Here is a 115343-nt window from a genome sequence, read left to right on the forward strand (position 1 = left end):
AACAGCTATTCACGGAAGTTATAAAGACTTGCGTCAATTATCTTAATTGAACCGCCGTATACGGAACCGTACGTACGGTGGTGTGAGAGGACGGGAGTTAATCGCTCCCTCCTACTCGATTTTCGATTGCTACAATAAACGGAGGGGAATTTTTTTGGTTTAAAAAACGATATTCAAGTACATGAGCAGTATGTTGATCGATTTGTTCGGCAAATTTAAGAAGCTCATCTCTCTCACGTTTTCCTTCCGGATGGCCGTGATAAACGACCAGCACGATCATTCCACCGGGTCTTAATATGGATAAAAGCTGCTTTACTGCTTCAATAGTTGATTCTGGTTTTGTCACAATGTTTTTTTGGCCACCGGGCAAATAACCGAGATTAAACATCGCACCGGCGATATGATTGTGATGTTTTTTCGGAATCGTATTGAAAATGTCATCATGGCTGGAATGAAACAAAGTAACACGGTCGATTAAACCGGATTCCTTCAATCGTTTTTTTGTCTCTTCAAGCGCTTGTTTTTGAATATCATATCCAAACACATGACCTTGTTCGCCAACGAGTTGAGCTAAAAAGACGGTATCATGTCCGTTCCCGACTGTTGCATCAATAACGATATCGCCGTTTTGGACAGCGGAAGCCATCAATTTTTTTGCAAATGGAAGAATGCGAATGAGGTTCATTTTGACATCACTCGATCTTTTGTATAATACTTCCCTTGGTAGCTGTTTCGTTTTTCGAGTTCGGCATCAATGGCATTCAGCACTTCCCATTTGTTAACGCTCCACATCGGCCCTATCATTAAATCGATCGGACCGTCGCCTGTAATGCGATGAACGATCATTTCGGGAGGCAGTACCTCTAGCTGATCGCAAACTAATTGTACATATTCATCAAAGGATAAAAAGCGCACCATCCCTTTTTCATATTGCTTAACCATCGGTGTACCTTTTAACAAATGGAGCAGATGAATTTTAATTCCTTGAACATCCAGCTTAGCAACTTCTTTTGCAGTTTCCATCATCATATCGTACGTTTCAAGCGGAAGACCGTTTATGATGTGTGTGCAAACTCGGATTCCGTGCTTTCTGAGCTTGTTAACTCCTTCCACATAACATTCATAATCGTGCGCACGGTTAATTAAATCAGCGGTCCGCTGGTGAACGGTTTGCAATCCTAATTCAACCCAAAGATATGTCCTCTCATTTAATTCCGCCAAATAATCAACAACATCGTCAGGCAAACAGTCAGGCCTTGTAGCAATGGACAAACCGACAACTCCTTCGAGACCTAATACCGTTTCATATTTCTCACGAAGAACTTCCACGGGTGCATGAGTGTTTGTAAATGCCTGAAAGTAAGCAATATACTTTCCGTTTTTCCATTTCTCATGCATTTTGCTTCTAATGTCGTGAAATTGCGTAACAAGATCATCAGCTCTGTTTCCGGCAAAATCGCCCGACCCTGCGGCACTGCAAAACGTACACCCGCCATGTGCTACCGTACCGTCGCGGTTTGGACAGTCAAATCCTCCGTCTAAAGCAACTTTAAACACTTTATCTCCAAATGTATTTCGTAAATGGTAATTCCATGTATGATACCGTTTGTTGTCATTCGTATACGGAAATGGATTGTGGTTCGCCAATTCCTACTCCTCCTGTTTCGATATACTATCAAGACATTTTACCATGATTGCCAAACCAATCTCAAATAAGAATTTACCAGCTTTTTTCATGATGGAGCTTGCAGAAATAGCGAAAAATACAGTTGATGAAGAAATTCTTCATCAAGGAGGGGATTTGTTTGGCTACTAGACAATCCGTGGAAGAGTGCATTCAACATTGCCAGCAAGCATTGGAATATGCAAATGAGCAATATATTGAAGGACTGAAACAGGAGCATTACAATGATGAAGAATATACAAATGCACAGCAAAAGCTTCAAGATGCGCTTGCAGAAGTGGAAAAACTCAGTTTAAGCGCAAATGACCAGCAGCGGGAGCAGCTTCACCGCATGCGCCTTCAACTGCAGCATCTTCAAAATGAGATGATTTTGCTCGATCATTAAAATTCCAGGGCAAAGCCTGATTGTAGGCTTGCCCTTTAATTGCAATTATGATTTTTCATTTATTCTTTAGCCGATTTGATCTTATATATAAATTTGCATAAGGAAAGAATGGTTTTTGGAATAAAAACGAAAATATAGAATAAAAATATCTTTCAACAGATTGCGCTATTACCGATATAAAAGCTCGGCTCAATGCGAATGAACGATTACATTTTAAAACAAAATCGGGATCAGTTTGTTGAAATCAGCCAAACTTCTAGCAAAAGCTGCTATACGACTATGTACATCATAATTTCCCTAAGATCAAGAGCCCCCGAACGAGTGAAATCATTCAGCGTTTTTTATATGCGGAATCAGAAAATGTTGATTGCATCTTTTCTGTATTATGTGTACTATATAATGTAGTACACATAATACAAAAGAGTCCTTTTTGTAAGAAAGAAGGGTATTTGATGTTTGAAATTGACCCGAGAAGTGCCACTCCGATATATGAGCAGATCATAAAAAAAATGAAAGAACTATGTATCAAAGGTGTGTTAAAGCCTGGCGATAAACTGCCCTCTGTAAGAGAGATGTCTTCCATGATTATCGCTAATCCTAACACGGTTTCAAAGGCTTATAAAGAGCTGGAAAGAGAAGGCTTGATTGAAACGCTGAGAGGACGGGGGACATTTGTATCGAAAATGGTGCAGAAAAAGCTGGATGAAGAGAAAATTGAAATAATTAAAGAGGAGCTGCGGCAAATTATGATCGATGCATTTTATGCAGGAATCAGCTTTGAACAAATATACCAATGGATGAAAGACATGAATAACGAATTTGCCAATGCTTTTCATAAATAAAGTTTAGCAAAGAAAAAGTATTTGAATCTCTGCAGCGAGTTTCAGCTTGTTTGGCTAAAACGGTTCAGAAAAGATAAAGGAAAAACTTTGTTCGGAGGGCATATCTTATTCTTCTCGGTGTTATTCATGCAGCTTTGGCTGCCCATTAGCTAGCTAAAAAATCCCCGGAAAAACGGCATAAATTCAATTAAACCAATGCGTATCGGTAAGATTCTTGTATGAACCATGCGAGTAAACGGGCAGAATTATTTTTTGTTGGACATTAAAAAATCCCAATCCATATATTTGTCATTTTAGCTATTGCAACCAACAAAAAACGAAAATTTCCAGTGAAATGTAAATGTAATAAAATAATAAAGGATTCTTAATTTTTTTCTCCTAAAATTATAAAAGGAAATATACATTTAAAGTGAAACTATTTTGATTTTAGTTCGTTCTAATTGTTGAGCTGCTTTAAGTTGAGGTGAATAAAATGTTAAAAGACCCAAAGATATTAATATTAACGGCAAATTACGGAAACGGTCATATCCAAGTTGCTAAAACATTGGAGCAGTCTTTGCATAAGATGGGAATCAACAACGTAAAAGTTTCTGATTTAATTAGCGAGTCTCATCCAATTATGGCGGAAATTACAAGATATTTATATTTGAAAAGTTTTTCCATCGGTAAGCAATTTTATCGGTTATTTTATTATAGTGTGGACAAAATGTCTAACAAACGCATTATGAATTTGTATTTGAAGCTTGGACACCGCAAATTGAATCAGCTAGTAAGGGAGATAAATCCTGACATCATCATTAATACATTTCCTATTTCCGTTGTGCCTGAATATCGCACGCGGACAGGCGTGTTCATCCCGACATTTAATGTGCTGACCGATTTTTGTCTTCACCGAGTATGGGTTCATAAAAACATTGATAAATATTATGTTTCGTGCGACGATGTGAAGGAAAAACTGACAATGCTCAACATCCATCCAGCGCTTGTCAAAGTAACCGGAATTCCTATTCGGCCGCAGTTTGAAGAAAAAATGGAAACGATCGATTTATATAAAAAATACAATTTGGATCCGAACAAGAAAACTTTGTTAATTGCTACAGGCGCTCATGGAGTTTTAAAAAATGTAAAAGATTTGTGTGAATCATTTTTTACACGAGATGACATGCAAATAGTCGTTGTATGCGGAAATAACCAATCGCTGAAAGATGAGCTTGAACCGCTTCAGTATATTCACCCGGATCGAATAAAAGTTTTTGGCTATGTCGAAAGAATCGATGAGCTCTTTCGCATTTGTTCCTGCATGATAACAAAGCCTGGAGGGATTACTCTCAGCGAGGCGGCCGCATTAAAAGTTCCGCTTATTCTCTATAAACCTGTTCCGGGGCAGGAAAGGGAGAATGCCGATTTGTTTGCAGCAAAAGGGGCGGCGGTTGTCATCAATAAGCTTGAAAAAGTTCAAGAGACGGTCAATGATTTATTTAACCACCCTGAAAAAATGGAAAAAATGAAAATGAGCATTGCTGAATTATATAGACCAAACGCTGCTGACACGATCTTGCAGGACATTTTAAATGAAGCAGAAATGCTGCTTGATTCAAGCTTGAAAGGGTCTGTCAATTATTAATTATTAGACTGAAATCCAAATTTTTCGACATTGACTTGCATGAACTCATAAAATTCATTAAAATAACAATATGATAAGTGGATGAAAAAGCAAGAACGGTGAAAAGGATCAGTAGTGGATAAAGGCGTCTAGAGAGTTGACGGAAGGTGAAAGTCAATCGTTGTTTATTCACGAACTCCCCTTTGAGTTGCGGGTGTGAAATGTATTCCGGTACAGACTAATGCCCGACGTGTTTCCACGTTACGGAACAGAGTGAGTGCATTTGCGCTAATTTGGGTGGTACCGCGGGAAATTGTCTCTCGTCCCTTCGTCGTGGGGATGGGAGTTTTTTTATTATTTGACGCTTATACATATATATAGCAAAGGAGGATTTTTACATGTCTTACAACCATCGTGAGATTGAGAAAAAATGGCAAGATTATTGGCTAAAAAACAAAACATTTAAAACAGAGGATGATTCCGATAAACCGAAGTTTTATGCATTGGATATGTTTCCGTATCCTTCGGGAGCTGGTCTTCATGTAGGCCATCCTGAAGGTTATACGGCAACCGACATTTTGGCGCGAATGAAACGGATGCAAGGATACAATGTTCTCCATCCAATGGGATGGGATGCATTTGGACTTCCGGCTGAGCAATATGCTTTAGATACCGGCAACGATCCTGCGGAATTTACGAAAAAAAATATTGATAATTTTCGCAGACAAATTCAATCACTAGGATTTTCCTATGATTGGGATCGGGAAGTAAATACAACTGATCCGGAATATTACAAATGGACGCAATGGATCTTCTTAAAACTTTATGAAAAAGGACTTGCTTACATTGATGAAGTGCCCGTCAACTGGTGCCCGGCACTCGGAACTGTTCTTGCAAATGAAGAGGTCATCGACGGAAAAAGCGAACGGGGAGGACATCCTGTTGAACGCCGTCCGATGAAACAATGGGTGTTAAAAATCACCGAATATGCTGACAGGCTGCTGGAAGATTTAGAAGAGCTTGATTGGCCGGAAAGCATAAAGGAAATGCAGCGAAATTGGATCGGCCGGTCGGAAGGTGCGGAAGTTCATTTTACAGTCGATGGAACTGATAAAACCTTTACTGTTTTTACTACTCGTCCTGATACGCTTTTCGGTGCTACGTATACAGTGCTTGCGCCTGAACATCCGCTTGTGAAAGAAATTACAACCGAGGAACAAAAAGAAGCGGTGGAAGCCTATTTAGATCAAATTAAAAGTAAAAGCGATCTCGAAAGAACGGACTTGGCGAAGGAAAAAACAGGCGTGTTTACCGGAGCCTATGCTGTAAATCCTGCCAATGGAGAAAGATTGCCGATTTGGATTGCCGATTATGTTTTAATGAGCTATGGTACAGGTGCGATCATGGCCGTGCCTGCCCACGATGAACGGGACTATGAATTTGCGAAAAAATTTGACCTGCCGATTAAAGAGGTTGTCGCTGGAGGAAACATCGAACAAGAAGCTTATACAGGAGACGGCGAGCATGTAAATTCCGACTTTTTGAACGGATTGAATAAAGAAGAAGCAATTGAAGCGATGATCAAATGGCTGGAGGAAAACAAAAAAGGACAAAGAAAAGTGACATACCGTCTCCGAGACTGGTTGTTCAGCCGTCAACGTTATTGGGGTGAACCGATTCCGATCATCCATTGGGAAGACGGCACGATCACAGCTGTTCCTGAAGAGGAGCTGCCGTTAGTGCTTCCGGAAACAGATGAAATTAGACCTTCGGGAACCGGTGAGTCACCTTTAGCGAATATTGAGGATTGGGTGAATGTCGTTGACCCGAAAACAGGCAAAAAAGGGCGGCGCGAAACAAACACAATGCCTCAATGGGCGGGAAGCTGCTGGTACTATTTGCGCTATATTGACCCGCACAATTCAGAACAATTAGCTGATCCTGAAAAATTGAAAAAATGGCTGCCTGTGGACATTTATATCGGCGGGGCTGAGCATGCTGTTTTACACTTGCTGTATGCCCGTTTCTGGCATAAATTTTTATACGATATCGGAGTAGTTCCGACGAAAGAACCGTTCCAAAAATTGTTTAACCAAGGAATGATCCTCGGCGAAAACAATGAAAAGATGAGCAAATCAAAAGGAAATGTCGTCAATCCTGATGAAATTGTTGAAAGCCACGGAGCGGATACTCTCCGTTTATATGAAATGTTCATGGGTCCGCTTGATGCATCCATTGCATGGTCAACAAAAGGACTCGACGGTGCAAGAAGATTTTTAGATCGTGTATGGCGGCTGTTTGTAATGGAAAATGGCGAGTTGAATCCGAAAATCGTCGATGAACCGTCTCAAGAGCTTGAACGCATTTATCACCAAACAGTGAAAAAGGTAACGGAGGATTATGAAAATCTGCATTTTAACACAGCTATTTCGCAACTGATGGTATTTATTAATGAAGCTTATAAAGCGACAATTCTTCCGAAAGAATATATGGAAGGCTTTGTAAAGCTTTTATCGCCGGTTGCTCCGCATATTTGCGAAGAGCTTTGGGAAAAACTCGGCCATTCTGAAACGATTGCTTATGAATCGTGGCCGGCATGGGATGAATCAAAGCTTGTCGAAGATGAAGTGGAAATTGTCATTCAAATCAACGGAAAAGTGCGGGCAAAGCTGCTTGTACCAAACGATGCTTCTAAAGAGGAAATGGAAAAAATCGCGATGGATGATGAAAAAATAAAAGAACAGCTTGAAGGCAAAACCGTTCGTAAAGTGATTGCTGTTCCTGGCAAGCTTGTCAACATCGTAGCCAATTAAGCTTGAATATCAATGAAAGGATGGCCATTCATGGTAAAAGAAATCACACCAAATGATCTCAAAACGAAGCTTGAAAACGGCGAAACATTAGACATTATTGATGTCCGCGAGGAAGAAGAAGTAGAAGAAGGCATGATTCCACAAGCAAAACATATTCCGATGGGAGAAATCCCGGACCGCATTGAAGAATTTGATAAAGAAAAGGAATATATTTTCGTCTGCCGCTCAGGAAGAAGAAGTGAAAATGTTTGTTTATATTTACAGGATCTTGGTTTTAATGTCATCAATATGGTTGGCGGAATGCTCGAATGGACAGGGGAAACTAAACCGAAGAGCGAGATAAAAAAATAAGTGGAAAAACCGCGCTTATGTAGGCGCGGTTTTTTCCTTATAAAGGAAGATTAGCGTGGCAAAACAGTAAACCATACCGCATGTAATACCCTCAAAATCCCCATAAAAACTGCCGACATGAGCAAATCTTTTCCCTTTATTAAAAGTGTCATATTTGTACAAGCATAAAAGTATATTGGAAGCAACGAGATAAATAAAGGGAGTGTGAAGAAATTGAGCTATAAAGTCGCCATTTTTGACGAAGAGCATGAAAAAGATTTAGAAGAGGAAGTGAACGCTTTTTTAACTGCGCTTCCAAGTCAAAAATATATCGACATAAAATATCATGTAGCGGTAACATGCGATCAAAAAGGTGAACAAATTTACTGTTTTTCAGCGATGATTATTTACAAAGAATAAGAAGACTTTCACATTAATAATGAAAAGTCTATTATATTTAGTAAGAATGTAAACAGAATTAAACGTGAAGCGCAGGTTGATTGTAATTTTAGAGAATCTTCGTCAATGCATCAATGTTCGCATGCGCTCCAAGCAGTTGCTATGCCCAGTGGATCTTGAAAGCTTATAAGCACTGATCCAGATAGGAAACACTTTATAAATTGTACCTGATGTGAGAAAGTCGAATAAAACTGAAATGATCGCCGTCGTTTTGCAGGATGGAAGACGGACTAACTCATGAAAAAGCTTTTTAAAGCAAGCTTTAGACCCGTTTGAAAATCCTTGTTTATGGGGAATCTAGGTCTTTTTTTATTGGAAAAAAGATTTCAATGCCGTTCCGAAGCGACCGCACGAAAAAAAGGATGACCAATTTTTTTAAGTTATCCTAGAACCTTTTGAAAGGAAAAAAAGCTTCGCATCAACCAGAAATTGTAAGCGCTAAGACAAAAAAGGGTGATCATATGTACTACAGTGCGATGTTGAATATAAAAGGAAAAAAGACAGTCGTTGTCGGAGGAGGGAAGGTAGCGGAAAGAAAAATAAAAGCTTTGCTCGATGCATGTGCTGATATAACGGTTGTCAGTCCCGATCTATCAGATCATCTTTTTCGAATGCATCAAGAAAAAAAAATATCGTGGAAACAAAAAACGTTTGAAAAAGACGATGTAAACGGTGCGTTTCTAGTCATTGCGGCAACGAATGAAAGGGAAGTTAATGAGCAGGTCTACCAGTCATGTGAAGCACATCAGCTGATCAATGTGGTGGATGCACCTGAAAAAAGCAATATCATTATGCCGGCAACATTTAAAAGGGGCGATTTAATCATCAGTGTATCAACGAGCGGGAAAGTTCCGGGGCTCGCCAGAAAATTAAAAAATAATTTGGCAGAGCAGTTTGATGAACATTTTGCTGACTATGTTGAATTTTTAAAGGAAGGTCGAAAACGTGTCTTAGAAGAAATCAACGACCCAGAGCAAAAAAGGATGGTTTTACATCAATTATTAGACAAGAGCTTTTTAGAAGCTTCAAATGAAGAACGGTATAAGCAGCTGGAAATGCTTTTGAATGCGAACAGGTCTAGCGAATAGCTAAACCGGATCGTGGGATGAACGATTTGTGCAAAAAAAGAGGCGCCCCCAAAAGTCAGCTGCCCAGTTCATAAAAAACGTTCTTTCTGCAAAATTGGGCTTGTCACCTCACATTTTACTAGATAGGACGTTTTTTTGTGTGTCTTTTAAAAAAAAGAGTAAGTTATCCTGACTTTTTAGACAGACCCATCAATTTATGCGCTTTGAATGAAAAAGGTAAGGTTTAAAAATGCAATTTGATACTATGCCATCCAAAACATTCCATTTAATACCATGACATTAAATGCGGATTAATTAGGTTCTTTAGTTATAACTGTTATTGTCACTAAAACTAAGATGGAAATTATAAATAAACCAATTGTAATAAAGGTATCTTTGAATAAAAAACTAGTGAATGCAGTCCATAATAATATTCCTATTGATAGAACTAACATTGGTTTAAAATTTTTAATCTTAACTAAATAATACAAAAGGAAAAATATCGGATATGTGTATCCAAGGAAAATTAGGGCATTTATTCTATCAGTCTGTATAGATAAATCAAAAGATGTGATTAACATAAAAATCGGAATACTAAACACTGCTAATAATACGGATTTGTTACTATTCATTAGAATTATCCTCTTTTCATATTAAAATATACCATTATTATACTATTTTGAGACAAAAAATGTTAAATATGTATTTTTTTGATATTATACTATTGTATTTAAAAATATAAGAGGAGGGAGATGAAATGAAGTTCAAAGTAATCTCTTTACTGACCATTTACTTTTTTTACTTCTCGGAACTGTATTACCTCACTTTGCCTCTGCTTCTACTTCTACTCAAAATCAGGGTTAACATGAACAGAACTCTCATCAACGTTTTTAAAATAACGCTTTTTCTCTTTACGAATGACAGATTGTATCCATCTAACCCCAACATGCACAGATAACATTTTAAATCGTGAATTTACAGCCAGTAAACCGAATGAAAAATGGATAACGAATGTGATAGAACTAAAATATGGTTCTTCAAAGAAAGCTTATTTAAGTGCTATTTTAGACCTTTGGGTTCTATTGTTAGCTATGTATTTAGCAATCTAATAATAATAAGCTAGTGTTTTACACGTTAGTCAAAGAAATTCCTTCTATTTGTGGTAAACATTATTTACTATATAGTGATCGAGGATTTCAATTTACTTCACATGGATTTAAAGGAAGGATTGATCAAGTAGGGTTAACACATAATATGTCTCGTGTTGGACGATGTATAAATGGTCCAATGGCATCCTTTTGGGGAACAGTAAATGTGAAAAATATTATTTACATAAGTACGATACATTTGAAGAGCTAAAGAATGCGATTGACGAATACATCCAATTTTACAATTACCATCTTTATCAAGAAAAATTAAACGGTCTCAGTCCTTTGGAATATAGAGCCAAGACCCCTTAGATCAACTTTTATTATTTCCACTGACTACTTGACAGGAGGCAGTTCAACTTATCGGTTCGCTCTTTTCCACGTAACGGCTTGCGTGCAAGCCTGCCAACCGTCCTGTTACGAGCGCAGCCGTGATGTTGTAGCCGCCCGTGTAGCCGTGAATATCCAATATTTCGCCGCAAAAATAAAGACCGTTCATTAGTTTAGAGGCCATCGTCTTTGGATCGATTTCCTTTATAGAAACGCCTCCTCCGGTCACAAACGCTTTTTCGATTGGGAGCGTGCCGTTTGCTTCGAACCGGAAATCTTTCACTAAGCGGACAAATTGGCGCAGCTTATCTTTTGAAAGTTGGGAGAATGTCATCGAATGGTCAATTTCGGATTCTTCCAGCAAAAATAGCAAATATCGTTCAGGCAGAAGACCTTTTAACACATTTTTAACAGCCTTTTTCGGTTCGTCTTTCAAATTCAGCCAAATATGCTGAAAAAGATTTTCTTCGTTTTCAGTAGGAAAAGCGTCAATCGACAATGTCACCGTTTTTTCTTTTTTCAATTGTTTTACGACAAATTGGCTGCATCTTAGTGCAGCAGGACCTGATAAGCCGAAATGGGTAAAAATAAAATCCATTTTGTGTGTAATAATCGGTCTGCCCTTTTGATTCAAAACAGTTAAAGCGGCATCCCTTAATGACAGGCCTTGCAATTGTTTTGTTCGGATAAACGGTTCATTCGAAGTAATCGGCACTTCAGTTGGGAATAATTCCGTCACAGTATGACCGGCTTTTTTTGCCCACACATATCCGTCTCCAGTACTTCCTGTATGGGGAACAGATTTTCCTCCGACAGCAACGACAACAGCTTTGGCAGGAATAAAGGTTTTATTTTTCAACCAGATTCCTTTTACTCTGCTTTCACTATATTCGATGTTTTCAACCGGATGATTTGTTTTAATTGTAACGTTCAGCCTTTTTAGTTCGGAAAGCAGCGCATTGACTACGTCTTGAGCTCTGTTTGATACTGGAAAGATCCGGCCATGGTCTTCCTCTTTTAAACGAACTCCGAGGTTTTCGAAAAAGCGTATAATGTCTTCATTATTAAATTGCGAAAAAGCGCCATATAAAAATCGACCGTTGCCAGGAATATTTTTGATAATTTCTTCAATGGATCGGCGATTTGTTACATTGCACCGCCCTCCACCGGAGATCGCCAGCTTTCTTCCTAATTTTTCTCCTTTATCGATCAACAGCACGTTCGCCCCGTTTTCAGCGGCGGCGATGGCGGCCATCAAACCAGATGGTCCTCCTCCAATCACTGCTACATCATAATTCATATTGTCACAACCTTTAAGAAGTTAATGTTGCTTGTCCAATTTTTTCGTACTTTTAGATTGATCCTCAGTTTCGTCTACATCCTAGTCTTATATCATTATAAAAAGATGAATTTTTGAATTCAATGAGTGATGACTATATCTTAGTTCCTAGTGATTATGGTAAAATATTATAGTTGAAAATTTTGTAGGAAACAATGGTGAGCAAAACATGTCGGATAAATTATTAAGAGGGACGTTTATTTTAACATTAGGTACATATATTTCAAGGATTTTAGGAATGATTTACGTCATTCCGTTTTTCGCGTTAGTTGGAGAAACGGGAAGTGCTTTGTATCAATATGGATATGTACCGTATACGATTTTTTTAAGCATTGCGACAATGGGATTTCCTATGGCCATTTCAAAATTTGTCGCAAAATATAATTCCATTGGTGATTACGAGACAAGCCGCAGAATGTTTCGCTCTGGGATGCTGTTTATGCTTCTAGGAGGAATTTTCACTTGTTTCATTTTATTTGTGACTGCTCCTTTCTTTGCGGAACACCAGCTTGGCCAACAGGAGCTGCAAGGTGTGACAGTTGAGGATGTCACATATGTTATACGAATGGTCAGCCTTGCGCTTATAGTTGTTCCGATTATGAGTTTAATACGAGGTTTTTTTCAAGGGCATCAGTCGATGGGGCCGACGTCCGTGTCCCAAGTGATCGAACAGATAGTGCGCATCATTTTTTTGCTTGCTTCCAGCTATATCATTTTAAAAGTTATACATGGCGATATCATTACAGCGGTCGGTTATGCGACATTTGCCGCCTTTGTTGGCGCCATCGGCGGGCTGTTCGTCCTTTTTTTGTATTGGATGAAAAGAAAAAATTCCTTATTGGCGATGCAGGAGAACAAAATTGAACCGTCCGGCATTTCCACGAAGCAAATGTTTCTCGAGGTGTTCAGGTATGCCGGTCCGTTTGTATTTGTAGGACTAGCTATTCCTTTATATCAATTTGTCGATTCTTTTACGTTTAATAAAGCTATGATTCAGGCGGGAGAAGGCGAAAGAGCGCAAGAATTATATGCCATGGTCAATTTTTTAGTGAATAAAATTGTCATGATTCCTGTTTCTTTAGCAACCGCTTTTGGCTTAACGCTCGTGCCGGCCATTACAAATGCGTTCACGAATCAAAACTTTCCGTTTGTTAGAAGACAAATTGACCAAGCGTTTCAAACATTAATGTTTCTCGTTCTCCCTGCATCCATTGGGATCATTATTCTTTCCGGACCAATCTACATGTTTTTTTATAATGACAATGAAACAGGTGCAAGCATTTTAGCTGCCTATGCACCGATCGCTTTGCTTTTTTCTTATTTCACTGTTTCAGCCGCCATTTTGCAGGGGATTAACAAGCAAAAATTGGCTGTCATCAGCCTTGCATTCGGTCTTCTGCTAAAAATTTGTTTAAACAGCTGGCTTATCACGCAGTTTGGTGCATACGGTTCGATTATGGCAACTGCGATCGGGTTTCTTGGCTCGCTCATATACGGATTTATGATGATTCGCCGTCATACACGCTACTCGTATAAAAGATTTTGGAAAAGAACAATATTTACGGGAATTTTGGTCATCTGTATGTCAATTGTCGTTGTAGCGTTTTCCTCTCTCTTCACTGTCTTTTTTGATTATCATGCAAGTAAAACAAATGCCGCCATCATGGTTGGAATTGCTGCATTATTAGGAGCAGGCTCGTATTTTTGGCTGGCTAAGCAATCAGGATTCCTAAAAGTTATTTTTGGAACTAGATTTTTAAGTAAGAGGAAGGAAAGGGGGTAGATAATATGCGTATTGATAAACTATTAGCACACGCTGGCTACGGCAGCAGGAAAGAAGTAAAAAAGCTGCTAAAGGAACGGGTCGTCCATGTGAATGGAGAAGTGGTGACGGATCCGAAAACAAATGTCGACCCGAATAAACAAGAAATCATCATTAACGGTGAACAGGTGTTGTACAAAGAACATGTTTATTTCATGATGAACAAGCCAGCTGGTTTTTTATCTGCTACAGAAGACAACGTCCAAAAGACTGTGGTCGATTTGCTTGATCCGGAAGATCTTCGCTATAATCCCTTTCCTGTCGGCAGGCTTGACAAAGATACCGAAGGGCTATTGCTGTTAACATCGGACGGACAGCTTGCCCATCAATTAACATCGCCCAAGAAAAATGTTCCTAAAAAATATTTTGCGGAAGTTATTGGTCTAGTGGCAGAGAAAGATGTCGAGCGGTTCAAAGCAGGTGTAAAACTTGATGACGGTTATGTTACAAAGCCTGCCTTGCTTGAAATTATTAAGGCAGACGACATTTCTGAAGTTTTTGTCACCATAACGGAGGGTAAATACCATCAAATTAAGCGGATGTTTTCTGCTGTCGGAAAAAAAGTGAAATATTTAAAACGAATCCAAATGGGAACGCTTGAACTAGATCAAACATTGCAAACAGGGGAATATCGAGAACTGACAAAAGAAGAATTAGAACAACTGCGATCGATTCAAGGGCAGCCGGGCGATTCAGCCGATTTTCCTTTGTAGTTTGAAAAACGTTCAAATTGAACTTCCGTTTTTTAAAAAGGCGGACAAACTGGCGCCGAAAAAGGTGGAAATTGCTTGCAACAGCAGACAAAAAGGGGCTGAGACCAAAAGTTATGTAACTTTTGGATCAGCCCCATATATGTATGTGAACGAATAACCAAATTTTCTTTTTTTAGCAGCTAGGATGACATCTTGACCTTCTTGTTAGTTGTTGCCCATTTTCCTCTTGCAGGACTGTGCACTAAATCGTTATATGCTAACACGTTTAAATCCCTCTGAATCGTTCTGGGGGTAATACCAAATTCATCGACAAGCTCTTGAGTTGTTACTGTACCCCTTTCATGAATGAACATGTAGACGGATTTGATTCGGGTTAGCATACGGTTTGTTGAAGGTTTCAAAAAACCACTCCCTATCATTTAATGCATCGAAATCACAAACCTACATACTCTTCAATGTCCATGCATTAGATGTCAAACTCCTAAAGTGGTACAATTCCATTATACACAATTTACATGTAAACTTTCCAGTGTGTTCATAAAATTCACATAATATTTACAATACTTACCTCTCATAGGCCGATTTAACAGCTTGAACTAACCCCAGTCGAATAGACAAATAGTGAAGTGATGATTCCTTCAATTGGTAAAAAAGGTTCCATTGGTGATTAGATTTTCAAAAGTTCACAAATTATCTTTGTCTAAGCAATAACAGATGCAAATAAAAAACGTTGTATGAACAAAGGCAAATTTTTGCTGTCAAAATTGATGATCATAAAAAAGATGAAAGGAACTGACCTGAAATGTTAGAAATCTTATGCATAAAAATACTTCAATGATGATATATTTCATTTTACTACTTAGATAACATTTACAGTAAGCGTCAAATAAAATGTAACACCGTTGTCTAGGAAAAATGTGCGTTTGGCATAGAAGAACGAACACGATAAGCCTTGTTAAGATGGTGAAACTTTCTCGAAGAATCTCGATACGTGTTACGACATAAGTAAAGATTTTTATTGAGATAGGAGGATATGGATAAAGAGATAAATTGGCAGTATTAATGTTGTACTATTGGGAAAATCAATTAAAAATATTTACATTATTGGTATTATATGTTATAATTTCGGATAAAAATAATATAGAATTTTTAAAATTTTAAAAAGAAAGGGGGGAGAAAATGAAAATTATGAAATCGAAAGTGTTACCTGCAGTAATAAGTCTTAGTATATTAATCTTAGGAATTGGACCAATAGGAGCATCGGCAGCTACTCATAGTAAGACAACTAAAATAGCAACATCTAAAGTAGTGAAAGATTCAGTCGATGAAGAAGCTAAATTAAAAGTTCTTGCATCAATATTAAGAGCAGGTGGATGGGTACTTGAGAAAGCTCTCGCACCTTTAAGCAAATCAGCAGCTAATAAAATAAAAAAATATCGATTAAAAATAGCCGATGGACTGGAAAAAGCAGAAAAAACAACAGAAAGCGGAATATCTAAAGGTCTTCAAAAAGCTGGTATACCAGAAGATGTTGCAGATGATATTGCTAAAATTATCGTTTCATTTCTATTATAAACTTAAGAAATAAGGAGGGAGCAGAACAGTCAACTGTTCTGCTTTTAATTGTTGACATGAAAAAAGATTTTTTTTTAGTTCCTATATTTATAGTAATTGTTTTAATTATCATTATATGTTTCATAATGGGTTTACAGTATGTAGCGAGTATAATTGTTAGTTTCGAGTTTTTAAGTTTTTATGGGCCAATATTTTTATCTTTGAATGTACTTGCTGGATTTATCTTACTTATTCCTTTAAGTATCTTATTGGAAACTATCGTTAATTATACGGGATTTAATAAATTTGGAGGAATTTTCATCGTTCACATAATCGAGTTATCATTATTTATTTTTTATATGAAAATTACAGTATCACGTATGGATATTGTTAAATTCTATTCTGATACAGAGATAATTTTTTATACAATTATGTATTTTGGTTTTTTGGGAATTGGAAAAATTGGGAAAATGATAGAAAGAGAAGATAAGCAATCCCAAAATACAAATAAGTGAAAGGAATTTATAAAATGAAAAATAGTCGATGTTTTTTTATTTTAAAATTTACTATTCTATTTATTTTACTCTTTGGTAACAATATTAATGCGAGTGCTAATGAAGGAAACATTAATACAATCATTACTCCTTTTTCAATTATTGGGAAAGATGAACGCTCTGAAGTAGTAAATTCAGAAAAAAAACCATACTCATCTATTTCTTTCATATACTCTCTTGACTCAATCTGTACAGGAACGATTGTTGACGATGATAAGGTTTTGACAGCAGCCCATTGTGTATATAATCCAGACACAAAACAGTTTTATAGAAATAGTACAATATATCCAGGAGTAAATAAGGATGAATTTCCTTTTGAGTCTGCAGATTCTATAGAATATATTGTTCCAGAACCATATATTCATTCAGGGAATTCTAAATTTGATTATGCCATTATAAAATTAGATAAACCCATTGGGCAGAACATAGAAAAGTTGGATATTAAAAATATTAAATATACCAAAGGAAAGCCTATTAAAGTAATTGGCTATCCAGTTGATAAACTGGAGGAAACTGGTACAGTCTCGCAATATGAAATGAATGGAAGGGTATTGAGCGAAGATCTCTTTAATCTTTATTATGATATAGATACGACATCAGGGCAATCGGGATCTCCGATTTTAAATAGTAAAAATGAAATTATAGGAATACATATAGGAAGTTACAGAACTAATGGCTTGAATGGAGGAATTAAGGTAAATAAAGTAATGAAAAATTTTATAAATAAGAATTTAGAAAAATAGAAAGGGAATAAAGAAGATTGCAAATAAAGGTACTGTCAAGAATTTTTTGTAAGGTTCTATAGAATATCCTCAGATTATGCTTTATTCAATTACATTTATCTGTTCCCACCAGGAGACTGAATATTCAGTCGCGATGGCTCCATCATGGCTGTTTCAGACATTTTTAGTATCGAGGTTTATGGGTTTTCAAAGGAAACAGGAAATGAAGTCGTTGACAATTTATTGAATAACGGCGGTACAGAAGCAATGATGTATACAGTTTCATTTGTTATGATTGCCATGAGTTTCGGGGGAATTTTAGAAACAAGCGGAGTGCTGTAGATAATCGTCGACTCTTTACTGAAACTGGCAAAATCAACTGGAAGCTTAATTACGGCAACGTTGCTACTTGTGTAACAGTGAATGTCGTTGCCTGTGACCAATATTTATCGATTTTAATTCCGGGAAGAATGTATTTGACTGCTTATAAAAAACGTGGTTTGCATGCAAAAAATCTGTCTAGGACATTGGAAGATGCAGGGACGATGACCTCTCCCCTCGTTCCATGGAACACTTGCGGGGCCTTTATGTCTGCGACTTTGGGAGTGGCTACATTAAGCCATGCACCGTATGCAATTTTGAATATTATCAGTCCGTTGATCGCCATCATTTATGCTTTCGTCGGTTTCAAGATTGAGAAGCTTCCTGCTGAAGAAATGAAAAAAATCGAGTTAGACGAAAAAGGTGTAAATGTACAAGCATAATTGGATCGTTATTTAAAATAAGAAAAGGAACGTTTATGGACGTTTCTTTTCTGTTCTAATCATACCTCATACCGTTACGATCATGATGATTATTTTAACTGTAGAAATAAAGTTTATTCCGCTTATGTGGATCCATGTCCCACAAAATCATCTAATAGGTTCGTTCCAACTGAATAGAGGTCCAGCCCGCATCCAGAACTCTCTCGAATCTTGATACATAGAAAAGCTCTTTTGGTGAACGACGAAACGGTGTTACGCAAAGATTTTCGAATGTTTATACATAGAAAAACTCCCCTTAAGGTAAACAGATTGCTCTACCTTAAGGGGTGCATATCAGCTTAGAGAGGTTATTTCTAATTCAAAACCCGATATCCATTTTTTATTTTTAATAGATTTTCCTTTTGGGAAAGCCTCTTAATTAATGACCTCCCAGGAAAAAGAGCTGGATGAAAAATAGTACGGCGAAAATGTACAAAAATGGATGAACCTCTTTCCATTTTCCTTTCATGACTTTCATGAGAGGATAAGAGATAAATCCGAGCGCAATTCCAGTTGCAATACTTGATGTAAGCGGCATGCTTAAAATAACTAAAAAGGCTGGAAATGCTTCATCAATTTCTTTCCAATTAATTTCGGCAATTGAGCCCATCATTAAGCTTCCAACTATAATTAACGCAGGTGCTGTAATCGCTGAAATGCCGGACACAGCTGCAACGATCGGACTGAAAAATGCAGCAGCTCCAAACAATACGGCAACGGTTAAAGTTGTCAATCCAGTTCTACCGCCAGCAGCTACTCCTGAAGAAGACTCAATGTAAGCACTCGTCGGAGTTGTTCCGAGCATAGCCCCTGCTGTTGCTGCTATTGAGTCAGCTAGAAGGGCTTTGCGTGCGTTCGGCATTTCATCCCCTTTCATTAAACCTGCTTGTTTGGCAACACCGATCATTGTTCCAGTTGTGTCAAAAATGGTGACTAATAAAAAGGAAAAGACGACTGCAAATAGGCCATGTTGAATCACATCCCCAATTGCATCAATCGGGTTGGAGATTATAATGCCTTCCGGCAGTTTTGGAATTGAAACAATTCCTTGGTCAAACGATAATTGTCCGGTAAAAAATGCGATGATACCGGTACAAATCATTCCGATAAAAAGTGCACCATGAACATTCAAGCTCATTAAGATAAGAGTTATAGCAAGGCCGACTAAGGCGAGAACAACGGAAGGGGAATGCAGATCCCCAAGAGTCACTAAATTTTGCGGATGATCGGTGATCAGCCCGGTCATTCTTAGTCCGATAAACGCAATAAATAAGCCGATGCCGGCGGTAATTCCATTTTTTAAATTGCTTGGAATGGCCTCAATTATTTGTTTACGAAACGGAGTTAGCGAAAGAATAATAAATAAGATGCCTGCAAGAAATACTGCTGAAAAGGCGATTTCATAATTAACTTTTTCCGCCCCAACAACAGTATAGGCAAAATATGCGTTCATTCCCATACCCGGGGCGATCGCAATCGGATAATTTGCCGACAGCGCCATCCACAATGTGCCGATGATCGTGGCAACAACTGTCGCTGTAAACACTTGATCAAACGGAACGCCTGCTTCCGATAAGATAATCGGATTGACAACAACGATATATACCATTGTTAAAAAGGTGGTTAAACCGGCAATAATTTCAGTTTTAACATTTGTTCCGTGTTCTTTTAGTTTAAACATATGATACCTCCAATTAAATACGAACATTTTATAAAAACACATATATAATATTCGTTTTTTAACTTTTTTGCAAGAGGGGTGCTGGTATTTTATAATTGAATGTAGGTGATAATGAAATGATGAGCCGTAAAAACATCAGTAAGTACTAAGGTAATATGTCAAGCACTATTTTTTAAGGAATTGGAAATTTTCATCTTACCAAGATGTAAAAAAGCAATTTTTAAGGAGCCCAGTAAAACAAATAACATTTACTGGAAAAAAAGTATCAAGATATATTGGTCAATTCCTTTTCGCCTCAGTTTAGAGGCAACAGCAGTTTCCCCATTCCAAGCGACTTGATTCCCATCTATCACCCGTAAACCATTCAAACGAAATTTGCGTCGCAATATCGATTCAATTGACAATTTGACAACTAAACACTATATCCGCACCATCTAACTATTAAATGATAATTAAGTAGAAAGAGGAATTTATGAAGCTACTACTCGTTATTTATACCCACCCTAATATCAGAGTCTTTGTCATTCTTTTTTGCAAAAAATCATCCAAGGTAGTAGGGAAAACCCGAGCATTCAAGAGGTATTAGATTTATATAAAGAACAATTTGATCCACTACTTGTATTTAATGAAACAAAGCGGAGACGGGATCAGCATCAGGATCCCGCCTTTGAAGCGTATTGAAAGCAAATTCTTTGGGCTGACAAGCTCGTGTTTGTCTATCCAATTTGGTAGGGCCGATCTCCTGCTAGCCTCCTTGGTTACATCGATCAACTATTTGCATCTAACATCGCCTATAGAGACGAAGAAGGACTTGTACTAGAAGAGCTATTAAAAGGAAAGTCAATTGTTTGTGTTTCTATGATGAGAGGCCCGACCTATTATCCTTTCTTTTCCTAAATAACACCCACAAAACATTAATAAGAAAAGCCATTTTTCATTATGTCGGTATCAAACAGGTCAAATTCTTTGAATTCGGGAATATGGAAAGCCCGAAAGGAAAACAAGCAAAAAAGCTCGAAAAAGTTTTTTAAGTGATACCCTAATCTCTTTCCCTTGTCATAATAGACAGGGGTTTTTTTACGTTTCACTAAAGGCTTACGCACAATTCCTTTCATTTAGTTTAAAATTCCCTTGACGGTACCTTTGTATTAGTGTACTATTTTATTAGTACAATGATACACTCAAAGATAGGAGGCATAATAATGACTGCTTGGCTCAATTTAACAAAAAAGGAATTCAGACTAGGACTTCCTGCGTTTATTTTCTCATTGATCGTTCTGATCGGGATCTTCGCCATTAGTACCATAATTGGCCTATCGATTGACTTAATGTGGGAAACGTTAACGATTGGGGCGTTTGCTACGGTTGCTCTTCATGGCTTTTATTTAGCCTATTACATGCTTTACAGCCTGGATGTAGAGCGAAAACGAATGCATTTGTGGCTCCATAACCCGCTGCCGATCGTACAACTCTTATTGGCGAAGCTAGTTTCTGGCCTTTCCTATATGCTCATTACCCTTATCACTGCAGCAATTGTATTATGGCAAGCTTACGTAAACAGCATGGTGTCTATCAATGTAAGTGAATGGCTGACTACTCTTATTTTGTCCGTAATCACCTTATTCACAACAACGTTATTACTAGGGTGTACCTATTTGTTCTTTTGGACGGTCTTTATGACGTTAAGCAAAACGTATAATGATTTTCTTAGTTTTGTGTTGACGTTCTTATTTTTTCTCGTCGTCGTATCACTCTTCAATACAGTTGAAGGCGTATCCTTCTTATTCGATTGGGGGGAGGTTAACAATGAAAGTGTGCTTTCAGGGATTGAGTTTAGCATTTCAAATGAAATCTATAGTTTTGAAATTGAAGAAGCATCAACCGTTTTTTACATCGGTCATTTCGTACGGGATCTCGTATTGGCTAGCTTGCTTTTTGTCGGAGGCAGCTGGATTCTTGATCGGAAAGTTGAGGTATAATCGATGTCTGATATATTCAATTCTGCAGAGCCGATTTATTTACAATTAGCGGAACGTATAAAACGGCAAATCGTCCGTGGTGAATTACAACTTGGTGAAAAGCTCCCCTCAGTACGTGACATGGGACTTGAGGTTAACGTGAATCCGAATACGGTACAGCGAACATACCGTGAACTAGAGGGTTTGAAAATTGTGGAGTCCAAACGGGGTCAAGGAACATTTGTTACAGTCGATGAGCAAGTTCTCCAGGCGATCCGGGAGGAAATGAAGGAAAGGGAAATATCCCGTTTTGTACATGGAATGCGGGAAATGGGGTATTCTGACGACGAAATTAAAGCAGGGCTAGATTCTTATTTGACTAAGAAGGGAGCATCTGAGCGATGATTTTATTTAAACAAGTAACGAAAAAATATCGTCAAAAAGTAGCACTGCATGAAGTGAACTTAAAGCTTACACGGGGAAAAATTATCGGACTGGTCGGTGAAAACGGGAGTGGAAAATCAACGATGTTGAAGTTAATCGCCGGCCTCGCTTATCCGACGAGAGGAGAAGTGCTCGTTAGTGGGAGCAAGGCGAATCGCCGTGTGGCCTCCACAGTCTCCTATTTATCAGAGCTGGATGAGTTTTACCGATTTTATAACGTCGAACAAACGATTGAATTTTATGCTAGTCAATTTCCTGATTTTGATCTGAAAAAGGCCTATGAAATTTTAACATTTATGAAGCTCGATTCGGTAAGCAAGTTGAAAGAGCTGTCAAAAGGAAGCCGCGGTCGATTAAAAATCGTGCTGTCCCTTGCCCGCAACGCCCCAATTATCCTGATGGATGAACCACTTTCAGGATTGGACCCGATGGTACGTCAATCGATCGTCAAAGGACTGATCTCCTTTATCGATCTAGAAAAACAGCTCGTTCTGATCACCACTCATGAGATCCGAGAAGTAGAAAACATCTTAGATGAGGTGATCGCGATAAAAGACGGTAAGATCATTGGCCATCATAACGTGGAGCAACTGCGGGAAGAGCAAAACCTCGGAATAGTCGATTGGATGACAACTATTTATGAATAAGGCATTTCTCTTTTGAGGTGTTTTGCCAAATCAACAATATTAATCTAACTCAATGAAACATTTATCTTGGAATTTTTGTTGAAAAATGGTTGACAATCTAACCATTAGCAGCCTTTTATATATGAATTTTACATGTAAGAAGGAGGAACAAAGTGATGGATGTCATTAATACGAGTCACTTAACGAGGAAATACGGGAAGCAATATGCGGTGAAAAACGTCAATTTAAACGTAAAAGAAGGATCGATTTACGGATTTTTAGGTCCGAATGGAGCAGGAAAAAGCACAACTATTCGTATGCTTCTCGGACTGATCAAACCGACTAAAGGGAGTGTCAAAATATTCGGAAAAGATTTAGCAAAACATCGTATGGAGATTTTAAGTAAAGTCGGGTCGTTAGTGGAGACCCCTTCGTATTACGGTCATTTAACGGGATATGAGAATTTGGAAGCCGCCCGCAGGCTATTAGGTGTACCAGAAAAACGAATAGCTGAAGTACTAAATATCGTCCGACTGACAAAAGCAGCAGATAAAAAGGTTAAGCAATATTCACTAGGAATGAAGCAACGCCTAGGGATTGCAACCGCTTTACTCGTACAACCTAAGCTCCTTATTTTAGATGAGCCGACAAACGGCCTTGATCCAGCAGGGATTCAAGAAATACGTGAACTGATTAAAACGATGCCGAAACAACACAACATGACGATCATCGTTTCAAGCCATTTACTAGGTGAAATTGAACAAATGGCCGATCAAGTAGGCATCATCAATAAAGGCGAATTAATTTTCCAAGATTCCATCAATGTACTAAAAGAGAAAAGTAAACCAGCTTTGCACATTGGCGTCGAACAGGCAGAAAAAGCAGTTGCCTTCCTGAAAGAACAAGGTTACTATGCAAAGCTTGCGGGCACTAGATTAGTCATGGAGGACACAGATCCTGAACTTGTAGGTAAAATCAATTATGCACTTGTTTCCGAAGGGTTCTGGGTGTACAGATTAGAAGAAGTGAAACGATCATTAGAAGATATTTTTATCGAACTTACGGGGGTGGGTGAATCCGTATGATGAGCAAAGTAATAGCTTCCGAAATGGTCAAATACAAGCGGACATGGCTTTGGCTGCTTCCGTTGATCATACCATTCATTATAATTATTGCAAATGCTTTAAATATCTTTTTACGCTTTGACACAATTGTTCAACAAGTAGAACAGGATAGCATGACTATGTGGGACCCAATATGGATCTTTAGCTTTTTCCTCATACTCCTAGCCATTCCCTTAGAAGTAACACTCATCACATCAATCATTGCAAATGTAGAACATCAAGGTAACAGCTGGAAATTTATTTTTTCAATGCCAGTTTCACGATTTCACATATACGTCAACAAATTTGCATGGTCAACGGTCCTCACGATCATTTCAGGATTAATTTTAACAGTAGGAATTGTTTGCTTAGGCATGCTGCTTGGAAATGAATCTTTTCCTTGGACGTATATTCTCGGATTTTCCCTTCTTCCATTCTTGGCTGCTGTTCCACTTATTGCTTTGCAGTTATGGCTAGCGCTTATCTTTCAAAACCAAGCGATCCCGATCACGATTGGATCATTGGGAATTTTACTAGCAATACTTGGGGGCCAGCTGCCGTTAGGAAGATGGTTACCCTGGTCATTTTATGTGCAAGTGCTACCCTCGCCTAACCAGGAGATGGCTAGCTTGCCATGGGACATTGTCGGCACTAGCTTTATCATCGGTTTTATGATTCTTCTGGTTGGATTTATTCATTTTAGAAAAAAAGAATTCGTATAAGGAGGAAGAACTATGTTCTCCAACATTTTATCAGTTGAGCTTTTAAAAACGAAACGGTCGGTTCTTTGGGCTCTAGCCCTTCTCGTCCCAAGTTTATCCATCTTCCTAGGGGTTGGAAATTTCCTTGTTAACGCAAGGGAATTCATCGGTCCAGATGATAATTTATGGGTTGAAGCATGGTCACAAGTTGTAATTTTTTACGGAATGATCTTTCTTCCCACTCTTGTTGGAATCTATGCCGTTACCATATGCAGGTTTGATCATTTAACAGGGGGATGGAAACAAATTTTAAGCTTTCCTATTTCACGCATCAAGCTTTATTTCGCTAAATTATTTATTTTATATTTACTGTTGGCCGTAACCCAGCTATCCTTAGTCGGTCAATATATTTTCATTGGTCACATCGTTGATCTTTCGGGAACGTTTGTATTAAAAGATTTTGTATTATATGGCCTATTTGGCTGGCTAGCTTCTCTGCCGCTCGCTTCATTACAGCTATGGTTGGCCTTTAATTGGAGAAGCTTCGGACTCCCTCTCACGGTAAACATAGCCTTGACGATCCCGGTCTTAATGGTTAGTCAGACTCCGTATGCCTTTTACTATCCGTGGGCTCAGCCCTCGATGATGATGTCTCCAGCCTATGAACTTTTCCGACCTTCCTACGAAGAATTGTTCGCAGTATTTAGCGTATTACTTATTCTTTTTACTACCTTAGGGTTGCTCCACTTTAGAAGAAAAGAATTTGCGTAAGATCGAGTTTTACTTGTGAATATACATTGTTTTCTGCAAGAAAAAAATACAGAGTGTTGTAGTATATCAATATCAAAATTTTGTATAAATATACATATATGCGGTCTAGCCATCAAGGGCTTGACATGGATCCTCTGTAGCCATGATTCTTTAGCCAAGCGCCAGCTTCAATAGTTTTGGCAAAACCAAAAAAGGTTATCATGGCTCCCTCTCCATGTGTTGCCCCATATAACTGCATAAAGATTTTGCAATTCTCTGCACTTTTATCGTTCTTATGCGATCTTGGTGAAAGGAAGAGATTAATTGAGAAAATGAGGATGTAAATATCATTTTTTAACTCCATGTTATCAATTACTCAATTTTTCACCAAAAGAACGTAGACTCCACTTTTATTTTGCAAAAAACACCATTGGTTCTGATCAATGTAGCAGTTATCGATCACAATGTCTTCATGAGCATGGACATGAATCACTTTTGTTGCTACAACCGCAAAGTATGGTGCATAAGCTGGTACCTTCGTATCCATTACCTTTGCTTCGATCTGCAACGGACATTCCAAGATTCGGTCCGGTTGAACAGACACTGATGCTACAGGCGTTAAGCCGCTCCACCCATATTCATTGTTTTCAAATCTGAAACCGAGTTTTTCCTCCTCCTTCGGTACTTTGCGTTTACCTGTGAAGGGGGCTAGTCGTTCTACTTTTTCCCATAGATTAGGATTCGGCAGATTGATCACACATTCAGCTAGCCTTTCCTAATTCTCAATGGCTTTCCCGCCAACCCCTAGGCCTAAAATGATGTGATTACCTAGGGTAAATGAATATTTACCGTTCCATCTTCATTTAACGTCGTAAGTAAAATGACTGGTATGCCGTAATATAAAATACTCGGTTTAATAATCGTCGTCTTCATATGACATATGCGAACATCCACTCCTCTATTTAATGTTTCTATTGAAATCGATAGACATTTCACCTATCATCGAAATATAAAATACAAGGAGCGAACAGAATGAATTGGATGAGGGAAGTTTTGAAGCGGAAGGAAGAAATCATCTCTGATGCCCAAACTTTTTTAAAAATTAAAAGTGTGCTTGATCCTTCAACAATAGGGGAGGGAGCGCCTTTTGGCACTGGGATCAGAAGGGCGTTAGAACATCTTTTGCAAAAAGGGGAAAAAGACGGGTTTCAAGTCAAAAATTTAGACGGATATGCCGGTCATATTGAAATGGGAAAAGGAAAGGAAATCGTCGGCGTCCTCTGCCATGTTGATGTCGTGCCAGAAGGGGACGGCTGGTCATTTGATCCTTACGGCGCAACGATCCATGATGGGAAAATATATGCCCGCGGTGCGTTGGATGATAAAGGGCCGACGATGGCAGTATACTACGCCATGAAAATTGTAAAAGAATTAGGTCTTCCGTTATCTAAGCGGGTGAGAATGATCATTGGCACTGATGAAGAAAGTGACTGGCGCTGTGTCGATCATTACTTTAAGCATGAAGAAATGCCTGACATCGGATTTGCGCCAGATGCTGATTTTCCAATTATTCATGCAGAAAAAGGGATAATCGATGCAGTGTTTTCGGTGAACAGCGTGAATAAACATGCAGCAGGAAAATATGTGTTAAAAAGCTTTTCTTCCGGCAGACGGTTTAACATGGTTCCTGATTTTGCGAAAGCTGTGCTTGGAAATGTCCAAAATTTCTCAGAGGTTGAAAAAAGCTTTAAGCAATTTTTATCAGCATCACAATTAAAAGGTCGAATGTATCAAAATGAAGAAGGTGCAGTCGCCGAGCTTGAAGGGATATCCGCTCATGCGATGGAACCTGATAACGGAAAAAATGCCGGGATTTATTTGGCGAATTTTTTGTCAGCATTGCCGCTGGATGGCGAAGGAAAAGGCTTTGTTGATTGGATTAATCGTTATTTTTATCAAGATACAAGAGGGAAAAAGCTGGATATCTCAACACAAGATGAAGTAAGCGGTGAGTTAACGGTGAATGTCGGAATTATTCATTACGAAAAGGGGAAAGAGAAAACCGTTAGCATTAATATCCGCTATCCTGTAACAAAAAAAGGGAGCGAGATTAAAGAAAAACTAGAAAAAATAGCTGGTTGCCAGCTGATTCACTTTTCCGATTCAGCTCCCCATTACGTAGAACAAAATCATCCGCTTATTCAAACATTGAAAAAAGTGTATGAAGAGCAAACAGGGCAAAAAGCGGAGCTCATCTCCATCGGCGGCGGCACTTATGCCAGATCTCTCAAGGCAGGAATCGCCTTTGGTCCGTTGTTTCCGGGAAGGGAAGATATCGCTCATCAAAAAGACGAATACATTTATATCGAAGACCTGTTAAAAGCGACAGCCATCTACGCTCAAGCGATTTATGAATTAGCCAAATAAGTGTCCTTTAGTCTACTAGCTTCAGCCCAATAACAGAAACGATAATTAAGGCGATAAATGTTATTCTCCATTTGTCTTTCGGTTCATCGAATACATACATGCCGACGAGCGTGCTGCCGACAGTGCCGATACCTGTCCAGACTGCATAGGCAATGCTCATCGGAATTTCATTCATCGAAAGCGATAAAAAATATAAGCTTAAAATAAATCCGCCAATTAGCATAAAGAAGGATGAGAAGCTTGGCGACGAGTTCACTTTTGTTAATCCTGTTACGCCGATGACTTCGCAGCATCCTGCAATAATTAAAAATATCCAGCTCAAGATTTGTCACCTTCTTTTGCTTCCAATTTGCTTGTTTGATATTTCAGCCCGATGATTCCGCAAATTAGCGACAAAATAAATACCATTTTCATCGGGCTGAAATGGGCGTCGAATAAAATAATCTCACATAAAATTGTTCCTAAAGTGCCGAGTCCGACAAATATTGTATATACTGTTCCTGTCGGCAGTTGTTTAGTTAAATAAAGAAGCAGCAAAAAACTTATGCAAATAGAGATCACGGTTAGCATCCATTCCAAAACATTGTCTGAGTGCTTTAAGCCGATGACCCACGCCACTTCAAAAATCGCCGAAACAACGATTAAAAACCAATTCATAAACAAATTCCCCCTTTCCATCACAATCAAAAAAGCCTGCGAGAAACCATAAGGTCATTCTCCCAGGCTTTTATCCTTCCGTGTACACAGCAATTTGTGCGTTTTCTCTCGGACCAGTCCAAGCGAACGGCACTTGCGGAACCCTAGAAAACTTTACATAATTAGATTCAATTATCTCACAGAAACAGCAAGAAGGCAATTTATAAACGGTTATTCAAATAAGAACAAATCGCTTGATAAATAGCGTTCGCCTGTATCAGCCGTCATGCACACGACAACATCATCAGGAGATAATCTTTTTGCAACTTGAATTGCGGCAAAACATGCAGCACCTGATGAAGGTCCCACTAATATAGCTTCTTCCTTGGCGAGTCTGCGGGTGATTTCGTACGCTTCATCGTCCTTCACTTTGTGTATTTCATCATAAATGTTCGTGTTTAATGTTTTAGGGATAAAGCCAGGACTTGTTCCGACAAGTTTATGCTTGCCAGGACTGCCCCCGGATAAAACAGGTGACCCAGCAGGCTCGACAACGTGAATGGTCATCTCAGGAAAATATTTTTTTAACGTTTCTCCCGTGCCGGTGATTGTTCCTCCTGTTCCAGACGTTGCAACAAAAGCGGAAAGCGGTTTTCCTATTTCTTTCATTGCTTCGACAATTTCTAAAGCTGTTGTTTTCCGGTGGGCATCTGGGTTGGCAGGGTTTTCAAACTGCATCGGTATGAAGCTGTTCGGTATTTCCTTTACCAGTTCTTGCGCCTTTTTAATCGCACCGGGCATTTTCTCGTCCCCAGGCGTTAATACAACTTCAGCTCCGTATGCTTTCAGCAAATTGATCCGTTCTTCTGTCATGGTGTCCGGCATGACAATAATTGCCCGATATCCTTTGGCGGCCGCATTCATGGCGAGCCCAATGCCAGTGTTGCCGCTTGTCGGTTCAATAATTGTAGCTCCCGGTTTTAACAAACCTTGTTTTTCAGCTTCTACGATCATATTATAAGCAGCTCTGTCCTTAACGCTGCGGGTAGGATTAAAATACTCAAGCTTTACATAAATATCTGCGCCGTTTTTCGGGCTAATTCTGTTTAATTTGACTAATGGAGTTTCTCCTATTAAATCAGCGATATTATGAACTACGCGCATTCAAAACACTTCCTTTTGATATAGTCCATCCATATCATATCATAATTTATACGGACAGAAAAACTCGGATATACAAAGAATGCGCAGTTTTTGCTACAATATGTTCGAAAGTGAGGATAGAAAAAAATGCAAAAACATTATTTTCTTGCATTGGATGTTCCGATTGAAACGGCAAAAAGTATTACAAAATGGATATCAGCGAATCAAGATCGGTGGCACTTTTCGCGTTACGTCCATCCTTTTGACTATCATGTAACATTAGTGTTTTTAGGGAATGTTGATGCAAAGAGGCTTGCTTTGCTGTCAGAAAGCTTGCTTGAGCCCTGCCGGAAAATTCCGTCTTTTTCACTTGAACTTTCAGAGGCAGGAATTTTTGGGAAACGGGAACATCCGCGAATTTTATGGGTAGGCGTGAAAGAAAACGAGTTATTATACCAGTTGCGAAATGAAGTTTATAATACGTGCAAAGCTTTCGATTTCTCTTTAGATGAACGTCCGTTTAGACCTCATATTACTGTCGCCAGAAAATGGGAAGGACAGCTTTCATTTTCCTTGGAGGAGAAAAGCGCCCCATATTTGTTAAACGAACATTTTCATGTGGGTTCTGTTACTTTATTCCAAACGAATATTGACCAAACGCCTAAATATGAAGCGATCAAACAAATTCCACTTGGAGGATAATGAGAGGAGTAAGGGGTAAAAAAATTGAAAATATTTAATTTGATATGGCAAATAGGTTTGTTGTATGTCATTTATGTTATTGGCACGTTCCTTCAAAAATTGTTTCATTTAATGATTCCAGGAAGCATTATAGGCATGTTGATTCTTTTCGCTCTTTTGCATTACGAGCCTTTTCAAAATTTAGTGAAAGACGGGTGCTCTTTTTTAGTCAAGCATCTTGCCCTTTTATTTATTCCTGCGACAGTTGGGGTGATGGAATATTTTTCGCTGTTCCAATCAAAAGGTATCTTGACAGTATTCATTGTCATTATTAGCACGGTGCTGGTGATGTCCATTTCATCTTTCGTCAGCCAGATGACCGCTGCCAAAAAAAAAGCAGGCTGCTGGGCAGAATGGGAGTGATCAAAGCTTATGAAAATAATAGTCTCCATCTTAATGATACTTGCTACAGTGCTGATTTATTGGCTAATGGTTAAATTGTACAATAAAATCCATATTCCATTATTAGTTCCGATTGCCACTTCAACATTTGTCATCATTAGTTTATTGATTACATTTCATATTTCGTATCATACGTACATGTATGGAGGAAAATGGATTGATGAGCTTCTAGGCCCTGCCGTAGTCGCGCTGGCATTCCCGCTGTACAAGCATCGATCAACATTGAAAAAGTACGCTGTATCAATTGTTTTGAGCGTTGTCGTCGGCACGATTATCGGGCTGTGTTCAGGAATTATGATGGCTGTTTTATTCGGAATAGATAAGGAACTGATTCTTTCGCTTGCGCCCAAATCGGTCACTTCGCCGGTAGCTATGGATATCACAGACATAATTGGAGGTAATCCTACCCTTGCTGCAGTTTATGTCATGATAGCAGGAATATTTGGTGCGATGTTTGGACCTTATTTATTGAAATTACTTCGCATACATCATCCAATTGCTATTGGGATCGGATATGGTACAGCTTCCCACGGAATTGGCACAGCGAGGGCAGCAGAATACGGCAGTCTGGAAGGAGCAATCGGTTCGATTTCGATGACGTTAAGCGCTATATTTGCTTCCATTATCTGCCCGTACGTTGTTCAGCTATTTTTGTAGAGATAAAGAGGAGATGACGCGATCTTGGCTCAGTTGATTAAAATGGAGGATTATATATCAAGGTATGAAATAGATCTAAATCGTTATGCCAATCAATTTATCCGCTTGAAAAAACAACAGTGGGAAGAAATTAAAAAAAGGTTTGAGAGTATCCAATTTGCTCATTCAACCTTAGATAGTGAAAAACAATTATTTTTAGATCGGATTTTCAACTCCCAGCTTGTATGGGCAAGCTCTACCATTCGGGAAATTTCCCCGATGGATGAAGCTTTTGAAAAGGATTCGCTGCTCAAATATTTTTTGCAGCGGTTTCCTGACACTTATTTTGTCATGTATTATCCGGTTTTTCTTATTAAAAAAGCCTCTGTCCAAGGAGAAATTATCATCATTCGGCCAACAGATATCGTATGCCTTACCGCATTAGAATATAAAGAAAACAACGTATTAATCGGTACAAAACAGAAATTTTGGCTGAAACGGGACGATCAAGGCGAGAAAAAAATATTATCTCCCATTATCGGATTGGAGCGGACAGCAAATATAGTAAAACAGATTTTATCAAATGCGGAGGTTAACTTTCCAATTCGAAAAATATTATTAAACAGAACGGGATATATACATGCTTCAGAGCTGCCGGCAGATATTGAAATAATTGATGTGAGAAGCTACGACGACTGGTTTCAAAATATGCGGCGCCAGCCTTCTCCTTTTAAAAATATGCAACTAAAAGCTGTAAAGGCTCTTTTAGCATCATGTGCAACAAATGCGGTAAAACGATTTAATGAATGAATTTTTTGAAAATGTTCGATTACATGTTGTTCTTTATGGAAGTATGAGGGTATGTTTTTACTTTTTCTTGACGAAAAAGACTGTTAGAAGATAAAATTTATAATGGATAGCTATTGGAAACATCTCATTCAATTCAATAGCTGTCTTTTTTATTGCGCAGGGTGAATCTACTAACGAAATGTGGGCTTGAAATTGAAGGTGAATTGGTTGGAAGACGTATTAGGTAGCGATTGGGAAATATCTCCGGCAGGAGGAGCGACAGGAGAAGCCTTTTATGCTGAAAAAAATGGAAAAAAACTGTTCTTAAAACGCAATTCTTCGCCGTTTTTAGCTGTTTTGTCAGCGGAAGGAATTGTTCCTAAGCTCGTTTGGACGAAAAGAATGGAAAACGGTGATGTGATTACGGCGCAGCATTGGCTAAACGGGCGCGGTTTAAAACCGAAAGATATGAAAAACGAGCACGTTGCGGAGCTCCTAAAGAAAATCCATCGGTCGTATGAACTACTTGATATGTTAAAACGTTTAGGAAAAGAGCCGCTCTCGCCTGAAACGCTGCTCGAAAATGTAAAAAAAGCAGCGAATTTGGAGCTTTTGGAGCTTCCGGTTATTCGACAAGCACTATGTTATTTGGAACAAAACGTGACAGAGGTGCAGCATAAAGAAGCTGTTGTTTGCCATTGTGATATTCATCATAACAACTGGCTTTTATCTGAGGACAACCAATTGTATTTAATCGATTGGGATGGAGCAATGATTGCCGATCCGGCGATTGATTTAGGAATGCTGTTATATACTTACATTCATGAAAGTGAATGGGATGAATGGCTGAAAAAATACGGAGCTGATTTAACGGACGATTTAAAAGTTCGCATGCATTGGTATATGTTAGCTCAAGTCATTTTGTCCATCTCTTTTTTGAGAAAGAAAAACAATGAAAAAGAAATGGCGGAGCAGCTGGAATTTTTAAATGCTTTGCTTAGGAAAGGGCATTGATATCCTCAAGCCATTGAGTCAACTGCCCTTGATGTGAGGCGATAAAATCGGTTATATCGCTGGAATTTTTCCCGTTTTTGCAATAAGTATATATTGTTTCAAGCGATTGCTTTAACTGATCATTAACTTCAGCATTGGCCATTAATGACCGAATGAGGCGCTCTAATTGCTCATATTCCGCTACTGATCCGCAGCATTCACTTTCATGTTCAGATAAAATATCTTTCAGAAGCATCAGTTGATCACGATAATTCAATTGCATTCATTCTCACCCCATTTCTTTATTGATTAGAATATACATCATTTCGATTTCTATACAATAAAGAGCCGTTCAGTATACGGCTCTTTTGACATAGTAAAAAAATAAACAGAGGTGGAATATGCGTTTAAGAAATAAGCCTTGGGCCGGAGATTTTTTAAGAAATCATCCCCAATTTGTTATACAGCAGCCTTTTGAATGGAAAGGGAAATGGAACGATTTGTTCGGGAATGAGCATCCCGTTCATATAGAAGTCGGCACCGGCAAAGGACAGTTTATTGTCGGTATGGGGAAGCAAAATCCGCATATTAATTATATCGGCATTGAGCTTCAGGAAAGCGTCCTCGTCTCGGCTTTAAAAAAATTAAAAGAAGAGGAACTTCCGAATGTAAAGCTTATGAACATAAATGCGAGCCAGTTAGCTGAAATTTTTGCGAAAGGCGAGGTTGAGCGAATCTATTTAAATTTTTCAGATCCTTGGCCAAAAAAACGCCATGCGAAGCGGCGCTTGACACATCATTCCTTTCTTTCCATTTTTGAGAGCATTTTAGCTGATGAAGGTGAAATTCATTTTAAAACGGATAACCAAAGGCTGTTTGAATATTCGCTTGTCAGTTTTTCCGAATACGGATTTTTATTGAAATGGGTAAGTTTAGATCTTCACCAAAGTGATTTTACAGACAATGTAATGACGGAATACGAAGAGAAATTTTCCAAAAAAGGACAAAAGATTTATAGGGCGGAAGTGAAATTGCGAAAGTGAAAATTCGGTAAAGACAAACATCCCTGCACGATAGTGTGCGGGATGTTTTTTTGATAAAAAATGGAATTTTCGAGGGATGAATCTTCTGCACTCTTCAGTCTTTTACTTAAGCAAAAACTTTAGGGGAATTGATTTGTTTCGTACACGTGAGGATTCCGTAAGCACATTTTTAAAATGTTCAGATTTATCGTTTCATTTTTATTCATCATTCGATCTTCGAGAAAAGAGAAAGCCAGTCTTTTACGCGGCGCCTCGCCGCAAACATCGAGGCCGATCACTTTTTTTTCATTTAATATTGTCCGCAAATAAAAAAGCAATGTCGCAGCACTCATTGTACCTTGGTCCCAGTTTGTCACCGCCTCCCCTTTTTTTAAAACATCTTTGTCGATGCTAATATAAACAAAATCATTTTGTATTTGTTGAATTTGTTGTAAAATATACGGATGATTTTCAGGTGTATACGGGATGACCTTGACTTTTTCTATTTCTTGTTTTTCTGTCCATTTTGGACCGATGATAATGGCTTTTGTTAAAAAAGGATTGTCTTTTAGCGCAAAAGATAACCATGAGCCGCAAGAAATTGGCATGTTCCTCCCGATTGCAGAATCGTCTAAGTCTGTATGATGGTCAAATAGAAGAAGGGTAAACGGAAGTTTTATTTCATTCAACAGGAGATATGTAACATAGTGATAATCGCCGCTGCCGATGAACGTAATTCCTTTTTGCTTGCGGCTCAACAGCTTTCTTTTTATTACTTTTAACGATTGTCCGTCACAAAACAGCCGGGTTCCTTCTAAATCAGTGAAATCAATGCATTCGTGAGAATACGATTGTAATTTTCTTTGATAATGGTATGTTTCATCAAAATGTAAAATCGTCACACCTTTTTTAACAATCCCCATTTTTTTCACTCCCCAAAGAGACAAAGAAATTTGTTTTCTCTGTTTCTTGTTAAGAGGAAAGCTGATTTACATGTAAAATGGTTCCGCTCGATGCATCGACAATAACTTCAAACTGTTCAGTTTTCCCTTTATAAAAACGGCTGATTCCTGCCTCATACACTTTATAAGATATATCATTTTTTTCATAATCTTGCGGGATGGTGTAAATCCAGGATCCGTTGATCGGGCCTTTTTGTTTAAAAGCTTTTTTCACCGATTCAAGTGCTTTTTCCGGCGAAAGAAACGGCTTTTTATATTCGTTTTTTAATACATATCCGACGGCAATCCCTGCTGCGAAGCCGATCAGGAAATTTTTCCATTTCACAATCTTCCCTCCTTAAACAATTTACTATTAGTATAACGCAGTTTTGTTACATTTGTGGAATATACATTCATCATTCGCTAAAATAAGTTTATACATATTTTGTGTACGTGATGGTCTAAATTAAGCTAAAGAAGGGGATATAAACATGAACAACGAAACGTTGGATTTATTTAAAACATTAACAGAGCTGCCGGGTGCATCAGGCAATGAACACGCTGTTCGCTCATTTATGCGCAAAGAGCTAGAAAAATATGCAGATGAGATCGTTCAAGACAAACTCGGCAGCATTTTTGGAGTGAAAAAAGGCAGTGAGGATGGACCAACTATAATGGTTGCAGGCCATATGGACGAGGTAGGCTTTATGGTCACATCTATTACAGAAAATGGAATGATCCGCTTTCAACCGCTGGGAGGATGGTGGAGTCAGGTTTTGCTGGCGCAGCGCGTGCAAATTATAACTGAACGCGGTCCGGTGATCGGCGTGATCGCATCCATCCCTCCGCATTTGCTCAATGAGGAAGTTCGGAAAAAGCCGATGGAGATTAAAAATATGCTGATTGATATCGGCGCTGATAATCGCTCAGATGCGGAAGCCATAGGAATCAAGCCAGGACAGCAAATTGTTCCGGTCTGCCCGTTTACGCCGATGGCTAATTCGAAAAAAATTTTGGCAAAAGCTTGGGACAACAGGTATGGATGCGGGCTGGCCATTGAGCTGTTGAAAGAAGTGAAAGATGAAACATTGCCAAACGTTTTGTATTCTGGAGCGACTGTCCAGGAAGAAGTAGGGTTAAGGGGAGCGCAAACGGCCGCCAATTTGATTAAGCCGGACATCTTTTTTGCATTGGATGCGAGTCCTGCCAACGACATGAGCGGGGACAAAAACGAATTTGGTCAGCTTGGAAAAGGAGTTCTGCTGAGAATTTATGATCGGACAATGGTCACTCATCGGGGAATGCGGGAATTTATTCTTGACACAGCTGAAACAAACAATATTCCATATCAATATTTTACATCCCAAGGCGGAACAGATGCAGGCCGAGTACATATTTCTGGCAGCGGTGTGCCTTCAGCGGTAATCGGAATATGCGCCCGATATATTCATACTCATGCTTCGATGATCCATGTCGATGATTATTTAGCAGCAAAAGAATTGCTTGTGAAGCTCATAAAAGCTTGCGATCGATCCACTGTTGAAAAAATTAAGCAAAACGTTTAACATAAAACATTCCGGAGGGCAAAAATGAATGTCGCAATCGGATCGAAAAACCTGGCGAAAATCAATGCGGTGAAGGAGACCTTTTCTCTTTTGGAAGAGAAGAACATGGAATTCATCTCAGTTGATGTTCCATCCGGGGTTTCAACACAGCCATTTTCCGATGAGGAAACATTGCAGGGGGCATTAAATCGGGCAAAAAATGTCTTTGAAAAAGTTAAACCGGATCTTTCGGTTGGTCTTGAGGGGGGTGTGGATGTTACACCTCGCGGATTGTTTTTATGCAATTGGGGTGCATTAATTGATAAAGATGGAAATGAATATATTGCTGGAGGGGTGAGAATCCCGCTCCCGAATGAATTTCTTGAGCCTTTGAAAAAAGGCTTGGAGCTTGGAGATGTAATGGATGCATATGCGAAAAAAAGAAATGTGAGACATCGAGAAGGAGCAATCGGAATCTTTACAAACGGCTTTATCGACCGGAAAGAAATGTTTGCACATATCATGAAGCTGTTAATAGGACAATATCAATTTTCCAAAAAAAATTAACTTTGATCGGCTCAGGCATGCGAGTTAGTAGCTTTTTTTGCTGAGATTTGTTACGATGCCAATGAAAAAAGATAAAAGGAGACTTTTAGAGATGGAAAACATTCAATCTGTTGATCATTTTTGGGAGCTTACGAAAGGAAAAAATGCTTTATTTGTATTTTCGGCTGATTGGTGTCCAGATTGCGGGTTTATTAAGCCGCATCTTCCTGAATTGGAAAAGGAGAATCCGCAGTTCGCATTTTATTATGTCGATCGGGATGAATATATCGATTTATGCGCAGAATTAAATGTTTTTGGCATCCCAAGCTTTATCGCATTTAACGAGGGAAAAGAGATCGGACGCTTCGTCAGCAAAGATCGGAAAACAAAAGAGGAAGTTCAGCAATTTTTAGATGGCTTAAATCTTTAATATAAAGAAAATAAAAAGGAGATGATCAGCCTTATGAATTCTGAACAAATGGTCGAATTGTTAAAAGAGAAGTTAAATGATTACTCATTTCACTTTTCATTTAATCGAAAAAAGGATACGTTAAGAATCGAAGATCCAGAATTGAAAAAAGGGCTGACACTCTCCTTGCCAGGTATTATTTCAAAATGGAACGAAAAAAAAGAAAAAGCGATTGATGAATTCGTTTATTACATAACCGAGTCTCTCTCAGCTATGAAAAATGAAGGTGCATTAAGCGGCAAGGAAAAACAGATTTATCCTGTCATTCGCTCAACTTCCTTTCCGGTTGAGTCGAATGGCGTTCCTCTTATTTTTGAGGATCATACTGCTGAGACCCGCATTTATTATGCCCTTGATCTCGGAAATTCGTATCGCCTAATTGATGAACAGATGATGAAGAAGGAGAATTGGACGCGCCAGCAATTGAAGGAAATGGCTGCCTTTAATTTGCGTTCATTGCCGACAAAAGTAAAAGAAGATAAGGTCGCAGGCAATGTTTTTTATTTTTTTAATTCAAATGACGGCTACGATGCCAGCAGGATTTTAAATGAGTCAATTTTAAAAGAATATGAATCAAAAGTTCAAGGGGATATGACTGTCAGCGTCCCTCATCAAGACGTGCTGATCATAGGCGACATTCGAAATGAAACGGGTTATGACGTGCTGGCACAGCTGACGATGAGCTTTTTTACAAATGGGAGGGTGCCGATTACGGCTTTATCCTTTATTTATGAAAACAAAAAGCTCGAACCGATCTTTATTTTGGCAAAAAACCGCAGAAAACTGACGAAAGGAGACGATGACAAGCAATGAATGTATTTTACAATAAAGAAGGAATCGGCGATGTACTCATCATCTCTTTAAAAGATATACCGTATGAACAGAAGCGGTTTGAAAGAAAAGGAGATGTTGTAAAAATATTTGATGCTGAAACTAATGAAACAGCAGGCTTCAACATTTTTCAGGCAACTTCTTATTTTTCGCTTGACGGAAACGGCCAATTAGATGTAACGGCAGAAATGGTGGAAAAGATCAATCAAACAATTGCGCAAAACGGTTTTTCAGATAAGCTGGAGGCGGATTTATCACCGAAATTTGTCGTTGGCCATGTATTGGAAAAAGAAAAGCATCCGAACGCTGACAAATTAAGTGTATGCAAAGTCGATGTGGGGGATGAAGTGCTTCAAATTGTTTGCGGGGCACCGAATGTTGCGGCTGGACAAAAAGTTGTTGTTGCAAAGGTAGGAGCGGTTATGCCAAGCGGAATGGTGATAAAAGAAGCTGAACTAAGAGGCATTTCCTCGAGCGGCATGATCTGTTCGGCAAAAGAATTAAACCTGCCCAATGCACCAAAAGAAAAAGGGATTCTTGTATTGGAAGATAGTCGAAAGCCAGGGGAGCCGTTTTTTAAGTAAAAATGCGATAAAATTTCAAAAAAACACGCGGAAAACATTTTGTTTGCCGCGTGTTTTTTATATGATGATTTATTAATTTTTGACTCATTTTAAATCATGATTCAACCGTTCCACTGAATGAAATGAGCGGTGATCAGGAAAATAGCAGATAATCCAAACCAAATTAAAAATAATGGTACATAAAAGCGAACCCATTTTTGCCATGAAACTCCAGCTAGTGCTAGTGCAGCCATAAAATATCCTGAAGTTGGAAATAATATGTTGCCTAGCCCGTCTCCAAATTGGTAGGCCAAAACAGCTGTTTGTCTCGTAACTCCGATTAAATCAGAAAGCGGAGCTAAAATCGGCATAGTAACTAATGCTTGTCCGCTGCCTGACGGAATTAAAAAGCTAAATAGCATTTGGACAATAAACATCCCGATGACACTAAATGTTCCTGGTATTTCGCCTACTATCGTTCCTAGTGTATGGACAATGGTGTCCATTATTTGTCCGTCTTCCATAACTACTGATACTGCTCTGGCAATACCAACAATGATTGCCCCAACTAAAACTTCACGAAAACCGTCATTAAATGCTTCGCAAATATCGTTTAATGTTAATCCAGCGATCAGACCTACAACCACACCCATTATAATGAACAGTCCAGCCATTTCTAACATAAACCAGCCTTGAGTTAAAACACCGTACACTAATAAGACAAAAAAGGATAACAAGGCAAAAGAAGCAGCTTTTTGTTTTTTATTCATTTCATTCCTTTTGGATACAGATTGATTGAAGTACATATTCCTTTTAGCATGATCGTCTTTATATACTAAGCTTGCTTCAGGATTCTTTTTAACTTTTTTAGCATATTGCATAATGTAAATCATTCCTGCTAAAACAAAGACAACGAAAGCCGCTATGCGAAATTCTATACCTGAGTATATTGGAAGTCCTGCAATTTTTTGACCTAAACCAGTATTAATCGGGTTAAGAAAGCCTGTCATAAAACCAGCAGTAGTTGCAACTAAAGCAACCGCCGCCGCCACCATTGAATCAAATCCTAAAGCAATAAATAGGGGGAGAATTACAGGTATATAAACTAAACTAAGTTCTTGCGTTCCAATTAAACTGCATATAATTGCGAATACAGTCATTAAAACTGGAATTAACACAATACCATTGGAAGCAAATGTTTTTGCTAGTTTCTCTACTCCTATTTCTATAAGTCCTGTTTTTCGAATAACGGCAAATGTACCGCCGATGATCAAAGTGAAAAAAACGACATCACTTGCTGCAACTAATCCTTTTGGGACTGCCATCATAAATTCAACAGGACTTACAGGTGCTGCTTCAACAAAATCAAATGAGTTTGGATCAATCGTTGTTCTTCCTTCAGGTCCTGGAATACGTTCATAAACGCCAGCAGGTACAAAATAAGTAGCGGCTGTAGCAAGAATTATTAAAACAAACAATATGACATAAATATGAGGCATTCTTAATTTCTTTTTCTCCAATTGTGGTTTTTGATTAATAAAAGCTGCATTTTTTACACCTTTTTCAGCTTCCATTTTTTATCCCTCCTCCTCTGTTTGTGACACTTTATGTTCGTTTTTATAACATAATAATTTGTGGTAGCTATTCTGTCATTGGTTATTTTCACTGAAAATCAACTATTTTTTTGTAAAATCTATTAAATTTTACAATTATTTTAATTTGAAAAACGAAATCATGTTATAAAAAATAACATAAAATTATTTAAGTTTTCAAAAAGTGCTGATTGAGATAGAGGTATGGATCGGATGTACGAGCGAAAAAGGGAAGTTAATAAAAACTTATTGAATGTGATAAGAAAACGAAAACAACGAATTTTCAAAAAAGTCTTCCAATCTGTATTAATCTGTTATATATTAAAAATGTAATTTAAAAACTGTTTTATAACAAGGTAGGTGAGGAAACGTGAAGGCTAGTGCAGCATCTAGGCTGGAAGTGAAGGGAACTCTTCTGCCTTCTTACAGGGAGATTTTAACGAACGAAGCCCTTCAGTTCGTTGAAAAGCTTGAACAAACATTTGGTTCAAGAAGAATCGAGCTGCTTGAACTGAGGAAAGAACGGGAAAGGCGAATTAATGAAGGGGAGAAGCCGTCGTTTTTAAAGGAGACGGAACATATTCGAAAAGGGGACTGGACGATACCGCCTGTTCCAAAAGATTTGCAGGATCGCAGAGTTGAAATTACTGGACCTGTCGACCGGAAAATGATTATCAATGCCTTAAATTCAGGCGCAAAAGTTTTTATGGCGGACTTTGAAGATGCCACATCACCGACTTGGGAAAATATTGTGGAAGGACAAATTCACTTAAGGGATGCGGTCAACAAAACGATTGAATATGTGAATGAAAACGGAAAGGTATATAAGCTGAATGAAGAAACGGCAACGCTGATCGTGCGGCCGAGAGGACTCCATCTAGAAGAAAAACATGTCCTATTGGACGGAAAACGGATTTCAGGCAGTCTGTTTGATTTTGGCCTTTATTTCTTCCACAATGCAAAAGAACTGATCAAAAGAGGAAGCGGACCTTACTTTTATTTGCCGAAGCTGGAAAGCCACTTAGAAGCCAGATGGTGGAACGATGTTTTCTGTTTCGCGCAAGATGAATTGGGGGTAAAGCGGGGGACGATTAAAGCGACCGTTCTGATTGAAACGATATTGGCCGCGTTTGAAATGGACGAAATATTATACGAGCTGAAAGAGCATTCAGCTGGATTGAATTGCGGCAGATGGGATTATATTTTCAGCTATCTGAAAAAATTCCGAAACGATCAAAACGTCATTTTACCTGATCGGGCGCAAGTAACGATGACGGTTCCGTTTATGAGGGCGTATTCTCTGCTCGCGATTAAAACGTGCCATCGCCGGAACGTTCATGCCATTGGAGGAATGGCAGCGCAAATTCCGGTTAAAGATGATCCGGTGAAAAATGAAGAGGCGTTCCAAAAAGTGCGCGCTGATAAAGAGCGGGAAGCGAAAGATGGACACGATGGCACATGGGTGGCACATCCTGCGCTTGTACCGGTTGCCAAAGAAATTTTTGACCAATATATGAAACAACCTAACCAGATTGATAAACAGCTAGATGTTGAGATTTCAGCAGAACAGCTTCTTGAAGTCCCGGAAGGAACAATTACAGAGCAAGGATTAAGAACGAACATTGATGTCGGCATTCGTTATCTTGCATCATGGCTTTCTGGAAGAGGAGCTGCACCTATCCACAATTTGATGGAGGATGCTGCAACGGCAGAAATTTCAAGGGCACAGGTATGGCAATGGATTCGTCATCCAAAGGGGGTGTTGGAGGACGGACGGAAGGTTACAATAGAGCTTTATGAAAAAATTAAGCAGGAAGAGCTGGAAAAAATAAAACAAGAGTTTGGTGAAGAAGCCTATCAAAAAGGGCGTTTTGATGAAGCGGCGAAATTGTTTGATGAGCTTGTGAGAAATGATGAATTCGTAGATTTTCTGACGCTTCCAGGCTATGAAAGATTAAATTAAAAAATATTTCAAAAAAGGGGAGAGAAAAGATGACATTACAAGAAAAAGCGAGACAATTGCAAGAAAGCTGGGAGAAAGATGAACGCTGGAAAGGGATTACACGCCCTTATTCGGCTGAAGATGTGTTGAAGCTTAGAGGTTCCATTGAAATCGAATATACTCTTGCCAGAAGAGGAGCAGAAAAATTTTGGAATTTAATGAAAACTGAGGAATACGTAAATGCCCTCGGAGCTTTGACAGGAAATCAAGCTGTCCAACAAGTAAAAGCCGGATTAAAAGCAATTTACTTAAGCGGCTGGCAAGTGGCAGCAGATGCTAATCTTGCGGGGCAAATGTATCCGGATCAAAGCTTGTATCCTGCTAACAGTGTGCCGCATGTCGTAAAGCGGATTAATCAAGCTTTGCAGCGGGCAGATCAGATCCATCATATGGAAGGGGATCATTCAATTGATTGGTTCGTTCCAATTGTTGCGGATGCTGAAGCTGGATTTGGCGGTCAGTTGAACGTTTTTGAATTGATGAAGGCGATGATTGAAGCAGGAGCAGCTGCTGTTCACTTCGAGGATCAATTGTCTTCTGAGAAAAAATGCGGCCATTTAGGCGGAAAAGTTTTGCTCCCGACACAAACAGCTATTCGCAATTTGATTGCTGCAAGACTGGCTGCTGATGTGATGAATGTTCCGACTGTTATCATTGCTCGTACTGATGCCAATGCGGCTGATTTGATCACAAGCGACATCGATGACAGGGATAAAGAGTTTATTACTGGGGAACGGACACAGGAAGGATTTTTCCGCACTCGCGCTGGTCTTGATCAAGCAATTGCTAGAGGTTTGGCATATGCGCCATACGCAGACATGATTTGGTGTGAAACATCTGAACCTAATTTGGAAGAAGCACGGAAGTTTGCTGAGGCTATTCATAAAGAATTCCCAGGCAAGTTATTGGCATATAACTGCTCACCTTCCTTTAATTGGAAGAAAAAGCTTGATGACGATACTATCGCACGTTTCCAAAAGGAAATTGCTTCTTACGGCTACAAGTTCCAATTCGTTACTTTAGCTGGATTCCATGCATTGAATTACAGCATGTTTGAACTTGCACGCAAGTATAAAGATCATGGAATGGCTGCCTACTCTGAACTTCAGCAAGCCGAATTTAGAAGCGAACAGTATGGTTATACAGCAACACGGCATCAGAGGGAGGTTGGAACTGGTTATTTTGATGAGGTTGCCCAAGTGATTACTGGAGGTACTTCTTCTACAACCGCTTTAAAAGGGTCTACGGAAGCTGAACAATTTACCACAACTTAATTGACTGGCCATAATCATTACCTTCACATAGATTGAGCCAATCCTCTGGGATTGGCTTTTTTTTATCATTTAACGCACCCATTTCGCATATTCTTTGGATAGCTCCATAAATTTTTCTCTATCTTTTCGGTCCAGAGCATCATTAATTTTGTCTTCCAGCATTTTTTTTCGATGATTGAACCATGCTTCGTCCAGAATCATTTGGATGTATACATCCATCATGAAGTTTTCTGGATTTTCTTTCACAGAACGGGTCTTCATCAGTTCGGAATAAGATTTCCGGTTTTCCATAACCCATCACCTCTGATGCCTTTTTTATATTATATGGATTTCGGAAGGAAAAATCAACTTATAATTTGTAATTTTTAGAAAAATTATATTAACAATAACATCTTGCCTTGATCTAATGCTTTGTATTTAAAAATTTTAAAAAAAATATAGAAATTTTGGAATTTTTATGATAAATTTGAATCAGTGAAAAAGAACTATTATATAGAAAAAATTAGGAGGTAAGAATTCTAGTGAGTACGAAGCAGTTTGAGGCAGAAAAATGTATTGTAAATGGGGAAACAATGGCAATTTTGCCTTTTAGAAAAGAACATCACTTGTACGCTAAAATTTTGGAAACTAGCGGAGAGCGCATAGTACCTATTCGACCTGTTTATGTTATTGATCAAAGCTGCCGTTATTATGGTTCAAGCTTTAAAGGAAGAGTTGAAGGATCAAAAGGGCTGCTTGGCATAACAAAAAAGCTTCCGATTGTCATTGATCCTGCCAATTCCCTTTATTTTTTTCCTACTCATTCACCCGCAAGGCATCAGTGCGCCTGGTTTTCCCATTCCCACATTTCCCGCTTTATGAAAACAGATTCGAATTGTACGGAAGTCATATTCCGTAACGGTCAGAAAATAGTTGCTGACATATCTCCATCTTCTTTTTCCCATCAATTTTATAAAACGGCACATCTTCGAACGATTATCTCTTCAAGAATTGAGCAGGAGCAGCGCCGCATGAACACAATCTTTTTTCCGAAGGAGCAGCATGCATATATTTATGAACAGCTCGTTCGCGAATTCAGAAAAGAAGATGGATAAGCTTTATCTTCCGGCACGCAAGCTGTCAATTTGCGTGCTTTTTTCCGTGTTAGAAAATGGGGGAGATTTCATTTTTTCTGTTATAAGGGGACAGGCATTCAACGGGCGAAACAAATAGTCCTGTCCCCTCATCTTCTGTAGCGAACGGTTTGGCCGTTGTCTTTCTTTTAAGATAAAAAGTCTAAGAGGTTGGAATGCCAGATTTTTTTTCAGTTTTAAACAAATAATGTTCAATCAGTTCATTTACTTTGTTTCGGATTCTTGGGTTGAAGTAGCTGTGATGTTCTTCATAGCCGTTATAGTAGAAAGTGTACGTTGTGAATGCTTCATCCTGTTTGGCTTTTAAAACTTTCACCTTTTGCCTGCGCAATTCTTTGCGAACTTCTGCCAAATCTTTTTGTACAAGCTTTAACGCCTCTTCAATTAAATGCAAATAAGGATCTTTCAGTTTGAATGGACTTTTTTTTACGATATTCATGTCTTTGTTCAACACCGTAGCAGTCATCGGCAAGTAGATTGACTGTTCAATCAAATGGCGAATGTTGGATGGGATTTTCGACATAGGAATACCTCACTTCGAATAAGAACATATGTTCTATATTTTATTATAAAACAGGAAAATAAATCATTTCAATTAATTTTTTTCGGCAAAATTTTCAACTTACGCTCAAAAGGTGTAAAATAAAAAGAGATGTTGAAGTAAGGAGTTAAGATATGGATGTCATTGCATTTTTCGATTCCATTACATTAGAAGATGTTGAACGATTCTTTAAAGAATACCGAGCGCTCGGACCTCTTCCAGGGATTCTGCTTCCGATGCTTGAGGCTTTTTTTCCGTTCTTGCCTCTTATTCTGTTTGTAATTGCGAACGCTAATTCATTCGGACTTTGGTTCGGCTTTTTGTACTCGTGGATCGGTTCATCGGCAGGCGCATTGCTCGTGTTTTTTTTAGTGCGAAAGTTTGGCCGGAAGCGTTTTTTAAATTTTTTAAGCAGACATGAAAAAGTAAGACGAATGATGAACTGGGTCGAACGGCACGGCTTTGCTCCTTTATTTTTAATGCTCTGTTTCCCTTTTACGCCTTCTGCGCTTGTAAATGTAGTAGCCGGCCTTTCCAAAATCAATGTGTGGCAGTTTGCGCTCGCTGTTTTATCAGGGAAGCTCGTGATGATTTTTATGCTTAGCTTATCAGGGTATGATTTACGGGAGCTGATTGAAGAGCCCGCCCGGTTGATCATTGTGTTTGTTGTGATGGCGCTCATGTGGTTTATCGGAAAAAGGATTGAGCAGCGTTTAAATGTTTCGTTAATTAAACGAAAAGATAAAAAGTAGGTGAAGAGCCGTGAGGAAAAAACGAGTTATTGCGGGAATCGTCACTTCAGCTCTTTTATCAACCGTTTTAATTAAAAATATTGCGTTTGCCGCGTACACTGTTGATGGCGTATCGATGCAGCCCACCTTAAAAGAAGGCCATCATTTTTATATAAATAAATTGACGAATCGGTTTAATAAAATTGAACGGTTTGACATTGTCGTGTTTCAGATGCCCGGCGAAAAGCAAGTTTTGGTTAAAAGGGTCATCGGCCTTCCAGGAGAAAAAATTGAATATCGAAACGATAAATTATATGTGAATGGGAAATATGTACCGGAACCATTTTTAAAGAAAAATAAAGAAAAAGTATATGGAAATCCGATCACAGGGAATTTTACATTAAAAGAAATAACTGGAAAAGAAGCGGTGCCGGAAAAATGTATTTTTGTCATTGGCGACAATCGGTTAAACAGCAGGGACAGCCGGCATTTTGGCTTTGTTCATGAAAAAAATGTGATCGGAGAGGTAAAACCGTAAACGATGATTCCTATTAGTTGGAAATTCGGATTGTCCGAATCGATGGATTTTCAAAACCATTTACAGTAAAATAAATGTATTCATAAACACGAAATCAGAATGGGACAAGAAAATTGTCCCATTTTCCGTTTGGATGCCTTCTGAAGGGGGGAGATTTCATGGGTATTAAGTTTTTGGTCGGTTCATCCGGCACAGGAAAAACGACGGCAATCTTAAACGAAATTAGGGAAAAATTAAAAGAAGATCCGTATAATGGAAAACCTATTTTGTTTCTTGTTCCAGATCAAATGACTTTTCAAATGGAATATGAACTGATGAAAACTCCGGAATTAGAAGGAATCATTAGAGCACAAGTATTGAGCTTCAACCGTTTGGCGTGGAGGGTGCTGCAGGAGGAAGGAGGCATCAGCCGTACCTTTATTTCCCAAACAGGCATGAACATGTTTCTTCGAAAAATCATCGAAGAAAAAAAGCACGAATTTAAAGTGTTTTCCAAAGCCAGTGAAAAAAAAGGCTTTATTGAGCATATCGAACAGATGATTACAGAAATGAAAAGATATATCATCAGTCCAGATATGCTGGATGATCAAGTAAAAAAATTAGCGGAAAGCCATGATCATAGAGAGCGGATTCTTTCCGATAAATTGAAAGATTTGGCGGGCATCTATCGTTCCGTGGAAAAATTATTTGCTGATAAATACATAGATTCAGAGGATTATTTGCAGCTTCTTTCAGAGAAGATTTATGAATCAAGCTACATGGACGGAGCGGAAATTTATATCGACGGCTTTCACAATTTTACGCCTCAAGAATTGCAAGTAGTCGAATCGATGATGAAAACAGCTTCTTCTATAACAATTGCTCTCACATTGGATAAACCGCCTGAAGAGGCCGTTGCCGACGAGCTTCATTTATTTTACATGACGGCTGAAACCTTTTCTTTGCTGAAAAAAATGGCTGAACGAAATAATATTTCCATTGATGAAGTAGCATATATGACTGACCGGAAACGTTTTATTGAAGAGCCGTCACTTGTTCATCTAGAAAAAATGTACTCTTCCCATACTCCCGAACCTTTTCACGGAGACAGCGCGATTGTATTTATGCAAGCGGTGAATAGACGCGCCGAAATTGAAGGGATTGCTAGAGAAATTATCCGCCTCGTTCGGGATGAGGGAGTGCGATTTCGGGAGATTGCACTGCTTATTAGAAACATGTCCGATTACAGAGATTTGCTGGAGCAATTGTTTCAAGATTACGAGATTCCTTTTTTTATAGATGAAAAAAGCTCAATGACATATCATCCGCTGATCGAATTTATCCGCTCGAGCTTGGAAGTCATAACCGGAAACTGGCGGTATGAAGCTGTTTTCAGAACGATTAAAACAGAATTTCTTTACCCGCTAGATGCCGATAAAGCCGAAATGAGAAAAGAAATGGATCAATTGGAAAATTATGTGCTTGCCTACGGTATTCAAGGGAAAAAATGGACGGATCAAGCCGGCTGGACGTACAGGAAGTACCATTCATTCTATGGCAACGACAAAAAGACAGATGAAGAAGAGGAAATAGAAAAACGGATCAATCAATTACGGAAGCTGATTGTGGAGCCTCTGCAGGCATTGGAAAATAAGATGAAACGCGCCAAAACCGGCAGGGATATGGCCGAAGCGCTATATATGTATTTAGAACAAACAAAAGTGCCTGATAAGCTGGAGCTTCTTCGTCTAGATGCGGAAAATGGAGGGAACTTGATTGAAGCAAGGGAGCATGATCAAGTTTGGAATGCTGTGATGGAGCTATTGGATGAATTTGTAGAAATTATGGGCGATCAGGAAATTTCCATTCATTTGTTTAGGGAAATGGTCGAAACCGGAATGGAATCGATGAAATTTTCTCTCGTTCCGCCGGCCATTGACCAAGTGATTGTCGCAACACTTGACCGGTCACGTTTATATGGCATTAAGACGGCATTTATTGCAGGAGCAAATGACGGAGTGCTTCCAGCAAAACCGGTGGAAGACGGAGTTTTAACAGATGATGAAAGAGAGCTTCTATATCATAATGGAGTGAAGCTTGCGCCGACAGCTCGAAGAAAATTGCTGGATGAAAATTTTTTGATTTATTTAGCGCTCGCGTCTGCTAAGCAAAAGCTGTACTTATCGTATTCTTTGGCGGATGAAGAAGGAAAAGCGCTCATGCCGTCTATTATTGTCAAACGGTTAAAAGAAATATTTCCAGATGCTAAGGAAATGATCTCTCTTAATGAACCGGAAAGTGAGGAGGCGGAAGAACAGCTTTCTTTTATTGTCAGTCCGAATGTTTCTTTGTCTGTTTTAACTTCAAAATTGCAAAATTGGAAAAAGCAGTATCCTCTCCATGAGCTGTGGTGGGATGTTTACAATTACTTTGTATATGATCAAGAATGGAGCAGCAAAGCGAAAAAGGCGATTGCCAGCCTGTTTTATTCAAATACAGAAAGACCTTTATCCGAAGAGGTAAGCAGAAAATTATATGGACGGAAAATACAAGGAAGCGTTTCAAGGATGGAGCGGTTTCGGGCATGCCCTTTTGCCCATTTTGCTTCTCACGGCTTAAAGTTAAAAGAACGGGAGTATTACAGATTGGAAGCGCCGGATATCGGCCAATTGTTCCATGCTGCATTAAAGCTGATGGCAGACCGGCTTCAAAGCATGAAAGTAGAATGGCGCGAATTAACAAAGGAGAACTGCGAAAGACTTGCTCATGATGCAGTCGAACAGCTGGCGCCGAAGCTGCAAAAAGAAATTTTAATGAGCACAAACCGCCACTATTATATTAAACGCAAGCTTCAAAATATTGTTGCCCGCGCATCAAAGGTTTTAAGCGAACATGCAAAAGCAAGCGGTTTTGTCCCAATTGGTTTAGAAATATCATTTGATGAAAAAAGCAAGCTCCCCCCGTTCCGATTTAAGCTTGAAAACGGATGTACGTTGGAGGTCGTCGGAAGGATAGACCGAGTGGATAAAGCGGAAAGTTCGAAAGGTCTTTTGCTTCGCATCGTCGATTTTAAATCGAGCGACAAAACATTAAATTTGGCAGAAGTGTATTACGGCATTGCGCTGCAGATGCTCACTTACTTGGATGTTGTCATTTCCAATTCTCAATCTTGGCTTGGCGTAGAAGCGACTCCAGCAGGGGTGCTGTATTTCCATATTCATGATCCGTTCATACAGTCCCCAGATTTATTAACGGATGATGAAATAGAAGAAGAAATTTTGAAGAAATTTAAAATGAAAGGCTTGCTGCTTGGAGACGAAGAAACGGTGCGGTTAATGGATCAAAAATTGGAAAGCGGCTATTCCAAAATCGTTCAAGCCGGCATAAAGAAAACCGGGGAATTTTATGCAAATTCTCAAATCGCCAGCGAGGATGAATTTCATGCATTACGCTCGTATATCCGGCGCGAATTTAAGCGGATCGGTACGGAAATAACAGACGGAAATATTTCCATTGCGCCATATAAAATGAAAGAGAAAACGCCTTGCACCTTTTGTTCCTTTAAATCGGTCTGTCAATTTGATGAATCGATTGAAACGAACCGTTTTCGCATATTGAAAAGCTTAAAAGGGGAAGAAGTGCTGCAAAAGGTAAGAGAGAAGGTGGATTCAGATGAAGAATGAGCTGAAAAAGTTAGAAAAAGGCCAATGGACCGATGAACAATGGAAAGCGATTGTTGCCGACGGACAAGATATATTAGTGGCGGCCGCTGCCGGATCAGGGAAAACGGCCGTTCTAGTTGAGCGGATTATTCGCAAGCTGACCGACAATCAGCATCCTGTAGATGTGGACCGGCTGTTAATCGTAACGTTTACAAACGCTGCGGCTGCAGAAATGCGCAGCAGAATTGGCGAAGCGCTGGCAAAGGCTTTGCGAAACCAGCCTTCTTCCCTCCATCTGCGCCGCCAATTAACCCTTTTAAACAAAGCGCAAATATCAACATTGCATTCTTTTTGCCTGCAAGTTGTTCGCAAATTTTATTACAAAATTGATATTGATCCCGGGTTTCGAATAGCGGACGAAACAGAAATGGAACTGTTAATGGAAGATTGCATGGATGAATTGTTAGAAGAAGAATACGGAATGGAGCATAATGAACTATTTTTCGAATTAGTTGACAAATATACAGGCGATCGCTCAGATGATGAAATCAAAAAAATTATTAGATCCATTTATGAATTTGCTAGATCTAATCCATTCCCGGAAAAATGGCTTGATGAAATGGTGCAAATGTATGACATAGAACAAGCTGAATCATACGAGGACTTGCCGTTTTTTCAATATTTACGGAAGGATATAGCGATACAGCTTTCCGGAATAAAGGATTTGTTAGCGAGAGCTCTCGACATTACGAAATTGCCGGGCGGCCCCTCTCCAAGGGCTGAAAATTTACTCGATGACATGAAACAGGTGGAAAACATTATAAACGCTTCATCGTGGCAGGAGCTTGCCGAGCAAATGAGAGCTTTTCAACCGACACGCGCCAAGGCATGCAGGGGAGAAGAATATCGAAAAGAGCTCATTGATGAAGTGACGGAAATGAGAAAGAAAGCGACAAAGGAAATAGAGAAATTAAAAAATGAGCTTTTCTCCAGGGATATTCAAAACCAACTGCTCGATTTGAAAAAAATGAAGCGCACAATGATTTGTTTAGCCGACTTGGTGAAAAAATTTGCTGTCCGGCTGGAAGCAATGAAAAAAGAAAAAGGAATTGTCGATTTTTCGGATCTTGAGCATTATTGTTTACAAATATTAACAGAAAAAGATGAGAAAGGAAATGTTGTTCCGAGTGATGCTGCTTTGTTTTTTAAACGACAATTTCAAGAAGTATTAGTGGATGAATACCAAGATACCAACTTGGTGCAGGAAGCGATTTTAAAGCTGGTGTCAAAAGATCATGAAGCGGAAGGAAATCTATTTATGGTCGGCGATGTAAAACAATCCATTTATCGTTTCCGGCTGGCTGAACCGTTATTGTTTTTGGCGAAATATAAACGGTTTACCTCCAGCGGAACGAATTCCGGCTTGCGCATCGATTTAGCTAAAAATTTCCGCAGCCGAAAAGAAGTTTTGGACGCCACAAATTTTCTTTTCAAACAATTGATGGGAGAGACTGTAGGCGAAGTCGTTTATGATGAGGCAGCAGAATTGAAGCTTGGCGCACGTTATCCAGAGAACAGTAGAATGAATACAGAGCTCCTCCTAATAGACCGCCGGAAGGAGGAATTAGCAGAAAAAGAAGAAATAATGATTGAATTTGATGAAGAAGAATTGGAAACGGTGCAGCTTGAAGCCCGCCTTATGGCGAAAAAAATAAAAGAGCTTATTCAGGAAGGCTTTCCTGTTTACGACCGAAAGCTTGATCGTACGAGACCTGTCACATACAGAGATATTGTGATCCTGCTTCGTTCGATGCCTTGGGCGCCGCAAATCATGGAAGAGTTTAAGCAGCAAGGTATTCCGGTGTATGCGAATTTATCAACAGGATATTTTGAAGCAACAGAAGTGGCCATTATGCTTTCGCTTTTAAAAATTATCGACAATCCTTATCAAGATATTCCGCTCGCTTCTGTGCTGCGTTCGCCAATTGTCGGCTTAAGCGGAAATGAACTTGCCATCATCCGTCTTTATAAGAAAAACGGTGCGTATTTCGATGCACTTGAATCATTTTTGCAGCAAGAAAAAGCCCATCATAGCGAGCTTTATCAGAAAGTAAGCGAATTTGTCAGCCGGCTCAATCAATGGCGGAACTTGGCGAGAAAAAGCTCCGTTTCGAATTTAATTTGGCAATTGTACCGTGATACCCGCTTTTTTGATTTTGCAGGCGGAATGCCCGGCGGAAAGCAGCGGCAGGCCAATTTAAGGGCATTATATGACAGAGCAAGGCAATATGAGGAAACGTCCTTTCGGGGATTGTTCCGATTCCTGAGGTTTATTGAAAGAATGCAGGAACGGGGCGATGATTTAGGAGCAGCAAGAGCTTTAGGAGAACAGGAAGATGTTGTCCGAATTATGACGATTCATTCAAGCAAGGGGCTTGAATTTCCGATTGTTTTCTGTGCAGGTTTATCTAAACGATTTAATATGAAAGATTTGACCAAAAAATATTTGCTCGATAAAGAATTAGGATTTGCCTCGCTGTTTATCGATGAAAAAAAGCGGATTGTGTATCCTACTCTTCCTTATATAGCTGTAAAAAAGAAATTGAGAATGGAAATGCTTTCGGAAGAGCTTAGGGTATTGTATGTGGCTTTGACTAGAGCAAAGGAAAAGCTGTTTTTAATTGGCACAGTGAAAGACGGAGAAAAAAAGTTTAAAGAATGGGAGCAATCATTCACTCACCGCGAATGGCTGCTTCCAGATTACGATCGTTTAAAGGCAGTATGTTATTTAGATTGGATCGGTCCTGCTGTCATCCGTCATAAAGATGCGGCAATTTTACGAGAAGAAGAAAGAGAAGCAGCGGATGAAATCTTCTCTTATCCGGTGAAATTGCAAATTGATGTGATTCCTGAAGAAAAATTAAAAGAGCAAAATGAGCAGGCAGCGGTTATGATGGATGAAAAAATGGACGCTTTGAGAAATTTCGTTCCTGTTCAGTCAACAAGTAGCTTTGCCAACCAAGTGCAAAGTCAGTTGTCCTGGAGCTATCCTTTTTCAGATGCAGCCTCTCTCCGGTCGAAGCAATCGGTGACGGAAATCAAAAGAAGACTTCAATTTTCGGATGAATACAGCGACATTTCCATAAAGAAGAAAATACAAGGGAATTCCTCGTACAAGCGTCCGAAATTTATGCAGGCAAAATCTCTTACAGCAGCAGAAAAAGGAACGGCCATGCACACAGTGATGCAGCATTTGCCATTGGGTGAAGACTTGACGGAACAAACGATTCGACAAACCGTGCATTCTCTCGTGAAAAAAGAAATATTAACGGAGGAGCAGGTGGAAGCGGTCAATGTAGAAGGAATTGTGCAATTTTTTGAATCACCGCTGGGTAGACGCCTAAAAGGCGCAAAAAAAATTTTTCGCGAGATCCCTTTCAATTTGGCAGTGCCGGCGAACGAAATTTACGAAAAAGGAAGTTCTCTCAATACTGAAACGGTCATCGTTCAAGGTGTGATCGACTGCCTTTTTGAAGATGACGATGGGCTCGTTCTGTTAGATTACAAAACGGATGCGGTAAAGGATCGTTTTCCATCCATTGAAAAGGCAAAGCCGGTGCTTGCTTCTCGATATGAATTTCAAATTGACTTGTATGCAAAGGCGGTAGAGTCAATCTTAAAAAGACGAGTCGATGATCGGTATTTATTCTTTTTTGATGCAGGGCTCATCATAAAATTATAGATTTGCAGACTATTTTAGAGGTGAGGCAATTGAGAATCTTGCATACGGCGGATTGGCATCTCGGAAAAACGCTTGAAGGTCGGAGCAGGCTAAAAGAGCAGGCACAGTTTCTTGATGAACTGTATGAAATTGTTGTAAAGGAGAAAATTGATGTCATTTTGATGGCAGGAGACGTTTTTGATACGGTGAATCCTCCGGCAGGAGCAGAAAAGCTGTTTTATGAAAGTATTTCAAGACTTTCTGATAGAGGAAAAAGACGTGTTATCATCATTTCCGGAAATCATGACAGTCCGGAACGATTGCAAGCAGCAGCTCCGCTGGCAAAGGAGCAGGCGATCGAGCTGATCGGCTACCCGAGAGGCGATGTTTTAACGGTTGAAGTTCCGCGGACAAATGAAACAATGAAGCTGGCGGCGCTTGCTTATCCGTCGGAAGCAAGGCTGAATGAACTGCTTTCAAACGAATATGATGAACTCTTATTGAGAGAGCATTACGATGAAAAAATTCGCGGCTTGTTTGCAATGATGAGCAGAGAGTTTGAACCTCATACGGTGAATATTGCCATGAGCCATCTTTATGTAGCCGGAGGCAGCACGACAGATTCGGAGAGACCGATTGAAGTCGGCGGAGCGTATACAGTTCGAGCCACAAGTCTCCCGGAAAAAGCGCAATATGTCGCATTGGGGCATCTTCATCGGCCGCAAAATGTTAAAAAGTCCAATGTGCCGGCAAGATATTCCGGATCGCCGCTTGCCTATAGCTTTTCTGAGGCAGGTTATACGAAGTCTGTCACAGTGATCGATGCAAAACCCGGCGAGAACGCGGTTGTTTCCGAAATTTATTTGTCGAGCGGAAAACCGCTCGTGAAATGGAAAGCAACTGGCGGTCTTCTTCAAGTTCACCAGTGGCTTGAAGAGGGAAAAGACAAAAACGCATGGATTGATCTTGAAATATTTTTGACCGACAGCCTCTCATTAGAAGAAATTCATCGGCTGAGAAAATGGCACGACGGCTTTATCCACATCCGGCCGATTTTTGAAAAAGAAGCCGAAAAGGTCCAACAAGAAAGAAGAGAAAATCTCCCGATTGATGAAATGTTTAAACGTTTTTACAAAAAACAAACTGGCGGCGCCGAGCCGGAGGCAGAGCTCATTGAACTGTTTATGACATTGCTCTCTGAGGACTTAAAAGAGGAAGGAGCACAGTCATGAAGCCGATAAAACTTTCTTTAGCTGGACTGAATAGCTACCGAAAGATGCAGACGGTCGATTTTGAAACACTATGCGACGGCGGTGTCTTCGGAATATTTGGTCCGACTGGCAGTGGAAAATCAACGATATTGGATGCCATTACGTTAGCGCTTTATGGAAAAGTAGAGCGAGCGGCCAATAATACGCAAGGGATAATGAACCATGCGGAAGATCAATTATATGTCAGTTTTACATTTGAGCTTGAAGATGGCCGATCAAAAAAAAGATACACCGTTGAACGAACATTTAAGCGGGTGGATAATGTCAGGATCAACACAAGGCTGTGCCGGCTTCTTGAAATAGGAGAAGAAACGGTCGTTTTGGCAGATAAAACAAATGAGGTAAATGACAAGATTTACGAGCTTTTAGGGCTGACGATAGAGGATTTTACCCGCGCTGTTGTCCTTCCGCAAGGGAAGTTTGCTGAATTTCTTTCTTTAAAAGGCTCGGAAAGAAGGAAAATGTTTGAACGATTGTTCAACTTGGAACGATTCGGCGACCAATTAAATAAAAAGCTGAAAAAACGTCTTTTGGAATCAAGACAGCAATTCGCTGAATTGTCAGCGGAACAAGCAGGTCTTGGCGATGCCTCGAAAGAAGCCGTTTTAGAGGCAGAAAAAACGTTCATACGCTGCGAAACAGAGCTGAAAGAACGGGAAAAGCAGCTGGATGAGGCAGCAAAAGAATTTGAGCGGATCCAGACAATCTGGAATTTGCAGACGGAAAAAACGACTTATGAGAAAAAACGACAGGAGCTTGAGCAAGAAAAGGAGCGGTTTGAAGAAATCGAAGAAAAGCTGAAAAAAGCGGAGCAAGCGGAGATGCTGAAACCATATGCGGAAGCAGTGCTCGAACATTTAGCGGAAAAGGACCGTTTTGAAAAAGAAACAGAGCATTGGCAGCAGGAAGAGAAAAAGCTAGCAAGCCTTTATAAAGAAAAAAAGGAAGCTTTTGAAGCGATTCGTGCCAAAAAAGCTGTTGAAGAGCCGGAGCTTTTAACAAAACGTGAACTATTGAAACAGCTTATCTCATTGGATGCAGAAATCAAAGAGGATGAAGCATCGTTTGCAAAGCTGAAAGAAGACTATGAAGCATTGAAAACGAGGCTGCATGAAAAACAGCATACAGAGAGAAAGACGAGCGAATTATTAAATAGGGCGTTAGAGAAGCAGCAGGCTTTAAAACAGCAGGCGAAAGAAGAAACAGTTTCAAGAGAATTCCGGGAAAAAATCCAAAAAGCATATCAACAGAAGCTGAAAATCATGCAGCTTATGAAAGACGAATATGAATTAAAAAGCAAAAAGCAAAAGAAAGAAGACCAGCTTAACGAATGGCGGGAAAAGGCTGACGAGTCCGCCCGCAAAAAGAGTGAATTAAACGAACGCCTGGCAGGTAATTTCAATCAATTACAAAAAGTTTATGATCGTTTATGCAGCCAAATGCGGGAGCATGAATTTTTTAAAGAAAAAGTAAAGGATGATTTACAAGCTGCAAAAAGTCAGCTTGAAGAAGAAAGAACAAATCAGGCGGCAGCTTTGATTTCCGAGCAGTTGACGGAGGGGGAGCCTTGCCCTGTCTGCGGCTCCACACATCATCCGGCCCCGAACAGACATTTTTCGATTGAACGTTTAAAAAAATTAGAAGAAACAACGCAGCAGCTAGAACGAATTTTCAAAGAATGTGATCAAACCGAACAGCTGTATTCCTCGCTGAAGCAAAAGCTGCAGGAGCTGTCTGAAGATTTACAAGCGGAACAGTCATTCCTTGCCGGAGTGAAAGAAATAGCGTCGGCTAACGAAGAGCCGATCATTACGATGGACGATAAGCCTCATGATCTTTTGGCATATGACAAATTTAAAATCGAATGGAAAGCTTTGAACCAAGATTACTTAGAAATAAAAGACGCAATAAGAAAAACAATAGCAGACATTCGTGAAGTCAACCATATTACAGCAAAAATAGAACCGTTGCTGGATGCTGGGGAAAAAGACTTATCCGAAATCATGCTACAATTGCAAAATGTAATAGAGCAGCTGGAAGAAGAAAAAAGAAAGTGGGATTTAGAGTTTGCTGATCTCGATATGGATCAAATCGAGATGTATGTAAAGGAAATTAGTAAAAAAGACTCGCTCGTTGAACAGCTGCACGAACGAATTGAAAAAAGCGTCAGCTTTATTCAAGAAAAAGAACAGGAAATCGAGCGGTTAAGGGAAGAAATACTCAATCTTTCCACTCAATTAGCTGCCAAAAAAGGAGAAATGGACAGGCAGGCAGAACTGATAGCCGATAAACAGAAAAGGCTCACAGCGCAAAGAGCTGCAAAGGAAAACCTTTTAACAGAACTTAAGAGGATCGATCTTGCCCTTGAACAGCTAAAAAGGGATGAACAAGCAGCTTATGATATTTTCCAAAAAACGGCAAATGAATATCAAAAAGCTGAAAGTCAGCTCCATACCGCCAAACAGCAATTGACAAGCTGTATAAGCAAGCTTGAAAAAGCGGAAAAAAATTGGAACGACCGAAAACAGCAGACTCCTTTTGCAAATGTGCATGAAGTGAGAAATTCCGTTTTGCAGGAAGAAGAAAAACTGGCTATGCAAACGAGTCTAGATCAATATAAAAAAGAAATGGAGCATGTAGCATCTGCAATTGAACGTCTGGAAGAAAAATTAGGCGGAACTGTTCTTAAGCAGGAAACATGGGAAGAAACGAAAAAATGCTTAGAAGAAGCTAGAAAGCAAGTAAACGAAGCAATGGAACAAAGAGGCGCGGCGGCAAAGCATTTGCAGCTGTTAAAGGAAAAACATGAACGATATGTGGAAATAGAAAAAGAGAAAGAAGAGTTGCAGCTTCTTCTTAATCGGTTAGAAAAACTTCAAGCCGTCCTGAAAGGGAATAGTTTTGTCGAATACATGGCTGAGGAACAGCTTCAACAAATAAGCTTTGATGCTTCACAGCGGCTTGGGGAATTGACAAGACAAAGATATGCGATTGAAGTCGATTCAGAAGGCGGTTTTATCATGCGTGACGATGCAAATGGCGGAGTAAAACGACCTGTTTCGACATTATCTGGCGGAGAAACATTTTTAACTTCTTTAGCCTTAGCTTTGTCGTTGTCCACCCAAATTCAGCTTCGCGGAAAATATCCGCTTCAGTTTTTTTTCCTTGATGAAGGGTTTGGAACGCTTGATGCAGAGCTTCTCGATACGGTTGTATCGGCTTTGGAAAAACTGCAATCGCAAAATTTATCCGTTGGCGTAATCAGTCACGTGCAGGAGCTAAGGGAACGATTGCCTAAGCGGCTGATCATTGAGCCAGCTGAACCTTCCGGAAATGGAACGACCGTGCGAATCGAAACGATTTAATTACATGAAGCAAGGATATTTCTGACCTAGTATGCCGTTACCAGTTAACAGCAAGTATTACATTCTCTAAAGGATCTTAACCGCTCAACATGACGGGGCTGTCTAATAAGTCGATTTTCCGGCTTATAGACGCCCCGTTAATGTTTTAGAAATGTTGATATATCAAATGTTTATGATGTTTCGTTTTCAATGGATTTTGACTTTCTAAGACAGCCCCTGCTAATCTTAGCATGTTTTGATTGCTGTGCTCATCCGTACTTTTTTAACCGTTTTTCATCGTTTTGACAAGATGTATGCTGCTTCAGCATTCTCCAAATAAGCGAAAAAAGCAGGTTCGATGGTGACGCCTGCTGCATCATGCACAAATCGTTTCAGCATTTCCAAATAAGCTTAAAAACAGGAGAACGGTACCATCTGCAATTTAGCCCGTTTTGAAATAGGTTGAGTAAAAGTTTTCCGTCAAAAAAATAAGACTATGAAAAGGCGAGTCTTATAAAATATCAAATTCCTCTTTTACAACGGGATGAAAATCACTTTACGAAATTAACTGTATTGTATGTTAATGTTGTGAGTGCGAATGCTTTCTAACTGTATAACAGTCCATGAAAAAACTAATGCAGGTTTTCAGCTTCTTTGAACCGATTCATAGTTTCACTCTATTTGTGCATCATGAGGACATCCACATTCCTAAAAAGAGTCTTTTGATCTGAAATGCAAGACAATGCGCTTTTTTTATTGAGCAGGACAACAAATTGAATGTCCTGCTCGCAAATAGTGTTTCTGGATCATAATATAAATCCAATCGTTATTTTTCACTAAGTCTTTTTAACGAACCAGGTGGCTATGCATTTGCCGTCTGGTTTTGATCATTTACGTCCGGATCGATTCCGTTTGTTATGCTGAGACCGTTGTTATTAATATGAAAATCGCCTGTGCAGCTGCTACCAGAGCCGCTGATGGATTTTGATGCTGATTTTGGAGATAAATAAAAGGAATCTCCAAAATTTACAACTCCTCCTGAAACGGAATTAATTTTTATCGGTCCGACAATCGCTGGCATGAGGAACATCCTTTTCCTTGTTGTCTCATAAATCATATGCGTAGAGAAAATCTATTGTTCAGGTGCATCAATATGTTTTGTCTTGTTGAAATTACCGTTGTTTTTCGTCGCCATCAACGTTTTTAGACAATTGTCGAATATGTTTTATTCGTGCTTCCGCGCATATTTCTTCGGCTGATCCAAAGTTCACGATACTTGAAGATGAAATGGCCAAAATTTTTACGTGATCGACATATATGTTCGGGGAATTGTTTGAATATGCGCTGGAAAATCGTTCGTCAAAGGAAGGCTGGGGAATGGATTCGCGAAAAAGCTGATAGGAGTGAAAGGATCCTTCCTTTGTATTAAATTTTTCATAGTCCCGCTGAACTGCCAGAACATTCGTTTTAGGGGTAATTTTTTTTGCGTCACCGATTTGGAATACGGAACAGATGTCTACTGAGTGTATATACGCCACTCTAATGTTCGAAAACCTTTTTAACAAATACATTAGTCTAATGACAAAGGAACAAATGGACCGATGACCAGTGATTCAGGTGGCGTATCAAAAATGGAAGAAAGAGAGATTTTATCCGTATCCCCTATTAAAAAAACTGATGAACTTGAAACCCCTATGATTCTCACCATGCCCACATGCAAGCCGTTATTGATGACGGTAAAATTCATGAAAATTCGTCGCCTTTCTTTTTATTGGGGAAATGTTTAAAAAAATGATCGATCGACTGATCAACATCTTTTTTTACTTTTTCTTCAATCCATTGTATTTTTTCTTTTATATCTGTTTGCTCATGGAGACGGAGTCTTTGTAGATAATAAGTAATCCTTCCTTCAAGTTGTTTTCTAATGTCTTCTATGATGAGTGCTTTATATGTTTCATCTAATTCATATTCATAGTTTTTAGCAAAGTCTTCAATCTTTTTCGGACATTCTTCTTGTAAATAACTATGAATGCTTTCAACGCATTGTTCGAATATTTGCTGTTTTAATTCGCGATGAACATCATCGACGTTTAGTTCTTCATTTTTTACGGAAAATTGTTCAATTGCTTCCTGATCAGCAGGATTTAAGCCGATATTCAAGACTCCTTCGAGCGTTTCGATTTTCAATTGGTCAAATTTGTACTCAACTTTTTCAATATTTGTATATGGCTTGTTTTTGAGCTCTTCCATTTGTTCTTCAAGGTAAAGAAAACCTTTTTCCAGATGGTCGATTCTTTTGCTTTGGGAATGGAGATATTGTTCCAATTTTAGAATATATTGCAATAATGATTGTATAGTGTAATTCATGATGTTCTCCCCACCTTTATCTGCATTCGTTACCATATTTATATTCTTTTCCAAATGAAAGGTGAATCGCTATGAAATGCTTGGTGGACGGAGAGGCACAATGACTCCGTTTCCCTGGCCGGACGGAGCGGGAGCCGGTTCAGTAAATTGTCCTGTGTTGTATAAATTCGACAGCGGTTTTATGATTCCGGCGCTGCCGATTTGAAACACGGATGAATTGGCGATCGTTCCGATACGTATAAATTGTATGTGAATCGATTGTTGAATATAAAAATTCATATAACCACCCTCTAAGCATTTAACACTTGCGGCTGATCAACGAGATCACTGTCAAACGTATTCGTAATGCTGTTTTGGTTAAATACGTAAAGACCGTCGCCTGTATTGAAGGAACCAGCCCCTGCGAATGTTTTCACTTCACTGTATGGCGAAATGTTTACGACGTCTCCGACATGAACGACACTGGCCGTCCCGACGCTATTTACCTTCATAGCACCAACAATTGCAGGCATCGCTTTCCATTCCTTTACCTTAAAAGTTATTTAGCTATTTTTAGTGTATGTTATGTCTTGAAAACTGTGATAAACGTTTAGAGTCGCATTTTTGTATACCTCAATATTTCACAAAATAACTATGCAAAATTCGTGGTGCTTTTAGCACATTTACACAAAAATTTCATAAAATAATCGCATCCGAAAAAATTTTTGCCCGAAGAGCATGGTGACTTTTCTTGTTTTCAAATTGTTTTTCATTTATCAAGGAAAAATAATGGAAAAAAGTTCAAAAAAATTATTATTCTTACTTGACATATAGGATTAATACGATTAAAATGTAACTCAATATTATTTTCTTAAACTATCAAAAAGTTTTTGTTGTGAAAATCCCTACCGTTTTAGTCGAGATTAATCTAGTAAACTTTCAGGGGAAGGGGGCATTTGGTGAAGGTTTCAAGCAGAGGTGAGTATGCGTTACGTGCTTTGCTTGTACTTGGACAGCAACAGGGAAGAATTTATCCGATCAATGAAATCGCCAAACAAACGCTAGTTACGGTCAAATACTTGGAACAAATCTTGCTCCAATTAAGAAAATTGGGGTATGTGCACAGTAAAAGGGGCATACAAGGAGGCTATATGCTCCGTTTATCGCCGACTGACATTAACATAGGGGAGGTTATCCGGCAAATTGAAGGTCCTTTATCTCCAATGGGGTGTGCCAGTACGACGGCTTATGTGCCTTGTCCATTGGAAGATAAGTGTTTATTAAAGCCGCTTTGGACGGTTGTACGTGACACAATTGCCCGCGTTCTTGAACAAACAACTTTAGATGATTTATTGAATAAAAGAATTACAACGGGAATTGGAGGGGAGAGCTTTGTTAAAAACGAAAATTGATCAGGAGTGGATTGAAAGAATTATACGTTCACTAGAAGATTTGGAATACGGATCTGTGCAAATTATTGTACATGACTCAAGAATTACACAAATCGAAAAATTGGAAAAATTCCGTTATCCTTTAGAACGAAAGGATAGCCATAACAAAGGGGCTAAGTGAACATATAAAACAATATCATAAAGAGGTCGTCGATCGGTCCACCGAAGACTCCCTATGTCTTTTCAATATTCCCGGATCGAGGAAGTTTTTTTATTTATAACACCGCCATCGAAACATAGCGGAAAGGGAGATGAATTTTATGAATATTACAAATAAACGCAAGTCAAAAGGACTATTTTTTCTATTATCTGTTATTACAAGTGTAGCTCTTGTTTTAAGTGCTTGTGGTTCAAAAAATGAAAGTGCCAGCTCCAGCTCAGAGGGAGATAAAAAGGCAGTCGAGTTATTAAACGTTTCTTATGACCCTACACGTGAGCTTTACCAAGACTTTAATAAAGCTTTCGCAAACTATTGGAAAGAAAAAACTGGTCAAGAGGTTACGATAAAGCAATCACATGGCGGTTCTGGCAAGCAGGCGCGGTCTGTTATCGATGGTTTGGAGGCTGATGTTGTAACGTTAGCGCTGGCTTATGATATTGACGCCATTGCAGATACTGGATTGATCGAAAAAAATTGGCAACAAAGATTGGATAAAAACAGTTCTCCTTACACGTCCACTATTGTGTTTTTAGTACGCAAAGGAAATCCGAAAGGTATTAAAGATTGGGACGATCTTGTCAGATCTGATGTTTCGATTATAACACCCAATCCAAAAACATCGGGTGGAGCACGCTGGAATTATTTAGCTGCATGGGGATACGCATTGAAAAAATATGGCGGCGATGAAGAGAAGGCAAAAGAATTTGTTGCGAAAATATATAAAAATGTTCCAGTATTAGATTCCGGGGCAAGGGGTGCTACAACAACTTTTGTCGAAAGAAAAATCGGTGATGTTCTTCTTGCTTGGGAAAATGAAGCTTTTCTAGCCATCAATGAATTAGGAAAGGATCAATTTGAGATTGTTGTACCTTCTGTAAGCATTTTAGCAGAACCTCCTGTTGCTGTTGTAGACAAGGTGGTTGATAAGAAAGGAACGCGCGAAGTAGCTGAAGAGTATTTGAAATATTTGTACACGGAAGAAGGACAGGAATTGGCAGCAAAGCATTATTATCGTCCAACATTGCCAAAAGTCGCTGAAAAATATAAAGATACATTCCCGCAATTGGAACTCTTTACAGTTGACGAACTGTTTGGGGGCTGGAGAGAGGCTCAGAAAAAACATTTTGACGACGGCGGTATTTTCGATCAAATTTATCAGCCGAAATAATGATTTGTTCCGATGAATGGAGGATTGGAAGTGGCCAAAACAAAACAACAGCACAGAAAAGGGGTTATTCCAGGTTGGGGACTCACGATGGGCTTTACGCTAACTTATCTTAGTTTAATAGTGTTGATCCCCTTGTCCGTTATCTTTTTAAAAGCCTCAACACTCAGCTGGGAGCAATTTTGGCAAATCGTCACAACTGACAGGGTGGCAGCCTCGCTTCGTTTATCTTTTGTTTCTTCATTTATTGCCGCTGCCATCAATTTAGTTTTTGGTCTTTTGCTTACTTGGGTGTTAGTGAAATATGATTTTCCAGGGAAAAGAATTATCGACGGATTAATCGATTTGCCGTTTGCTCTCCCAACTGCAGTAGCGGGAATTTCTTTAACAGCTGTTTATGCCCCGACAGGCGTTATTGGACAGTATTTGGACCGCTTCGGTATTGAGGCTGTTTATACCCCGCTCGGTGTCGTAATTGCTTTAACGTTTATCGGATTGCCGTTTGTTGTGCGGTCTATCCAGCCCATTTTGCATGATTTAGATCAGCAGTACGAAGAAGCGGCAGCTGTTTTAGGTGCAAACCGTTGGCAAACGTTTTGGAAAGTGATTTTGCCATCACTTGTTCCTGCGATGTTCACCGGGTTTTCGCTCGCATTTGCGCGGGCGTTAGGCGAATACGGATCAGTCGTTTTCATTTCCGGCAATATGCCAATGAAAACGGAGATCGCCCCTCTTTTGATCGTCACCAAATTGGAACAGTACGATTATGAGGGGGCAACAGCGATTGCCGCTATTGTATTGATTATCTCTTTTTTCCTGCTTTTTCTTATAAATTATTTGCAATGGAGAACGAGTCGAAAATATTTTATTCATTAAGTCACTAAGGAGATGTTATGCCTCAAATGGGTACTAAAACGAAGAAACAGCCTCTTGTCGGTGTTCATACAGAATCTGCGTGGATTCGTTTTATATTGACGGGAACGGCTCTATTATTTGTTGGTTTTTTTCTCATTATCCCGCTAATTACTGTTTTTACAGAAGCTTTGAAAAACGGTTTAGAAGTTTATTTTGCTTCGGTTACAGAACCGGATGCTCAATCAGCGATCCGTCTTACACTTTTGACCGCAGCAATAGTAGTGCCATTAAATTTTATTTTTGGTATTGCTGCTGCATGGTGTATCACAAAGTTTCAGTTTCCCGGGAAAACCTGGCTCATCACGCTTATTGATTTGCCGTTTTCTGTATCGCCCGTTATCGCTGGTTTAAGCTTTGTTTTATTGTTTGGTGCACAAGGTTTGTTGTCGCCGGTTTTAGATTCGCTCGGATTGAAAATAATCTTTGCTGTCCCAGGCATAATTTTGGCTACTTTATTTGTAACTTTTCCGTTTGTAGCCCGCGAGTTAATACCGGTCATGCAGGCAAAGGGGAGTGAACAGGAGGAAGCCGCTTTATCTTTAGGAGCCAGCGGATGGAAAACATTTTTATTCGTGACGCTTCCAAACGTCAAATGGGGAATTTTATACGGCGTCATCCTGTGCAATGCGAGAGCAATGGGTGAATTTGGAGCCGTTTCTGTTGTGTCAGGGCATATACGAGGAATGACAAATACGATCCCGCTCCATGTAGAAATTTTATATAATGAGTACCAATTTACTGCTGCATTCGCAGTCGCTTCCCTTTTAGCTATGTTGGCGATCGTTACATTAATTGTTAAAGGGGTGCTTGAATGGAAGGGTGTAGTTGATGGAAAAGGGTAAGGAGTGTGCATCATGGATATCAATGTGAAGCAAATTTCTAAAAATTATGGCTCATTTCAAGCATTAAAAGAAGTAAATTTAACAATACCGTCAGGGAAGATTACCGCTTTGTTAGGTCCATCCGGTTCAGGGAAAACTACGTTGCTGCGGATGATTGCCGGATTGGAAATGCCTGATAGCGGAAGCATCTATTTTGGCGACCATGATTATACGACAAAAACGGTCCGTGAAAGAAATGTCGGTTTTGTTTTTCAACATTACGCTTTATTTCATCATATGAACGTTTTTGAGAATATTGCATTCGGACTTAAAGTGCGTCCGCGAAAAGACAGACCGTCCAAACAAGACGTCCAACGAAAAGTAAATGAATTGCTTCATTTAGTCCAATTAAATGGTCTTGATCGCCGTTACCCGGCTCAATTATCAGGCGGACAGAGGCAGAGAGTTGCATTAGCTAGAGCGTTAGCAGTGGAGCCGAACGTGCTTCTGCTTGATGAGCCGTTTGGAGCTCTTGATGCAAAAGTGCGTCAAGAATTGCGGAGATGGTTGCGGCAGTTGCATGAACAATTACATGTAACAACTGTTTTTGTTACGCATGACCAAGAAGAGGCCTTAGAGGTTGCTGATCAAGTGGTAATCTTAAATAATGGACAAATTGAGCAAGTCGGAACACCGGATGAAGTATATCAACATCCAAAAACGAAATTCGTGTATCAGTTTCTAGGGCGTGTTAATGTTTTTCATGCTGAAGTGAACGATGGTCGCCTACATATCGGAGAAGCATTATTTGCTGCACCTGATGAAAACATTCAAACGAAAAAAATGATCGGGTATATTCGTCCTCATGAAGTGCGAATAACTCGACATAATGATAATCAAAAATCAATTCAAGTAAAGGTTCGCCGCATCCAATCTTATGGCCCGATTGTCCGTTTGGAATTGGAAAGATTGAAAACGAATGATCTGATCGAAGTGGACTTGAGTGTTGAACAGGCGAATCAACTGAACGTGAAAAATGATGAGATTCTTTATGCTGACTTGGAAAAAATAAAGTTTTTTTCAGATTCTCCATCCGTAGAATGAATAAATAATGTCGCCAAGATCATTATCACTCGAAAAGCCTGCATTTCAAAAAGAATGTAAATAAATTTGACTAATAGTTTTTATAAGGACAAAGGGGGTAGCAAAATGAGGAGAAAAAATCAAAAATCTTTGCTTGCCTTGCTTTTAATCATGATTGTTAGTTTATTTGCTGTTATATCCGGCTGCTCAGGAGAAGAAAAGAATGTGAAAAGCGCCGGTGAATCTCAAGAAACAAAAGATAAAGAGGAAAAGGTAGTTAGAATCGGATATCAAAAATACGGGACATTAAACATCTTAAAGAAACAAGGAACGCTGGATAAAGCGTTAAAAAGTCACGGATATTCTGTCGAATGGATTCAATTTCCGGCAGGTCCGCAGCTTTTGGAAGGATTAAATGTCGGCAGCATTGATATCGGGCATACTGGCGAAGCGCCGCCGATCTTTGCACAAGCGGCAGGCACTGATTTAGTTTATGTTGGTCATGAGCCAGAAAGCCCTCTTTCAGAAGCTATTCTTGTTCCAAAAGATTCACCCATCCGCACTGTTCAGGATTTAAAAGGTAAAAAGGTTGCGCTCAACAAAGGCTCAAACGTCCATTACTTGCTCGTAAAAGCTTTGGAAAAAGCGGGGCTGACCATAAATGATATTGAACCTAAATATCTCGTACCGGGAGATGCAAGAGCAGCCTTTGAACAAGGAAGTGTGGATGCATGGGTCATTTGGGATCCTTTCTTTGCTGTTGCTGAAACGGAGACAGGCGCCAGAGTTTTGGCAGACGGAAAGGATTTAGTGAAAAATAGAGAGTTTTATTTAGCGAGCAGAAAGTTTGCCGAAAATCATAAAGAGGTTATCGATCTGTTATTGGAAGAAATCAATAAAACAGATCAATGGGCTAAAAGTGCTCCAAAAGAAGTTGCAGAACTATTGTCACCTGAATTGGGAATTGATGTTGCTTCGCTTGAAAAAGCAGCTAAAAGAAGAACATATGGTGTTCAGAAAATAAGCGAACAAGTTCTAAATGATCAGCAGGTAATAGCAGATACTTTTCATCAATTAAAATTAATTCCTGAAAAAATCAATGTAAAAGAAGCAGCTTTGGAGGAAACAAACAACTAAATGAAAACAATAGCGAACCGACCAGACAACTGGAGGCTCCTACTTAGCAGAAACATGCTAAGAAAGGGGCCTTTTTGCGCATTTAAAACCTTGAATGACAGATGAAAATCTAAAAACGAAATGGGTGGAGTGAAAAATGAACATTTTTTGGTTTATTCCAACACATGGTGACGGGCATTATTTAGGTACTACCATTGGAGGACGTACAACCGATTTGTCTTATTTCAAACAAATTGCCCAAGCAGCGGATCGCCTTGGTTACAGCGGGGTGCTGATTCCAACTGGAAGATCTTGCGAAGATGCTTGGATTATTGCCTCTGCCTTAATTCCCGTTACGGAAAACTTACGGTTTCTTGTGGCAGTTCGGCCGGGGTTGATGGCTCCTTCCGCTGCTGCAAGGATGGCCTCGACATTTGACAGAATTTCAAATGGACGATTGCTAGTAAACGTTGTAACCGGCGGTGATCCGGTGGAGCTGAAGGGTGATGGAATTTTTTATTCACATGATGAAAGATATGAAGTGACTGACGAATTTTTGACAATTTGGCGAAAGCTGCTTGCAAATGAAAAAGTCGATTTCACAGGTCGTTATTTGCAGGTGGAAGGAGGAGACCTTTTGTTCCCGCCAGTGCAAAAACCATATCCGCCTGTCTTTTTCGGCGGTTCATCATTGGCTGGCCAGCAAGTAGCGGCAAAGCATGCAGATGTATATTTAACATGGGGAGAGCCGCCGAAACAGGTTGCTGAAAAACTGAATCAGGTGAAAAAGCTGGCAGAGGAACAAGGAAGAACCGTGCGCTTCGGCATTCGCTTGCATATCATCGTCCGTGAAACGGATGAAGAAGCATGGCAAGCCGCCGAACGGTTAATCAAATATGTGGATGATGAAACGGTCGCTCAGGCACAAAAGGTTTTTGACCGTTTTGATTCAGTAGGGCAGCGCAGGATGTCAGATCTTGTGAAAAGAGACCGCAAGTCGCTTGAAATCAGCCCGAATTTATGGTCAGGAATCGGTCTTGTGCGCGGCGGAGCAGGTACGGCGCTAGTCGGCAGTCCGGAAACAATTGCAGAAAGGATGAAGGAATATGCTGATCTCGGCATCGAGACATTTATTTTATCCGGCTATCCTCATTTAGAGGAAGCATATAGAACAGCTGAACTGTTGTTTCCTCACTTGCCGATAAGCCATGTTCAAAGAAACAGTGAACCACAACCGTTTGGACCATTTGGAGAAATTATTGCCAACAACAGTTTACCAGCAGAAATGGAGAGAATCAGAAAATGAAAAAGTCGTTGTTTTCCGATCAAGTAAAAAAACAATTAATCCCATGGCTTTTGCCTATATTGATTTTAATCATTTGGCAATTGTTATCCTCTAAAGGGATTCTTTCAACAAAAATTCTTCCAGTGCCGTCAGACGTTGTGATGGCAGGAGTGGAGCTCATTCGTTCTGGTGAATTGTTTCAGCATTTGCTGATCAGCTTTAAACGAGCCATAATCGGTTTTTTGATTGGAGGAAGCATTGGCTTGTTTCTCGGCCTTATTAACGGGCTGTTTCCGATCGCAGATAGAATTTTCGATACAACGATTCAAATGGTGCGGAATATTCCTCACCTGGCCATGATTCCTCTTGTCATCCTTTGGTTTGGAATTGGGGAGGAAGCCAAAGTATTTTTAGTAGCAGCTGGAGTGTTGTTCCCGATTTATGTGAATACACTTCATGGCATTCGGTCAGTAGATCAAGGGTTGATTGAAATGGGACGGGTATATGGACTTCGTTCCTGGCTTCTCTTTTGGCAAGTGGTGTTGCCTGGCGCCCTCCCGTCTATTTTAGTCGGAGTTCGATATGCACTGGGGATCATGTGGCTGACGTTAATTGTTGCTGAAACAATTTCCGCAGATTCTGGTATCGGATATATGGCCATGAATGCGAGAGAATTTATGCAAACAGATGTAGTGCTGCTCAGCATTCTTCTATATGCATTATTTGGAAAAATCGCGGATTCAATGGCAAAATGGCTTGAAAGAAAATGCTTAAATTGGAATCCAAATTATCAAAACTTGTAGAGAATGGGGGGGAAAATGTGGAATCTCCAACTTTTGGAACTTATCTGCAAATCAATGGTGTAGAGAAACACTTCGGAAATCAGCACGTTCTGCGCGGAATTGATCTTGAGGTGCAGCCTGGCGAGTTTGTAGCGATCATCGGCCGAAGCGGCTGCGGAAAAAGCACGCTGCTTCGTTTAATTGCCGGATTAGATGAGCCGACAGCTGGTGAGATCAAGGCTAACAGTAAATTGATGAAGGGATTAAATCCAGAGGTTCGCATTATGTTCCAAGATGCCAGACTTTTGCCTTGGAAACGCGTAATTCAAAATGTAGCGATTGGCATGAAAAAAGAAGATTTACCTAAAGCGGAGTTAGCTCTAAAGCAGGTTGGACTGATCGACAGGGCAAAAGAATGGCCTCATGTTTTATCAGGAGGACAAAAACAACGGGTGGCACTTGCAAGAGCATTAGCCAGCAAGCCAAGGCTGTTGTTATTGGATGAACCATTAGGTGCGTTAGATGCTTTAACACGCATTGAAATGCAGCGTTTGATCGAACGATTATGGAAGGAGCAAGGATTTACAGCTTTGCTGATTACACATGATGTGGAAGAAGCGGTAGCAATGGCGGATCGAGTGGTGTTGATAGAGGATGGAAAAATTGCGATGGATACACCGATTAAATTTCCTCGTCCTAGGCAGCGCGGTAATGCAGCATTTGCAGCCCTCGTCGAAAAGATTTTGCGCCGCGTAATGGGTGAGGAAGAAAACACACCAGCTGTCTATGCAAGGCAATCAACGTAATAAGCTTAATAAATATATTCATTAAAGGGGGATTTACTAATGAAAATTATCAGAAAAAGTATGTTTTTAAGTTTAATTTTCCTTTTAGTGCTTTGGATTTCAGGCTGCGGCAGCAAGGAGGAGGCAAATGAGACTTCCAATGCGGAAAAATCAAATGCCAAAGCGGAAGAGGAGACATTACCAGACGAACTTAGAATTGGCTATCAAAAATCATCTATTTTGCTTTTCTTAAAGGAAAAAGGCAGCTTAGAAAAAATTTTGGCTGAAAAAGGAGTTAAAGTCACATGGCATGAATTTCAATCAGGACCGCCATTATTAGAGGCGTTGAATGCAGGAAAAATTGATGTAGGATATGTAGGCGGAGCACCTGCTGTACTTGCAGGAGCCGTTTCAGATTCTGAATTAGCCTATCTTGCCTATGAACCGGAAGTATATCGGGCGATTGTTGTTCCAAAAGATTCACCTATTCAAAAGATAGAAGATTTAAAAGGGAAGAAGGTTGCTTTTGGTAAAGGATCAAGCGCACATTATTTGCTCCTTACTGCTTTAGAGAGTGTAGGGCTGACTTTGAATGATATTACTCCTGTCTATTTACAGCCTTCAGATGCTAGAGGAGCTTTTGAACGCGGCAATGTGGATGCATGGGTGATTTGGGATCCATATCTTGCGGACGCAGAAGAAAGTGGAGGTGCTAGAATCATTGCCGATGCAAAAGGTCTCCCGCGTCAATATGGATTTATTGTAGGAAGACGCGATTATTTTCAAGAAAATCGTGAACTTCGAAATTTAGTGATCAGTGAACTAGAGAAGGTTCACAAAGAGATTCAAGCAGACAAACAAGGGGCTGCCGAAAACTTTTCACAGAAAACTGGCATTTCGAAAGATGTATGGAAGCAAACTTTGGAAAGAAGAGAATATGGAGTATTTGACATCACACCTGAAGTGGTGGATGCCCAACAGAAGCTTGCAGATACTTTTTTAGAGGCAGGATTGATAAACGAGAAAATAAATGTGCAAGATGCTGTTCTTTCAGATTAACGAAGCAAGAAAGTGGTCATTTCATGCTTTATAAGTTATAATGACCCTGAAACGGAATGTTCAAAAGAAAGATCCATGCGATAACGATTGACAAGCGCAAATAGTTGTCCTTTTACAAATGGAGGTGTTTATCCCTCCATTTGTTTTTGTGGAGAACAGCTGTCCTTATCTTCACGGAAGCGGTAATGGCCGGTTTGCAAGCGGGCTGTCTGTGAACCTTGAGGCCGTTTTTCTTTTCAAAATTTTTTTCATTGAATGAGATAATCTTTTCGCTGCGGGAAAGGATGTAATGAATGGAAATTACCCGTAAAAATCCAAACTCGTTTTTAACGAAAACAAACGGCTATTTGCAAGGGTATTCGTACAGTTTAAATCCGTATGTCGGCTGTTCATACGGCTGCCATTATTGTTATGTACAAAAGCTTCCAGTCGCATTGTTTAAGAAAAAAGAGTGGGGAACATGGGTTGAAATAAAGGATGAAAAGCCAAACCAATTTTTAGGCGAATTGAAGCGGGCCAAGAAGAAAGGGAAAGTGACGATTTTCATGTCATCCTCAACAGACCCTTACCAGCCGCTGGAAGCGAAGGAATTACGAACAAGAAGGCTCCTTGAAGTGATAGCAGAAATGCCTCCGGACTTTTTATTTGTCCAGACGAGAAGCCCGCTTGTCACTAGAGATATTGATATCTTTCAAAAATTGGGGGATCGGGTGCTTGTCAGCATTACCATTGAAACGGACAGAGATGATGTGCGCAAAATTTTTTCTCCAAAGGCGCCGCCGATTCAAGCTAGGATCAATGCGCTTAAAAAACTAAATGAAGAGAACATTCCGTCACAGGCGGCAGTTTCTCCTGTACTGCCTTTTTCTCCGAATTTTACGAATCTATTACGGAATGCGACGAAACGAGTCTGTTTAGATGATTTCTTTTTAGGAGATGGAAGCGGCGGAAGACGATCACAGGCGCTCGGTTTGTCAAAGCTTTTTTCGCAAATTGGAGAAGAAGAATGGTTTTCCCCTGAAAACCTCGAATATGTGAAAGACTTATTTTTACATGTGTTTGCGAAAGATCAGCTGTTCATTTCTAGGCAAGGCTTCATTCCGCCCGATGGGAGTCATGAAGAATGATCGATTCTCATATTCATTTGGATCAATACGATCCAAAAACTATTGATGAGCAAATCAAAAAGTGGCAGGAAGCGGGCATTACTCATGTTGTGGCCGTTTCAACCGATTTAACATCCGCCTATAAAACGCTTGAATTGAAGCAAAAACATGAAGATTTTATTATAGCAGCTGCTGGCTTTCACCCTGAACAGGAGATTCTTGAAGAACGGGAGCTTGAAGAGCTTCTATCGCTGATTCGAACAGAGAGGGCGATTTCAGCTGTCGGGGAAATTGGTTTGCCGTATTATGAAAAAGAGCGATTATTTGCAAAGTATTCGGAACAAACTTATATAGATGTCTTGAAGGAATTTTTGAAAATCAGCGTTGAACATTCACTGCCAGTTGCCTTGCATGCAGTTCATGAAGATGCGGAAAAAGTTTTACATCTTTTGCAAAAACATCAAGTGAAAAAAGCGCATTTTCATTGGCTTAAAGCGGCATCATCTGTAGTGAAGGAAATTTGTAAACAACACTATTATATTTCTGTGACTCCGGAAGTTTGCTACCGCCTGCGCGATCAGCAGCTTGCTGAACAAGTTCCGATGGATCAGCTGCTTATTGAGACGGACGGCCCTTGGCGGTATGGGGGAGCGTTTAAAAATGTTGACACAACCCCGTTATTTTTTAAAGGAAATTTGCTGCAAATTGGCGAATATTAAAAAGAGGCCGCGTGAAGATATTGTGCGCACAACTGCAAATAATGCGAAAAAACTTTATCTTAATTGGGGGTAGAACATGAAGCTTGTCACTGCAAATATTCACGACAGAACGTTTATCGGACTAATTTTTAACGAAGATTCGGTTATTGATATTCAAAAAGCGGAACTGAAGCTTTATGAATCGGAAATATCGCCTGCATCGCTGCAAGCGTGCATTGAAATGGGTGAAAAATTTGTCCGCCATATTGAAGCATTACAGGAATGGGTTGCGAAGGAAAAAGAAAGGGAGACATATGTCTATCCGCTGTCAGCTGTTAAACTCCAAGCACCGATTCCACGACCGAAGAAAAACATTATGTGCGTCGGTAAAAACTACCGTGACCATGTTGCGGAAATGGGAAGCGAAAGTGATATTCCTTCCGATTTGATTCTGTTTTCCAAACCTTCAACTTCCGTTATTGCTCATGAAGGAGAAATTGATCCTCATCTTTATTTAACCGACGAACTTGATTATGAAGGGGAACTTGCAGTTGTCATTGGGAAAAAAGGAAAACAAATTCGCGAAGAAGAAGCCTATGACTACGTTTTTGGATATACGATCATCAATGATGTCACAGCAAGAGATTTGCAAGCTCGCCACAAACAATATTTTTTAGGAAAAAGCTTGGATACATCATGCCCGATGGGACCGTATATTGTACATAAATCGGCTGTTTCGAATCCACAGCATCTGTCTATCGAGACGAAAGTTAATGGCGAAATTCGGCAGCAAGCCAATACAAATCAAATGATTTTCCCGATTAAACGGATCATTTCTATCATTTCTCAAGGCATGACTCTTGAACCGGGAGATATCATTGCAACAGGTACACCTGCGGGAGTCGGAAAAGGCTTCAATCCGCCGAAATTATTAAAGCCTGGCGACACTGTCGAAATTACGGTAGAAGGAATTGGCACGTTGAGAAATAAAGTCAAGGAAATTTAATAGCGAAAGGACGGGCAAGAGTGAGCCCCTTTAATCTTTCGTTTTAGTGCGTCTTTGTCAATTTAGTGAAATCATTTTATTTATCATAGTAATTGCTATGTTTTTGGATGATCATTTGATATGATGAATGTGGACTTGCAAGTATAGATGGGGGAGGGCATTTATGACACATTTGCATATTACATCATGGGTCATTTTGCTGATTTTGTTTTTCATTGCGTTTGCCAAACCTTCAAAAGGTTTGCATATGGCTGTGCGAATCTTTTATTTAATCGTGTTGGCAACTGGACTTGAATTAATTTTCCGCTATAATGTGTTCAGCATGGCCAACTATGTAGGGGAATATGTCGCTAAAATTTTCCTTGCCATCGTTTTGATCGGGCTTATGGAAATGGTTTTGGGCAAAAAGAAGAGAAACGAATCGTCCAAAGGCATTTGGATCGGCTTTTGGATTGTGCTGATTCTCGTCATTTTGCTTGGATTTAGACTGCCTCTTACTTTTTAAAAAATATGTTGATGCAAAAATATAGGAGCGTATTTCGCAGGGGCTGTCTTAGAAAGTCAAATCGCCATTGAAAACAAAAAATCATAAACACCGATATATATCAACGTTTCTAAAACATTAATGGGGGCGTCAATAAGCCGTAAAAACGACTTATTAGACACCCCCCTATTATTTTTCTTTCTTGAATTTGACAATAAAACCAGCCTTAAAAAAACATCCAAATCCTATAATTATTAGAATTATTATATGGCCTATATGTTAAAAAATGTTTCTTATACTTTTAAACCGGGACAGGTTTACGGACTCTTTGGTAAAAACGGATCCGGTAAAACCATGCTACTTCGTACTTTAGCTGGATTAGTTATTCCTACTGAAGGTGAGGTTATAATTAATAATCAAGCATTACATAAAGATATATCCTTCCCCCAAAGCGTTGGGATCATTATAGAAAATATGGAGTTATTGCCACAGTATGATGCGTACACAAATCGGGGCTGTCCAGAAAGTCAAATCCCCATTGAAAACAAAAAATCATAAACACCGATATATCAACGTTTCTAAAACATTAATGGGGACGTCAATAAGCCGTAAAAACGACTTATTAGACACCCCCCTATTATTTTTCTTTCTTGAATTTGACAATAAAACCAGCCTTAAAAAAACATCCAAATCCTATAATTATTAGAATTATATGGCCTATATTTCATATCATCGATGGTTAATGAAAATAAAAAAGCTCCAAGCAAAATAAATGGAATAGCTAATAACCACCTCAAATTATGAAACTCTCCTTATCTCGTTTTTTATTAAGGCTTGAATATTAATTCGATATGAGTTCATTGAAACCTTGCTAATCGTCAAAAAGTTGGACGAAATTCCGCGGATTGGAAAAAAGTTTCAATGCAGGCGATGCCTTACGTTTACTTTCTTTTTGTAAATATCCTAATGTTTTAGGTTCATATTTTTGTTTTTATAAACATTTTTCTGTAGCGCAGTCTACATTGATGTTGGGCAGCCGGTCTGTTTCGCCCATCATTGAATAAATACTTAGCCACAGGATGACAATTCGAACGAATAGCATCTTTTTGAATATCCAGCATGATCAGGCTGCAGCTGTTTTTTATGTGTCTCCTTAAAAAATTTAAATGACTATTTCTGCACTCCCCCTATCAATTGCAAAGCTTTCATTACTCCGACTGTCTTAAAAGTACTTTTTAACTAAATCCTTTTTTCCTTGAATTGCAGTTATGAAATAGAGCTGACAAAGCTTCGTTCCCCTGTGCTTACAGTGAATTCAAACAGGTCTTTTTGTTTGTCTCCCCGATGGAAAAAATGCTGAACCGCACAAAGAGAATCCGTATTATCAAATATAAAAACAGAAGCGCCTTTCATCGGTTTGTTTCCATGGTGATACAACAATTGATTGTGGCAGTAGATGATGTCATAAACGGAAAAGGATAAAGCATTTAAATGGTGTACAAACATTATAAAGCTTTCATCATCCAATTCATTTAAAAAACAATGAAATGCATAGGGGAATGTCTTCTTGATTCGAATTTTTCCGCCTGACCGCAAGTATTCTTCCTTATTATGTCCAATATCAACCCATCGGCCGTTTTTCAAAAGTTCAATGTGCTGATCGTTTAAATCATCAAGAGAAATCTGTTCATCATCTTCATCATCGATCAAAATCGGTTTTGCTTGAAGCATTTCAACGGTTGCAGTCCGAAAACTCCTTTTTTGTTTATGGAGAAGGTCATTTTTTACGTCCGAAAACAATATGAACACCTCAATACTTTTTATTGATTGTTTTAGACAAAATGCTTTCTTTTTATACAAATGGGCAGGTAACATTGAACTTTTTTTGCATACAATAGCTACATCTTTCATGTTATAGATAGTGGGGTGATAAGCATATGTGTGGAATTGCTGGCTGGGTAAATTTTCAACAATCACTTTTCCAAAATACTGAAATAATGGAAGACATGATTGATACGTTAAGCAAAAGAGGGCCTGATGATACAAATATTTGGGGAAAGAAGCACGTATTGTTCGGGCATAAAAGACTTGTTGTCATTGACCCGGAATGCGGTCGACAGCCGATGACAAAACAAAAAGAAGATAATTCCTACACGATTTGTTATAACGGCGAGCTATACAATACGGAAGATATTCGCAAAGAATTATTGAAAAAAGGCTATACGTTTCGCGGCCACTCAGATACGGAAGTTCTTTTAGCTTCATACATGGAGTGGAAAGAAGAATGTGTGCACCATTTAAACGGAATTTATGCTTTTGCCGTTTGGGATTCAGCAGATGAAAAATTATTTATAGCACGCGACCGTCTTGGCGTTAAACCGCTCTTTTTTTATGAAAACAACGGTAATTTTCTGTTCGCTTCTGAAATAAAAGCCCTTTTAGCCAACCCTGAAGTCGATGCTTTGCTCGATCAGGAAGGGCTGCAAGAAATTATGGCGCTGGGGCCGTCGAGATCTCCCGGTTCAGGCGTTTTTAAAGGAATCGAAGAGCTTAGACCCGCCCATGCCCTAAGTTTTAATCGAGATGGCTTAAAAATATGGAGGTATTGGAACGTTAAAAGCCATCCGCATGAGGATTCTTTTGAAGAAACGGTCGAAAAAGTGCGTGAATTACTAATAGATGCCGTCACAAGACAGCTTGTCAGCGATGTTCCGCTATGCACGTTTTTATCGGGAGGATTGGATTCGAGCGCCATTACAGCGATTGCCGCCAGGACATTTGAAAAGGAAGGAAAGGGGCATCTTCATACTTATTCAATTGATTACGAAGGGAATTCTGAGTATTTTCAACAAAGCGAGTTTCAGCCGAATGCTGATGCCTACTGGATTCATTTAATGAAGGAATCTTTTCAAACCATTCATCACGAATGTATCATGACACAGGAAGAGCTTGTCTCATATTTGCAGGAAGCAGTTGAAGTCCGTGATCTTCCGGGGATGGCGGACGTCGATTCTTCACTTCTTTGGTTTTGCCGGCAAATTAATAAGGACTTTGTCGTGAGCTTGTCGGGAGAATGTGCGGACGAAATTTTCGGCGGATATCCGTGGTTTTATCGTCCTGAGGAATTGGCAAGAGAAGGATTTCCGTGGATTCGTTCATTAGATGAGCGGATCAAGCTGCTCCGGAACGATTGGCAAAAAAAGCTGAATATAAAAGAATATGCTTTAAGGCAATATGAAAAAACGATTGAAGAAACACCTGTTTTAGATGGAGAACCTGAAACGGAAAGAAAAAGGCGGGAGCTTTTTTACTTAAATATGATATGGTTTATGACAACATTGCTTGACCGAAAGGATCGCATGAGCATGGGGGCATCGCTTGAAGTGCGCGTTCCGTTTGCAGATCACCGGCTTGTCGAATACGTCTGGGATATTCCGTGGGAATGGAAACGATATGGCGATCGGGAAAAAGGCCTATTACGGAAAAGCTTAGAAGATCTTTTGCCGAAGGAGGTTGTCTACAGGAAAAAAAGCCCGTATCCGAAAACACATCATCCGAAATATACGAAGCTTGTAAAAGAACAGCTTGAAAACGTATTGGCCATGAAAGACTCCATATTGCACGAGCTTTTCGATGGGAATGCATTAAATAAATTAGTAGAGACAGACGGTGCATCTTTTCAACGCCCATGGTACGGACAGCTGATGACGGGACCGCAGCTGTTAGCCTATCTTTGGCAAATTCACATTTGGTTTGAAAAGTACCGGATTAATATCATTTGATGAATTTAGGGAAAATGAGGCTGTCTTAGAAAGTCAAATCGCCATTGAAAACAAAAAATCATAAACACCGATATATCAACGTTTCTAACACATTAATGGGGGCGTCAATAAGCCGTAAAAACGACTTATTAGACACCCCCCTTGCTTTTTATAATAAAGAAGGACAAACATGTTCAGCATGTTATAATGTTTTTTATAATGAAATTCAAAAATGATCTGCAAGGGGAGCGGGAGGGGAGAGATATATAAACATTTTGTAGAAACTGAATGATTCATCGGTAGAAAAAAGATTTTTATGAAAATGATGAACGTTTTCAAAAAATTTTCTAATGTCTAGGAATCAAGCAGGGAGAGAAGCTTACAATAAGATCCGAATTTGGCCTGGTACGTTTCATGTTGTAAGAGAATAGTTCAAGAAGATATGAATGAAAAATTAACTGACCTAACTTTTTGAATACGTTGACGAACTGTTTGATCGTGGCGCAATCCAGGCAAAATGATGTAGGTAACGCAATGATTTCAAACATGTAAACTTATTTTTCAGTTAGCATGGAAGGAATAAAGGCTCTTTCAAATGAAACGGGGATAAGCCAGCGAGTGATTCGCGAGGCTTATAAAGAAAAACTCATCGGAAAAGGGGATAAATCCCATCAAACATTACATACATTCGATGAGAAGATTGACAGCAAACCAAAACAGATGCAACACCGCTTGCCGATTTTGCGGAAGAGTTGAAGCGGCGAACTTAGATGAATTAAGCGACAAGCATGGATTTTGCTGACATAAGGAGGATTTTGACGAGTGAAAAAAGGATTGATCTTCATTTTGTGTGTTTCATTGCTTTTTTGTTTTTCAGCGACTGCTAGCGCTGTAAACTTGCAGGATGAGTCAATTTATCACGTAGCAGTTGACCGCTTTTACAATGGAACGACGGCCAATGACGGCGAAAGAAAGGGCGGTCTTGAACATTTTCTTGGGGGTGACTTGCAAGGGGTGATCAAAAAGCTGGATTACATAAAAGGAATGGGCTTTACAATCGTTTCATTATCACCAATATTTCAAAATGAGGCAAACGGCTTTCATGGGAAATGGGTGAAAGACTTTAAAAAAGTGGACGAGCATTTTGGAACAATGCAGGATTTAAAACAGCTGACAAAGGAAGCACATAAACGTGATCTAAAGGTCATGATAGATTTTGTTTTCGAAACAGGACCGAACCACCCTTGGCTGTCTGATCCAGCTAAAAAAGAATGGTTTGTTGAAGGAAGTACGACATTCGATGTTTCTCGCCCCGACGTTCAAGCATTTATAATCGATGTCGCTAAATGGTGGATCAAACAAAGTGATATTGACGGGTATCGGTTGATTGACGCGAATCGAACTGAACCTCAATTTTTAAAAAAAATGGCTGAAGAAGTTAAGTCTGTCAAAAAAGATTTCGTTTTAGTGGCAGATATTGGCGGGGGTGATCCGAATACATATCAAAACAGTGGAATCGATGCCGTGATGAATACCTATTTTGCGAAAAATGCGCAAAAATCATTTTCGAATGTGGATGAACCGCTTTCGGGATTGGACGGGTTTACGCAATCCAATCTGCCTGTCGTTTCGTTTTTAGATGACGAGGATATCGTTCGTTTTACAAGAAAAGCTGTTGAGAATGAAGCGTTTCCAGTGACAAGATTAAAACTTGCCTTGACGTATTTATATACTTTACCGGCTGTTCCTTTTGTTTATTACGGGACGGAGATTGCATTGGATGGCGGAAATGGAGCAGTCAATTATCGGATGATGGATTTTCGCACGAGCACCGAAATAGTCGAGTACATAACAAATTTAGCCGACATTCGCAAAATCCTGCCTTCTCTCCGAACAGGGCAATATCATTTGTTGTATGAAAAGGACGGCATGCTCGTTTATCAATTAAAAAGCGGTGATGAAACATCCATTATTGCCATTAACAACACATCGCAAACAAAAAGCGTAACGATCGGATTTCGATATTTGCCGGATAATCACGAATTGAGAGGGTATTTAAAAGGGGGAAGCATAAAAAGTTCAAAGGACGGATACACGATCACTTTGGAGCGGGAAACAGCGGAGATTTTTAAACTGGACGAACAAAAAGGCGCGAGCATCCCTTTTATTTCCATTTTGGTCGGAGTCCCAGTTTTGTTTATCCTTTTCTTATATGCCGCATATAAAAAAGGGAAGGGAAAACAGCCGTCGTAAAATGCAAAATAAAAAGCTGATCCCTTAAAGGTGCAAAAAAAGGACAAACTCGTCTTGATTTGCCATTTTTAAGCTGCTTCTATGTACACATAGGCTTTAAACAGGAATTTTTCAACTGAAAGCTTCGGAGCGGAAAGTTCGCCTATCACATCTTCCTTTTCATATTGAGATGTTGGAAAAGAAGCCTAATTCTTCCTTTTTGAACGCAAAAAAGCCCCTTCCTCATATCAAGACGCTGGAAAAGGAGCGGCTCCATTTAAAGTGGGTAAAACAATATTGATCAATGGATAACAGATTAGGAAAGAGGGCTTCTTATCAATAGCTTGTGAATTTGGAACAAGCTTTTGCTCGCTTTTTCGTTGTGACGCTTGTATTTTAATTTTAAAGGATGCAATGTTTTTTCACGTTTATGTTGTAGGCTGGTGCTTTTTCTCATAAGATGGGAGTAATAGAAAAAGGGGAGGAGAAATGTATGAAGCCGCTTCGCTTACGGGGGCATCATTTATTATGTGTGCACGGATTTCGCGGAATGGGATATAGTCCATCGTTTGTAGAGAAGATGTGGGAAGTAGTTACAAAAATTCGTGATGAAGAGCAAGACTTTCCCATTCAAGTCGTCTCTGCACTTGATGATGCGTGCATGGCATGTCCGCACCATGGAGAATCGACGTGCCAAGCGGATCCGAATTCAAATGAGCATGTGATTTCCATGGATCAAAAAGTAATCCGCCATTTAGGCATTGAAGAAAATGGGATTTACTTAAAATCGGAATTATTGGGGCTCACGGCCCAAAAAGTAGTCCCTGACGACTTAGATTACTTATGTGCGAATTGCTCCTGGCTTCCGCACGGTGTATGCAAAGAAGGCATCGCCAATGTCCGTAACGGGAATATTGCGCAAAAGGAAGCTAAGTAGCTTTTTACAGTTTTCGTCACTGCCCAATCTGTCAGTGTAGCTGATTGCGGCTTTTCAAAATTATTGGTGCATATTGGCGCAATCTTGTTGAAATTTTGTACTCTTTTTCGTCTTCGTCATCTTTTACATAATCCAAGTATTAGCGAAACCATGTTGAGATTTTGCTCCTGTTAAGCAGGAAATAACCTCTTCGTGGAAATAGCCGAGCGACAATTCGGCTATTCTAATTTTAAACACGGAGGGCTATGCTTCTTCACTATAATACTGCAAGCTTTGTAGAAAGCTGTTTCCGTTTCTTTTCTATAGGAATCATGAATGAAGATGTCATAAAGGTTTGCAACATTTGCTGTCCGATGGATCATAAGCGGTCAGCTTAAAAGAAGGGTGCTTCCATGACGATTTTTCTTTCGAGTTCGGGAATTGGATTAATAAGTTGGAGGAAAACTAGATTGTTTGAAACGCTCTGTATCGGACGACGATAAGATTTGAATTAATAAGTTGGAGGCAAACGGATTGAGCAGCACTTCACCGTTTTTATACTCTTTCACTAGGGATTCGCACTGTGATCGAAGTTGACCAACGCCAATAGGCTCCTAAATTAAAAGTCTGATGGAAGGTGCCATTTTTATAAAAATTTGAAAGGCTCGTCTTGTTTTAAAACAAGATGAGCCTTCTTTTCGTAAAGGTGAAAATAGATTGCAAAGACATTTTTTTAGCCTTGATGAAGAAATTTCACGCAAACCGGATCAGGCACGGAAATTTCTGATGGCAAGCGTGTCAATTTGCCGGTTTCAGGATCGCGTTCAAATAAGACGGCGTTGCTTGATTCTTGGTTTGTGGCGATCACAAATCTTTCTGTCGGATCGAGGACAAAGTCTCTTGGCCAATGGCCGCCGGTGCTTGTCCATTCAACAAATTCAAGCTTGCCCCCATCATTTTCTACCTTGAAAACAGCAATGCTGTCATGGCCGCGGTTAGCAGCATAAACGAACTTGCCGTCGGAAGAAATGTGAATGGCGCTGCCTTGGCTGTTTTCTGCAAAATCTTCCGGAATTGCTGGGATGTATTGCAGCTCTTGAAAGCTTCCTTCATCTGCATTATAAGAAAGAACGATCACTTCATTGCTTAATTCCGTCATCACGTAAGCGAATTTTCCGTTTGGATGAAAGACGATATGGCGAGGGCCGCTTCCAGGTTTAACAGAAAGGCTGCTCACCTTCTTTAAAACACCTTGATCACAAGAGTAGGTAATAATTTGGTCAATTCCTAAATCAACAGCTACAACATATTTTTCATCTGGTGTAAACCCCGAATAGTGAGCGTGCGGTTTTTCTTGCCTTTCAAGATTAGGGCCTGAACCTGTATGTTCTGCAACGCTTGCCGCTGGATTTGCGCTTTTGTCTTCATTCAGCAAGTAAGCCTCGATCGTTCCGCGATGGTAATTAGCGGTGACGACGAAATGGTTTGCTTTGTTGACGCTGACGTGGCACGGAGAAGGTCCTTCCGTCACTTGTCGGTTGATGCTTTGCAGATCGCCTGTTTGTTCGTCAATGGAAAAAACAGCAAGCCCCCCTGAATTTCTGTCTTTAACAACCGAATATAAATTTTGATTGTCTTTGGAAATCGCGACATATGTCGGATTGTCAAGCTCTGCTGCTACTTTAGCTTCACCAAGCTCTTTTTTCTCAGTGTCCAATGTAAATTTGTAAATGCCTTTGCTTTCACCTTTCGTATATGTACCGATATAACCGATGAATGGATTTGCCACGAAACATGCTCCTTTCAAATATACTTTTCTAGAATTATATCATGGAAATTCTCCTATTTTTCTATTTTAAAATGAACGAAAATTAGACGAAAATTTACAAATAATTAAAACCAACTAAATATTTCGATATTACAATAATTTGAGGTTAGAAAATTTTAGGGAGGTGTTTTATTTGAAAAAAAGAAAGAGACGCTCTATGCTGGCTGGAGCTTCCGCTGTTTTGCTTGTTCTTGTTTCCGTGTTAACACCGATACATACGTATGCAACAGCAACAGTTGCAGGAAACGCCGAGCAGCAGATGGAGGAACAAACGAAATCAACGGATAAACCAAATCAAGAACAACCGCTTCATCAAAATGACAGCGAGCCAAATGTTGAAGAAAACAACTCTCAGCAAAACGAAGTTCAACAGGACAAAAGTGATGAAAGACAGCCTGATGCAGCAAATGAAGAAATGAAAGAACCTGCAAAAGGAGGGGATCATCCATCTTTTCCGGTTAATGAAAGTGAACAAAAGCAGCAAAAACCAGAACAGCAAGATACTGATACAGTTCCCGAAACTTCAAAACAAGAACCAGAAGCAAATTCACAATCTACCCCCCAACTTGAACAGCAAGCTGTTACACTGCCACTGGAAATCGTTCATCAGCCACCGGCAGTCATTCAAAAAGGCCGGCCGCTTAAAATTGATGCGGAAGGAAAAGGTCTTGCGGAGTTGTCACTGTTTTATCGTACAGCACCGGGTATGCTTGTGAAAAGCATGAAAATGGAGAAAATAAATGATACAACCTTTACGGCAACTGTACCAGAAAGCGATTTATGGTCTTATGCTTTTACTTATTGGTTTGAAGGGAAAAATGAGACAGAAACAACAAGACTTCCAATAAATTCTTCTGAAACATTTTCAGTAGCTATTCAACAAGATGCGGAACCGGATTATCAAAAAGTTCCGAAAATCTTAATCACCGAACTGGCTCCAGACACGTCAAATGTCGGAAGTGCTGACGGATATGAATTTATTGAGCTTTACAACAATACCAACAAGCCGATTGAATTGCGAAATTATGAACTTCATTATCAATATCCGGGTACAGCAAAAGCCGATCAAGTTTTTCAATTTTCGGACAATCAAGTAATAGCTCCGCAAAAAACTTTCATTCTCTGGGTGAAAAATAGTTCTAATCAATCTTTAAGATTGGAAGATTTTAATCAATTTTACGGAACGAATTTGAAAGAAAGCGAAGTCCAAGCCTTGCCATTTGAAGGAATGGCTAACAGCGGCATCCGGGCATTAGCTGTTTATTCAAAGGATGGTTCATTAGTATCTGCAGCAGCATATAATGATGGAGCTGATGATGTTGAAAGAGATAAAGGAATCATTTATCAATTTACGGAAGAGACGAAAATGAAAAAAATTGGCTTAAGTGAAAAAGCTAATCCAGGTGCATTCATCGAAGGGCAAGTGCCGAAGACACCTGTCGCTATTGAAGAGCCTGATGACAAAGAAGCTCCTGTCATTACACATCAGCCAATAGCAGAATGGGAAAGCGAGGAGCCATTAATTGTAAAAGCTACAGTCACTGATAATAAAAAAGTCCGTTATGTCACATTATTTTATAAATTGACGGAAAATGGAGCATACAAATCCCTTCAAATGACTGAAAACGGAAATCAAAATGAATATAGGGCGGCGATTCCCAGTGCAGGCATGTGGGGAAGCGAACTCCTATATTACATAGAGGCATCAGATGGAACAAACACGGTCAAAACAGAGGAACACCATGTTCAACTCAAAACTCCCAATATTGATTATCAAAAAGCCCCAAAACTTCTCATTACTGAAGTAGTTCCGGACAGCGCCAATATAAATGGGTTGGACGGTTATGAATTTATTGAAATTTATAATAATACTAATCAGACTATTGATTTTAAAGACTATAAAATCCGTTATCGATATCCGCAGGAAGGTGCAGAATCCGATCTTATTTGGGGACCTCCTAATGATGATCAATCACTGCTAATTCCTTCAGGTGGGACGCTTGTATTTTGGATCATCAATCAAGGGAATGCATCGTTGGCTGTTGAAGATTTTAATAAACATTATGGTGTTTCGTTAGAAGAGAATAAAAACATTGTGAAAATTTATAATAACGGGATGGCCAACAGTAGTGCGAGATCATTAGTAATTGCCACAAACAGCGGAAAAGAAATTTCCGTTGCTCATTATAATGATCAGGTAAATATTGATGATACTAAAGAGGACAAAGGGATTTTGTACAAATATCCTGCGGATGGAAGCAATATAATGCAAAAAATTAGTGCCGGCGTTGAAGCGGCTACACCCGGATCGGTAAAAGACGGACAAACTCCGAAAGTGAAAGTAACTGTTCCAGCCGATTCAATGGCGCCAACTATTGAAAATTTAACAAATACTGAAAAAGCCATGGAAACGGATAATATTTTCATCAAAGCGGAAGTAAAAGATAATATCGAAGTCAAAACCGTTTCTTTATACTACCGGACAAAACTACAAGAACCATTTAAAAAAGTGAATTTAGAAGAAAACTATAATTCGAGATTATATGAACATACGATTTATTCGCCTGAATTAATTGGGAAAAATATAGTTGAGTATTACTTTGTCGCTGGCGATGGGACGAATATCCAAGAGTCTCCTCATTTTACGGTTCAAATTGAAAGTGCAAATAAGAAGCAGGGCTTGCGGTTAAACGTAGAAAACGGGCAAATTGTTTCCAAAGAAACCGTTGTGAAGGCAACAGGCGATCTTACACCTGAGGAGGTTTCCTTATATATTGATGGAGCAAAACAAACAAATACTTTCCGCACGATTGAATCAGACGTTTATTTTGCCTTTGATGTTCGTAAAACGAATCTTTATTTTCAAAACGGTGTGACGATCGGTAATGACATTTTGCGGATTTTCGATGACACCATTAATCAATATACAACAATTACGGTTCCGGTTTCGCCGGAAAGGCTGAAAATCGGGGAAGATTTATCAATTGCGATTAGGGCAGGCACAAAGGTCAGTCCGTTTGATGAAACATCTGAAGAAAACCGTGATGATTTTTATGTGAAAAATGTGCGCTTAGTTTTATCTGACGGCACGACGCTATACAGCAGCGAGCATCAAGATCCCGAACAGGAGATTTCCGTCGGCGACAGTGCCGGATTAAGCCCGGTTGTCGAATTTACGTTCGATATTCCGGATGAAAAATTTACATCCCTCGGCTACTTGTGGAACAGCGTAAATGAAGAAGACGGCGAGCATGAAGTGAAAGCAGTAGATCAAAAAGGGAATGAAGTGACATCGACGGTTATTGTCGATAACTCAAAGCCAATCATCAAACCAACAATTGAGGAAGGAAAAAAATATAAAGGATCTTTCGTGATTGATGCTGAAATTCAAGATAAATGGAGTAAAATTAGATCGATCACTGCCAAATTAGATGATCAATATATCGATCTTCCATTTGCAGCTTCGTCAGCACAGCTTCAATCAGGCAAACATCAACTTGTCATTACAGCTATTGATGAGGCAGGCAATGAAGGAAAAAGCGAAGTCACTTTCTATACAGTGGACGAACATCCGCTCTTTCCTGATTTTTTCGAAACAGATGAGGATGCTTTAAGTGCTAAATTGTCCGTAAGAGTGGCGGATCCGACAATGGACGATCTTGATGTATCTTTCTTTCAAGCTTTTCAGTATAAAGCATCAGATGAAGAACATGTAGATATTTTGCAAAATGCATCTGATACAGAACCGCCTGCTGGATTTCAAGTTGAAGGCGAAAAAGTTCTTTCGAAAGATGAACGCAGGAAGTTGGAAAACGCAGATGGCGAGGCGCTTGCAACAACATCAACTGAGCAGTTTCCGTATCATCGCTTCAACGTTACCGTTGATCAAAAAGTTGATGAAAATGATGAAATAGAACTTATTTGGAACGGTTCTTCATTGCCAGGACGAAAAGTGACGATGTATGCCTGGAACAATATAGAAAATAAATGGAAGGAAGTTGCTTCACAAACTGCCGGTGAAGAAAGATTTCAATTGAAAGGGAGCGTAATTGCGAAAGACTATGTGAAAAACCAAAAGGTGAGCGTGATCGTTCAAGACCAAATCGCGCAAACTATAGATTATGATTATACGTTTGTATGGATGAGCGATACGCAATATTATTCGGAAAGCTATCCACACATTTATCAAAAGCAAGTCGAATGGATTCGAGATCAAAAAGATAATCTCAATATTCAGTATGTATTTCATACAGGTGATCTAGTCGATGAAGCAGATGATCACAATCAATGGGCAGTGGCCGATCAAGCTATGAAAGTGCTAGATGATGCAGGAATCAGATATGGAGTTCTAGCCGGCAATCATGATGTTGGCCATAAAGACGGAAACTACAACAATTATTATCAATATTTCGGCGAAAATCGGTTTGCAGGTCGTGACTATTATGGAGGTTCTTATAAAAATAACCGCGGTCATTATGATTTAATTTCGGCGAACGGTAATGATTATATTATGGTGTATATGGGCTGGGGCGTTTCGGATGAAGATTTGGACTGGGTGAATTCGGTGCTTGAAAAGTATCCCGATCGGAAAGCAATTTTAGCATTCCATGAATATTTACTAGTCAGCGGAAACCGCAGCCCGATTGGAAATCAAATTTTTGAAAAAGTTGTTAAACCAAATAAAAATGTGATGGCGGTATTATGCGGACATTATCATGACAGCGAGACATTAGTCGATGAGATTGATGATAACGGAGATGGAGCGCCTGACCGAAAAGTATATCAAATACTTGCTGATTATCAAGGCGGTCCTGAGGGCGGCCAGGGCTATATCCGTTTGCTGCACTTCAATACAGATACGAATCAAATTTATGTAAAAACATATTCGCCTTATTTAGACGACTACAACTTTTACGATCCGGAACAGTATCCAGGAAAAGATGAATTTATCATTGAAACCGATTTACAACCGCAAGAGAAAAAAGTAGCAACAGATTCTTTTGTTGTCAACGTCTATACCGACAGCTTGATCGGCAAAGTCGAAAACGTTCCGAGCGGCGAAGTGGCCTCTGTCATGTGGCATGATTTAGAGCCAAACCAAGTGTATTATTGGTACACGGAAGCGGAAGATCAATTTGGCGGTAAAACGCGCTCATCGATTTGGTCTTTCCAAACGAAAGAAGGTGAAATTGTTCCAAATCCGGCTGATCCGGGAGAAGGCGGAAATGATCCGGAAAAAGACAACAGGGATAAAGGTGGTCAAGGCGATAAAACACCTTCCGAAGGTGGCAGCAAAGACAATAAAACACCTTCCGAAAGCGGCGGCCAAGAAAAAGATCAAGATCATTCGGGTAACGAAGTTCATCCTGAAAACGAAAATCATAATGGAAACAACGGTAGCGGATCAGGCGGCACAAATAATCCTTCTGGTACGGATGGAACTACGGATGGAACGAAATTTGAACAGGTGAGTGAGAATCAAGCTTCGGCATCACTTCCGGATACAGCAACGTACGTGTATCGCTGGCTGCTGATAGGCATGCTGCTGATAGCAATGGGAATGATGCTGAAGATTCGTCACCGCAAAGCTATTTACAAATAAAATAGGAAACCCCCAAAGCACATGTGCTTTGGGGGTTTCTTGGTGCGCCCGACATGGGTGTAATCTCTAGGATGAAAGTCCCGAGCTCTGAAGGCAGAAGCAGCAGTTAGCTTAACGCAAGGGTGTCCGTGGTGATACGGATTCTGATGGAAGCGGGCGGCAAACTTTGGGTCTCTTGCCTGAATAGTCAGCCGTCCTATGATTTTTTCCATTAAAAAATGACCATTTGAAAACTTCTTCTATATCTATTATGAAAAAACAATTTCTATAAAGTTTGTAAATGATCGGAAATTAAAATTGACAAAAAGAAAAAAGTATTGGTAAAATTACCAATGAATTGGAAAATTATATATAATATTCAAAAGAATGAAAGTGAAGTTTATAGTTTACAAAGAAAATAGATTTTTCCATTATTCATCGGGATAAGCAGTGGTTTTAGCACAAGTATCTTTATACAAAATAAAAGAACTATTTTCAGTTATTGTTGATCCCTAGACAGTGCATTTACGTGAAGAAAAAAGGATAGAAAACATGATCCCGTTTTCTCTCTTTCAATCTATCATAATTGAATGTTTCCAATCAACTGCAAAGCGGGGAATATAGAATGCTGTCATTATATATTCAACACAAGAGACACGGTGATGAATTTGAGCTGAAAAATATAGAAGTGACCATCATGCCTTCTCAAATCACATTATTATTAGGTCATAATGGGGCGGGGAAAACAACCATTATTAAATCACTCTTTGGATTAATGGATTATGTCGGTACTTTATCCGTAAATAACAAAAAGATTGATTTGAATGTTTCTGAAGATGTGGATTATTTGAAGAAAAATGTTTCCTATATTTCAGATGAGATTGCTCTTTTCGATTATTTGACGCCGAAAGAATACTTCTCTTTAATCGAAAACTCATTTAAACATCAGGTAGACCATCAGTTATTAGAAAAGCTTATAAAAATTTTTGAACTTGAAAGGTATCTGCATATACCGATAAGCAATTTATCTCATGGCAATAAGAAAAAAACACAAATTGTTTCACAGCTTTTTAAAGGAAGTGAATTTGTCATCTTTGACGAGCCGACGAACGGGCTGGATCCCGATATGGTCATTATCTTGCGGAAAACTCTTCATTTTTTAAAAACAAAAGGCATCGGGATTTTATTGTCCACCCATCACCTTAGTTTTGGGGAAGAATTGTACGACAAGGTTATTTTGCTTCGAAACGGAAAAGTAAAATTAAATTGTACGCGGGATCAAGTATTTGAGCAGTTTGGCAGAATGTCTTTGGAAGAAATATATGAAGAGGCAAACAAGGATTATTACTTGAAAGCAGAGGAGATTTTAAATGCCCCCGATGTTCGAGATAATAGCGAGGATCGAGATTCCGAAACAGGTTAAAAAAGCAAAAAATATCTTTTTGAACTACCCGACTCATTTATTGGCAGTTGTTTTAGGAGCGATTCTCCTTTATGTCGTATATGCCTTAATTTTATTTCAATATTTGGATTTCATTCCATTGAATAAGACAGACGCTTTTGATTCAATTTTGGTGTTCAGCATCTTATTGGCGTGTTTCCTTATGATATTTTCCAGAGAAAAGTTAAAAAGAAAGGAGTATGCCTTTTTCTTTTTAAACACTTCTATTAATGCGGGTCAATTTGTTGCGGGAAGCTATTTTTTGTTATATGTCTTTTTTAACATCTTCATTTTTTTCGCATTTTTGCCTTTGCTCATTTCTTTTTATATAAAACATATTCAAATACATATCTTTCATATTTTTCTAGTTCTTCTTTTGTTGTTTATTATTTTTTGGTTCATCCTGTTTATTTGGATTTTATCCTCTTTGATTGTCGGAAAATGGCTGGGCAGACATAAAGATGGACTTTATTTCAAATCATTATTATTTATGTCCATCATATGGGGGCTGCATTTTGTTTCTAAACATATGGCGGAGCGTATAGGAAATTTCGGCTTTCTGTTTTGGATCGGTTGTTTGGTCGCTCTTTTAATATTATGGATAGGGATAAAAAATTTATCGGGAAGGTATTTATTTGGTTTATTTCAGCAAAGCCATACAGGTAATTATCCTAAAAAAATAAAAAGCAAGGAATTTAAGCTTAATCATTACGTTATTCATTTTGTATTGGAAGCAATCTATTATTTTCGAAATCGACTTTTTGCGGAAATGGCTCTTATGTTCTCGATTCTCTATGCTCTCACCATAGGGGTTTATATTTTCTCGGATGCAATGACCTTTGCCATTGTATATTCATTTATTATGAATTTAGGTTTAAAAGAACTTATGATTGTTTTGCCTTTATGTATTGGGATGCATTTTAGGCAATATAATCTTTCCATATTTATGATCAATGCACCGGCTTCCGTCTATTTTTTTCCGAGAATATTCATGGCAATAGCAGTAAATTTTATGATTTATTTTTTATTTGTAGTTTTAAATTGTTTTATATTAAATCAAGATTTTCTTCCGCAATTAACCGGAATTTTTTCTATTTTTTTCGTTACAATGCTCTCAACCTTTGCCGGATTTATAGCGAGAATTCATGACGGGAATAAGGCTGTAGCGTTAATTATAATCCTTGTCATTGTGGCAATCATTGATTCTTTTTTACATTATTTCATTTCGCAAAGTTATTATATTGATTTTATATATGTTGCAGGCGGGATTTTTCTATACTTGATTTCTCAAAATATTTTTTTAAGAAGGCCTGTTTTCAAATGATAAAAGTGCTATTAGCAGTCTGGCCTCCAATTTTTCATGAGACGGGATATATCGCAATGAATTATAAAGAGGGGATGAAAAATATTGGACTTCGGCAAATAATCAATTTGAAGTATTTTTATGTAATATATTTCAATTATTTCAATTCTGAAATAAATTTGTGCATTTGCTCCAATGGCAGTGTCGATAGTATGAATAAATATGACTGACAGCTTTTTTGTGAAGATGTTATTTTTAACATCGTTATGTAATTTGCTCTTTTTGTCCTCAAATGGCCTGATGAAAAAAATTGTAAAAGCAATAGAAGAAATGAGGAAGATGTTATGACAACTTTCTTTAGAGCGCTTATGGGCGGAATCAGTTTAGTTTTTCTGTACGCTTTAATAGTTCTAATAACCCCTTTTATTATTCGGTTATCCGGCATCACCCACATTGAATCAAGTCCGAAGATTCTGAACCTTCCCTTATATGTCATCAAAATAGAGGGAAGTAAATTTGTAGCGGAAGCGACCTGGTTAGGCTTAATTCTTTCACTTGTAGCAGGCACGGCTTTTTATTACTTGGTTCATTTCTTTACAAGAAACAGATCCCGTTAATTCATAGAAGGAGCCGCTGAAGAGAGGGGCTTGTAAAAAATTTTGCTTATTTTTCACGACATACCGTCAAGCAAAATATTGAATGCCACGAAATTTTCTTCTTTACTTTGGATTTGAAAGCGATTGATGCAGTCTGTAGAATTTTCCAGGAATTAATAATCCAGTGGAATTCATTTATCAGCACCTGACAGGAGCGAACATGTATCGATGACTTTGTTTAGCATATTGATCTGGCCATGTGGATATTGCTCTCAGATATGCCAGAGCTATTTACAAATAGAAAAGCCCCAAAGTATTGGATTTTGGGGCCTTTTTGCAGATTAACCATTTACGATCGTGCCGCCGTTTACGTGGAGAATTTGCCCTGTCATATAAGTAGAATCGTCACTTGCTAAATATACATAAGCAGGCGCAACTTCCATCGGCTGTCCGGGCCGCTTCATCGCTGTGTTGGAGCCAAAAGAAGCTACTTTTGTACGATCAAAAGTAGAAGGGATGAGCGGTGTCCAAATGGGTCCTGGCGCTACACCGTTGACTCGAATGCCTTTAGGGGCCAATGATAAAGCAAGCGAACGGGTAAATGACGCAATGGCGCCTTTAGTTGCCGAATAATCAATGAGCTGTTCATTTCCATGATAGGCTGTAACAGATGTCGTATTTATGATCGTGCTGCCTGTCTTCATATGGGGAAGAACAGCCTTTGTCATGAAAAAGAACGAAAAAATATTGGTCCGAAACGTTCGTTCAAGCTGTTCTGCTGTAATGAATTCAATTCCTTGCTGCGGATGCTGCTCGGCTGCGTTGTTTACTAAAATATCCACTTTTCCAAATTGATCTTTTGCTCCTTTCACCGCTTGCTGGCAAAATGCTTCGTCGCCGAGATCGCCGGCTATTAAATGACATTTGCGCCCGAGCTGTTCAACATACCCTTTTGTTTCCTTTGCATCTTCATGCTCATTTAAGTAAATGATGGCCACATCGGCACCTTCTTTGGCAAACAGCACCGCAACCGCCCTCCCGATGCCGCTGTCGCCGCCGGTAATGACCGCTGTCTTTCCTGCAAGCTTTCCGCTGCCTTGATAAGAAGGATCATCAAAGATTGGTCTTGGATTCATAAACGATTCAATCCCCGGCTGCACATTTTGCTGTTGAGGCGGAAGTGTATTAGGCTGATTTTGCTGCTGAACCATAAAAACCTCCTCCTAAAACAAGTAAGTATATAGTTAGTATGGGAAGTTGGCGGGATAATAAACAAAAATTGATTATCGGTATATTTTAGAAAAAAATGATTTTTCAAAAATCTATTGATACTACAATCTGTTTTATGGTTATATTTAGGTGAAGTAACAGTATTTGGTTATAAAATAAAATGGAGAATATTTGATATGACATTTGGAAAAAGCGAACCGTTAATAACAAAATGGCTTTTGGGTGATGAAATGTTAATAATAAAGTGGCTTAAATGGAAATTAATGATAAGATGGAGAAATAAATCGGAGAATATAAAACTGATCCCTGATAAATATTTAGAAGGAAAGACATTATTTTTATTGAGTATCTTAAAAATCACTAGCATTGCAGTAATTAAATCTGATGATTCAAAATACTAAGAATGTTCAATTTTTTATTGATTTCGAAACAAAAAAATCCTTTACAATGGAAGTACAGGTGGTTCCTGTCCAAATCCAATCGTAAAGGATAACCATTATGGACAAGAATACACTAATTTCATCATTTGGTAAATGGGTTTCACCCATAAATATTCAAAAACTTAGCGAACAAGTCAAAGAATTGAAACAGGACTATTACACAAAAAAGCTGACAACAGAAGCCTATATTAAACTTTTATTGGTAGCCCAGCTGCTCGAATTTAAGAGCTTAGAGGAAATGAGTGATGCACTTGTAGACGAAGATCTTCAAAAAGCACTCGGATTTGAATCGATAAGTGCCTCTCAGCTATCCCGAAAAAACAATCAGATCAACCCACTAATTCTTGCAAATTTGTTCTTGGATCTTGTTTGGAAAATTCAACGGTACCATTATCAAAACGGAAAGAATATGCCACTGAAAATCATTGATTCAAGTACACTCCCGTTGAATTTGACCCATTATAAATGGGCAAAATTCCGTAAAACAAAAGCTGGTGTAAAGCTACACTTACGGCTCGTTTTCATGGATAAAGACACCGTCTATCCTGAAAAAGCAGTGATTACGACAGCAAAAGAACATGACCGAAATCAACTCGAAGTCCTAGTGGATGATAAAGAAGCCATGTATGTGTTTGACCGCGGTTATGTGGACTATGAACGTTTTGATCGGATGACAGATGATGGCTATTTCTTCGTTTCAAGACTGAAGAAAAACGCAGTCATTCGTGAAGTCTATACATTTTCACTTCCTGATGATTGTCACGTTCTATCCGATAAAATGGTCTACATTGGTACCACACAAAATCGTACTGAAAATGTCTATCGTCTACTAGAAGTTATGGACACAAAAGGGAACTTACTTCGTTTCATCACCAACCGATTTGATTTAAAACCAGAAGAGATAAGTGATATTTACCGATCTCGCTGGGCTATTGAACTCTTTTTCAAATGGCTCAAGCAACACGTAGAAATTAAGCACTTTTATGGAATGAGTGAAACAGCTATTCAAAATCAAATTTTCTTAGCCCTGATCACGTATTGCTTACATGTTCTCATTCAATTGGAGATGAAAAGTAAGAAATCCCTACTTCGAATTACTCGTTGGTTAAAGAGAGCTCTGTGGAAACCAGCTTATGTTTGGTTGCGAAAATTTGATGGGCGAGCCAGTCCATAATCTCCCTTTTGTCGTTGTCGCTCTGGTTTAACTGTATATATTTACCAAATGGGCAGTGCCACCTTTCTTTAGGTTTTGTCTTTTTGGCACAAATTCACAAAAATTAATTAACAGAAAATTCTAACTATATTTATGCAATGCTAATGCTTAAAAATATACTTATTTTTTCGATGAATCTCATCATTTTATATATTCTTTTTCAACTAATATCGCGAGATTATATCGAATAAAGATCATCGCAAATGGATTCAAAAAGGAACATTTTACCGCTTAATAAGCCCATTTGACGGGGACGGAAATGTGACGGCATGTATGGTTGTTTCAGAAGATCAAAAAGAAGCGTTTGTAGGTTACTACCAAGTGCTGGCAAAACCAAATCACGGATATTCCCGCATTCTGTTAAAAGGGTTAAATGGCGATTTTGAATATGAAATAAAAGGAGTCGAAAACACATTTTTTGGCGATGAACTGATGAACGTCGGCATTCAGCTGACGAACGATATCTTTGATGCCCGCTTCGGGGTCAATGAATCGGGCGATTTTTCTTCAAAACTCTTTAAGCTCAAAGCAAAAGAATGATAGAAACCGGGGCGCCTGCCTCGGTTTTTTCATCAGAGCCTCAAATACTTCCCCTTACACCCAGAAGGAGTGATGGATTTTTCCCGCAGGCTGGGGCATGGATCGGGGAGGAGTCAAATTGCCCAAAGTGCACAAAATCCGGGCAATTTGCAAAATGTGAACGGTATTTACGGATTTTAGGTTGAAGTCATGAGTTTTGCTAATTGGCAGCAATTGTTGCTTCGCCTTGTGGATGATCATGTAAGTGAATGATTTTGTTGCATACTGTGTCAAAATCATTGCTATGGTCTATAATGATAAAAATGGAATTTGATGAGCCGCTTTCAATTAATTTCTTTATCTTTTCTTTACCGCTAAAATCCATATGAGAAATTGCTTCATCAAACATAATGATGTTTGCCCCTTTTAAAAGGGCTCTGGCAATAGCAATTCTTTGAATTTGGCCTCCTGATAAATTTTTTCCGTTTTCCCCAACTAATGTATTTTCTTTATCAGGCAATTTTTCTATAATATCATCTAAACCAGTCGTTCTCAGCACTTCCATATAAGTATTCGAATCAACGTTTTCTACACCATATTTAATATTGTTTTCAATTGTATCGTTAAATAAATATATTTTTTGCGATACGATGCCAATGTTTTTCCGAAGCGATTTTTTATCTATGTCATCAATCGGTATTCCATTTATAAGAACTTGTCCTTTTCCTTTTTGCACATTATATAATCCCATTAATATTCTAAGTATTGTTGTTTTGCCGGTTCCATTTTTCCCCTTTATTAAAAGCTTATCAGCAGGGGCTAGCGAAAAACTTACATTATTCAAGATATATGGCTGGTCTTCTTTATACCTAAAAGATACACCTTTAAACTCAATGCTCTTAATATCATTTATTTTGACTTTATTCTGTTCCTCGTCTTCTCCTATTTGTTCAATAAATATATGGAGCCTTTTTAAACTTACTAATGCCGGCTGGATCGTTAGAACAGTAGCCGATATATTTTGAATTGGCGAATACAGTCTGGGAAGGTAGTTCATAAATACCATATACCCGCCTATTGTCATACTATTTATTATGACATCTTTTCCACCCATAACGATTAATAAAACAGAGGACAGTGAACCAACCAAAACAATTAATTCCATACCAATTGAATAAAAGATTGATTGTTTAATATTGGCATCCACTAGATCTTTAGCTGCTGAATTGATTTTTTCTGTTTCCTTATCCTCTACCGAGAGATTTTTGACTTCTTCGATACCCTGTACTGACTGCTGTATTTTGTTGTTTAAAACGGCACTTTTTTCAGCTGTTTCAGTAGATATATGAAATATTGAAGACAAGAATTTGTTTGAAATGATGTAATATGCCGGCATTAGCAGACATAAAATGAATGTTAATTTGAAATTGATTGCTGCCAGAATAATAAGGGTAGCAAACAGTTCAAAAAAACTCAGCAAAATTTTAAATGTGTTGGCAGAAAACAATCCCCCTATATTATTTACCTCATTTAATCTTGATGTAATATATCCGCTGGGGTAAAAATTGAAAAACTCCATAGGCAGTTTCAGCAGTCTTGTTGATATATTTTGCCGAAGATTCAACACTATATTCTGGCTTACTTTTGTAAAAACTACATTGGAAAAATAGTTGAGCATACTCTTAATTACATATATTAATGCAAGTATTGCACTGAATAAAAGAACATAGTGATAATCTTTTTTTGCTATTCCAAAATCAAAAATATTCTTAATGATTAATCCTGGAAGTACAGTGATTGCAGAAAGAACAACTAATAAAAGAAAAGCTATAGACAAGCTCTTTTTAAATTCTTTTAAATAGCTAAACAATAATTTTACGCTGTTGTTCATATATATCGCCCCGGTTTAGTTAGTAGAGGTAACCGTTGATTTTTCTATTTTATTGCAATAGACCATTCCATCAATCCTTTTGGATTTAAAATAATCTAGCGCACGGCAATCAAAGCAAAATAAATTTCTCTCACAATTTGAACAATGTTGAATTTTCGTTTTAGACATCTCCCAAAAAATTTTGTATTCTTTTCTGTGGAAAGCTTCCCAAAGTTTCTCTTTTTTTAAATCTCCCAACTCATAATCCCTTATCATCATGCAAGGATAAATTTTGCCGTCAGAGGAAATAAAGATTTGGCCGTATAAACAGTTGTTATATTTTTTTAAATAGGGAACTGAATTCAAATTGATAGGAATTTCTCTATTTTCAGGGTTCATCATTTCAGCTATTCTGCTAATAGAGTAATATTTATTTGTAGGATATATATAGATATTTTGGTAATTTCTCTTTCCAAATTTTGATTGAATCTCTTCAAAAGAAGAATCATCTAAAGAAGAGACTATTATTGAAACAGTATGAGGTATTTTGTGTGTATCAATTATTCTAAAAGTTTCCTGAATACGTTCAAAAGAGCCGTCAACTTGGGTGATTTTTTCATATTGTTTATTTTTGGAACTGAAAATTTGCAAAGCTAATGAAACATTTTGATCTTTTAAGAACAGGCCAATATCGTTATTTATTAAAGTGCCATTTGTAAAAATGGTAACGTTGATTTTGTGTTTAAAAAGATAATTTAGCAGTTCTTTTAATAAATGCCATTTTAAAAATGGTTCTCCTCCTGTTATAAAGCATTCCTGTATCCCTAGTTTTATGCTTTGATCAATTATATCCTTCCACTCATTGAAATTCATCTCTTCTTTGGCCGGCCATTTTTTACATCCGCATGATCTGTAGATTACATTTTCTTCGGTACAAAATAAACACTTTAAATTACACGTCCCGGTTAACTCAATTACCAATCGATTTAGTCTAAAAGGGATTAATTTATCGTATTTTAATGTAGCAATTCTACTTGTTTTTATTTTTTCCAAGTATACACCATCACGATAATAAGCACCTAAATCATGTTCCAATAAATAATCTATTAATTTATCAGGAATGTTTTCTTTATCCTGTTCGTTATTATTTAATGATTCTATAGCTTCGGCATCAGTTTTATTAAATTGAAATTTCTTTCCGCTTATTAAGTGATAAAGTACCGCCCCTTCATTTCCCTTCAAAAATATGACTTCCGGATGAAGTTTAAAGTTCATACGTTTCCTCTCCTTATTCTCTAATCTCTTGAAATATTCCCGGATTATTTTCTAAAATAGAGTAGTATGTAGAGAAAGAATTTATAATTCCTTCTCTAAAGTTTTTGCAAAAAGTGTCTTTTAATTGAAATCCTTGTCCGTCAGTTTCAGTTATTACATAGCAAAGGTTGCAAATATTATTTAAATTACAATTTTTGCATCCTGCTAAAGCAGAGAAAAAATTATTCATGTAATTAGCTTGCTTAGTTGGATCCAAGCCGGTTTCTATATTTCCAACAGGATAATGAGGATTAATTTTTTCGCACATATGAAAATTTCCATCACTATCTACAGCCAATTTATGGATTCCAGGCAGGCAAGTACCTCTTAACTCATTATTGCTATAAGCAGTATTCATCATAGGATCGAAGATGATGCTTTTAAGAATTGTTTTGGAAAAGTTAGTTGCTTTCTTTTCAAACTGTTTATCTTTCGCTCTTTCAATGAGTCCTTTGATAAAATCTTTTCTTCTTTCTAAATAGGATTGCTCCAACTGGACACCTTTATAGTACTCAGTATTTATATTACTTACCCTGTTTACTCGCTGAATCCGCTTATCCAGTTCAGGATGCTCCATAAAGTATTTATCTAATTTACTCAACTTTCTCACAGTAAATTGGATTTCTAAGCCTTACGGTTAATGGGTTTGTTGGTTGTTTCGAATACTTCTTGACATAAAAATTTGCAAAAAAAACACCTCAACTTTTGGTATAGTTTAATTGTCCAGAAAAAACATTACCAAAAGCAGGTGAGGTGTCTCTTATTATGATAACGAATAACAGACTGAACAATCAACTACCAAAAGAAGTAAAAGCTATATTTGATGAACTTGAAATCTTAAAATATTTAAGGAAAGTGGGAATTAACAAGGGTTTCGGTTATTCCTGCGCCTATTTATTCCAGCTAGTTTTTAGTTTAGTTTTTGAAGGCAAAAATTTGTTTCGACTTCTTCAAAGTAAAAAAGCTAAAGATTTGCCGGAAAAAAACGCTATTTATCGCTTCTTAAATAACCCTCAATACAATTGGCGCAGGTTTTTACTTGTTTTGAGTACTTTCACCATTATGAAGGTAAGTAGTTTAACGAGACACGACCGTCCGAAAGTGCTGATCGTGGACGACTCATCTTATGAACGAAATCGCAGTAAAAAGGTTGAACTGCTTGCTCGCTGTTTCGATCATTCTTCTCAAAAAATGCGTTATTACAAAGGATTTCGTATGCTTACACTCGGCTGGTCAGATGGTGCTACATTTTTGCCTATTGATTTTGCTTTATTAAGCTCTACGAATTCCCAAATCAATGGGATTGATAACCGAATCGATAAGCGTACATCCGGTTATAAGCGGCGTGTCGAAGCTTTACAAAAAGCGCCGGAAGTTATTCCCAATATGATTAAACGGGCACTTTCTCAAGGAATCGATGCCTCATACGTTTTAATGGATACATGGTTTACCCAACAGCCTTTGATCAAGTCCATTGTGGATCAAGGGTTGGATGTTATTGGAATGGTGAAGGATACAAAACAAAGATATCAAGTGAACGGTGAATGGGTGAGCCTAAAAAAACTATACCAAACAGCTAAACCATCACAACATCAAAAGGGTATTTTGCGCTCTATTCACACAACGATGGCAAATGGCGTACCTGTTAAAGTGGTATTTGTCCGTAATCGTAATAAAAAGAGACAGTGGCTAGCTATTTTGAGTACAGACTGTACTTTATCGGATCAAGAAATCATTCGTATTTATGGGATACGTTGGGATATTGAAGTATTCTTCAAAACAGTCAAATCCTTATTGAAACTCCAAAAAGAGTTCCAAGGAAGATCTTATGATTCCATGATCAGCCATACCACTATTGTGTTTACAAGGTACATTGTTTTGTCTTGGCAAAACCGAGTAAGTACAGATTATCGAACATTAGGCGGCATTTTTTATGAACTTTGTGATGAAATCGATGAACTAGATTGGGCCTTTGCACTTCAACTACTCATTGAAATTCTTGAAGATGCACTTCAAAATGTAAATCAAAAGATTAAAAAATTCATCGAAAGTCAATTACGTAAATGGATTGTAGTTTTGCCTAATTATATCAAGGCTTATTTACCAAAATTGAGCTGCGAAAGTTGAGTAATTTACTAAAATCTGTTAAATTATCATAAGTTATTAATATTCCATAAGGTAGTACCGGTTTATTTAGTCTCACTTTTTCCCGATATATATCATCCATTAAAGCCAGATTTTTAAAAACTCTGTCAAACGTTCCCTTTTCATTGATTGTAACCCGGTTTCTATCATGATTTTCCTTATCACCGTCTAAACTTACAGAAATAGAAAAATTTTTATCAAACATATAATTGATTTTGTCTTCAGTTAATAAATATGCATTGGTTGTTATTGAAAAGAAAATATTGTCAAATACCTTTTTGTAATTATCGTTGGTGTACTCAACAACCTGTTTTATAAGTTTCCAGTTTATTAAAGGCTCTCCCCCATAAAATCCAATGGATATACTTAAATTGGGGTTGTATTGGATACTTTTAATATTTACATTCATATAGTAATCAATAGCGGATTTTGCGGTTTGAAAATCCATACGTTTATTTGAAAAATTCTTTGAGTAAAAATAATGATCAGAGTAAATACAATATTTGCATCTGAAATTGCAAGCATCGGTAACAATTAAGCATAGATGCGATATTCCCTCTGTCAGTAATTTTTCTTTAATAAATTGTTCAGTGATTTTTGGCAATTGAAAATCTGATTGAAAGAGGTTATATTTTACAATTTTATGAAGCAATTCATTTAGATTATTTTTTTGGAAGTCTTCTTCATGAATGGTGTCACCTATCTTAATTGCCGACAAAAAGTTTTTTTCTGATTTATTTACTGGAATAACTATTCTCGTACTGTTGTCATAACAATAATTACCTTTTTCGGTATCAAATAATAATGGTTCAGTTAAAAATTTAATCATTTTCACTTCCTCCTCACTTATTTAAAAGTACCAAGAGCCACAAAAGGCGTCATGGCTCTTGGCCTATTAAGATATTAAGCTTTAAAGAAGCGTGCTTCCCCTGCTGCAAACCCTAATACGTCTGCGATCGGTGAGACTGTGTCAGCTGCACATGCAGCACCGCATGTTGCGATGCATTTCACCTGACAGAATAAGGTTGCCATTGTCATCCTTTCTATTTTAACGTTAACCTTGTTGCAACCATCTTAGGGGAAGAAAGTGAAGAGGCCTCTCTACCAAAAATTATAAATGATGAACTCCATTAATTTACAGAAAAATTTTACATATTTTTGAATTTTTCCAACTATATGGGAGGCTATTAAAAAGGTCAATCTGACAGGGCATGAAAACAAGAAAATGATGGAATGATCCGGCGGAATGAGAAAATGGGTGGGAATCGCACAGCTGTTAATGAGAAAGCCGTCGATCTTAATTTTTGATGAACCGACAGCGGGATTGGACATTGAAGAGCGGATTCGCTTCCGCAATTTGCTAATAAACCTTGGTTTGGAGCATACCGTCATCATTTCGTCGCATATTGTCGAAGATATTGAGTTTTTATGGACAAAGATCGGTGTTTTAAAAAGCGGAAACGTCCTATTCGAAGGAACGCCAGCCGAGCTGAAAGCCCATGCGGAAAGATATGTATGGGAATATCGTGTCTCGCCGAATGAATTGGATACCATCATGGCGGAAAATGAAGTGATTCAGCTTCTCGAAGAGGGAGACGGCGTGAATGTACGGGTGTTTGCGAAAAAAGAGGAAGAAGGGGCGAAACAAGTCGCACCAAGACTAATTGATCGATATTTAGCCGTTGTTAGGGGTGTGAACTAAAATGAGAGATTATTTAGAAAGCATTTATGCACCTTTGTATTTGACCGAAAGACGATGGGGCTCACTTTTTTTGTCCCTGCTGTGATGTTTAGCTTATCTCTGTTGCTTATTCTGTTTGTTCCAAGAGAGGAAGATGATATTCACAGTAATATCATTATTATTCAAGGGTTTTTTATACCGTTTACTTGCTGGTGCCTTATGTATCGGCTGAGTGAAATGTATGAAGAAGGGGCGTATGAAACGTTAGTTCCATATTACTAAAAACGGTTTGGGATGGATTTCTTCCAGTACTTGATTGTCAATATTATCGGGGTTTTTCATTTATGTACCGTTTTTGTGATGAAATACGGGATGACTTCGTTATCTGGTCTTAACGTGATTCATTTTATGATTTTAGTATTATTCTATATGCTTTTTGGCACATCACTTATCGTGCTGATTATAAACATTGAGATTTCTCTAACGATTATCATGATTTACACGGTTTTAGAAGTGCTTACGTTAGGAGAATTTATCCATGGCCGCACATCTTTCTATTCGATCCGCCTGTTTGGGATCCATTTTTATTGAGAAAATGGTTATTTTTGTCGATAACCGTTATCGTGCTAATGTTTATAACAGTTGTTTTCATTCAGCGGGCGGATAGGAAACCGCAATAGGCTATTTTAATACAATTTATTCAAGCTTATGGTTAGGAAAAGCTTTGAGGCGATTTAATAAAAAATGGATAACGAATTGCTAAACGAGCACTTCGTTATCCATATGCATCCGAAAATAGCTTGCCCTTAACGGCGAGACGAAATATTAAAGGACATTAAAATATCGAGCTTCAGGGTGTGAGACGACGAAGGCAGAGACGGATGCTTCCGGTTCCATCATAAAGCCTTCCGTCAGCTGGATGCCGATTTTTTCAGGCTTTAACAGCTTAAACAGCTTCGCTTGATCTTCTAAGTCTGGACAAGCCGGATAGCCAAATGAATAGCGCTGACCTTGGTATTTTGCTGCAAACCGTTCCTGCATTGTGAAGTCAAGCGGATCCGGGAAGCCCCATCGGTCGCGGATCAGCTGGTGCGTCCGCTCTGCAAGACCTTCTGCCAGCTCCAGCGCCAATGCTTGAATCGCATGGCTCCGGAAAAATTCACCGCTTTCTTTAAACTGCATGGCGATGCTGCGAATGTCTTTTCCAGCAGTTACGGCAAACAGGGCGATATAATCATGCGGTGTTTCATCTGACCGTTCGCTTACATAGTCGGCAATGCATAAAAACGGCGGCTTTTCCTGCCGAGGGAATGTAAACGTCTCAATGATTTTATCTTTTGCAGCCGGATCTAAAATGTGAATGGAGTTTCCTTGGCGATAGGCCGGGAAAAATTGATAAATAGCAGATGGACGGAACCAGCCATTTTCTTTCCCTAAACGCAGCAATTCATCTATTTCATTTTTTAGTTCGACCGCTTTTTCCTGTTTTTCCAGAAGCATCTGTTTGACATTGCCTTTTAATCCGAGATGGTGTCCTAAAAGCATTTGCATGTTCACATACGGGACGACTTGGGCAATATCAATGTTTTGAATAATGTGTGGATTGCAGTCAGCTGGATGATATACGGTCGGTTTGGACACAGATGATTTTTTTTCAATGATCATAACAGGTTTGCTGCTTTTCTGTCTATTCTGTTTTTCCTCAACTGCGACCGTTCTTTTCTCAAGGAAAGCATCCGGGTTTTCTCTCAGCTTATTGGCAAGCGACAGCCCGTCCATTGCATCTTTCGCATATAACACAGGACCGTCATATTCCGGTGATATTTTTTGATCGGTAAATTTGCGTGATAATGCAGCACCGCCGACTAAAATCGGAATCGAAATGTTGGCTGTTTTTAAGTCTTGTGCTGTTAACACCATTTGCTGGGCTGATTTGACGAGCAGTCCGGAAAGACCGATAATATCAGGCTTTTCATTATTGACCGCTTCAATCAGCTGCTGCGGCGCAACTTTAATGCCTAAATCAACGACGCGGTAGCCGTTGTTGGAAAGAATAATGTCAACTAAATTTTTGCCGATGTCATGGACGTCGCCCTTGACTGTAGCTAAAATGACTTTTCCTTTGCCGCTGTCATCTTTTTTTTCCATATACGGTTCTAAAAAGGCGACAGATGCTTTCATCACTTCCGCACTTTGAAGCACTTCAGCAACAATCAGCTGATTGTCGTTAAACAGTTCGCCGACAATTTCCATTCCTTTCATTAACGGCCCGTTGATGATATCGAGAGGATCATCATATTTTTCTAGTGCCAGTTGCAAGTCTTCGATTAATCCTTGCTTTGTTCCTTCCACAACGTATTGTGCGAGCCGTTCCTCCAAGGTTAATTCCGTTTTCGGCTTTTTTTCCTCTTTCTTTTTGTCGCGGTAAAAGTTCGTAAATTGTGCGAGCGTCTGATCATTTGTTTCAAATAATAAGTTTTCTGCCAACTTCCGCTCTTCCTCAGGGATCGAAGCGTACCGCTCTAATTTTTCCGTATTGACGATCGCATAATCGAGCCCTGCCTGTGTGCAATGGTATAAAAAAACGGCGTTTAATATTTCTCTGCCGACCGGCGGAAGCCCGAAAGAAACATTGCTGATCCCGAGAATAGTTAAACAGCCGGGAAGATGTTCTTTAATTAAACGGATCCCTTCGATCGTTTCTTGGGCAGATCCGATATATTGCTCATCACCTGTGCCGACAGGGAAGACAAGCGGGTCAAAAATAATGTCGCTTGGACTTATACCGTGTTGATTGACTAAAATGTCATAAGACCGCTTGGCAATCTCCAGCTTTCGCTCCGCAGTCAGAGCCATTCCGTCTTCATCGATTGTTCCGACGACAACAGCTGCACCGAATTGTTTCACAAGCGGGAGAACTTCTTCAAACCGTTCTAAGCCGTCCTCTAAATTGATCGAGTTGATGATCGCTTTCCCTTGTGAGTATTCGAGCGCTTTTCTGATGACATTGGCGTCGGTTGAGTCAATGACAAGCGGCGCTTTTACTTTTTTTACAACCTCGCGGATGAAGTTTTCCATATCTTCAAGCTCGTTTCGGTCCGGATCTGCGAGACAGACATCGATGACGTGGGCGCCGTTTTTCACTTGAGCGCGGGCGATCTCCGCTGCTTCTTCAAATTTTCCTTCCGCAATGAGACGCTTGAATTTACGCGAACCGATGACGTTTGTGCGTTCACCGACAAACAGCGGGCGCATTGATTCATCATAGCGAAGGGGCTCGATGCCTGATACCGTATGTTGATTTTGCTTTTTGACGATTTTTCGCGGTTTTAAGCCTTCCATTGCCTCCCTTATTGCGCGAATATGTTCGGGAGTTGTTCCGCAGCAGCCGCCGACCATATTAAGCCAGCCTCTTTCTGCAAACCCTCTGATTTTTTTTGCTAAAGATTCCGGTGATTCATGGTAGCGACCTTCTTCATCAGGCAGTCCGGCATTCGGATAACAGCTGACAGCGGTATTGGCGATTTCAGACAATGTGCGGATGTGATCGGTCATGAATTCAGGACCTGTCGCACAGTTTAAGCCGACGGCAATTGGATTCATATGTTCAGCTGAAATGTAAAACGCTTCAATATCTTGACCGGCGAGAGTTGTTCCCATCGGTTCTATCGTTCCGGACAGAATGATCGGCACTTCTTTCTTGAGCTTTTGAAAAGCTCGTTGAATTCCTAAGTAACCTGCTTTTACATTGAGCATATCTTGGCTTGTCTCAAGGAGAAGTACATCAACGCCCCCCACTAACAGTCCTTCCGCTTGAACTTGATAAGCTTCTGCCAATTGTTGGAATGTGACGCCGCCTGTAACGGAGAGCGTTTTAGTCGTTGGCCCCATTGATCCTGCCACAAAACGAGGCCAATCCGGTGTTGAATATTTTTCTGCAGCGCGCTTTGCAATCTCAGCTGCTTTTTTATTTATTTCAAAAGCAAGGTGCCCCAAGTTATATTCCTCGAGGACGATGCTTGTACCGCCAAACGTATTTGTCTCGATAATATCAGCGCCTGCTTCAAGGTACGCTTCATGAATACGGACAATCGTTTCAGGGGAAGTGATGTTTAAATATTCGTTGCATCCTTCATATTCTTCACCGCCAAAATCTTTCGCAGATAATTCTGCAGCTTGAATCATTGTTCCCATGGCTCCGTCTAGTATTAAAATTTTTTTCTCCAGCTGTTCCTTTATGTTATACATGGGAAATCTTCCTTTCTCGTTTTGCCTTTTCTTTTTTATGAATGTATTCCGTCAGCTCGACTGTCATCTCATAATGCAAAAACGGAGTGATTAAGTAAATGCCGTTAAACAGGTCAAATGCTGCGTCAATAAGCGATTTTGCAATGGCAAGTCCTTCTCGTTTTCCCTTTTCTTTATCATTGCCTGCTTTTTGCATCTGTTCGCGAATCGAATCGGACAATTTAATGCCTGGCACTTCGTTATGAATAAATTCAGCATTGCGGCTGCTTATTAACGGCATAATCCCGAGATATATCGGAACATTCAGATGTTTTGTTGCTTCATATACTTCTTCGATCAGCTTCTCCGAGTAGAGCGGCTGCGTAATAAAATAATCGGCTCCGCAGCTGATTTTTTTCTCAAGTCTCTGAACTGCGCGATCAAGATGTCTTACGTTCGGATTGAAGGCGGCGGCTACAGTAAAGTTTGTTTTTTGACCAAGTGATTTTCCGGAGTATGACAAACCTTCATTAAATTGCTTAATTAAGCTGATTAAATCAAACGATGATAAATCATAGACAGAGGTTGCACCCGGAAAATCACCGATTTTGGACGGGTCGCCGGTGACCGCTAAAATATCGTGCAGGCCAAGCGTATGCAGCCCCATTAAATGGGATTGAATGCCGATTAAATTTCTGTCACGACATGTTAAATGAACGAGCGGGCGAAGCTGGAAACGGCTTTTCACAATATTTGCGCAAGCAACATTGCTGATTCTTGGTGTAGCAAGGGAATTATCCGCAAGCGTAATTGCATCAATCCCCGCTTTTTTCAACGCTTTTGCTCCTGTTAAAAATTTTTCCAAGCCGAGCGTTTTCGGCGGGTCCAATTCTACAATCACTGAGCGTCTGTTTTTTGCAATATCTGGGAGAGGAGTTTCTTGACTTTCTTTCATAGGTAAAGCATGAATTGGAACATTTCGTTCTTTTACTTCTTTCTCTGTGACAGGAGGGAGGTTTGATACAGCTTCAGCCATTGCCCGAATATGTTTCGGCGCGGTTCCGCAGCATCCGCCGAGAAGCCGGACACCTTGTTTTCGGAATTGAAGAGCCGCTTCATAAAAATAGTGTTCATCTGATTCATAAACTAATCTTCCGTTTTCATACCTTGGCAGGCTGCCGTTTGGAAAAGCGGATAAAAAGGCATGTTCAAACAGCGGCACTTCTTCCAGAGATTGCAGCATATGATAAGGGCCTAAACGGCAATTGAGGCCGACAATATCTGCACCAAGTTCTTCAAGCATTTTCAAACCGTCTGCCAATCTTGTTCCATTTTGAAAGACGCCTTGTTCGTGCAAAGAAACATTTGTGATAATGGGCAAATCCGTTTCTTTTCTAGCTATTTGCAAAACGGTTTTCAGTTCTTCCAAGTCGTAATAGGTTTCTAAAATAATGCCATCTACGTTTTCGGATAAAAGGACATGAAGCTGCTCGCGAAAATTTTCGGCAATGTCAGATAGCGTGAAGGCGCTTTTTTGAAACGAACGGATGCCGCCGATTGTTCCGATGACATACCCTTTGTTTTCCGCTTTTTGTAACGCCCTCTTTGCAAGTTCAACCCCTTTTTGGTTGATGATCTTTATATCATCTTCCAGCCCATATCTGGCAAGCTTTATGCGATTGGCGCCGTATGTATTTGTTTGAATAACAGTTGCGCCTGCGTCTAAATAGGCTGAATGAATCCGTTCTATTTCTTCCGGTTTTGAAACGTTTAGCTCATCAAAGCATCTGTCTATTCCGAATGAGTATAGTAGAGTCCCCATTGCTCCGTCGGCAATTAATATATGATTCTGTAAATCTTGTAAAAGCCCCATAAAAAGTCCTCCAATCAAATGAAATAGGCGCCTGCAAGGAGGCGAACACCTATATAAAAAAGAAAAGCCTTCTAATAAGAAGAAGACTTTTTCTTGAACATTTTCCCCTTCTTCTTATCTTCCGAGCGCAAATTTACGCATCGCTGGATTTAGCACCTTGGTACCCAAAGTTTTTGGGTAATCCGGTTGCTGAAGGTTCATCGGGCCAGTCCCTCCGCTTCTCTTGATAAGAACGCTTTACCGTATGAAATTTTAAAACAACGGATTAATCCTAATTTAACGAATTTTATCAAAATAATCAATATAAAATTTCAATTTTGTGAACAGGGCAAAGCTAGCGAAAATTAATAAATTGTACGTCGATCGGCAAGTCGGCGCTTTTCACAGCTGCAATCACTTTTTGCAAATCGTCCTTGCTTTTGCCGCTTACCCGGACTTGGTCGTCTTGAATTTGGCTTTTTACTTTTAGCCCGGTATTTTTGATCAGCGCATTGATCTTTTTCCCGTTTTCTTTGTCAATTCCGTTGACAAGTTTGGCTCTTTGTCTGACAGTGCCTCCTGAAGCCTTTTCGATTTTCCCGTACTGAATATTCTTGGTTGCGACACCGCGTTTAATCATTTTGCTTACTAATACATCTTTTAGTTGATTCAGCTTATATTCATCGTCAGAGATTAGCACAAGCTCATCTTTTTCTAGGGATATATCGCTTTTAGATCCTTTGAAATCATATCTGTTTACAATTTCTTTTTTCGCCATTTGAATGGAATTGTTCACTTCGGCAATATCCACTTTTGAGACGATGTCAAATGAATTCTCCTTAGCCAACTTTTTACCTCCAATAACGTTATTTACATTCATTATAGTGAATGTCGTTCAGTTGAACAACTCTTTTAGGGGTTCCTCGCAAATTAAATGAAAAAACCGTTACTTAAAGCAACGGCAAGGAAATTAATATCTGCTTAAATGCAATTAAGCTAAAGATGTCGCTTTAGAACATTTAGGGGAAAGAAAGTCTTGTAAGTTTTTTACTGCTTCGAGCGAATCTTCTCCTTCAGCGCTGATGACTACATGACCTTCTAAAAAGGCGGAAAAACCGAGCATGCTTAAAACGCTTTTCGCATTTAATTGGAGCTTTTTTGTTTGGAATAAAATGTAGCTGTTAAATTTAATCGCTTCATGGACAAGGGAAATGACATATTCCGGCTCCATCTCTTTTGTAAGATACACGGAAATTTCATGTTTCTTCATTGTGCCACCTCTTGTATACTTATTTTACAATATCTTACATTAATAAAGGATAGATTCCCACATGTTTGTCATTTCCTCTTACATATAAAAAAATGACCTCCGCTTTCGAATATGGAAACGTTTTGGATTTCTCTGTTTTTTAATGAAATGAATGGCCTAATCAAATTGAAAGTTATTGCCCCGCCCATGTTTTATTAGACAAAAATGAAAACAAAAGCTAGAGAAAAGATGCATACTGCAAGATAAGAAAGCGTCTTTTTCTTTCAGAACGTCCGGATAGAAGAGGTGGAAGACTCGCCTTTAGAGATATTTCAAAAAAAGAAAAAGCCCGACAGGCGGGCATTATAAATGATCCGTTTTCTTTGAGTATTGCCGTTTTCCAAGCTCTCGATTTTTTTCCTTCAATAGATTTTTTTCGTGTCGTTTTGCATTGTTGTCTACAGCTTTTTTATCATTATCGCTTGTTTTGGACATTCAGGAAGCTCCTTTCAATACTGTTATATACTTATGATTTCCATGAAGCTTCTTGAATATGTTTATTTAGAAAAAATACAGCAAGGGTGCCGGGGCCAGAGTGTGCACCAATGACAGCACCGATCGTATGGATGATAATTTCTTTTGGATGAAACGTTTCTTCAATTAATTGTTTTAATTCGAGAGCTGCTTCTTCATCATCACCATGGCTGATGGCGATTGTCTGTTCACTCAATCCGTCTCCACGCTCTTCCATCAGCTCAAGAATTCTCCGGTAAAGCTTCTTTTTCCCGCGGATTTTTTCCAGCGGGATCAGCTTTCCTTCTTCGACATGCAAAAGCGGCTTGATATTAAGCAGTCCGCCAACAAACGCAGATGTTTTGCTGATTCTCCCGCCGCGAGCCAAATATTCCAGGCGATCAACTGTAAAAATGTGCTCCATATGACTGCAATACTCTTTTACTGCATTTGCCATTTGTTCTAAATCAAGTCCTTGTTTTGCTAATTGAACGGTGTAGCGGACAGCAAGTCCATACCCAAGTGAAGCACATTTCGAATCGATAATTTGCAGTTTCCAATTCGGATATTTTTCAAGCAATTGCTGCTGAACCATAACGGCAGTTTGATATGTACCGGACAATTCGGAAGAAAAGGCAATATACAGCGCCGGCTGATTGTCTTTCGCCAGCTTTTCAAATTGATTGGTGATTGTTTCCGGTGATGCTTGTGATGTTTTAGCAACGTTTCCAGCTCTCATATAGTCGTAAACTTCTTTCGGTTTGATTGTCAATTGATCCTCATAGTCCTTCTCGCCAAGGTGGACACGAAGAGGGATGAAAGAAACGCCTTGATCGTTTAAAAAAGAGACAGGCAGATCACAAGCACTATCAGCGATAATGTGAATATTCATTAATCACACCTACTTTTTTTCATTTACATATAGTCTATCTTGATCACAAATAGAAAACAATACAATTTGTGCAAACTGAAAATTTAAAAAAGAAGGACAAAAAAAGAAAAAATGGACGAAACAAGAGGAGCTCGTTTCGTCCATTTCATATTTATTCCTTGTTCAAAATGTGCCGTACAATCGGCATTCTGGATGGTGTTATGCCTGCTCGATTTTTTCTCGATGCAGATGCTGTACAAAGATTGGTCTGTTCAAATTCGATCTGTTCATTATAAAAACAGCCCTTAAAAGGATTCGAAAATGAACGGAAGGGCATTATCCTTCGAAGCTTGCTTCGTTATTGACTCTTGCTTCTGATTCGGCAAACGTCATACGGTATGGAAACTTTTCATCATGTTTTTTGACAGCACCTTTTCCTTGCTCAATGAATCGTTTCGATTTATTCCGTTTGCCCAAGTTGGAATCCCCCTTTTGATCATTGACGAAATGAGTTCGTCAATTATAGGGTATCCCTTTTTAAACATCTAAATCCTTGTCAATTGTTGTGAGGTGTAAAAAGATAATCGAACTTTTGGACTTTTGCAAAGATTAAAGGGACAGCAATTCCTTTAAAAATTTTGCAACTCCGTCTTCTTCATTTGTCAGCGTAATTTCATCAGCAATCTCTTTGAGCGGCTCAATTCCGTTTCCCATTGCAACGCCTAATCCCGCATATTCGATCATTTCCAAATCATTGTCTTCGTCGCCAAAAGCGATAATTTGCTCTCGAGGGATATTGTAAAATTCGGCGATTTTTTGCAATCCGACTGCTTTATTAATGCCTGCTCGGATAATTTCAATAACATGCCACGGGTGAGCCCAGCTTCTGTGGTCTACAACTTCCGCATGAACTTCATTTAAATAATGGCGAATCCGCTTGACATTTTCTTCGTCTGAATGGATTAACATGCTTGTGACATCGCGATTTAAAACAGCTTTTAAGTTGCCGATTTCAATTTTCGGATTTCCTATACTGAAAATATCCAACCATTGTTCATTATGGTAATGAAAATAAACATGATCAAGCACTTCTGCTAAAATGTTATGGACTTGATGCTGTTCGGCGATTTCTACAATCTCTTTTACAACAGATACATCAAGGGTTGTATGATGAAATCCCCAGGATTCATCCAGCGGATGATGGACAAAGGCTCCGTTAAAATTGACAATCGGGGTTTTTAAATTTAATTCTTCGTAATACATTTTGCTCGAGCGGAACGGCCTTCCTGTTGAAATGCATATGATATGCCCTTCTTCTTGTGCTTTTTGCAAAACATTTTTTGTAAAAGGAGAAATCGTTTTGTCATCTTTCAGCAATGTGCCGTCTAAATCCAATGCGATTAAATGTTTTTTGGCCATAATCTCTCCTCATTTTTTGTTTTTATTTAGTGTATCTTTTTTCCATCTTTTTTGTCCATATGTTAAACTAATTTTAGCAAAAAAATAATGAAAGGAGCATCCTAATTGAAGGTCATTGTTGAGCATACGATGGCGGACAATATCCCTGTACTGCATGTATGCAAAGAAGATTTTATAAAAGATGAGCTGCCGCTTGTTGTGTTTATCCATGGATTTACGAGCGCAAAAGAGCATAATTTGCACATTGCCTATCTTTTGGCGGAAAAAGGTTTGCGAGTAGTATTGCCTGATGCGAAATTTCACGGAGAGAGGGATGAGAATCTTTCAGAGGCTGACTTAAATTTAAATTTTTGGAATATTGTTATCAGTTCTGTTAAAGAGCTCGAAAAAATAAAAAATTATTTTTTTGAAAAAAAATTGATTGACGGGAAAAATATAGGGGTAGCGGGAACTTCCATGGGCGGTGTTGCTACACTTGGAGCGCTCACTCAATATCCGTGGATCAAAGCTGCTGTCAGTTTAATGGGCAGCCCAAATTATCAGGAATTTTTCAAATATCTTGTGGACTCCTATCAAAAAGCAGGCTATACCTTTCCGTTGTCTGAAGAAGAAATTCAGCAGCAATTTGATGCATTGTATGAGTATGATTTATCCGTACATAAAGAAGCGTTATGCAACCGCCCCCTTTTGTTTTGGCACGGGATGAAGGATCAAGTTGTACCATTCGCTCCTACTTATCAATTTTATGAAGAGATAAAGCCGTTGTATGCTGACAATCCGGAACATTTGGCATTTATTGCGGAAAAGGATGCAGGGCATAAGGTGTCTCGAAAAGGGGTGCTAGAAACGGTTGAATGGTTTGTACGGCATTTGAGGTAGAAAATTTTTAATGTGACATTAACTTCGATATAATGTAATTAACGAATATAAGAGGAGTGGATCGAAATGGATGAAGCGCTGAAGGAAAATATAATGGGTGCTCTTGAACAAGTTATTGACCCAGAACTCGGCATTGACATTGTCAATTTAGGATTAATATATGATTTGGAACTGAACGATGAAGGAGTCCTCAAAGTAACTATGACATTGACGGCAATGGGATGCCCCCTTGCTGGAACAATTGTTCAACAAGTAAAAGCTGCGCTTGACGGAATTCCAGAAATCAAAGATGTCGATGTCAACATCGTTTGGAATCCACCTTGGACGAAGGACCGCATGTCCAGATACGCAAAAATTGCCTTGGGTATTCAATAAAAACTTGTGCAGACTGGCGGAAAAGGCCAGTCTTTTTTATTATGCAAATGTTTTATCAATTTGACTGCAAGTGTCATTATGTTTTTATTTTCGTCTTTATCGCTTCTTTTGTTTATCTCATCACCATAATGGAGCTTTTATCCCGAAACATAATTTGCATTTTTTCTTCAGCATGGCATATCTGAATAATTTGCAAGGGATTCCCTGCTCTCTACTACATTAAGAATCCTTGTTTTTGATCAGAAAAAATTATAAATATACAATTGATTTTATTTTTATACAGTATTATAATGGTAACTAATTTAACGGAATGAATTGAAGGTGATTGAGGTTGAATATAGGAATTATCGGGGCAACAGGATATGGCGGTGTGGAACTTTATCGAATTTTAGCCAATCATCGGTATGTCGAAAACATTCATTTATATACATCTTCAGCAGAAAAAAAGAGCTATATTGACGAATATCCGCATTTATCCCATATAAAAGAAAATGAACTAAAACCGTTAGAGCCGGATCAAATAAAAGAAGAAAATGATGTTGTTTTTCTTGCGACGCCGTCGGGGATATCGGCTTCACTGACGCCGGAATTGCTTGACGATCAATTGAAAATCATCGACTTATCAGGCGATTTAAGGTTAAAAAACAGTGATGATTATGAAAAATGGTATAAAAAAGCACCAGCGCCTGAAAAGCTTTTGCAGGAAGCGGTATACGGCTTGACA

General features: G+C 39.0%; 107 protein-coding genes, 3 pseudogenes, 2 riboswitches and 1 other annotated feature (1 of these 113 running past the window's edge). Of the genes and pseudogenes, 73 read left to right on the forward strand and 37 right to left on the reverse strand.

All coding sequences use genetic code 11. The features are described 5' to 3' along the window. Positions 1 to 97: 97 nt before the first annotated feature. Both NST97_RS17770 and NST97_RS17775 read right to left on the reverse strand, forming a co-directional pair. Positions 98 to 685, reverse strand: coding sequence for a class I SAM-dependent methyltransferase (locus NST97_RS17770; protein ID WP_094245288.1), 588 nt, complete (start codon positions 683 to 685; stop codon positions 98 to 100). Further along, entirely contained in the window at positions 682 to 1647 is a 966-nt protein-coding gene (locus NST97_RS17775) for a TIGR01212 family radical SAM protein (protein WP_063386580.1), read from the reverse strand. The genes NST97_RS17770 and NST97_RS17775 overlap by 4 nt, the downstream gene beginning before the upstream one ends. 158 nt (positions 1648 to 1805) lie before the next feature. On the opposite strand from NST97_RS17775, the gene NST97_RS17780 reads away from it, so the two are divergent. From NST97_RS17780 to NST97_RS19395, 8 genes and pseudogenes are all read left to right on the forward strand, one after another. Continuing rightward, the gene (locus tag NST97_RS17780) at positions 1806 to 2069 is read left to right on the forward strand and encodes a YtzC family protein (protein ID WP_063386581.1); all 264 of its coding nucleotides are present in this window, start codon (positions 1806 to 1808) and stop codon (positions 2067 to 2069) included. 452 nt (positions 2070 to 2521) lie between these two features. Continuing rightward, entirely contained in the window at positions 2522 to 2911 is a 390-nt protein-coding gene (locus tag NST97_RS17785) for a GntR family transcriptional regulator (RefSeq protein WP_311067003.1), read from the forward strand. Between the two features lie 472 nt (positions 2912 to 3383). Further along, complete coding sequence (locus tag NST97_RS17790) at positions 3384 to 4535, forward strand: diglucosyl diacylglycerol synthase (RefSeq protein WP_063386583.1); 1152 nt, start codon at positions 3384 to 3386, stop codon at positions 4533 to 4535. A gap of 89 nt (positions 4536 to 4624) precedes the next feature. Next, positions 4625 to 4845: a binding site (T-box leader), on the forward strand. A gap of 67 nt (positions 4846 to 4912) precedes the next feature. Next, entirely contained in the window at positions 4913 to 7327 is a 2415-nt protein-coding gene (leuS, locus tag NST97_RS17795; RefSeq protein WP_094245290.1) for a leucine--tRNA ligase, read from the forward strand. Positions 7328 to 7357: 30 nt separating this feature from the next. Next, positions 7358 to 7678 carry a rhodanese-like domain-containing protein gene (locus NST97_RS17800; protein WP_063386585.1) on the forward strand — a complete coding sequence of 107 codons (321 nt, stop codon included), beginning with the start codon at positions 7358 to 7360 and terminating at the stop codon, positions 7676 to 7678. 213 nt (positions 7679 to 7891) lie between these two features. Next, positions 7892 to 8077 (forward strand): sporulation protein Cse60, encoded by a 186-nt coding sequence (locus NST97_RS17805; protein WP_063386586.1) that lies wholly within the window; start codon positions 7892 to 7894, stop codon positions 8075 to 8077. A gap of 515 nt (positions 8078 to 8592) precedes the next feature. Then, positions 8593 to 9150: pseudogene (locus NST97_RS17810) on the forward strand (NAD(P)-binding protein); the annotation flags it as partial. A 1304-nt stretch (positions 9151 to 10454) separates the two neighbouring features. Then, positions 10455 to 10643: an IS3 family transposase gene (locus NST97_RS19395; protein ID WP_445684609.1), complete on the forward strand. Its 189-nt coding sequence runs from the start codon at positions 10455 to 10457 to the stop codon at positions 10641 to 10643. Between the two features lie 43 nt (positions 10644 to 10686). Here the strand turns inward: NST97_RS19395 and NST97_RS17815 are convergent, their stop codons facing one another. Next, positions 10687 to 11961 carry a BaiN/RdsA family NAD(P)/FAD-dependent oxidoreductase gene (locus tag NST97_RS17815; protein ID WP_341343525.1) on the reverse strand — a complete coding sequence of 425 codons (1275 nt, stop codon included), beginning with the start codon at positions 11959 to 11961 and terminating at the stop codon, positions 10687 to 10689. Positions 11962 to 12169: 208 nt separating this feature from the next. On the opposite strand from NST97_RS17815, the gene NST97_RS17820 reads away from it, so the two are divergent. After that, positions 12170 to 13783, forward strand: coding sequence for a putative polysaccharide biosynthesis protein (locus NST97_RS17820; RefSeq protein WP_341343526.1), 1614 nt, complete (start codon positions 12170 to 12172; stop codon positions 13781 to 13783). Positions 13784 to 13788: 5 nt separating this feature from the next. Further along, positions 13789 to 14535, forward strand: coding sequence for a pseudouridine synthase (locus tag NST97_RS17825; RefSeq protein WP_341343527.1), 747 nt, complete (start codon positions 13789 to 13791; stop codon positions 14533 to 14535). A gap of 179 nt (positions 14536 to 14714) precedes the next feature. Here the strand turns inward: NST97_RS17825 and NST97_RS17830 are convergent, their stop codons facing one another. Continuing rightward, entirely contained in the window at positions 14715 to 14936 is a 222-nt protein-coding gene (locus tag NST97_RS17830; protein ID WP_063386591.1) for a DeoR family transcriptional regulator, read from the reverse strand. A gap of 778 nt (positions 14937 to 15714) precedes the next feature. Between NST97_RS17830 and NST97_RS17835 the strand changes: the two genes are divergently transcribed. The 4 genes from NST97_RS17835 to NST97_RS17850 all read left to right on the forward strand — a co-directional run bounded on the left by NST97_RS17835 (position 15715) and on the right by NST97_RS17850 (position 18129). Next, positions 15715 to 16110 (forward strand): hypothetical protein, encoded by a 396-nt coding sequence (locus tag NST97_RS17835; protein WP_339211097.1) that lies wholly within the window; start codon positions 15715 to 15717, stop codon positions 16108 to 16110. Between the two features lie 508 nt (positions 16111 to 16618). Beyond that, positions 16619 to 17386: a trypsin-like serine peptidase gene (locus tag NST97_RS17840; protein WP_339211099.1), complete on the forward strand. Its 768-nt coding sequence runs from the start codon at positions 16619 to 16621 to the stop codon at positions 17384 to 17386. A 144-nt stretch (positions 17387 to 17530) separates the two neighbouring features. Then, positions 17531 to 17707, forward strand: a complete 177-nt coding sequence (locus tag NST97_RS17845; RefSeq protein ID WP_339211101.1) for a Na+/H+ antiporter NhaC family protein — start codon at positions 17531 to 17533, stop codon at positions 17705 to 17707. Between the two features lie 77 nt (positions 17708 to 17784). Continuing rightward, a complete protein-coding gene (locus NST97_RS17850) occupies positions 17785 to 18129 on the forward strand; it encodes a Na+/H+ antiporter NhaC family protein (protein ID WP_339211102.1) in 345 nt (114 codons plus the stop codon). Positions 18130 to 18547: 418 nt separating this feature from the next. Here NST97_RS17850 and NST97_RS17855 read toward each other — a convergent pair whose 3' ends face one another. Then, positions 18548 to 19849, reverse strand: coding sequence for an NCS2 family permease (locus NST97_RS17855; RefSeq protein WP_339211105.1), 1302 nt, complete (start codon positions 19847 to 19849; stop codon positions 18548 to 18550). A gap of 472 nt (positions 19850 to 20321) precedes the next feature. Here NST97_RS17855 and NST97_RS17860 point away from each other — a divergent pair. The 7 genes and pseudogenes from NST97_RS17860 to NST97_RS17890 all read left to right on the forward strand — a co-directional run bounded on the left by NST97_RS17860 (position 20322) and on the right by NST97_RS17890 (position 25452). Then, positions 20322 to 20880, forward strand: a pseudogene (locus NST97_RS17860) (NAD(P)H-dependent oxidoreductase). Positions 20881 to 21051: 171 nt separating this feature from the next. After that, complete coding sequence (locus NST97_RS17865; RefSeq protein WP_339211107.1) at positions 21052 to 21828, forward strand: hypothetical protein; 777 nt, start codon at positions 21052 to 21054, stop codon at positions 21826 to 21828. A 3-nt stretch (positions 21829 to 21831) separates the two neighbouring features. Further along, positions 21832 to 22212: a GntR family transcriptional regulator gene (locus NST97_RS17870; protein ID WP_339211108.1), complete on the forward strand. Its 381-nt coding sequence runs from the start codon at positions 21832 to 21834 to the stop codon at positions 22210 to 22212. Beyond that, positions 22209 to 22898, forward strand: coding sequence for an ABC transporter ATP-binding protein (locus NST97_RS17875; RefSeq protein ID WP_339211110.1), 690 nt, complete (start codon positions 22209 to 22211; stop codon positions 22896 to 22898). Before NST97_RS17870 ends, NST97_RS17875 begins: the two co-directional genes overlap by 4 nt. A gap of 155 nt (positions 22899 to 23053) precedes the next feature. Beyond that, the gene (locus NST97_RS17880; RefSeq protein WP_341343528.1) at positions 23054 to 23962 is read left to right on the forward strand and encodes an ABC transporter ATP-binding protein; all 909 of its coding nucleotides are present in this window, start codon (positions 23054 to 23056) and stop codon (positions 23960 to 23962) included. Further along, positions 23962 to 24702 (forward strand): ABC transporter permease, encoded by a 741-nt coding sequence (locus NST97_RS17885; RefSeq protein ID WP_339211114.1) that lies wholly within the window; start codon positions 23962 to 23964, stop codon positions 24700 to 24702. The genes NST97_RS17880 and NST97_RS17885 overlap by 1 nt, the downstream gene beginning before the upstream one ends. A gap of 12 nt (positions 24703 to 24714) precedes the next feature. Beyond that, positions 24715 to 25452, forward strand: coding sequence for an ABC transporter permease (locus NST97_RS17890; protein ID WP_341343529.1), 738 nt, complete (start codon positions 24715 to 24717; stop codon positions 25450 to 25452). 355 nt (positions 25453 to 25807) lie between these two features. On the opposite strand, the gene NST97_RS17895 is transcribed toward NST97_RS17890, so the two are convergent. Then, on the reverse strand, positions 25808 to 26188 hold the full coding sequence (locus tag NST97_RS17895; protein ID WP_341343530.1) for a hypothetical protein: 381 nt from the start codon (positions 26186 to 26188) through the stop codon (positions 25808 to 25810). Positions 26189 to 26463: 275 nt separating this feature from the next. On the opposite strand from NST97_RS17895, the gene pepV reads away from it, so the two are divergent. Then, a complete protein-coding gene (gene pepV, locus NST97_RS17900) occupies positions 26464 to 27858 on the forward strand; it encodes a dipeptidase PepV (protein WP_339211119.1) in 1395 nt (464 codons plus the stop codon). 7 nt (positions 27859 to 27865) lie between these two features. Here the strand turns inward: pepV and NST97_RS17905 are convergent, their stop codons facing one another. The 3 genes from NST97_RS17905 to cysK all read right to left on the reverse strand — a co-directional run bounded on the left by NST97_RS17905 (position 27866) and on the right by cysK (position 29658). After that, the gene (locus NST97_RS17905; protein WP_130157144.1) at positions 27866 to 28180 is read right to left on the reverse strand and encodes a DMT family transporter; all 315 of its coding nucleotides are present in this window, start codon (positions 28178 to 28180) and stop codon (positions 27866 to 27868) included. Further along, positions 28177 to 28515: a DMT family transporter gene (locus tag NST97_RS17910; RefSeq protein WP_339194609.1), complete on the reverse strand. Its 339-nt coding sequence runs from the start codon at positions 28513 to 28515 to the stop codon at positions 28177 to 28179. Before NST97_RS17910 ends, NST97_RS17905 begins: the two co-directional genes overlap by 4 nt. Positions 28516 to 28572: 57 nt before the next feature. After that, positions 28573 to 28673, reverse strand: a riboswitch (guanidine-I (ykkC/yxkD leader). 52 nt (positions 28674 to 28725) lie between these two features. Beyond that, positions 28726 to 29658, reverse strand: a complete 933-nt coding sequence (gene cysK, locus NST97_RS17915) for a cysteine synthase A (protein WP_063386604.1) — start codon at positions 29656 to 29658, stop codon at positions 28726 to 28728. 126 nt (positions 29659 to 29784) lie between these two features. On the opposite strand from cysK, the gene thpR reads away from it, so the two are divergent. The 5 genes from thpR to NST97_RS17940 all read left to right on the forward strand — a co-directional run bounded on the left by thpR (position 29785) and on the right by NST97_RS17940 (position 33219). Then, complete coding sequence (thpR, locus tag NST97_RS17920) at positions 29785 to 30339, forward strand: RNA 2',3'-cyclic phosphodiesterase (protein ID WP_063386605.1); 555 nt, start codon at positions 29785 to 29787, stop codon at positions 30337 to 30339. A gap of 24 nt (positions 30340 to 30363) precedes the next feature. Next, positions 30364 to 30741: a CidA/LrgA family protein gene (locus NST97_RS17925; RefSeq protein WP_311067008.1), complete on the forward strand. Its 378-nt coding sequence runs from the start codon at positions 30364 to 30366 to the stop codon at positions 30739 to 30741. Positions 30742 to 30750: 9 nt separating this feature from the next. Then, positions 30751 to 31437 (forward strand): LrgB family protein, encoded by a 687-nt coding sequence (locus NST97_RS17930; protein WP_186439324.1) that lies wholly within the window; start codon positions 30751 to 30753, stop codon positions 31435 to 31437. 24 nt (positions 31438 to 31461) lie between these two features. Further along, positions 31462 to 32226: an NERD domain-containing protein gene (locus tag NST97_RS17935; protein WP_339194614.1), complete on the forward strand. Its 765-nt coding sequence runs from the start codon at positions 31462 to 31464 to the stop codon at positions 32224 to 32226. A gap of 198 nt (positions 32227 to 32424) precedes the next feature. After that, a complete protein-coding gene (locus tag NST97_RS17940; protein ID WP_082829584.1) occupies positions 32425 to 33219 on the forward strand; it encodes a phosphotransferase family protein in 795 nt (264 codons plus the stop codon). On the opposite strand, the gene NST97_RS17945 is transcribed toward NST97_RS17940, so the two are convergent. Beyond that, positions 33203 to 33481 carry a YtzH-like family protein gene (locus NST97_RS17945; protein ID WP_339194616.1) on the reverse strand — a complete coding sequence of 93 codons (279 nt, stop codon included), beginning with the start codon at positions 33479 to 33481 and terminating at the stop codon, positions 33203 to 33205. The genes NST97_RS17940 and NST97_RS17945 overlap by 17 nt on opposite strands. 118 nt (positions 33482 to 33599) lie before the next feature. Between NST97_RS17945 and trmB the strand changes: the two genes are divergently transcribed. Next, positions 33600 to 34241, forward strand: coding sequence for a tRNA (guanosine(46)-N7)-methyltransferase TrmB (gene trmB / locus NST97_RS17950; protein WP_339194619.1), 642 nt, complete (start codon positions 33600 to 33602; stop codon positions 34239 to 34241). A gap of 119 nt (positions 34242 to 34360) precedes the next feature. On the opposite strand, the gene NST97_RS17955 is transcribed toward trmB, so the two are convergent. After that, positions 34361 to 35143, reverse strand: a complete 783-nt coding sequence (locus NST97_RS17955) for an arginase family protein (protein WP_339194622.1) — start codon at positions 35141 to 35143, stop codon at positions 34361 to 34363. 49 nt (positions 35144 to 35192) lie between these two features. Further along, positions 35193 to 35507, reverse strand: coding sequence for a PepSY domain-containing protein (locus NST97_RS17960; RefSeq protein WP_063386612.1), 315 nt, complete (start codon positions 35505 to 35507; stop codon positions 35193 to 35195). A 145-nt stretch (positions 35508 to 35652) separates the two neighbouring features. On the opposite strand from NST97_RS17960, the gene NST97_RS17965 reads away from it, so the two are divergent. The 5 genes from NST97_RS17965 (at position 35653) to ytpR (ending at position 39135) form a co-directional block, all read left to right on the forward strand. Then, complete coding sequence (locus NST97_RS17965) at positions 35653 to 36726, forward strand: M42 family metallopeptidase (protein WP_063386613.1); 1074 nt, start codon at positions 35653 to 35655, stop codon at positions 36724 to 36726. Positions 36727 to 36750: 24 nt separating this feature from the next. After that, complete coding sequence (locus NST97_RS17970) at positions 36751 to 37272, forward strand: DUF84 family protein (RefSeq protein WP_341343531.1); 522 nt, start codon at positions 36751 to 36753, stop codon at positions 37270 to 37272. A gap of 91 nt (positions 37273 to 37363) precedes the next feature. After that, positions 37364 to 37681, forward strand: a complete 318-nt coding sequence (locus NST97_RS17975; protein WP_063386615.1) for a thioredoxin family protein — start codon at positions 37364 to 37366, stop codon at positions 37679 to 37681. 33 nt (positions 37682 to 37714) lie between these two features. Further along, positions 37715 to 38533, forward strand: a complete 819-nt coding sequence (locus NST97_RS17980; protein WP_063386616.1) for a DUF1444 domain-containing protein — start codon at positions 37715 to 37717, stop codon at positions 38531 to 38533. Continuing rightward, positions 38530 to 39135, forward strand: a complete 606-nt coding sequence (gene ytpR / locus NST97_RS17985) for a YtpR family tRNA-binding protein (RefSeq protein ID WP_063386617.1) — start codon at positions 38530 to 38532, stop codon at positions 39133 to 39135. Before NST97_RS17980 ends, ytpR begins: the two co-directional genes overlap by 4 nt. A 101-nt stretch (positions 39136 to 39236) precedes the next feature. On the opposite strand, the gene NST97_RS17990 is transcribed toward ytpR, so the two are convergent. Continuing rightward, positions 39237 to 40688 carry a YfcC family protein gene (locus tag NST97_RS17990; RefSeq protein WP_339194629.1) on the reverse strand — a complete coding sequence of 484 codons (1452 nt, stop codon included), beginning with the start codon at positions 40686 to 40688 and terminating at the stop codon, positions 39237 to 39239. Between the two features lie 418 nt (positions 40689 to 41106). Here NST97_RS17990 and aceB point away from each other — a divergent pair, with 418 nt between their 5' ends. After that, entirely contained in the window at positions 41107 to 42669 is a 1563-nt protein-coding gene (gene aceB / locus NST97_RS17995) for a malate synthase A (protein WP_412674458.1), read from the forward strand. A gap of 29 nt (positions 42670 to 42698) precedes the next feature. Then, positions 42699 to 43982: an isocitrate lyase gene (gene aceA, locus NST97_RS18000; RefSeq protein ID WP_063386619.1), complete on the forward strand. Its 1284-nt coding sequence runs from the start codon at positions 42699 to 42701 to the stop codon at positions 43980 to 43982. Between the two features lie 69 nt (positions 43983 to 44051). Here aceA and NST97_RS18005 read toward each other — a convergent pair whose 3' ends face one another. Beyond that, the gene (locus NST97_RS18005; RefSeq protein ID WP_063386620.1) at positions 44052 to 44273 is read right to left on the reverse strand and encodes an IDEAL domain-containing protein; all 222 of its coding nucleotides are present in this window, start codon (positions 44271 to 44273) and stop codon (positions 44052 to 44054) included. 230 nt (positions 44274 to 44503) lie between these two features. On the opposite strand from NST97_RS18005, the gene NST97_RS18010 reads away from it, so the two are divergent. Then, positions 44504 to 45076 (forward strand): competence protein ComK, encoded by a 573-nt coding sequence (locus NST97_RS18010; RefSeq protein ID WP_341343532.1) that lies wholly within the window; start codon positions 44504 to 44506, stop codon positions 45074 to 45076. 181 nt (positions 45077 to 45257) lie between these two features. Here the strand turns inward: NST97_RS18010 and NST97_RS18015 are convergent, their stop codons facing one another. Beyond that, a complete protein-coding gene (locus NST97_RS18015) occupies positions 45258 to 45638 on the reverse strand; it encodes a hypothetical protein (protein ID WP_341343533.1) in 381 nt (126 codons plus the stop codon). A gap of 152 nt (positions 45639 to 45790) precedes the next feature. Here NST97_RS18015 and NST97_RS18020 point away from each other — a divergent pair, with 152 nt between their 5' ends. The 6 genes from NST97_RS18020 to NST97_RS18045 all read left to right on the forward strand — a co-directional run bounded on the left by NST97_RS18020 (position 45791) and on the right by NST97_RS18045 (position 58923). Beyond that, on the forward strand, positions 45791 to 46408 hold the full coding sequence (locus NST97_RS18020; RefSeq protein ID WP_340786055.1) for a TVP38/TMEM64 family protein: 618 nt from the start codon (positions 45791 to 45793) through the stop codon (positions 46406 to 46408). A gap of 10 nt (positions 46409 to 46418) precedes the next feature. Continuing rightward, entirely contained in the window at positions 46419 to 46925 is a 507-nt protein-coding gene (lepB, locus tag NST97_RS18025) for a signal peptidase I (RefSeq protein ID WP_063386623.1), read from the forward strand. Positions 46926 to 47083: 158 nt separating this feature from the next. After that, on the forward strand, positions 47084 to 50587 hold the full coding sequence (gene addB / locus NST97_RS18030) for a helicase-exonuclease AddAB subunit AddB (RefSeq protein WP_340881052.1): 3504 nt from the start codon (positions 47084 to 47086) through the stop codon (positions 50585 to 50587). Continuing rightward, a complete protein-coding gene (gene addA / locus NST97_RS18035; protein ID WP_341343534.1) occupies positions 50577 to 54308 on the forward strand; it encodes a helicase-exonuclease AddAB subunit AddA in 3732 nt (1243 codons plus the stop codon). Before addB ends, addA begins: the two co-directional genes overlap by 11 nt. Positions 54309 to 54337: 29 nt before the next feature. Continuing rightward, a complete protein-coding gene (locus NST97_RS18040) occupies positions 54338 to 55519 on the forward strand; it encodes an exonuclease SbcCD subunit D (RefSeq protein WP_341343535.1) in 1182 nt (393 codons plus the stop codon). Further along, on the forward strand, positions 55516 to 58923 hold the full coding sequence (locus tag NST97_RS18045) for an SMC family ATPase (RefSeq protein WP_341343536.1): 3408 nt from the start codon (positions 55516 to 55518) through the stop codon (positions 58921 to 58923). The genes NST97_RS18040 and NST97_RS18045 overlap by 4 nt, the downstream gene beginning before the upstream one ends. 841 nt (positions 58924 to 59764) lie before the next feature. Here NST97_RS18045 and NST97_RS18050 read toward each other — a convergent pair. The 6 genes from NST97_RS18050 to NST97_RS18075 form a co-directional block, all read right to left on the reverse strand. Further along, on the reverse strand, positions 59765 to 59983 hold the full coding sequence (locus NST97_RS18050; protein WP_063386628.1) for a spore germination protein: 219 nt from the start codon (positions 59981 to 59983) through the stop codon (positions 59765 to 59767). 91 nt (positions 59984 to 60074) lie between these two features. Continuing rightward, positions 60075 to 60440, reverse strand: a complete 366-nt coding sequence (locus NST97_RS18055; protein ID WP_340733196.1) for a spore germination protein GerPE — start codon at positions 60438 to 60440, stop codon at positions 60075 to 60077. Between the two features lie 32 nt (positions 60441 to 60472). Further along, a complete protein-coding gene (locus NST97_RS18060) occupies positions 60473 to 60649 on the reverse strand; it encodes a spore gernimation protein GerPD (RefSeq protein ID WP_340733198.1) in 177 nt (58 codons plus the stop codon). Beyond that, positions 60646 to 61269: a spore germination protein GerPC gene (locus tag NST97_RS18065; RefSeq protein ID WP_340733201.1), complete on the reverse strand. Its 624-nt coding sequence runs from the start codon at positions 61267 to 61269 to the stop codon at positions 60646 to 60648. The genes NST97_RS18060 and NST97_RS18065 overlap by 4 nt, the downstream gene beginning before the upstream one ends. A gap of 69 nt (positions 61270 to 61338) precedes the next feature. Further along, on the reverse strand, positions 61339 to 61548 hold the full coding sequence (locus tag NST97_RS18070) for a spore germination protein GerPB (RefSeq protein ID WP_063386632.1): 210 nt from the start codon (positions 61546 to 61548) through the stop codon (positions 61339 to 61341). A gap of 11 nt (positions 61549 to 61559) precedes the next feature. Then, positions 61560 to 61781, reverse strand: coding sequence for a spore germination protein (locus NST97_RS18075; protein WP_063386633.1), 222 nt, complete (start codon positions 61779 to 61781; stop codon positions 61560 to 61562). Between the two features lie 426 nt (positions 61782 to 62207). Between NST97_RS18075 and NST97_RS18080 the strand changes: the two genes are divergently transcribed. The 16 genes from NST97_RS18080 to NST97_RS18155 all read left to right on the forward strand — a co-directional run bounded on the left by NST97_RS18080 (position 62208) and on the right by NST97_RS18155 (position 75722). Further along, on the forward strand, positions 62208 to 62660 hold the full coding sequence (locus NST97_RS18080; RefSeq protein ID WP_339199097.1) for an RrF2 family transcriptional regulator: 453 nt from the start codon (positions 62208 to 62210) through the stop codon (positions 62658 to 62660). Continuing rightward, complete coding sequence (locus NST97_RS18085; RefSeq protein ID WP_094245314.1) at positions 62641 to 62820, forward strand: YezD family protein; 180 nt, start codon at positions 62641 to 62643, stop codon at positions 62818 to 62820. The genes NST97_RS18080 and NST97_RS18085 overlap by 20 nt, the downstream gene beginning before the upstream one ends. Positions 62821 to 62959: 139 nt before the next feature. After that, positions 62960 to 64027: a sulfate ABC transporter substrate-binding protein gene (locus tag NST97_RS18090; protein ID WP_327855827.1), complete on the forward strand. Its 1068-nt coding sequence runs from the start codon at positions 62960 to 62962 to the stop codon at positions 64025 to 64027. 30 nt (positions 64028 to 64057) lie between these two features. Further along, on the forward strand, positions 64058 to 64900 hold the full coding sequence (gene cysT / locus NST97_RS18095) for a sulfate ABC transporter permease subunit CysT (RefSeq protein ID WP_261308785.1): 843 nt from the start codon (positions 64058 to 64060) through the stop codon (positions 64898 to 64900). A 26-nt stretch (positions 64901 to 64926) separates the two neighbouring features. After that, positions 64927 to 65781, forward strand: coding sequence for a sulfate ABC transporter permease subunit CysW (gene cysW / locus NST97_RS18100; RefSeq protein ID WP_063386655.1), 855 nt, complete (start codon positions 64927 to 64929; stop codon positions 65779 to 65781). A gap of 12 nt (positions 65782 to 65793) precedes the next feature. Beyond that, positions 65794 to 66864 carry a sulfate/molybdate ABC transporter ATP-binding protein gene (locus NST97_RS18105; protein WP_063386638.1) on the forward strand — a complete coding sequence of 357 codons (1071 nt, stop codon included), beginning with the start codon at positions 65794 to 65796 and terminating at the stop codon, positions 66862 to 66864. A 105-nt stretch (positions 66865 to 66969) separates the two neighbouring features. After that, a complete protein-coding gene (locus tag NST97_RS18110) occupies positions 66970 to 67980 on the forward strand; it encodes a sulfonate ABC transporter substrate-binding protein (RefSeq protein ID WP_066250610.1) in 1011 nt (336 codons plus the stop codon). 136 nt (positions 67981 to 68116) lie between these two features. Then, on the forward strand, positions 68117 to 69265 hold the full coding sequence (gene ssuD / locus NST97_RS18115) for an FMNH2-dependent alkanesulfonate monooxygenase (protein ID WP_066250608.1): 1149 nt from the start codon (positions 68117 to 68119) through the stop codon (positions 69263 to 69265). Next, the gene (ssuC, locus tag NST97_RS18120; RefSeq protein WP_066250605.1) at positions 69262 to 70047 is read left to right on the forward strand and encodes an aliphatic sulfonate ABC transporter permease SsuC; all 786 of its coding nucleotides are present in this window, start codon (positions 69262 to 69264) and stop codon (positions 70045 to 70047) included. The genes ssuD and ssuC overlap by 4 nt, the downstream gene beginning before the upstream one ends. Before the next feature lie 17 nt (positions 70048 to 70064). Beyond that, positions 70065 to 70832, forward strand: coding sequence for an ATP-binding cassette domain-containing protein (locus NST97_RS18125; RefSeq protein ID WP_339194667.1), 768 nt, complete (start codon positions 70065 to 70067; stop codon positions 70830 to 70832). 39 nt (positions 70833 to 70871) lie between these two features. Further along, complete coding sequence (locus tag NST97_RS18130) at positions 70872 to 71870, forward strand: aliphatic sulfonate ABC transporter substrate-binding protein (RefSeq protein ID WP_186439323.1); 999 nt, start codon at positions 70872 to 70874, stop codon at positions 71868 to 71870. Between the two features lie 293 nt (positions 71871 to 72163). Continuing rightward, positions 72164 to 72997, forward strand: coding sequence for an SPL family radical SAM protein (locus NST97_RS18135; RefSeq protein ID WP_339194671.1), 834 nt, complete (start codon positions 72164 to 72166; stop codon positions 72995 to 72997). Then, the gene (locus NST97_RS18140; RefSeq protein ID WP_341343537.1) at positions 72994 to 73695 is read left to right on the forward strand and encodes a TatD family hydrolase; all 702 of its coding nucleotides are present in this window, start codon (positions 72994 to 72996) and stop codon (positions 73693 to 73695) included. Before NST97_RS18135 ends, NST97_RS18140 begins: the two co-directional genes overlap by 4 nt. 76 nt (positions 73696 to 73771) lie before the next feature. Continuing rightward, on the forward strand, positions 73772 to 74680 hold the full coding sequence (locus NST97_RS18145) for a fumarylacetoacetate hydrolase family protein (protein WP_063386644.1): 909 nt from the start codon (positions 73772 to 73774) through the stop codon (positions 74678 to 74680). Between the two features lie 163 nt (positions 74681 to 74843). After that, positions 74844 to 75185, forward strand: a complete 342-nt coding sequence (locus NST97_RS18150; RefSeq protein ID WP_063386645.1) for a YisL family protein — start codon at positions 74844 to 74846, stop codon at positions 75183 to 75185. A gap of 255 nt (positions 75186 to 75440) precedes the next feature. After that, positions 75441 to 75722, forward strand: a complete 282-nt coding sequence (locus NST97_RS18155) for an ATP-binding cassette domain-containing protein (protein WP_340734405.1) — start codon at positions 75441 to 75443, stop codon at positions 75720 to 75722. 708 nt (positions 75723 to 76430) lie between these two features. On the opposite strand, the gene NST97_RS18160 is transcribed toward NST97_RS18155, so the two are convergent. Continuing rightward, positions 76431 to 76964 (reverse strand): DUF2777 family protein, encoded by a 534-nt coding sequence (locus NST97_RS18160; RefSeq protein WP_066250595.1) that lies wholly within the window; start codon positions 76962 to 76964, stop codon positions 76431 to 76433. Between the two features lie 137 nt (positions 76965 to 77101). On the opposite strand from NST97_RS18160, the gene asnB reads away from it, so the two are divergent. The 3 genes from asnB (at position 77102) to NST97_RS18175 (ending at position 82094) form a co-directional block, all read left to right on the forward strand. Then, the gene (gene asnB / locus NST97_RS18165) at positions 77102 to 78946 is read left to right on the forward strand and encodes an asparagine synthase (glutamine-hydrolyzing) (RefSeq protein ID WP_341343538.1); all 1845 of its coding nucleotides are present in this window, start codon (positions 77102 to 77104) and stop codon (positions 78944 to 78946) included. Between the two features lie 801 nt (positions 78947 to 79747). After that, positions 79748 to 81178, forward strand: a complete 1431-nt coding sequence (locus tag NST97_RS18170; protein WP_339211142.1) for an alpha-amylase family glycosyl hydrolase — start codon at positions 79748 to 79750, stop codon at positions 81176 to 81178. 472 nt (positions 81179 to 81650) lie between these two features. Continuing rightward, positions 81651 to 82094, forward strand: a complete 444-nt coding sequence (locus NST97_RS18175) for a DUF1284 domain-containing protein (protein ID WP_130158619.1) — start codon at positions 81651 to 81653, stop codon at positions 82092 to 82094. Positions 82095 to 82806: 712 nt separating this feature from the next. On the opposite strand, the gene NST97_RS18180 is transcribed toward NST97_RS18175, so the two are convergent. Beyond that, positions 82807 to 83862 (reverse strand): lactonase family protein, encoded by a 1056-nt coding sequence (locus NST97_RS18180; RefSeq protein ID WP_339211143.1) that lies wholly within the window; start codon positions 83860 to 83862, stop codon positions 82807 to 82809. 172 nt (positions 83863 to 84034) lie between these two features. On the opposite strand from NST97_RS18180, the gene NST97_RS18185 reads away from it, so the two are divergent. From NST97_RS18185 to NST97_RS18195, 3 genes are all read left to right on the forward strand, one after another. Beyond that, positions 84035 to 89503, forward strand: a complete 5469-nt coding sequence (locus tag NST97_RS18185; RefSeq protein WP_341343539.1) for a lamin tail domain-containing protein — start codon at positions 84035 to 84037, stop codon at positions 89501 to 89503. A gap of 604 nt (positions 89504 to 90107) precedes the next feature. Next, complete coding sequence (locus tag NST97_RS18190; RefSeq protein WP_066248413.1) at positions 90108 to 90905, forward strand: ATP-binding cassette domain-containing protein; 798 nt, start codon at positions 90108 to 90110, stop codon at positions 90903 to 90905. Then, positions 90853 to 92247: a hypothetical protein gene (locus NST97_RS18195; protein ID WP_339199114.1), complete on the forward strand. Its 1395-nt coding sequence runs from the start codon at positions 90853 to 90855 to the stop codon at positions 92245 to 92247. Before NST97_RS18190 ends, NST97_RS18195 begins: the two co-directional genes overlap by 53 nt. A gap of 916 nt (positions 92248 to 93163) precedes the next feature. Here the strand turns inward: NST97_RS18195 and NST97_RS18200 are convergent. After that, positions 93164 to 94033: an SDR family oxidoreductase gene (locus NST97_RS18200; protein ID WP_066248403.1), complete on the reverse strand. Its 870-nt coding sequence runs from the start codon at positions 94031 to 94033 to the stop codon at positions 93164 to 93166. Positions 94034 to 94228: 195 nt separating this feature from the next. On the opposite strand from NST97_RS18200, the gene NST97_RS18205 reads away from it, so the two are divergent. From NST97_RS18205 to NST97_RS18215, 3 genes are all read left to right on the forward strand, one after another. Then, a complete protein-coding gene (locus tag NST97_RS18205; RefSeq protein ID WP_339199117.1) occupies positions 94229 to 94453 on the forward strand; it encodes a hypothetical protein in 225 nt (74 codons plus the stop codon). Between the two features lie 97 nt (positions 94454 to 94550). Continuing rightward, a complete protein-coding gene (locus NST97_RS18210; RefSeq protein WP_341343540.1) occupies positions 94551 to 95666 on the forward strand; it encodes an IS4 family transposase in 1116 nt (371 codons plus the stop codon). A 300-nt stretch (positions 95667 to 95966) separates the two neighbouring features. Beyond that, positions 95967 to 96245 carry a GH36 C-terminal domain-containing protein gene (locus NST97_RS18215; protein ID WP_340881077.1) on the forward strand — a complete coding sequence of 93 codons (279 nt, stop codon included), beginning with the start codon at positions 95967 to 95969 and terminating at the stop codon, positions 96243 to 96245. A 199-nt stretch (positions 96246 to 96444) separates the two neighbouring features. Here NST97_RS18215 and NST97_RS18220 read toward each other — a convergent pair whose 3' ends face one another. From NST97_RS18220 to NST97_RS18230, 3 genes are read right to left on the reverse strand one after another with little or no spacing between them, the layout of a single operon-like run. Beyond that, positions 96445 to 98115, reverse strand: coding sequence for an ABC transporter ATP-binding protein (locus tag NST97_RS18220; RefSeq protein ID WP_341343541.1), 1671 nt, complete (start codon positions 98113 to 98115; stop codon positions 96445 to 96447). A gap of 15 nt (positions 98116 to 98130) precedes the next feature. Then, entirely contained in the window at positions 98131 to 99369 is a 1239-nt protein-coding gene (locus NST97_RS18225) for a radical SAM/SPASM domain-containing protein (RefSeq protein ID WP_066248394.1), read from the reverse strand. Positions 99370 to 99382: 13 nt separating this feature from the next. Next, entirely contained in the window at positions 99383 to 99985 is a 603-nt protein-coding gene (locus NST97_RS18230) for a hypothetical protein (RefSeq protein ID WP_341343542.1), read from the reverse strand. A gap of 188 nt (positions 99986 to 100173) precedes the next feature. Here NST97_RS18230 and NST97_RS18235 point away from each other — a divergent pair, with 188 nt between their 5' ends. Next, positions 100174 to 101535, forward strand: coding sequence for an IS4 family transposase (locus tag NST97_RS18235; protein ID WP_094245809.1), 1362 nt, complete (start codon positions 100174 to 100176; stop codon positions 101533 to 101535). On the opposite strand, the gene NST97_RS18240 is transcribed toward NST97_RS18235, so the two are convergent. Then, positions 101498 to 102382, reverse strand: a complete 885-nt coding sequence (locus NST97_RS18240) for a radical SAM protein (protein ID WP_341343543.1) — start codon at positions 102380 to 102382, stop codon at positions 101498 to 101500. The genes NST97_RS18235 and NST97_RS18240 overlap by 38 nt on opposite strands. Before the next feature lie 74 nt (positions 102383 to 102456). Then, positions 102457 to 102585 (reverse strand): huazacin family RiPP peptide, encoded by a 129-nt coding sequence (locus tag NST97_RS18245; protein ID WP_158640141.1) that lies wholly within the window; start codon positions 102583 to 102585, stop codon positions 102457 to 102459. A gap of 142 nt (positions 102586 to 102727) precedes the next feature. On the opposite strand from NST97_RS18245, the pseudogene NST97_RS18250 reads away from it, so the two are divergent. Beyond that, a pseudogene (locus NST97_RS18250) lies at positions 102728 to 103255 on the forward strand (ATP-binding cassette domain-containing protein); the annotation flags it as partial. A 291-nt stretch (positions 103256 to 103546) separates the two neighbouring features. Further along, complete coding sequence (locus NST97_RS18255) at positions 103547 to 103825, forward strand: hypothetical protein (protein ID WP_242009261.1); 279 nt, start codon at positions 103547 to 103549, stop codon at positions 103823 to 103825. 234 nt (positions 103826 to 104059) lie between these two features. On the opposite strand, the gene metH is transcribed toward NST97_RS18255, so the two are convergent. The 8 genes from metH to NST97_RS18295 form a co-directional block, all read right to left on the reverse strand. Then, positions 104060 to 107482: a methionine synthase gene (gene metH, locus NST97_RS18260; protein WP_341343544.1), complete on the reverse strand. Its 3423-nt coding sequence runs from the start codon at positions 107480 to 107482 to the stop codon at positions 104060 to 104062. After that, on the reverse strand, positions 107475 to 109334 hold the full coding sequence (locus NST97_RS18265; protein WP_341343545.1) for a bifunctional homocysteine S-methyltransferase/methylenetetrahydrofolate reductase: 1860 nt from the start codon (positions 109332 to 109334) through the stop codon (positions 107475 to 107477). Before NST97_RS18265 ends, metH begins: the two co-directional genes overlap by 8 nt. 111 nt (positions 109335 to 109445) lie before the next feature. Next, positions 109446 to 109567: riboswitch (SAM riboswitch) on the reverse strand. A 101-nt stretch (positions 109568 to 109668) separates the two neighbouring features. Continuing rightward, positions 109669 to 110160: a YajQ family cyclic di-GMP-binding protein gene (locus tag NST97_RS18270; protein WP_063387028.1), complete on the reverse strand. Its 492-nt coding sequence runs from the start codon at positions 110158 to 110160 to the stop codon at positions 109669 to 109671. Between the two features lie 144 nt (positions 110161 to 110304). Continuing rightward, positions 110305 to 110583 carry an HPr family phosphocarrier protein gene (locus NST97_RS18275; RefSeq protein WP_063387027.1) on the reverse strand — a complete coding sequence of 93 codons (279 nt, stop codon included), beginning with the start codon at positions 110581 to 110583 and terminating at the stop codon, positions 110305 to 110307. Between the two features lie 342 nt (positions 110584 to 110925). Continuing rightward, positions 110926 to 111057 carry a DUF3941 domain-containing protein gene (locus tag NST97_RS18280; protein ID WP_082829462.1) on the reverse strand — a complete coding sequence of 44 codons (132 nt, stop codon included), beginning with the start codon at positions 111055 to 111057 and terminating at the stop codon, positions 110926 to 110928. A 31-nt stretch (positions 111058 to 111088) separates the two neighbouring features. Then, positions 111089 to 111967, reverse strand: coding sequence for a DegV family protein (locus NST97_RS18285; RefSeq protein ID WP_341343546.1), 879 nt, complete (start codon positions 111965 to 111967; stop codon positions 111089 to 111091). A 315-nt stretch (positions 111968 to 112282) separates the two neighbouring features. Further along, positions 112283 to 112423, reverse strand: coding sequence for a hypothetical protein (locus tag NST97_RS18290; protein ID WP_063387024.1), 141 nt, complete (start codon positions 112421 to 112423; stop codon positions 112283 to 112285). Positions 112424 to 112555: 132 nt separating this feature from the next. Beyond that, a complete protein-coding gene (locus NST97_RS18295; protein ID WP_066248385.1) occupies positions 112556 to 113365 on the reverse strand; it encodes a Cof-type HAD-IIB family hydrolase in 810 nt (269 codons plus the stop codon). A gap of 129 nt (positions 113366 to 113494) precedes the next feature. Between NST97_RS18295 and NST97_RS18300 the strand changes: the two genes are divergently transcribed. The 3 genes from NST97_RS18300 to argC form a co-directional block, all read left to right on the forward strand. Further along, entirely contained in the window at positions 113495 to 114244 is a 750-nt protein-coding gene (locus NST97_RS18300; protein ID WP_130158460.1) for an alpha/beta fold hydrolase, read from the forward strand. 66 nt (positions 114245 to 114310) lie between these two features. Next, positions 114311 to 114619, forward strand: coding sequence for a metal-sulfur cluster assembly factor (locus NST97_RS18305; protein ID WP_063387022.1), 309 nt, complete (start codon positions 114311 to 114313; stop codon positions 114617 to 114619). Between the two features lie 331 nt (positions 114620 to 114950). Beyond that, positions 114951 to 115343, forward strand: partial view of an N-acetyl-gamma-glutamyl-phosphate reductase gene (gene argC / locus NST97_RS18310; RefSeq protein WP_341343547.1) — the start only. The gene runs 645 nt beyond the window's last position; 393 of the gene's 1038 nt are visible here — the first part of the coding sequence; the start codon lies at positions 114951 to 114953; its stop codon lies beyond the right edge, outside the window.

The organism is Aeribacillus sp. FSL K6-1305 (genome assembly GCF_038050115.1).
Classification (GTDB): Bacteria; Bacillota; Bacilli; order Bacillales; family Aeribacillaceae; genus Aeribacillus; species Aeribacillus composti.

What these genes read in the sequence shown, in the direction of transcription:
- NST97_RS17770 (WP_094245288.1), bottom strand. Translation starts at nt 685, where the DNA reads ATGAACCTCATTCGCATTCTTCCATTTGCAAAAAAATTGATGGCTTCC.
- NST97_RS17785 (WP_311067003.1), top strand. Translation starts at nt 2,522, where the DNA reads ATGTTTGAAATTGACCCGAGAAGTGCCACTCCGATATATGAGCAGATC.
- NST97_RS17790 (WP_063386583.1), top strand. Translation starts at nt 3,384, where the DNA reads ATGTTAAAAGACCCAAAGATATTAATATTAACGGCAAATTACGGAAAC.
- leuS (WP_094245290.1), top strand. Translation starts at nt 4,913, where the DNA reads ATGTCTTACAACCATCGTGAGATTGAGAAAAAATGGCAAGATTATTGG.
- NST97_RS17800 (WP_063386585.1), top strand. Translation starts at nt 7,358, where the DNA reads ATGGTAAAAGAAATCACACCAAATGATCTCAAAACGAAGCTTGAAAAC.
- NST97_RS19395 (WP_445684609.1), top strand. Translation starts at nt 10,455, where the DNA reads ATGTATAAATGGTCCAATGGCATCCTTTTGGGGAACAGTAAATGTGAA.
- NST97_RS17815 (WP_341343525.1), bottom strand. Translation starts at nt 11,961, where the DNA reads ATGAATTATGATGTAGCAGTGATTGGAGGAGGACCATCTGGTTTGATG.
- NST97_RS17820 (WP_341343526.1), top strand. Translation starts at nt 12,170, where the DNA reads ATGTCGGATAAATTATTAAGAGGGACGTTTATTTTAACATTAGGTACA.
- NST97_RS17825 (WP_341343527.1), top strand. Translation starts at nt 13,789, where the DNA reads ATGCGTATTGATAAACTATTAGCACACGCTGGCTACGGCAGCAGGAAA.
- NST97_RS17835 (WP_339211097.1), top strand. Translation starts at nt 15,715, where the DNA reads ATGAAAATTATGAAATCGAAAGTGTTACCTGCAGTAATAAGTCTTAGT.
- NST97_RS17840 (WP_339211099.1), top strand. Translation starts at nt 16,619, where the DNA reads ATGAAAAATAGTCGATGTTTTTTTATTTTAAAATTTACTATTCTATTT.
- NST97_RS17845 (WP_339211101.1), top strand. Translation starts at nt 17,531, where the DNA reads ATGGCTGTTTCAGACATTTTTAGTATCGAGGTTTATGGGTTTTCAAAG.
- NST97_RS17855 (WP_339211105.1), bottom strand. Translation starts at nt 19,849, where the DNA reads ATGTTTAAACTAAAAGAACACGGAACAAATGTTAAAACTGAAATTATT.
- NST97_RS17865 (WP_339211107.1), top strand. Translation starts at nt 21,052, where the DNA reads ATGACTGCTTGGCTCAATTTAACAAAAAAGGAATTCAGACTAGGACTT.
- NST97_RS17870 (WP_339211108.1), top strand. Translation starts at nt 21,832, where the DNA reads ATGTCTGATATATTCAATTCTGCAGAGCCGATTTATTTACAATTAGCG.
- NST97_RS17875 (WP_339211110.1), top strand. Translation starts at nt 22,209, where the DNA reads ATGATTTTATTTAAACAAGTAACGAAAAAATATCGTCAAAAAGTAGCA.
- NST97_RS17880 (WP_341343528.1), top strand. Translation starts at nt 23,054, where the DNA reads ATGGATGTCATTAATACGAGTCACTTAACGAGGAAATACGGGAAGCAA.
- NST97_RS17885 (WP_339211114.1), top strand. Translation starts at nt 23,962, where the DNA reads ATGAGCAAAGTAATAGCTTCCGAAATGGTCAAATACAAGCGGACATGG.
- NST97_RS17890 (WP_341343529.1), top strand. Translation starts at nt 24,715, where the DNA reads ATGTTCTCCAACATTTTATCAGTTGAGCTTTTAAAAACGAAACGGTCG.
- pepV (WP_339211119.1), top strand. Translation starts at nt 26,464, where the DNA reads ATGAATTGGATGAGGGAAGTTTTGAAGCGGAAGGAAGAAATCATCTCT.
- NST97_RS17910 (WP_339194609.1), bottom strand. Translation starts at nt 28,515, where the DNA reads ATGAATTGGTTTTTAATCGTTGTTTCGGCGATTTTTGAAGTGGCGTGG.
- cysK (WP_063386604.1), bottom strand. Translation starts at nt 29,658, where the DNA reads ATGCGCGTAGTTCATAATATCGCTGATTTAATAGGAGAAACTCCATTA.
- thpR (WP_063386605.1), top strand. Translation starts at nt 29,785, where the DNA reads ATGCAAAAACATTATTTTCTTGCATTGGATGTTCCGATTGAAACGGCA.
- NST97_RS17930 (WP_186439324.1), top strand. Translation starts at nt 30,751, where the DNA reads ATGAAAATAATAGTCTCCATCTTAATGATACTTGCTACAGTGCTGATT.
- NST97_RS17945 (WP_339194616.1), bottom strand. Translation starts at nt 33,481, where the DNA reads ATGCAATTGAATTATCGTGATCAACTGATGCTTCTGAAAGATATTTTA.
- trmB (WP_339194619.1), top strand. Translation starts at nt 33,600, where the DNA reads ATGCGTTTAAGAAATAAGCCTTGGGCCGGAGATTTTTTAAGAAATCAT.
- NST97_RS17955 (WP_339194622.1), bottom strand. Translation starts at nt 35,143, where the DNA reads ATGGGGATTGTTAAAAAAGGTGTGACGATTTTACATTTTGATGAAACA.
- NST97_RS17965 (WP_063386613.1), top strand. Translation starts at nt 35,653, where the DNA reads ATGAACAACGAAACGTTGGATTTATTTAAAACATTAACAGAGCTGCCG.
- NST97_RS17970 (WP_341343531.1), top strand. Translation starts at nt 36,751, where the DNA reads ATGAATGTCGCAATCGGATCGAAAAACCTGGCGAAAATCAATGCGGTG.
- NST97_RS17975 (WP_063386615.1), top strand. Translation starts at nt 37,364, where the DNA reads ATGGAAAACATTCAATCTGTTGATCATTTTTGGGAGCTTACGAAAGGA.
- NST97_RS17980 (WP_063386616.1), top strand. Translation starts at nt 37,715, where the DNA reads ATGAATTCTGAACAAATGGTCGAATTGTTAAAAGAGAAGTTAAATGAT.
- ytpR (WP_063386617.1), top strand. Translation starts at nt 38,530, where the DNA reads ATGAATGTATTTTACAATAAAGAAGGAATCGGCGATGTACTCATCATC.
- NST97_RS17990 (WP_339194629.1), bottom strand. Translation starts at nt 40,688, where the DNA reads ATGGAAGCTGAAAAAGGTGTAAAAAATGCAGCTTTTATTAATCAAAAA.
- aceA (WP_063386619.1), top strand. Translation starts at nt 42,699, where the DNA reads ATGACATTACAAGAAAAAGCGAGACAATTGCAAGAAAGCTGGGAGAAA.
- NST97_RS18005 (WP_063386620.1), bottom strand. Translation starts at nt 44,273, where the DNA reads ATGGAAAACCGGAAATCTTATTCCGAACTGATGAAGACCCGTTCTGTG.
- NST97_RS18015 (WP_341343533.1), bottom strand. Translation starts at nt 45,638, where the DNA reads ATGTCGAAAATCCCATCCAACATTCGCCATTTGATTGAACAGTCAATC.
- NST97_RS18020 (WP_340786055.1), top strand. Translation starts at nt 45,791, where the DNA reads ATGGATGTCATTGCATTTTTCGATTCCATTACATTAGAAGATGTTGAA.
- addB (WP_340881052.1), top strand. Translation starts at nt 47,084, where the DNA reads ATGGGTATTAAGTTTTTGGTCGGTTCATCCGGCACAGGAAAAACGACG.
- addA (WP_341343534.1), top strand. Translation starts at nt 50,577, where the DNA reads ATGAAGAATGAGCTGAAAAAGTTAGAAAAAGGCCAATGGACCGATGAA.
- NST97_RS18045 (WP_341343536.1), top strand. Translation starts at nt 55,516, where the DNA reads ATGAAGCCGATAAAACTTTCTTTAGCTGGACTGAATAGCTACCGAAAG.
- NST97_RS18050 (WP_063386628.1), bottom strand. Translation starts at nt 59,983, where the DNA reads ATGCCAGCGATTGTCGGACCGATAAAAATTAATTCCGTTTCAGGAGGA.
- NST97_RS18060 (WP_340733198.1), bottom strand. Translation starts at nt 60,649, where the DNA reads ATGAATTTTACCGTCATCAATAACGGCTTGCATGTGGGCATGGTGAGA.
- NST97_RS18065 (WP_340733201.1), bottom strand. Translation starts at nt 61,269, where the DNA reads ATGAATTACACTATACAATCATTATTGCAATATATTCTAAAATTGGAA.
- NST97_RS18070 (WP_063386632.1), bottom strand. Translation starts at nt 61,548, where the DNA reads ATGAATTTTTATATTCAACAATCGATTCACATACAATTTATACGTATC.
- NST97_RS18075 (WP_063386633.1), bottom strand. Translation starts at nt 61,781, where the DNA reads ATGCCTGCAATTGTTGGTGCTATGAAGGTAAATAGCGTCGGGACGGCC.
- NST97_RS18090 (WP_327855827.1), top strand. Translation starts at nt 62,960, where the DNA reads ATGAATATTACAAATAAACGCAAGTCAAAAGGACTATTTTTTCTATTA.
- cysW (WP_063386655.1), top strand. Translation starts at nt 64,927, where the DNA reads ATGGGTACTAAAACGAAGAAACAGCCTCTTGTCGGTGTTCATACAGAA.
- NST97_RS18105 (WP_063386638.1), top strand. Translation starts at nt 65,794, where the DNA reads ATGGATATCAATGTGAAGCAAATTTCTAAAAATTATGGCTCATTTCAA.
- NST97_RS18110 (WP_066250610.1), top strand. Translation starts at nt 66,970, where the DNA reads ATGAGGAGAAAAAATCAAAAATCTTTGCTTGCCTTGCTTTTAATCATG.
- ssuD (WP_066250608.1), top strand. Translation starts at nt 68,117, where the DNA reads ATGAACATTTTTTGGTTTATTCCAACACATGGTGACGGGCATTATTTA.
- ssuC (WP_066250605.1), top strand. Translation starts at nt 69,262, where the DNA reads ATGAAAAAGTCGTTGTTTTCCGATCAAGTAAAAAAACAATTAATCCCA.
- NST97_RS18130 (WP_186439323.1), top strand. Translation starts at nt 70,872, where the DNA reads ATGAAAATTATCAGAAAAAGTATGTTTTTAAGTTTAATTTTCCTTTTA.
- NST97_RS18135 (WP_339194671.1), top strand. Translation starts at nt 72,164, where the DNA reads ATGGAAATTACCCGTAAAAATCCAAACTCGTTTTTAACGAAAACAAAC.
- NST97_RS18140 (WP_341343537.1), top strand. Translation starts at nt 72,994, where the DNA reads ATGATCGATTCTCATATTCATTTGGATCAATACGATCCAAAAACTATT.
- NST97_RS18145 (WP_063386644.1), top strand. Translation starts at nt 73,772, where the DNA reads ATGAAGCTTGTCACTGCAAATATTCACGACAGAACGTTTATCGGACTA.
- NST97_RS18150 (WP_063386645.1), top strand. Translation starts at nt 74,844, where the DNA reads ATGACACATTTGCATATTACATCATGGGTCATTTTGCTGATTTTGTTT.
- NST97_RS18155 (WP_340734405.1), top strand. Translation starts at nt 75,441, where the DNA reads ATGTTAAAAAATGTTTCTTATACTTTTAAACCGGGACAGGTTTACGGA.
- asnB (WP_341343538.1), top strand. Translation starts at nt 77,102, where the DNA reads ATGTGTGGAATTGCTGGCTGGGTAAATTTTCAACAATCACTTTTCCAA.
- NST97_RS18175 (WP_130158619.1), top strand. Translation starts at nt 81,651, where the DNA reads ATGAAGCCGCTTCGCTTACGGGGGCATCATTTATTATGTGTGCACGGA.
- NST97_RS18190 (WP_066248413.1), top strand. Translation starts at nt 90,108, where the DNA reads ATGCTGTCATTATATATTCAACACAAGAGACACGGTGATGAATTTGAG.
- NST97_RS18195 (WP_339199114.1), top strand. Translation starts at nt 90,853, where the DNA reads ATGCCCCCGATGTTCGAGATAATAGCGAGGATCGAGATTCCGAAACAG.
- NST97_RS18200 (WP_066248403.1), bottom strand. Translation starts at nt 94,033, where the DNA reads ATGGTTCAGCAGCAAAATCAGCCTAATACACTTCCGCCTCAACAGCAA.
- NST97_RS18205 (WP_339199117.1), top strand. Translation starts at nt 94,229, where the DNA reads ATGACATTTGGAAAAAGCGAACCGTTAATAACAAAATGGCTTTTGGGT.
- NST97_RS18210 (WP_341343540.1), top strand. Translation starts at nt 94,551, where the DNA reads ATGGACAAGAATACACTAATTTCATCATTTGGTAAATGGGTTTCACCC.
- NST97_RS18220 (WP_341343541.1), bottom strand. Translation starts at nt 98,115, where the DNA reads ATGAACAACAGCGTAAAATTATTGTTTAGCTATTTAAAAGAATTTAAA.
- NST97_RS18225 (WP_066248394.1), bottom strand. Translation starts at nt 99,369, where the DNA reads ATGAACTTTAAACTTCATCCGGAAGTCATATTTTTGAAGGGAAATGAA.
- NST97_RS18230 (WP_341343542.1), bottom strand. Translation starts at nt 99,985, where the DNA reads ATGGAGCATCCTGAACTGGATAAGCGGATTCAGCGAGTAAACAGGGTA.
- NST97_RS18235 (WP_094245809.1), top strand. Translation starts at nt 100,174, where the DNA reads ATGATAACGAATAACAGACTGAACAATCAACTACCAAAAGAAGTAAAA.
- NST97_RS18240 (WP_341343543.1), bottom strand. Translation starts at nt 102,382, where the DNA reads ATGATTAAATTTTTAACTGAACCATTATTATTTGATACCGAAAAAGGT.
- NST97_RS18245 (WP_158640141.1), bottom strand. Translation starts at nt 102,585, where the DNA reads ATGGCAACCTTATTCTGTCAGGTGAAATGCATCGCAACATGCGGTGCT.
- metH (WP_341343544.1), bottom strand. Translation starts at nt 107,482, where the DNA reads ATGTATAACATAAAGGAACAGCTGGAGAAAAAAATTTTAATACTAGAC.
- NST97_RS18265 (WP_341343545.1), bottom strand. Translation starts at nt 109,334, where the DNA reads ATGGGGCTTTTACAAGATTTACAGAATCATATATTAATTGCCGACGGA.
- NST97_RS18275 (WP_063387027.1), bottom strand. Translation starts at nt 110,583, where the DNA reads ATGAAGAAACATGAAATTTCCGTGTATCTTACAAAAGAGATGGAGCCG.
- NST97_RS18280 (WP_082829462.1), bottom strand. Translation starts at nt 111,057, where the DNA reads ATGTCCAAAACAAGCGATAATGATAAAAAAGCTGTAGACAACAATGCA.
- NST97_RS18285 (WP_341343546.1), bottom strand. Translation starts at nt 111,967, where the DNA reads ATGAATATTCACATTATCGCTGATAGTGCTTGTGATCTGCCTGTCTCT.
- NST97_RS18295 (WP_066248385.1), bottom strand. Translation starts at nt 113,365, where the DNA reads ATGGCCAAAAAACATTTAATCGCATTGGATTTAGACGGCACATTGCTG.
- NST97_RS18300 (WP_130158460.1), top strand. Translation starts at nt 113,495, where the DNA reads ATGGCGGACAATATCCCTGTACTGCATGTATGCAAAGAAGATTTTATA.
- NST97_RS18305 (WP_063387022.1), top strand. Translation starts at nt 114,311, where the DNA reads ATGGATGAAGCGCTGAAGGAAAATATAATGGGTGCTCTTGAACAAGTT.